Raw genomic sequence first — 88669 nt, forward strand, 5'->3', positions numbered from 1 at the left:
GTATCCCCATCCGCAGCCCCCGACGACCGCCCCGCACTACACACAGCCCGTGGCGGGACCGCAGTATCCACCGCCGTATCCGCCGCAACCCGCCGCGTATCCCCTGATGAACGTCGTGCAGCACAACGGGTACGGCGGTCCGATCGTGCAGCGCGCGTTTCCGCACGGACTGCACCTGGTGCTCTCGCTCATCTCCTGCGGGCTGTGGCTGCCGATCTGGCTCATCCACTACCTCGTCGCCGGCAACCGCTGACCGCGACGACCACATTTCGACGCGAAGGATCACACCCATGTACCGCACACTCGTCACCGTCATCGCCTGCGGCGCCCTGACTGCACTCGCCTCCGGTATCGCCCAAGCCGAACCCGCTTCTCGCCTGCGTGAGGGCATGCAGGTGGTCGGTCAGGATGTCGTGTCGGGCACCTACTCCACGTCCGGCCCACGCGCGGACGACTACGGTGCCTGTTTCATCGAATGGCTGCCCTACAAGGGCGCCCGCAGCTCGGAACTCATCGATATCCAGTCCTACACCGGCGCCTCCTATGTCCGGCTCCACGACGGCGACGTCATCAATGTCACCGGCTGCGTCTGGATCCACGAGTAGTCGCACCGCCTTCGACGACGGTGAAACAGAACCGCGGTGCGCGTCGATGCACTCCACGGCCCGGCAGCGGATTTTTGGCACAGATCGGCGAATCATCCGACGTGTTGCCGGGGCAGGCTAATGTTTGCTGCTACGGGTGGGCTCGGAGTGGCGGCGACCGCCCGCAGGCAACATTCCGCACCGGTGGTGTGGGGATCGCACCGTCTGTCGCACGCGCGGGGGTCGGGTGGTCGACGCGACGACGAGAACAGGACTGCGCAGCGTATGGACGACGATCGGTGGACGACGGTCACCGAGTCGAGTTTCGAGCACGAGCGCCGGGGGCTGGAGGCGATCCGGACGCAGCTGCCGAACGCCGACCCGTGGTTCGCCTGGTCGAATTTCACGTTCACCGCGCGCACCGGACACGTGCGCGAGGTCGATCTGCTGGTGGTCGCCCCGAACGGCGTCCTCATGATCGAACTGAAGGATTGGAGCGGCAGGCTTTCCGGCGAGGGCGGCGACTGGGTACAGACCACTACCCGGGGTGATCGCCGTTTCTATCGCAATCCGCTGCATCTGGTGAACCAGAAGAGCAAGGAGCTCGCGGGCCTGCTCGGCGACGGCGGCGCGCGCGTCTTCCTGAGCGCGGCGGTGTGCCTGACGAACCCCAAGCTGCGATTCGAGCTCCCGGCCGGTGACCGCGCCAACACCCACACGATCCGGGAGTTGCTCGAGCGGTTGAACGCGCCGGTGCGCGACGTCCGGCACACGATCAGCAAACAACGGGCGCAAGCGATCAAGCAGGCGCTCGAGCAGGCCGGTATCCGGCGCAGTGACGCGGATTTCACCGTCGGCCCCTATCTGCTGGAACGCACACCGCTGGACACGGGCCCGTCCTGGCAGGACTATCTGGCCACCCATTCCGAGCTGCGCGAACCGGCGCGGGTGCGTATCTATCTGCGGGAACGCGGCGCCGACGAGGAAGCCCGCAGGTCGGTGGACGCGGCCGCGCGCCGCGAAGCCGCTGTGCTGCGCCGATTCCGGCATCCGGGCGCGGTGCAGTTGGAGATGTTCGATCCGTCCGGTCACACGGCGGGTCCGGCGCTGATCTTCCGCTACCACCCCGAAAGCCTGCACCTCGACGACTATCTGGCCCGTCACGGTGACGCGCTGGATATCGGGGATCGGGTCGGGCTGGTGCGCCAACTCGCGGAGACCTTGCGTTCGGCACATTCCGGACGCCTGTATCACCGTGCGCTGGCGGCCCGTTCGATCCATGTGATTCCGCGTCCCGGCACAAGCGAGGCGCAACGCTGGCGGGCTCCGCGCCTACAGATCTCCGATTGGCAGGTCGCGACCCAGCGTTCGGCCGGTACCGCCGCGACGATGACGCGGCACGCCCCGACCTTGCTGTCGGCTCAGCACCTTTCGGCCGGTTCGGACGCCTACCTCGCGCCGGAGGTGTCGGCCGCCTCCCCCGACCCGGTCGCCATGGATGTGTTCGGCCTCGGCATGTTGACCTATCTGCTGGTCACCGGCAAAGCTCCGGCCGCCTCACACACGGAACTGCTGACCCGCTTGGAAGCCGGTGAGGATCTGCGTCCCGGAGCACTCGTCGACAATCTGCCACCGGATGTCGATCTGCTGGTGGCGGCGGCGACGGATTACCGGCCGTCGCGTCGACTCGCCTCGATGGACGAATTCCTCGAACTGCTCGAAGATGTCGAGAAGGCCCTCACCACCCCCGACGAGGAAGAGGCCCCCGCCGACGACAAGGACCCGCTCGAGGCCGTCCGCGACGATGTGCTCGACGGTCGCTGGCTGGTGCGCCGCCGTCTCGGCACGGGCTCGACGAGCCGTGCGCTACTCGTGCGCGATCTGCGGGCCGACCCGGCCGAACGCGGCGCGCGCACCTACGTGGTGTTGAAGGTGGCGCTGTCCAACGACCGGTCGGAACTGCTCGAACGCGAGGCGGCGGTATTGCGCGGTCTGCGGCGGCATTCGGGTGTGATCGATGTGGTCGATCCGGGTGTGCTCACCCTCGGCGGCCGGACCGCGCTCGTGCTGGAGTACGTGGGCGACGAGCAGGGCCTCGACGGCGACACCGGCCACCGCACCGAGGAGACCGTGGCCCGTGAACTTCGCGACAACGGCCGCCTGCGCGTGGGACGTCTGGAGACCTACAGCGACTATCTGTTCGCCGCCGTCGACTTCCTCGAGGGCGAGGGTGTCTGGCATCGCGATCTGAAACCGGACAATATCGCGATCCGGGTGCGCCCCAACCGCACTCGCGAACTGGTGCTGATCGATTTCTCGCTGGCCGGGTATCCCGTGCAGAACACCGAGGCGGGCACCGACGGCTATCTGGATCCTTTCGTCGGCACCTTGATCCGCGGTGTCTACGACGCCTCCGCCGAACGCTACGCATTGGCGGCGACCCTGCACGAGATGGCCTCGGGTGAGTTGCCGCGCTGGGGCGACGGCAGTGTGCTGCCCCGTCAGCTCGACGCCGCCGAGTTCCCGTATCCGACGGTGGCCGCCGACGCCTTCGACCCCTCGGTGCGCGACGGCCTGATCGCCTTCTTCCGCAAGGCGCTGCATCGCGATGTGGCGCAACGCTTCCCGGACCTGAAGCCGATGCGGGACGCCTGGCGCAAGATCTTCCTCGACATGTCGCGTTCGGTGCCGTCGCGTCCGCTGAGCAGCCATCCCGAACCGGCGGCCGATGTCGATGTGGTGGCCCCGGAGGAGCAGCGGCGGCGTATCGCCGATCAGGCGACCCTCGAAACCCACCTGTCCCAGGCCGGTCTGACCACCGCTACCGAACAGTTCCTCTACGGGCTCGGCGTGAACACGGTCGCCGAATTCCTCGATCACGGACGCGGAAAACTCATCAACGCCCCCGGTCTCGGTGTGCGGGCGCGCCGCGAGATCCAGGATCGGCTCAGGGAGTGGGGCCGCCGTCTCGGCAAGGACGAACCCGCCCCGCTGGCTCCGGCGGCCCGCAAGGAGGCCAAGGCCGAATTCGCCGCCGCCGAGGCGGATCTGGGCGCGGGCCTGCTGCGTACCCTGAGCCTGGACACCCTGGCGGCGCGTTTCGTGCCCGAACGCACCAAATCCAACGGCAACAAGGTCGACGCCGTGGCGCGGGTGCTGCGCATTCCCGGCGCGGGCGATCTGGCGGAACTGGATGCCTGGCCGACGCAGACGGCGGTGGCCGAGACCCTGGGTCTCACGTCCGCCCGGGTCGCGCAATTGCTGAAAACGCAACGGCAGCAGTGGAAGAAGGATCCGGCGGTGCAGGCGCTGCGCGATCAGGTCCTGGAACTGCTGGAAGGTTTCGGCCGGGTCGCCGCGGCCACTGAACTCGCCGATGCCTTGATCGCCCGTCGCGGCACCCGCCTGCACGAGCGCGTCCAGCGCCGCGCCCTCGGTTTGGCGGCTGTGCGCGTGGTGGTGGAGGTCGAGCAGCTCGCCCCGGACGAGGCCGCCTTCCTCGCCATGCAGAAACGGGAATCCGGCGCCGCCCCGGTGGTGGTGCTGGCGTTGGAGTTCAACGAGGACTCCGCTCCCGACACCCCCGGCGGTCACGCCCTCGCGGAATACGCGCTGCGCCTTGGCCGCACCGCCGACCAGCTGGCCGCCCAGGAAACCCTGCCGACCGCGGGGACCGTGCTGGACCGGCTCGGCGCGATCACCCCACCTCCTGGCTCTCTCGCCCTGGACGAGCGCCGTCTCGTGCAGGTGGCTGTCGCCGCGTCCCGGCACGCGGCCGTGACACCCCGGCTCGAGATCTACCCGCGTGATCTCCCGCTGGTGCGCGCCGTGCGGCTCACCCAGGCCGGGCTGCTCACCCTCACCCACGATCTGCCGTTGAATCTCCAGCCCGGCCTGAGCGCCGAGCGAGTGTTCGAACGCATCCTCGCCCGTTTCCCGGAGTTGGAGATCGCGGGCAGCGACCGCGGCCTTCCCACCGCGGAGCTCACCAGGGCATTGCGCGAGGCCGGTTTCGACCTGACCGTCGGCACCCATGCCGAGACCCACGTGCAGCGCTACCTGCCCGAGCACGCCGACCTGCAATCCAGTTTCACCGCCCACACCCCTCGCTGGTCGACGGTGGTGAGCACGCAGGCGGCAGGCCGCTATTCCGACGACCCGAACGTGGCCAAGGCCGCTCGCGCCGAGGAGTTGCTGACCGGTGCGGCTCTGCGCGACGGTTTCCGGGTGCTCACCGCCCCCACCCACCCCACCTCGGCCAACCACGACGCCATCCGCGAACTGCGGGAACGATTCTCGGCGCGGCCTCTATCGGTTACGGCGCTGTTCCTGGCGACCATGCACGAACTGGTCCCCCCCGGCACCAAACCCACCTGGGAGACGATCCTGCGCGCCGATATCGCCGAACCGGGTTCAAAGGCGGCAGTGAAATTCAGGGAGTACACCCGTACCGCGTGGGGTCGCATCGAAGCCGAGATCACCGAGATGATCGCCGGTGACGGCCCCCTGCTGCTCAACGACACCCTCGTATTCGCCCGCTACGACGCCATGGACCTACTGAGTCGTCTGGCCGAACAGTCCCGACGCGGCAAAGGCGGCCTGTGGCTGCTGTGTCCGCAGTCCGATCCGTTGCGCCAACCGCATCTGGGTGCGGAGGCCGTACCGTACCAGTCCGCTCTCAACGAGTGGATTTCCCTGCCCGAAGCCTGGATTCGCAATATCCACCGCGCCACCGCCACTACCGATACAGGAGCCACCGCATGATCGACCGCGCCGCACTGCTCACCGACCTGAAGAAACAGGTCACCGCGGTCGAAGGCGATCTGCACAAACAGTTGCGCGCCCTGCCCGAGGTGAAGGCCCGCCTGCACGACGAATGGGCCCAGGCCAAGAAACTGAAGCGCACCGCCGCCACCGAGACCTCCTGGCTCGACGAACGCGTCACCCAGGTCGCCGTCGCCTGGGTGCTCGGCAGCGTGTTCGTGCGTTTCTGCGAGGACAACCACCTCGTCGCCGACCCCTATCTCACCGGCTCCACCGACGACCGTCGCGAACTCGCCCACGCCCGCTACGACGCCTACGTCGAATCCGACCCCGACCCCACCTACCGTGGCTGGCTCGAACACGCCTTCGCCGAACTCGGCGCGGGACAGGCGGGCAAACTCCTGTTCGACCCCAATCACAATGCCCTCTACCAGATCCCGCTCTCCCACGACGGTGCGCGCGAACTCATCGAATTCTGGCGCACCCGTGACGGGCTCGGTGTTCTCGTCCACGATTTCACCGACCCGCTCGATGATGACGGCATCGAAGGCTGGGACACGCGATTCCTCGGCGACCTCTACCAGGATCTGTCCGAAGACATCCGCAAGAACTACGCGTTGCTCCAAACGCCGGAGTTCGTTGAGGAATTCATCCTCGATCGCACCCTTGAACCCGCCCTGCGTGAATTCGGTTACGCCGATATCAAACTCATCGACCCCACCTGTGGGTCGGGGCACTTCGTCCTCGGCGCGTTCCGGCGGTTGACGCGGAAGTGGGCGGATGAACAGCCCACCAAGGACCGGCACGAGCGGGTGCATGCCGCTCTCTCCTCCGTTCACGGTGTCGACATCAACCCGTTCGCCATCGCCATCGCGCGGTTCCGGCTCCTCGTCGCGGCCATGGCTGCCGCGAATGTGCGGACGCTGGCGCAGGCGGCGCGGTACGAGTGGCCGATCAAGTTGGCGGTCGGGGATTCACTCATCAAGGCGCGGCAGTTGGAGTTGACGTTCGACGGGGATCAGCGTGATCCGTTGGCGGAGCACTCGTATGCGACGGAGGATGTGCACGAGTATCCGGGGATTCTGGAATCGGGTCGGTATCACGTCGTGGTGGGGAATCCGCCGTATATTACCCCAAAAGACAAGAGTCTCAACGAACTCTATCGGGGATTATACAAAACCTGCTCCGGCCTATATGCCCTTACCATACCATTTGCTCAGAGATTTTTTGAACTTGCCCGCCTAGGCGATTCAGAAGGACGTAGATTCGGACGAGTTGGACAAATTACCGCCAACTCATTTATGAAACGTGAATTTGGCTCGAAACTGATCGCCGAGTTTTTTGCACACACCGTGGAACTTACGGAGATCATCGATACCTCTGGCGCCTATATTCCTGGACACGGCACGCCTACCGTAATCCTAATCGGAACACGCAGAAGCGGGAAAATCAGAGGTGCGACAATTCGCACAGTCAGGAGCGCCCGAGGTGAACCAGAAATTCCTTCGAGCCCTTCAAACGGACTGGTATGGCGTGCAATCGTAGAGAATATCGACAAAGCACCCTACGCAGGCCAATGGATTTCGGCCGATAACCTCGCCCGAGACCGGCACTTCTCGAAACCGCCATGGATACTTCTCGACCAAGGCCGAGAAGTATTAGAAGCCATCGAGGGATCCGAGACAGCAAAGCTCGGGAAAACCGCCACAAGAATAGGTTTTGTTGGCATGACCCATGCCGACGAAATCATGGTACGTAAAACAACTTCCTGGCCAGTAGACCTCAAACCATACATTCGCGCGATCGGTTCTGGAACAGATGTTAGGGACTGGGTCGCCCATACAGAAGATTCCGCGCTCTTTCCCTATGATAACAGTAATTCATTTGAGCCATTGCCACGGTCTGCCGAAAATTCCCCAGGACTCTGGCCATTTCGGAACGAGCTAGGGAATCGTGCCACATTTTCCGGCGAAACATACTTCAAATCGAATCGCACCTGGTACGAATGGCATCAAATTCCCAAAGATCAGAATGCTAGTTCGTGGTCGATATCCTATGCAGAAGTGGCGACACACAACCATTTTGCGCTTGACCGAGGCGGCAAGGTTTTCAAGCAAACCGCACCGGTGATCAAGCTGCCCGAAGGAGCGAGCGAGGAGGAGCATCTGCAACTGCTGAATCTACTCAACAGCTCCACCGCCTGCTTCTGGCTGAAGATGACGTGCCACAGCAAGGGCAGCGGCGGAGTCAACGAGGGGCTACGCGGAGAGAAGTGGGAGGAATTTTATCAATTCAACAGCACAAGCCTGAAGCAATTTCCGATCCCTTCAAATTTTACCTCAATATCGACCACGCCAATCGAGTGCTTGGTCCAGCAATTAGAAAACGCAAGCCCGGCGATCCTGTGCCGCAGGGAGATTCCCACCGGCGAAAGAATTCGCGAGATTAAGGAAAGATGGCACATTATTCGAGGTAAAATGATTGCCACTCAAGAAGAACTCGACTGGCAGACATACTCTCAGTACGGACTCTCCGAACAGGATCTTACTGCCGGAGATTCAGATCTACCGACGATCGATCCCGGTGAGAGGGCTTTTGAAATCGTCCTCGCGCGATGCATAGCCAACGGGACTTCTTCATCGGAGTGGTTCTCCCGTCACCGATATGCCCACACAGCCGAAGTTCCCTCGCACTGGCCCGAATCGTACAAGAACCTCGTCCGACGCCGCATCGAAGTCATCGAGTCCAATCGTGCCATCGGCATGATCGAACGCCCCGAATACAAGCGCCGCTGGGCAACCGAGGGCTGGGATGCCATGCAGGAGAAGGCTCTCCGCTCCTGGCTCCTCGACCGCATGGAATCCCGCGACATCTGGTTCGACGACAACACCCAACCCCGGATCCTCACCCTGTCCCGCCTCACCGACCGCCTCGCCGCCGACACCGATTTCGTCTCGGTAGCAGCCCTCTACGCCCCCCACACCGACCTGTCCAAGGTGGTCGCCGACCTCATCACCGAGGAACACGTCCCCTTCGTCGCCGCCCTCCGCTACAAGCCTTCCGGCCTGAAGAAGCGCGCCGACTGGGAGCACGTCTGGGACATGCAGCGTCAGGAAGACGCCATGCCCGACGGTCACGCGAAGAACACCTTCCGCGACACCATCCCGGTGCCGCCGAAGTACACCTCCGCCGACTTCGTGCGCACCTCGTTCTGGCAGGCGCGCGGCAAACTCGATGTGCCCAAGGAACGTTTCATCTCCTACGGTGCCACCAACGTCGGCACCCCCGGCCTCTACGGCTGGGCGGGCTGGGATCATCGTGAGCAGGCGATGGCGATCGCCATCCATCTGGCCGAGCACAGTCTCTCGGCCGAGGAGATCACGCCGTTCCTGACGGGCCTGCTGGAGTTGCAGCCGTGGCTGGATCAGTGGCACAACGAGGTCGACCCGGATTTCGGTATCGCGCCGTCGACCTTCCTCGCTGGTGATCGCCGCGACCGCCAGGACGAGCACGGGCTCACCGATGACGCGCTGCGCGAGTGGCGGCCGCAAGCTCCCGTGCGGGGGCGGCGCACAACCACCGCGCGCACCACGAAGAAGAAGGCCGCCGTGGCGGAGGGGGAGAACTGATGGATCAGCGTCCGCTGCTGCGCGACCTCATCGATATCAAGGAGCATGTCGCCGGGTCGGACTATGTGCTCACCCTCGCCGACGCGGTCACCGAGGCCGGGTCGACGAAGGCGGTGCAGGACTATGTGCTCACCGACCGACTGCTCGACAATTTCAAGCAGGCGCTCGACCTGATCAAATCCGCGTTGGACGGCAACACGTCGAAACCGGCGTTCCTGCACGGTTCGTTCGGTGCCGGTAAATCGCATTTCATGGCGGTGCTGTACGCACTGCTGTCCGGTAATCCGGCGGCGCGGTCGCGCACCGAATTCGACGGGGTGGTCTCCGCACACGACTGGCTGCTGTCGGACGGCAAGAAGTTCCTGATGGTGCCGTACCACATGATCGACGCCAAGGCGATGGAGCAGCGGGTGCTCGGCGGGTACGTCGATTTCGTCCGCGCGAAACATCCCGAAGCGCCGATTCCGCCGGTGTATCGCACCGATGCGCTGTTCACCGATCTGTGGTCGTTGCGCGAAACCATGGGTGAGCAGCGGTTCCTGGATGTCCTCAACAAGGGGCAGTCGGGCGAGGAGGACGACGAATGGGGTGAGACCGTCGCGTTCTGGACCACCGAGAAGGTCGACACCGCGTTGACCGCCTCGGAATCCCACGACGGCGGCGCGCTCAACCTGGTGCACCCGAGCACCCCGCCGGAACTGCGCGCCAAACTCGTCAACGACGCGGGCACCCACCTGCTGCCCGGTTTCGCGGCGCGCGCCGCCGAGGACGAGAGCGGGTTCATCTCCCTCGACGCCGGTCTGAGTGTCATTGCCGCGCACGCGAAATCGCTCGGCTACGACGCCGTCATCCTGTTCCTCGACGAACTCATTCTGTGGCTGGCCAGCCTCATCCACGACGAGAAGCGGGTGGCTCGGGAAGCCAGCAAGATCACCAACTTCCGCGAGGGCGGTGACGCGCGGCGCGCGATTCCGATCGTGTCGTTCATCGCCCGCCAGCGCGACCTGCGCGAACTCGTCGGCGAAGAACTCGCGGGCGCGGCCGAATCGGCGATTCAGGACGCGCTCAACCATGCCTCGGGCCGGTTCGACCTGATCAGTCTCGAGGACCGCAACCTGCCGCAGATCGCGCACGCGCGCCTGCTCAAACCGCGCGACGATGATGCCGCGGCGGCCATGGATGCCGCGTTCGACAAGACCAAACGGCTCGGCCCCAAGGTGTGGGACACGCTGCTCGGTTCCGACGAGAGCACCACCGGCGCCGACGAGGCCTCCTTCCGGTTGAGCTACCCGTTCTCCCCCGCCTTCCTCGACACCCTCGTCCACATCTCGGCGGCCTTGCAGCGCTCCCGCACCGGCCTCAAACTCATGGGCCAGTTGCTCGCCGACCACCGCGACGAACTTCGCCTCGGTGACCTGGTTCCGTTGGGCGACCTGTATTCCCAGCTCACCCGTGGCGGGGACAAGCCGTTCGTCGCTGACAAGAAGGTGCTGTTCGACGCCGCCGACAAGCTCTACAAAACCCGGCTGCGCCCCTACCTGCTCAGTACCTGCGAGGTCACTGAAGACGATATCGACGCCTACCTGCACCGGCGCGACACCGTCACCGACCCCAAACTCGAAGGCAACTGCAAGAAATTCGTCGGGCAGAACCGGCTCGCCTGCACCGTGCTGCTCGCGGCACTGGCCCCGAGCGTTCCGGCATTGCGCGACTTGACCATTCGCCGTCTCGGCGCACTCAACCACGGCTCGATCACCACCATGATTCCCGGACGGGAAGAGGGTGTGATCAAACATGTGATCGACGAATGGGCCGCCCGGTTCCCGGAGATCAAATCCACCGGGACGGAGGCCAATCCGGGTGTGCGGCTGGAACTCTCGGGTGTCGACGTGGAATCGGTGCTCGCCAACGCGCAGGTCAACGACAATCCAGCCAACCGGCTCGCGCTGGCCCGCGATCTGCTCGCCGAGGAATTCGGGCTCGACCGCGCCAACGGGCGCTTCGACGCCGACGAACTGCGGTTCGTCTGGCGCGGCTCGAATCGCGTCGCCGAAGTGGTGTTCGGCAATGTCAGCGACGAGGACGCGCTGCCCAACCACGATCTGCAACCCGCCTACGAGGGCCGCTGGCGCATCATCATCGACCTGCCCTACGACGAGGGCATCCTCAGCCCGATCGAGGACGCCGACCGCATCCGGCGGCTCAAAGCCGAACAGGGCGAGCACCATCCGCGCACCGTGGCGTGGCTGCCCTCGCATCTGACCAAACCCCGCTGGGAGGATTTCCGCCGTCTGCTCGTGGTCAGCAAAGCCCTGGCCGACCCGGCCCGGTTCGACACCCAGTACGCCCAGCACCTCAACCCCGACAATCGGGCCAGCGCGAAACAGTTGCTGGAATCCCAGCGCGAAACCCTGCGTAAACGGGTGCTCGCCACGTTCAAACAGGCCTACGGTCTCGCCGAACGCAAACCCGACGACGTCACCAACGAACTGGAAGATCTGTTCCATCCGCTGCCCGATGTCGACGGCCTCACCGTCTCCATCGGCCAGTCGATGCACGACGCCATCCGCGGGCTCTCAGGCAAATTGCTCGCCCACCAGTACCCGGAACATCCAAACCTCGACCCGGACGGCACCGGCACGGCGGTCAAACCGGCCGACGCGAAAATCGTTCTGGCCCAAGTGAAAAGTGCGGCCGAGGCGCGTGACAACCGTGCCGAGGTGCCCGCGAAGGACCGCGCGCTCATGCGCCGCATCGCCGAACCGCTCGGCCTGGGACAGCAGAAGGAAGCGTATTTCGAGCTGTCGAAACGGTGGGCGGACGACTTCCGCAGGTCGGCCCAGCACGCGGGCAGCACCGGCGACCTGTCGGTGATCTCGCTCGGTGACTGGATCGACCAGCCGCAGCCGCGCGGGCTGGAACCGCATATCGCCAACCTGGTGATCGCGTCCTTCGCCGAAATGGACGACCGGATCTGGGTGCGCGGCGGTGTGCCGATCGACCCGCCGGATCTCGGCAGGATCGCGGCCGGTGACGCGCTGCGCACCCAACCGCTGCCCAGCGAAACGGATTGGGATACCGCCCGTAACCGGTTCGAGGTGATCTTCGGCGACAAGCCGCCGACGCTGCGACGCGGCGGTCCGGTGCAGCAGTTCGCCCGCCAGATCAACGAAACAGCAGGCAGGTACCGCGATGTGGCGGCGCGACTGGTCGAACAGTTGGAAAAGCACGCGGAATTCCTTCGGCTCGACGACAGCGTGCCCGGCGAACGGTTGGCGCTGGCCCGGCGGTCGCTCGAACTGTTGACGGTGCTCACCTCCGGTGGGGGCGGATCGGCCGGTGCGAAGAAGACGGTCGAAGCGCTCGCCGGATTCGACCTCGGCGAGGTCAGCGCCGACCGTCTGGCGACCTCGATCAAATCGGCCGAGAAGGTGATCTCGGCACTCACCCACGCGGCCTGGCACAACCTGGAGCAGGCGAAACTCCTCGGCCCCGAGGGCGCGACGCTGCTGGACTCGCTGCGCGGCACCGCCCGCGCCGACCAGCGTTCCGGTGATCTGGTCGAGGCGCTGCGTGCCGCCGATACCAAGATCACCGCGTTGACTCGCCGACGTCTCGAACAGGCCGAACGGCAAGCCCGCGAAGAGGCCGAACGCAGGGCTCGCGAAGGTGCCGCCCATCCGCCGGTCGCGGTGACACCGCCACAGCCGGTGTCCGAGCGGACTACCGACCGGGCCGATGACGTCGACCTCGCGACCCCCACCAGCAATCCACCACTCGACCCCATCGCGCCACGGTCCAAGGCGACATCGGGCATCTACACGGCGACCGCTGGGGAATCGATCGCGAGACTCCACGCCGAACTGTCCGAGCTGGAACCCGATGCGACCGTGGAGATCACGTGGAAAGTCGTCCGGTGATCGGAGCCACCGCGACCACGGCGTTACGCCTGTCGCGCACGACCGTCGCGCAATACCTCGCCTCCCACAAGCGGCTGTCCGAGGTGCTCGGCACGCCCGGCGATCCCGTCACACTGCTGCTGCGCGGTGAACCGGAATGGGAGGGTGAGGCCGTTCTCACGCTCGCCGACGGGCGACGGTCTCGTGTATCGGTCGCCACGTCTCCGCTCGCGGTGCACGAAACGGTGCTCGCGCACGCGCGCGAGATCGCTCCGGACCCGCGGGTACTGGTGGTGCTCACCGACGTCGAGGAACACGACCTCGATCCGGCCATTCTGGTGCGCACCCACCGGGGTCGTATCCACACGGTCGACAGGTGGGACATCGTTCGCGACGCCTTCGGCGCGACCGATCTCGACCCGTTGCTCAAACGGGCGAGCTGGGCCTGTGAGGCACTGCTCGACGCGAGCGGAGCCCAGGGGTGGCCGACGGCGCTGGCCGGAGGGGTGCTGTCGCGGGTTCCCGCCCTCACCGCGCTGACCACCCGCCGGCTGGGCATCAGCGGCGATGTGGACCGGATCGACCCGCTCGCACTGCTCGAATGGTCCCAGCAGCCCGGCGGACCCGAACTGCTCCTGGACCTGCGCGCGCCCGAACGCGACGGCATCGTCGAATTCCTCAGTGAGAAAGAACAATCCGGTGCGACCGGAGCCGTGGTGACCGCGCTGGCGCGGACCGGCCACGGCTCCGAAGCCATCGCCTACGGGTTGGTGTGTGCGGCACTGTGGAGCCACGCGGGCAGCGACAGCGCCGTATATCAGGCACGCGGACGGGTCGAACGCTGGCTCGGCGACCATCCGCCCGCCGTCGGCGAACGCCTCGACCGCCTGTTGGAAACCTTCGGTCGTATCTGCGAGGACTACCTGCGCGACCAACTGGTGAAGGCGCGCTCCTCCGAAGACCCGCACGACGAAACCGACGAATTCGCGCGCAGCGCACGCAAATCCGCCGATACCGTCCTCGCGCGCGCCGACGCGCTCGTGCGCCAGTTCGGCGCGGGTACCGCCGCCCAGCGCAGCCCCCTGCTCACCGCGGGTCTGGAAGCCCGCTTCACCGCCGCGGGCACCGCCCTCGGACGCGGCGCGATCCAGGAGATCGACACCGCCGTCACCGCCCTGCGGGCCCACGACCTCGCCGCCGACCACCGGGTGCGCATCGGCCGGGTGCGCATGGCCCAGCGTCTCACCCGCTGGCTGCACACCGACCCCGATCCCACCTGTGGCAGCGTCGCCGCCGCCCTCGACCGTCAAATGCGTGACACGGCCTGGGCCGACCGCGCCATCGACTACCTCGACGCGGGCGGCGACGACGACCCCGCCCTGCGCGTCGCCTTCGAGACCATCGCCACCCGCGCCCGCGTACTGCGCCGCGAATTCGATCGTGAATTCGCGAAGAACCTCGCGGTGTGGACCGAATCGGGCACCTCGCCGGGCGCGATGCTCACCGTCGAGACCTTCCTGCACCGGGTCGTACGCCCACTCGCCGCCGACCACCGGGTGTTGCTGGTGATCGTCGACGGCATGAGCGCCGCCATCGCCACCCAGCTCGCCGGTGAACTGCGCGGCTCCTTCGGCGAATACGATCCGCTGCCCGGATCGGGCGAGCCCTACCGGCGCTGCATGGCCGCCGCGCTGCCCAGCCTGACCGCCGTCTCACGCACCTCGCTGTTCGCGGGAAAACTCATGAAGGGCGACCAGAAGACCGAACAGCGTCTCTTCCCGCAACACCCGTTCTGGGGCGCCAAGCGGGCTGCGGTCTTCCACAAGAACGACCTGCGGAGCAGGCCCGGCGAACGTTTCGGAGCCGACCTCGGTGCGGCCCTGGCCGACCCCGACTGCCATGTCGCGGTGGTGCTCAACACCATCGACGACCGCCTGTCAAAAGAAGCCAAACTCGACGACGCCGACTGGCAGACCCGCGAAATCGGTGACCTGCGCGCACTGGTGTCGGTCGCGACCGCGCAGAACATGGTCGTACTCATCACCAGCGACCACGGGCACGTCATCGACCGGCACGGTGTGACCGTCGAAGCGACCACCGTCGAATCCGCCCGGCACCGTCTGCCCACCGGCGAGTACGACCGCCGCGCCGAGACCGAGATCGCCCTACGCGGCCCCCGGGTCGTGTGGCCCGAACCGGGCGCCTCGATCGTCGCCCTGTGGGACAACGATTCTCGCTATACCGCGCAGAAAGCGGGCTATCACGGCGGCGCGGCCCTGGCCGAAATCACCATCCCGGTCCTGGCCTTCCTGCCGTTCATCGCCACCCCGCCCACCGGCTGGCGTGAACTCGGCGACCAGCGACCCGAATGGTGGCGCGACGACACCGATTCCCTACCGCAGCAGCCCACCCCTGCCGTCGAACGCAAGGCACGGACCCGTGTCGCCGCCAAGGCCGCCGAGAAGCTGACCAACCAGATCACCCTCGACATCCCCCTGCCCGTCGCAGCCCCTGTCCCCGAACCGACAAATGCCGCCGAAGACCTGGTCACCGGACTGCTCACCTCCGAAGTGTTCGCCACCCAACTCGATCAACTGGCACGCAAACCACCGACCGGCAAATTGGAGAAAGCGATCCGAGCGCTGCTCAACGGACCCCAGTCGACCACCGCGCTCGCCCAACGAGTCGGCGATCCGCCCACCCGGGCGGCGGGATTCGCCGCGATCCTCGGGCAGTTGCTCAATGTGGACGGGGCGCAGGTGTTGGAGACGCTCGCGGACGGTCGGACGTTGCGGCTGCACGTGGGCTTGCTGCGCACTCAATTCGGTCTGCGGTGACTCTGATCGCGACGCCCACAGTCGATGGAACCACAACCGCCGCCGATACGTCTTAATCGGTGTGGCGACCTCGCTGCGCAGGCATGGAACGATCGACGCCTCACCGCGTGCAGTCCCACTCGGTGTGAGGTGGAGCACGAAGGAGAAGTACATGGCGGACGAATCAGGCGGTCTCCGAGCCGATTTCGCCCTGGTGCCGGATGAAGTGACAGACCTGGGCAAATATGTGCAACAGGTCGCGGACTCGCTGATAACAGGGTTGCCGCCGACGCACAGGCCGCAGCATTCCGCGAATGGTCCGCCGGTGCTGACGAAGCTCGGAGGGGATCGAACTGATGCGCCGAGCCGCGCAAGCAGCACACGACCGCTATTCCGAAGCGATACGGAAACTTCTCAGTGAACGGCGCCGACACGGAAGGCATCCGAATTCAACTCGTCGGTGTGCGCGGCAAGACCGTCACATCTGTACGCCGAATTTTCTACGTGTTCGGGGACGATGTCGAAACGTCGGAAGGAGCTGTCGAGTTCTCATTCGACGATTCCTCCATCCTGCTTCTCGATTCGGGTGCCGATGGTGAACGGCTACGTGTCAGCACCGAACGATGGACGGATCCATTCGACGGGAAGATGACACCGGAAAATATCGATTATGTTGCCCGGTCCGGCAAATATACAGCCTTCGACGTCGGTCCGGAATTTCCGTACAGCGACATCCTGGGACGCGCCGTCGATGGCGTCGAACTGATGACACTGCCGAGCGGCGAAGTATCCGGGGTTTCATTTCTGATCAGACCTCTCACCATCTCGGCACGAACCATCGCAGACGAGTTGATCGTTTCGTGGGAGTCGACCCGAGGCGGGAACTGATGGTCGACGGCGTGCGTGCCGGTGACGCTCGCGGACGGTCGGACGTTGCGGCGGCACGATCGTCGGCCAGGCTGCGAAGGGTGAACCGGATGCCAGTGGTTAGGTATCCACGAAGGCCGAACACCGTCGATCGCCGCCTGTTCGTCGCCAACTCGACCCTGAGCGTGCCATCCGCAATCTCATCGCGCACTTCAGCCCGAAACAGTTGCCTCGATCCGATCACGACGAACTACAGAGTTTCGCTCAACTGCTCAATCACCTGGTGTAGCCGGTCGGTATTCCGACCTGTGGAGATGTGCGGTGAGGGCGCGACAGCTCGCGCCGAGCGTCCGTTCACCCATGTAAGACTGTCCGAGTGAGTAACCAGCCGACCCACGTCAGCGCTGCACGCCGCCGCGCGGTCATCGATGCGCTCCGGCGCGGCGCGGTGCCCGAGGCCGGACTGGATCTGCTCGCCACCGGACTCGATCGATTCGAGGCCGCACTCGACGCGGAGTTGGACGTCGTCGAAGCAGGCGGCTCCGTATTCAAGGCGGTTCGCGGTGAATACGGGTCCGGCAAGACCTTCTTCGCGCGCTGGCTGGGTGAGCGCGCCAAGCGGCGCAACTTCGCGGTGTCGGAGGTACAGATCTCCGAAACCGAAACCCCGTTGCACAAACTGGAGACGGTGTATCGGCGCCTCACCGAACGGCTCACCACCGCGAGTTTCCCGCCCAGCGCCCTCCGTTCGGTGGTCGACGCCTGGTTCTACGCACTGGAAGAAGACGCCCTCGCCGCGGGCGCCGACGACGATTCACTACTCGGAGCCGTCGACGAATTGATGGCCGCCCGCCTGATCGAGGTGTCACGGCACGCGCCGTCGTTCGCGATGGCACTGCGCGGTTACCGCACGGCCCTCATCGACGGGGACGAAGCGACGGCCGCGGCGATCCTGGCCTGGCTCGGTGGACAGCCGAATGTGGCGGCGGCGGCCCGGCGGGCCGCGGGTGTGCGGGGCGAACTCGACCACTTCGGCGCCTTCGGATTCCTCCAGGGACTGCTCACCGCCCTGCGCGACAGTGGCCATCGCGGACTGCTGCTGGTGCTCGACGAGGTGGAGACCCTGCAACGGGTACGGTCCGACGCCAGAGACAAAGCGCTCAACGCGCTGCGCCAACTCATCGACGAGGTCTATTCCGGCCGATTCCCGGGACTGTATCTGCTGATCACCGGCACACCCGCGTTCTACGACGGCCAGCAGGGAGTACAGCGTCTCGCGCCGTTGGCCCAGCGACTGGCGGTGGATTTCACCACCGAACCACGCTTCGACAATCCCCGCGCCGTCCAGGTTCGATTGACCGGATTCACGATGGAATCACTTGTGGCACTCGGCATCACGATCCGCGATCTATATGCCGACGGCAGCGAGGATCCCGCGAGGATCCGGACGGTCGCCGACGACGCCTATATCGCCGACCTCGCCCGGGCGGTCGGCGGCACCCTCGGCGGCAAAGTCGGTGTCGCGCCCCGGATCTTCCTCAAGAAACTCGTCGGTGACGTCCTCGACCGCGTCGATCAGTTCCCGGACTTCGATCCGCGGGTGCACTACAAACTCACTGTCGCCTCGTCCGAACTCACCGACGCCGAGCGCAATCTCGTGCGAGCCGACGATATCGACCTCGACCTGTGAGCGGCGACCAGCCGTGGGACCGTCTCGACCCCGTGGTGGTCCACCACATCGTCAATACCCTCGGCTGGCCAGGGCTGCGTCCACTGCAACGTGAAGCCATCGCACCGCTGCTCGACGGCGCCGACGCCGTACTGCTGGCGCCGACAGCGGGCGGGAAAACCGAGGCGGCCTGCTTTCCACTGCTCAGCGCCATGGAACAGCAACACTGGACGGGTATTTCGGTGCTGTATCTGTGTCCGCTGAAGGCGTTGCTGAACAATCTCGTCACGCGGATCGACACCTACGCGCAATGGCTGGGTCGGCGCGCGGCGCTGTGGCACGGCGACGTGACGAACTCTCGGCGCGACCGCATTCGACGCGAGCACCCCGACATCCTGCTCACGACACCGGAGTCGTTGGAAGCCATGCTGATCGGCACCAAGACCGATCACAACGAACTGCTCGGCAATGTCCGGGCCGTCGTCGTCGACGAGGTGCACGCCTTCGCCGGCGACGACCGCGGCTGGCACCTGCTGGCAGTGCTCGAACGTCTACAGCGCGTGACCGGTCGATCCATCCAACGTATCGGGCTGTCCGCGACAGTCGGCAACCCCGGCGAACTGCTCACCTGGCTACAGGGATCAGGGAGAACGACCCGCCCCGGACACGTGGTCGCCCCCGGCGTATCGCTGCCGTCGGTGACCGACGTCGGCACGCCACCACCCGGGGATGTCGAACTCGACTATGTCGGATCCTTGGAGAACGCCGCCAAAGTGATCGCCGCGCTGCATCGAGGCGAGAAGCGGCTGGTGTTCTGTGACTCACGGCGCCAGGTCGAGCAGTTGGGCGCCGCGCTGCGGGAACGCGAGATGACGGTGTTCCTGTCCCATTCCTCGCTGTCGGTCGACGAGCGCGCGCGAGCCGAACAAGCCTTCGCCGAGGCCCGTGACTGCGTCATCGTCTCCACGTCGACACTGGAACTCGGCATCGATGTCGGCGACCTCGACCGGGTGATCCAGATCGACGCACCGACCACGGTCGCGTCGTTCCTGCAACGCATCGGACGGACCGGTCGCCGCGCCGACAGCGTCCGCAACTGCCTGTTCCTGGCAACCACCGACGACACCCTTGTGCAAGCCGCAGGCCTGCTGCTGCTGTGGGGTCGCGGTTGGGTCGAACCGGTGACGGCTCCGCCCGAACCACGGCACCTCGTCGCGCAGCAGATATTGGCAGTCACGTTGCAACACCGCAATATCGGCGACCGACTGTGGCGGCGCGAGTGGAACGGCCTGCCGCCCTTCGACGATTCCGCCGAGCCGATCCTGCGACACCTGCTCGCCCAGGGCTACCTCGACGACGACGGTGGACTGCTCCACATCGGCCCCGCCGCCGAAAAGCGTTTCGGGCGTCGGCATTTCCTCGACCTGACCGCCGCGTTCACCGCACCGCCACAATTCTCCGTTCTCGCCGGACGCCAAGAGATCGGCCACACCGACCCGTCCATTCTCACCGCCGACACCCCGGGCCCCCGGCTGCTGCTACTGGCAGGCCGGAGCTGGCAGGTCACCTACATCGACTGGGCACGGCGACGCGCATTCGTGGAGCCCGCCAAGTCCGGAGGTGTCGCGAAATGGTCGAACCTGGGACTTCGCGGCCTGTCTTTCGAGCTCACGAGAGCCATCCGTGACGTGTACGCGGGAGCCGATCCGCCGGTGCGGCTGACCCGCCGCGCGTCGACCCAGTTGGCGGCTCTGCGAGCGACACAAGGGGATAGCCGTGCACGCGCGGACGCGACCGTCGTGTACCGCGACGGCGACCGAGTGCACTGGTGGACCTGGGCAGGTTTCCGGGCCAATGCCACTGTCGCGGCTTCACTACCGGACGTTGCCTACCCGGGACAGCGGCCCAACGACTTCCGCATCCGGCTACGTCCGGATCTCACCGCCGATATGTGGCGCGACGCGCTCGCCCACCGGCGTGCGCTCCTGCCGAGAATCGAACTGCCGGAGATCGATGAACGCGCCGCACGCGGATTGAAGTTCTCGGATATCCTGCCGGAACTCGACGCCGCGGCAACCGTGGCAGCGCGTCTGGCCGACCCGCTCGCCGCCCGTCGGGTACTCGAGGAGCAGGCACACTTCGTCATCGCCTGAGCGAAGCCACACTCGGTCCTTCGATACCTGCGGGGGGAAGCCTAGCCGAAAGTTCCTCATACGACGAGGATCTGGCGACGACGGCCTACTACCTGTACCTCCGTGACGGCAAACCGTTGCGAGCAGCGTCCTGGCTCCTCCCCACCGACACCGAACTCGACTTCCGAGGGACGAGTACGCAGGTAGTGCATCCCGCAACGGTGCTCACCCCGCAACATCCTCCCGGCGTAAAACCCACACTGCGAGTTACGTCGCCCAACTGATCAAGCGGCATAGCGGATTCAGTCGAGCCTGCACTACATGTCGGACGGCAGGATTCGAAATGCCCGGAAACCCGGAGTCAGCGGTTCGATGGCCCGGAAGTCCCGTTGGTCGAGAGTGAAGATGCTGTCGGTGTGATACTTGTCCGCGAGCACTACGCCGACAGCGTCGGCCAAGTCGAGGCGAAGCCCCTCGTACTTGGCTCGTACCGTCTGCGCCGCATCCAGATCCACATGTTTCAGTTCCGCGAGCCGGTATCTGCCTTCGATCATGCGAGCCATCAACGCATCTGTGACACCCATGGCTGCGGAGAAGCCCAAATCCCGATGGACGAGATGGTCCAGTTCGGTCAGTACCAGCGGCGAGATCAACAGCATCTCGCGCTCCATGATTCCGAGTGCTCGCTCGTGTTCCTGCTGATCAGCGTCGAACGCCGCGAACAGCGCCGAGGTATCCGCGACAACGATCATCTACGGGCCGCCCGCTGCTTGATATGGGCATAGATTTCGTCGTCCATCTCGGATGCATCGCGCGAGCGCCCGCTTCGAAAGACCGGCAGCGAGGTGTCACGTTTCGGTCGACTGGACGAATCGAGCAGCAACGCGATCCCCCGACGAATCAACTCGGCCTTGCTCACACCAGTTGCGGCAGCTTCGGCTTCCAGTCGCGCCTCCAAGTCCTCGGGTAGATAGACCGTGGTCTTGTTCATGCCACATATGGTACCACCCGCAGCGACAGCGGGGGGCTGACCCGAGCGGTCGCGGCGACGCTGGACCGGCGCGCCGCCCGGCCCAGCAGGCTCGCCGGATAGTGTGACTGCTCCCGGTGATCTACGTCCTCGTCCCCCCGTTTCGATCCGCCTCCGGACGGGTGAGGTTCACATGCGCGGGGCGTCGCCTCGCCGCGTCGACCGAGCTACTTCCAGCGAGACATCCCTGTCCGCGCCCGACAGGGCGCCTGGTGACCCTTCAGGCCAGTTCTTCGATCTTCGCCGCCAACTGCGCCCCCGTGAGCGGTTCGCGGGCAATCACGGCGATGGTGTCATCCCCCGCGATCGTCCCGACGATGAACGGCAACGCCGCACGATCCAGCGCACTCGCCAGATAATGGGCGGCCCCCGGCGGCGTGCGCAGAACCGCGATATTCCCACTGGAATCAGTGGACACCATCAGATCCCCGAGCAGTTTGGACAGCCGATCGGTACCACCGGTGACCCCTCGAACGGGGCTACCGTCCTCGGGAACCAGATAAACCCCCGCACCCCCGTCGGCCGCACGCAATTTGACCGCGCCGAGTTCGTCCAAATCCCGCGACAACGTGGCCTGGGTGGTCTCGATCCCCTCGGCGGCGAGCAACGCGGCGAGCTCGGTCTGACTGCGGACGGCGTGGGCCGAGAGCAGTTCGACGATGCGGGATTGGCGGCCCGCGCGGGTGCGGGCGATCGCCGCGCCTTTCACGCCCCTGCCGTTCTCCGGTTGCCCGGTCATGATTGGACTTCCTCCCCGCCGACAAGGCCGAGGATCACCGACCCGGCGGCGAGATGCTGCCGTTTCGTCGACGACTGTTTTCCAGCGGCGCGGCTGCGCGTACTCGGTGGGCGATCAGCGATACGGATGCGGTGCTGAGTTCGCCTCTGCGCAGGGGTCTCCGGGCGGCCGACCGCGTTCACCTGTGACCTCGCACGGTCGGTGGCTCGTTCGGAATCGGTTGGTGCCGCAGTACGCACAGCACCGTTCGTCGACTCACAACGCGTCTCCGCGATGTTTGTCCAGGAGCCAAACCAGCAGTGCCTTCTGCGCGTGTAGCCGGTTCTCCGCTTCGTCCCATACCGCGCTGTGCTGCCCGTCGAGCACGTCGTCGGTGATCTCCTCACCGCGGTGGGCCGGAAGGCAGTGCAGCACTACGGCGTCGGGGGCTGCTTTGGCCAGCAGGTCGGCGTTCAGTTGGAAGGGGCGGAAGGGGCCGACGCGGTCGAGGCCGTCGTTCTCCTGGCCCATGGAGGTCCAGGTGTCGGTGACGAGGGCGTCGGCTCCGGAGGCGGCGGCGATGGGGTCGCCGGTCAGGGTGATGGTCGCGCCGGTTTCGGCGGCCCGTTTGCGTGCCGCGTCCAGGATCCACGGCAGCGGTTCGAAATTCGAGGGTGCGGCGATGGTGACGTTCAGGCCCGCGGTGACGCCGCCGAGCAGTAGCGAATGCGCCATGTTGTTGGCGCCGTCGCCGAAGTAGGTGAGGTTGCGTCCGGCGAGATCGCCGATGCGTTCCTTCAGGGTCAGCAGATCGGCGAGCACCTGGCACGGGTGGAATTCGTTGGACAGCGCGTTGACCATCGGAACCGTTGCGGCCTCGGCCATTTCGTCGAGGCGGACCTGTTCGAAGGTGCGCCACACGATGGCGTCGACGTAGCGCGACAGCACCCGTCCGGTGTCGGCGAGGGTTTCCTCCCTGCCCAGTTGGGTGTCGCGGCCGTCGACGACGACGGCGTGCCCGCCGAGTTGGGCGATCCCCATCTCGAAGGAGAAGCGGGTGCGGGTCGAGTTCTTCTCGAAGATCACTCCCACGCCGCGTGGGCCGTCCAGCGGACGGCGCGAGAACGGCGACGCCTTGAGTTCGGCTGCCAGGGTGAGGATTTCGGCTTGTTCGGCCGGGGACAGATCATCGTCGCGCAGGAAATGCCGTAGCCGCGCGGTGGCCTCGCTCATGCCGGTTTTCCCTTCGCATCGTCGGCCGCGCCGTCCAGGATTTCCGGGAGGTCGGCGACGAAATTATCGGACTGGGTCTCGGTGAGCACCAGCGGTGGGGCCAGCCGGATGATGTTCGGCTTCGGGGCGTTCACCAGGTAGCCCGCTTCTCGCGCCCGGTTCTCGACCTCGGCCGAAATATCCTGGGTGAGGACGATTCCCAGCAGCAGCCCGGCCCCGCGCACATGGTCGACAAGGGGGTGTTCGAGCAGTTCGATGCCGTCGCTGAGCCGTTTGCCCACCGATTCGACGTGGGAGAGCAGATCCTGTTCGTCGATGGTGCGCAATACCGCCAGTGCGGCAGCGGCGCAGACCGCGTTACCGCCGAAGGTGGTGCCGTGCAGGCCGGGGGTGAGCAGATCGGCCGCGGGGCCGGTGGCGAGGACCGCGCCGATCGGCAGGCCGCCGCCGAGGCCCTTGGCGAGGGTGATCACGTCGGGCACGATGCCGCAGGACTGGTGGGCGTAGAACTTGCCGGTGCGGCCGATGCCGGTCTGCACCTCGTCGAGTATCAGCAGCGCGCCGTGGCGTGCGGTGATCTCCCTTGCCTTGACCAGGTAGTCCAGCGGCGGCACCACGACGCCGCTCTCCCCCATCATCGGTTCGAGGAAGACGGCGGCGGTGTCGGCGTCGACGACGGCTTCGAGCGCGGCGGCGTCGCCGTAGGGGACGTGCACGACGCCGGGCGGCATCGGCGCGAACGGTTCACGCTTGGACGCCTGACCGGTCAGCGCGAGCGCGCCCATGGTCCGGCCGTGGAAGGCCTCCTCGGCGGCGACGATCTTGCTCCGGCCGGTCAGCCTGGCCATCTTGAAGGCGGCTTCGTTGGCCTCGGTGCCGGAGTTGCAGAAGAACGCGCGGCCGTGTCCGTCGCCGAATTCGCCGTCGCCGAAATGCGCGAGCAGCCGCTCGGCCAGTTCGATGACCGGTTCGTTGGCGTAGAGGTTGGAGGTGTGACCGAGGGTGCCCAGCTGGTGGGTGACCGCCTCGAGGATCGCGGGATGCCCGTGGCCGAGACTGTTGACCGCGATGCCGCCGAGGAAATCGACGTAGCGATTGCCGTCGGCGTCGTAGACGACGGCTCCCGCGCCGCGCACCAGCGCGATCTTCGGGGTGCCGTAGTTCTTCATCAGCGCGGCCGACCACCGCTGCTGAAGGTCTGCTGTACTCATTCGTCGACTCCGTAATCGCTGCGGTCCCGGACCTCGCGGCGCGTATCAGGTTCGTTCGTGACAGGGTGCTTCGTGACGGGCTCTCTCATGATCGAGCCCTGCTGGCGGCGGGGGTCACCATGGTGCCGATCCCTTCGCCGGTGAACAGTTCCAGTAGTACCGAATGCGGGACGCGGCCGTCGATGACGTGCGCTGTCGGCACCCCGCCCTGCACGGCGCGCAGGCACGCCTCCATTTTCGGCACCATGCCCGCGTCCAGTCGCGGCAGCAGCGTCGCGAGATCCGTCGCGTCGATGCTCGAGGTGAGCGAGGAACGGTCCGGCCAGTCGGTGTAGAGGCCCTCGACGTCGGTGAGGATCACCAATTTCTCCGCACCGATCCCCTCGGCGAGTGCCGCGGCGGCGGTGTCGGCGTTGATGTTGTGCACGACGCCGTCGATATCGGGGGCGATGGTGGAGACCACCGGAATCCGTCCCGCGCCGATCAGATCGAGGACGGCGTCCGGGTTCACCCGGGTGACATCGCCGACCAGACCGATATCGGTCGGTTCGCCGTCCACGTCGACGGTGCGGCGGGTCGCGGTGAACAGGCGCGCGTCCTCGCCGGAGATGCCGACCGCGTACGGTCCGTGCGCGTTGATCAGCCCGACGAGTTCACGACCGACCTGACCGAACAGCACCATCCGCACCACATCCATGACCTCGGGCGTGGTCACCCGGAATCCGCCGCGGAATTCGCCCTGTAGCCCGAGTTTCTTCAGCATCGCGCTGATCTGCGGACCGCCGCCGTGCACGACGACCGGATGCACGCCGACGGTGCGCAGGAAGGCCATATCCGCGGCGAACGCGCGCTTGAGTTCGTCGTCGATCATGGCGTTTCCGCCGTATTTCACGACGACGATCTTGTCGCGGAACTTCTGCAACCACGGCAGTGCTCCCGCCAGCACGTGCGCCTTGTCCAGCGCCGAGAGTTCGCGCAGCAGTGCACCGTTCATGAGCTGTAGGCCGAATTCTCTTCGACGTAACCGTGCGAGAGATCGGTGGTGCGGATCGTCGCCGCCCCGTCACCGACATTCAGTGCGATCCGCACCTCGATATCCATGCCGGACAGATCGACCTCGCGCGCGCCCGGCGCGCCGACACCGTCGACGCAGACCGGATTTCCGTTGAACGACACCGAGATCCGGTTCGGATCGAGGGTGATCGGCGCGATGCCGACGGCGGCGAGCACCCGGCCCCAGTTCGGGTCGGAACCGAAAAGCGCGGTCTTGACCAGGGAGTCACGGGCGACGGCGCGCGCGGCGACCAGCGCCTCGTCCTCGGTGAGCGCACCCGTCACGGTGACGAGTACCCGCTTGGTGATCCCTTCGGCGTCGGCCATCAGTTGCGTGGCCAGATCGTCGCAGACCGCGAGTACCGCGGCGTCGAGTTCGGCCTGCGACGGCGTCACCGCGCTCGCGCCGTTGGCGAGTAGCAGCACGGTGTCGTTGGTGGAACAGGAACCGTCCACGTCGAGCCGGTCGAAGGTGAGCCGGGTGGCGTTGCGCAGCGCCTGATCCAACTGTTCGGGGGTGGCGCGGGCATCGGTGGTCAGGACCACCAGCATGGTGGCCAGCGACGGGGCGAGCATGCCCGCGCCCTTGGCCATGCCGCCCACATTCCATTTTTCGTTGTGGTGGAACGCCGCTTCCTTGGGCACGGTGTCGGTGGTCATGATGGCGTAGGCGGCGTCCAGGCCGCCGGACAGTCCGCCGCCCATCTCGTGCACGATCTCGGTGACGGCGGGGATCAGTTTGTCCATCGGGAGCCGGTCACCGATCAAACCCGTCGAACAGACCGCGATCTCGCCCGCGCCGGTCTCGGTGCCCCAGTTGCTCAGCGCCGTCGCCAATTCCTCGGCGGTGCGGTGGGTGTCCTGGAATCCGCCCGGTCCGGTGCACGCGTTCGCGCCGCCGGAGTTGAGGATGACCGCGCGCAACCGGCCCGAGGACAGCACCTGCTGCGACCACAGCACCGGGGCGGCCTTGACCTGGTTGCGGGTGAAGACGCCCGCCGCCGCGTAATCCGGGCCCTCACTGAATACCAGTGCCAGGTCCGGGTTTCCGCTGGCCTTGATGCCGGCGGCGATACCCGCGGCACGGAAGCCGAGCGGGCCGGTGACGCCCTGGGTCCGAACCAGTTTCCCGCTCTCGACTGTCGTCACGGTGCCACTCCTACGGTGGAAAGTCCTTCGGCCTCGTCGAATCCGACGGCCAGGTTCATGGATTGGACCGCAGCGCCCGCGGTGCCCTTGGTCAGGTTGTCGATCGCGCCGATCACCACGAGCAGTCCGGCGTCGGCGTCGACGGCCACCTGGAGGGTGACCGCGTTGGAACCGAGGACCGAACCGGTCTGGGGCAGCACCCCTTCGGGCAGCAGATGCACGAAAGGTTCGTCGGCGTAGGCCTTCTCGTATACGGCCCGGGCCTGGTCGGCGTCGACGCGCACCGGCGCGGTGCAGGTCGCGAGGATACCGCGCGGCATGGGCGCGAGCACCGGGGTGAACGACACCGTGACATCCGTTCCGGCGGCCGCGCCGAGATTCTGCGCGATCTCGGGGGTGTGCCGGTGCGCGCCCGCGATGCCGTAGGCGCGCACGGAACCCATCACCTCGGAACCGAGCAGGCCGACGTCGAGTTTGCGGCCCGCGCCGGAGGTGCCGCTGACGGCCACCACGTTCACCGTCGGTTCGACGATGCCCGCCGCGACGGCGGGGGCCAGGGCGAGGCTGGCGACGGTGGGATAGCAGCCGGGCACCGCGATCCGGCGCGCGCCACGCAGGGCGTCGCGGCCGCCTGGCAGTTCCGGCAGGCCGTAGGGCCAGCTGCCCGCGTGTTCGGTGCCGTAGTACTTGGTCCACGCCGCCGCGTCGCGGAGCCGGAAATCCGCGCCGCAGTCGATGATCACGGTCGATTCGGGCAGGGCGTTCGCCAGCGCGGCGGACTGACCGTGCGGGAGTCCGAGGAAGACCACATCGTGCCCGGCCAGTTCCTCGGCGGTACTCGGCGCGAGGACGCGGTCGGCGAGCGGCAGCAGGTGCGGCTGGTGCTCGCCCAGCCTGCTGCCCGCGTTCGAGCCGGCCGTGACGGCGCCGATCTCCAGGCGACCGGCGCGGTATCGGGGATGACCGAGCAGCAGGCGCAGCACTTCGCCGCCCGCGTATCCGCTGGCACCGGCAACGGCGACCCGCACGACGGGTTCGTCCGACGTATCAACCATGAAATGATTATGCACGATCATGCAAGCTCATTCATAAACGGGGGGCGAACTCCGCCGCCGATTCGTCGGCGCGACCGGCGATCAGCCGCGCGATCAGGGGAAACAGCAGTACCGTCGTCGCGCCCGCCGCTACCAGTGTCGAGGCGATCTCCTCCGACATCAACCCCGCTCCGGTCGCGACCTGGGTGACGGCCACGATGATCGGCAATCCGGTGGCCGCGTAGAGCGCGAGTTGAGCGCGTTCGCGCGGCCGTTCCAGATTCGCGCCGTGCGGCACGAAACGTTCGCTCAACCACACCGGCAACCCCCTCGCCAGGGCGATGGAGACCACGAACGACACCCACAGCAGCGGTTCCGCGGTGACCGCGCCGATATCGATCCCCATACCGGAGACCACGAAGAAGATCGGGATCAGCATGCCGAAACCGATGGTTTCCAGCGACGCGTGGACCTGCGGATGTCCGGCGGCGATCAGCGTGCGCAGGATCAGCCCCGCCGCGAACGCGCCGAGCACCACGTCCAGGTCGAAGACCTCGGCGACCGACATCAGCACCAACAGCAACAGCAGGACGAAACGCACCGGCAGTTGCGAGGTGCCGCCACCGAGTTGCGCCAGCGCGCGCCCGAATCCGGGCCGGTCGAGCAGTCGCCGCGGCACCATCCCGATGATCGCGGCCGCGAGCAGGAACAGCAGCAGCACGACAACGGCGGCGGGCACATTGCGACTGCTCAACAGCACCGACATCGCCACGATCGGCGCGAGTTCGCCGACCGCGCCGTGGGCGAGTACCGCCCGGCCCAGCGGCTGCTCCAGCACACCCTGCTGTTTGACGATCGGCAGCAGGGTTCCGAGCGCGGTCGAGGTCATCGCGATGGCGACCGCGACCCGCGTGGTGACCGCGGCGTCCCAGGCGACGAGCGCGAGCAGGCCGAAGGCGAGAAGGAGGCTCACCGCCCACACCACCCACGCGGTCCGCCCCGGTTTTCCGCCAAGCAGTTTCGGGTCGAGTTCGTAGCCCGCGAGCAGGAACAGCATGCCGAGCCCGAGTTCGCTCAACAGATCGACGCCACCGTCGGTGCCCGCCCAGGCCAGGGCGTGCGGGCCGAGCGCGATGCCGAAGCCGAGCAGAATCACCACATCCGGCACATAGCCGCGAAGTAGCCGAGATCCGATGGGCGCGAGTGCGGCGGCCAGCGCGATCCAGAACAGCGAGACGATCGCCGACGGCGGAACTCCCGTATCTGCCGCTGCCAACAGGCGCATCCGATAATCCTGGCACACGAACACGGGGTGATCCGGCGATCACCGACCAGATTGCCCCGTTGTAGCCGGATATTCTCCTGACCGCCGAACCCCATCGGGGATACCGTCGAAGGATGACCCGAGCGAAGGTCTTCCACGAGCTGCACCATCGGCAAACGCCGCTGGTCCTGCCCAACGCCTGGGATTTCGGTTCGGCGGCGATGCTGGTGGCCGAGGGATTCCCCGCCGTCGGGACCACGAGTCTCGGCGTCGCGGCGGGAGCCGGGCTGGCCGACGGGGCGGGCGTCACCCGGGACGAGACCCTCGCCCTCGCCGCGCGGCTGGCCCTGCTGTCGGTACCGGTGACCGTCGATATCGAGGGCGGTTTCAGCGAGGATCCGGGGACGGTCGCCGATTACGTCGCCCGGTTGTCCGAACTCGGGATCGCCGGGGTGAATCTGGAAGACGGCCGCGGCGAAGCCGGTCTCGCCGTCCCCGGACAGCAGGCCGAGTTGATCGCGGCGGTCAAGGACCGTTCGCCGGAGATCTTCGTCAACGCGCGGGTCGACACCCACTGGCTTTAACTCGACGAGGGCTCCACCCTCGCGCGCGCCGACGCCTATGCCCGCGCGGGCGCCGACGGCGTCTTCGTGCCGGGCCTGCGCGATCCCGAGGAGATCGCCGCGACGGTCGCCGCGGTGCCACTGCCGGTGAACGTCCTCTACCTGACCACGGGTCCGTCGGTCGCCGAACTGGCCGCGCTCGGGGTGCAGCGGGTGAGCACCGGTTCGCTGCTGTATCGGGCGGCGTTGGCCGCGACGGTGGATATCGCCCGCGCGGTGCGCGACGGTGCGCCGGTCGCGGGCGGGATACCGAGTTATAGCGATGTGCAGCATCGCGCACCATGACCGCGGTGCTCGTCCACCGCGACGACAACGCGCCGGAGGCCCGGTAGGCGGCGCGCCAGGCGGGGGTAGGCGGGGCGGCGTGGGTTAATGGGGCCCATGGTCATTCGCTGGATCATTGCCCTGGCCGGGGTGGTACTCGCCGTCGCGTTGGGCGCGGTCACCTTCGTGATCGTGTCGGCGACGATTCCCGAATCATTGGTACCGCTGTCGTTCGCGGTCAGCAATTACGGCCTCTATCTGATTCCGGCGGGGTTGCTCGGCATGGGGATCGGACTGATCCTCGCGCAGCGACGCAACGCTGCCGTGTTGCGGATCCTGGGCATGCTGGTCGGGATGGTCTGTGTCGTCGCGACGGTGGCGGCCTGCGTACCGCTCGTCGCCTCCTGGCGGGAGGCGGGCAGGCAGGGCACGCAACTGTCGATCATGAAGTACCTGACCGGCGGCACCAATACCGGCGATCCGGTGGAGACACTGAGTACTCCGTACGCGTCCGTCGACGGCACCGACCTGCTGATGGACGTCAAGATGCCCACGGATCTGGTCGACGGGCGACGGGCCGCGGTGATCTGGGTGCACGGCGGCGGATTCACCGGTGGCGACCGGGGTGAGGGCCCGGAATGGCACAAATGGCTCAACGACCGGGGTTACGCGGTTTTCGCGATCGAGTACCGACTGGCGCCACCGCCGCGCTGGGAGCAGGCACCGGGAGATATCCGATGCGCGGTCGGCCGAATCAAGGAGCGGGCCAACGAATTCGGGATCGACCCGGCCCGTGTCATGCTCGCGGGCGGCTCGGCGGGCGGCAATCTCGCCCTGATGGGGGCCTACGCCGACGAACGCGTCGCGCCGAGTTGCCCGGTCGGCGATACGTCCGTCGCCGCTGTCGCCGCATTCTATCCTCCGACCGATCTGGCGTCGGGCTGGTACGACACCGGTAGTCCCGAGTACTCCCACCGCACCCTCACCGACTATCTCGGTGGTGCGCCCGACGTCCATCCGGACCGCTACGCCGCCGCCTCGCCCCACGCGTATGTCCGCCCCGGTCTGCCGCCGACCCTGCTCATGCACGGCACCCGCGACCATGTCGTGCCCTTCGACCAATCGGCCGCTCTGACAAGCGAACTCGAATCCGCGAGCGTCCCCGTGACACTCGTGCCGCTCCCCTACGCCGACCACGGATTCGACGTCACCTGGGGCGACTGGGCCACGCAGATCTCCCGCGACACCTTCGACGATTTCCTCACCCGGTACTTCCCCGCGCCGTGACGTCGACCGGGAAGCGCCTGCTCGACGTCCAGGTCCTCCGGTTCAGCGTTCGACGACGCGTTCCCCCTCGCCCGGCTTCCAGATCGTGATGTGCAGTTTGTCGTTCACGATTTCGACGGTGGACGCACTCGTCAGATCGGCGACGTAGAAGTGGTCGAATTCCTCCCCGCGGATATCGAAACCGTTCTCCTCGAACAGCGCCTGGGCGAAGCGGCGGTGCACTTCCTTGTCGGGCAGGTCGGTGACGGTGCCGAACAGTTTCGCGTCGCCGTCGCCGACCATGGTGTCCACGGTCGCGGTGTGCAGGCAGAAACGCGGGTCGCGGGCCAGATCCTTGAATTTGGTTGTACCCGGCATCCCGGCGATGACGAGCATGTCCTCGAAGACGCGCGGTTCGACGGGACTGATCCGAGGGGAGCCGTCGGCGCGCAGGGTGGCGAGCATGCAGAGATTGCCCGTCGCCCGGTGCCGACGCGTGAAGATCTTCGCGATCTCGGGTGCTTGCGCGGTGAACTCGCTCCAAGTGGTCATAGGAAGGACCGTACGACGAAAACCTGTCATCTTCTGTCAGGTTTGCCGGATAGTGTCGAGGGGTGCGTGCGAGTCGGCTTGTGCAGTTGCTGCTGATCCTCCAGACCAGGGGGCAGGTCACCGCACCCGAACTCGCGGCCGAACTCGAGGTGTCGGTGCGCACGGTGTATCGCGACGTCGAAGCCCTCTCGGCGGCGGGCGTGCCGGTCTACAGCGAGCCGGGCCGCGCGGGCGGAGTGCGGCTCGTCGACGGCTATCGCACCCGCCTGACCGGTCTGACCTCCGACGAGGCCGACGCGGTCCTGCTGGCGGGACTCCCGGATGCCGCCGCCGACCTCGGTCTGGGCACCGTGCTGGCGACCGCGCAATTGAAGGTGCTCGCCGCGCTGCCGCCGGAATTGCGCGGGCGCGCCACCCGCATCGCCGAACGGGTGCACGTGGACGCGCCGGGATGGTTCCGCCGACCGGAGCAGACCCCGACCCTGACAACCGTCACCGATGCGCTGTGGCACGACCACCGCCTCCTGGTGCGCTACCGGCGCGGCGACCGTGTCGTCGAGCGTCGACTGGATCCGCTGGGCCTGGTACTCAAGGCGGGCACCTGGTATCTGGTGGCCCGGCAGGGTGCCGATATCCGTTCGTATCGGGTCGGGCGGATCGAGGCGGCGCACGCTCTCGACGAAACCTTCACCCGCCCCGATGATTTCGAGCTGTCGGCGCATTGGGCGCGGGCCCAGGAGGATTTCGCGCGGTCGATGTTGCGGGTGCGGGCCCGGTGCCGCATCGATCCCGCGCATCTGCGCATGCTCGCCCTGACCTTCGAACCGGCCGCCGTCACCGAGGCCTACGAGTCGATGTCGGAACCCGACGCCGAGGGCTGGGTCGAGATCGTCCTCGCGTCCGAGGCGTATCACGTACTCCTGCACGGCATTCTGCAACTGGGCGAACACGTCGAGATTCTCGCGCCGCCCGAGTTGCGCGCGGAGATCTCGGCGACCGCCCTGGCGATGGCGAAACGCTACGGCTCGGTCGGCGACGCGTGAGGATATCGGTCGACCGATCGTGCCGCGGCGATCCGGGTCAGCGCAGAGTGCGGAAGAATTCGCGGATGTCGGTCGTCAGCAGATCGGGCGCTTCCATGGCGGCGAAATGACCACCTCGGTCGTATTCGGTCCAGCGCACGATCTCGTGCTGCTCCTCGGCGATCTTCCGAATGGACAGATCACCGGGAAAGATCGCGGCCGCGGTGGGCACGCCCGAACTCTTCGACGCCGCTCCCCATGCCTCGGATTCACTGTAGAGCCGGATCGAGGAGGCGAAAGTCCCGGTGAACCAGTACAGGCTGACATTGGCGAGCAACGCGTCACGATCCACGGCGTCCTCGGGCAGTTCGATCGCAGGATTCGTCCAGCGCTGGAACATGTCGACCAGCCAGGACAGCAGTCCCGCCGGTGAATCGTGCATGCCGATCGCCAATGTCTGCGGGCGACCCGCCTGCACCATCGCGTAGCCGTATCTGGTGAAACTGTCCGGACCGGTCAGCTTCGACAGTTTCGCCTGATCCTCCGGGCTGTATTCGGATTCGCCCGTCCCCCAATCTTGTTCGGTGCGGTCCTCGCCGTCCCAGGACGGCAGGGTGATCGGGCCGTTGACGTGGATGCCGATGAGATGTTCCGGCGCGATGCGGCCGAGTTCGGTGGCGGTGAAGAAACCCGCGTCCCCGCCCTGGGCGCCGTAGCGGTCGTAGCCGAGCCGGGCCATCAGACGTGCGACGACCTGCGCGTAGCGCTCGGTCCCGCCCGCGCCGACCTGCGGTGCCACCCCCGAGAACGCGAAACCCGGCAGCGAGGGGATCACCAGGTGGAAGGCATCGCGCGGATCGCCACCGTGGGCGCGCGGATCGCTGAGCGGCCCGATGACCTCCAGGAATTCGATGAACGACGCGGGCCATCCGTGATTGAGGACCAGCGGCACGGCGTCGGGTTCGGGTGAGCGCACATGCAGGAAGTGGACCGGCTGTCCGTCGATATCGGTGCGGAAATGCGGCAGTTCGTTCAGTCGCGCTTCCATGGCGCGCCAATCGAATCCGGTCCGCCAGTAGTCGGCCAGCGGCTTCAGGTACGAGACGGGCATGCCCTTGTCCCACCCGACGCCGGGCAGTTCGTCGGGCCACAACGTCTCGGCGAGCCGGGTGTGCAGTTCATCGATGCGTGCCTGCGGAATCTCGATGCGGAAGGGCCTAATGTCGTTGCTCATGAAATCCACGCTAGGAGGTCCTTAGGACAGTTTTGTTCCTAACCTCGCGCCATACTGGATTCATGCTCGAAACCTCCGCGCGACTGCTGAAACTGCTCGCGCTGTTGCAGACGCACCGCGAGTGGGCCGGTGCGGAACTGGCGGAACGACTCGACGTCACCGGCCGCACGATTCGGCGCGATGTGGAACGGTTGCGCGATCTCGGCTATCCCGTGCACGCGACCCGGGGCACCTCGGGATACCGGCTCGGCGCGGGCGCGGCGCTGCCGCCCTTGCTGCTCGACGACGAGGAGGCGGTGGCCGTCACGGTGAGTCTGCGCAGCGCCGCGGACGGCAGTGTCGGCGGGATCGAGGAATCGGCGTTGCGCGCCCTGTCGAAGCTGGAACAGGTACTGCCGCCGCGACTTCGGCATCGGGTCGCCACGCTGCGCGCCGCGACCGTCCGGGTCGGCGCCCCGGCGGCGCGGGTGGATCCGGACACGCTGATGGCCATCGCCGAGGCGTGTCAACGACGTGAGCAGCTGCGTTTCGACTACTCCTCCCACGGCGGGGCGGGTTCGATCCGTAAGACCGAGCCGCACAGCCTCGTACATTTCAGCAGACGCTGGTATCTGGTCGCCTGGGATGTCGACCGCGGCGATTGGCGCACCTTCCGGGTGGACCGCATGACACCGCGCGTTCCCACCGGTCCACGGTTCACGCCACGCGAACTGCCGGAAGGCGATGTCGCCACCCATCTTTCGCGCCGTCTGTCCCAGCGCGCCTGGCCGCAGCAGGCCACCGTGCTGCTGCACGCGTCCGCCGAGACCGCAACCGCGCGGGTCTGGCCGGGTATGGGCGTGGTCGAAGCCGTCGACGACAACACCTGCCACCTGCACGTCGGCGCGGAGACACCGGAAGCGCTCGTGTGGGTGATCTCCTCGGTGGATCTCGACTTCACGCTGGTCAGCGGTCCACCGGAACTCGTGAGCGCGCTCGAGGCCCAGTCCGTCCGCTGTCGTCGTGCCATCGAGGGATTTCCCCGGTAGTCAAGGGGTCCAGTCGAGTACCGTCGCGAGTGCCCTGACCTGCACCGACGGCGGGACGAGCCGCATCGCGGCATTGCGCAGCGCCACCACCGGCCGCGAGGACAGTTGGGCGACGGTGCCGATGCGCCGCGAGCGCGCCGCGATCATCCGGCTGCGCGGGCGGCGTTCCCGGTCGTAGCGGGTGAGGTCGCCTCCCTCGTCGGCGACGCGCGCGAGGATCACCGCGTCTTCCAGCGCCTGACAGGCGCCTTGGCCGAGGTTCGGGGTCATGGCGTGGGCGGCGTCGCCGAGCAGGGCGACGGTCCCGCGCACATAGGTCGGCAGGGGCGGCAGTTCGTAGATGTCGTGTTTCAGGACCGTCTCCGGATCGGCGGCGGCGAGGAGCGCGGGGATCGGCGCGTGCCAGTCGCCGAAGCGGCGGCGGAGTTCGGCGAGTCCACCGGATTCGGTTCCGGCGGGCAGGTTCGCGGTGGCGAAACAGTAGACGCGGCCGTCGGGGAGCGCGGCGAGACCGAAACGTTCGCCCCGGCCCCAGCTTTCGCCGAGGTCACGGATCGGCTCGCTCGGCGCGACCACCATCCGCCATGCGGTGTACCCGGCGTAGACGGGCGTGATGTCACCGCAGACCGCGCGCCGGACGACGCTGTGGATTCCGTCGGCGCCGACGATCAGATCCCCGTCCGACTCGCCCTCGGAATGTGTCACCGCACCGTCCGCGTCCACACCCGTCACCGAGATCCCGGTCCGCACAGCCGAATCCGGGACGGCTGCGCGCAGGATCTCCAGCAGATCGGCGCGGTGCAGCATGATCGGGAGCCCGTAGCGATCCCGGATCGCCGCGATATCGGTGCGCGACAACAGTCTGCCTCGCTCGTCCCTGATTCCCGCCGAACCCTCTTCCCTGGCACGCGACCGCACCTCGGCGCCGACACCGATGGCATCGAGCGCGCGAAGGGCGTTGGGCCACAGCGACAGTCCGGCGCCGACCGCTTCGATACGCGGTGCGCGCTCGAGCACTTCGACCTCCCAGCCGCGCCGGGACAGCGCGACAGCCGTGGCGAGACCACCGATACCGCCACCGACTATGACCGCCTCGGACATGTGCCCTCCTCCGTGCGCAGGCCGACCGAGCGGGTCGACACGGACCAAATTACTACATATGTAGTTTTTCCACAACAGGTGTAGTGCTTGAACTACTGGCATAGTGTTCATCCGTGCCTACGAAACGTGAACTCGTTCTCGACGGGGCGATCGAACTACTCGGTACCCGAGGCCTGCGCGCGCTCACCCATCGCGCGGTCGACGAGGCCGCCGCCATGCCGCCGGGGTCGACGTCGAACTATTTCCGCACCAGGGAGGCGCTGCTGAGCGGGGTGGCCGAGCGGATGGAGGAACGCGACCACCTCGATTGGGCGATCCTGAGCCGACTGCCCGATCCGACCACCGTCGGCCAACTCGTGGACGGCATGACCCTGTTCGCCCGACACGCCGTCGGCGCCGACCGCACCAGGACCCTCGCCCGCTACACCCTGTTCACGGAGGCGCAGGCCTCCCCCGCCCTGCTGGAGTCGGTGCGGCGCGGACACGAACGGCTGATCACCTGGGCCGCGACCATGCTCGAGCCGTTCGGCGCGCACCCCTCGATCGCGAAGATCTTGGTCGACTACCTCGACGGGGTCATCCTGCACCAATTGCTCGGTCCCGCCACTGATTTCGATCCCGCGCCGAATCTGGACAGGACGGTCCGAGCTCTCCTGTCATGAGGCTGTCGAGACCGGATGCCCGCCGACGAGTCAGAAGAAGGTCTCCACCAGGTCGACCACGCGGGGACGCGCGGACGAAGCGTCGTCGACGACCGGGATCAGCCGCCATTTGTCGAACGCCGTACACGGATGGGACAGGCCGAGCCGGACGACGGATCCGACCGGCAGATCGGACGCGGACGCACCGGGCAGGCGCAGGAAAGCGTGTTGATCGTTGAGGGCGCTGACGACGGCGTCGACACCGAGCGGAACCGAAACCCCCTGCACCACAGCATATTGCGGGACCGGTAAACCCTTGTCGTAGGGGACGTCGCGCTTACCCGCGTCGAGGAGCGCCAGTTCCGGTTCCGGACGTGACACCGTCCGAGCCCACGCGTGCATCGCCGACCGCAGCGGATGCTCGGACCGGGCGGGCGTCATGGGCGAGAGGTCGGCGTAGAAACCGTCGTCGTGGACGAGGTACGCGCCGCAGCGCAAGACGACGGTGGTCGCGACACCCCGGACGCCCTGTTCGTCGGCGAGTCCGGCGAGGTGTTCGACCACCAGGTCCTGATAGGCGCTGCCGCCCGCGGTGACGATCGTCGCACCGGAATACCGCCCCCGGTCGGCCAATTCGCGGTGCAGACGGGCCAATTCGTTCAGGTAGTACCGGACCGCGGCCAGCGATTCCGGCCCGCGATCGTCCGCGAGCGCCGCCTCGTAGCCGCCGACCCCGGCCAGGACCAGCCGTTCGGAACGCAGCACCGCCTCGGCGACGGCGTGCGCGTCCTCGACCCGGCGCACGCCCGTCCGGCCGTGCGGACCGCCCAGTTCGACCAGCACCCGCAGTCGCGCGGCTCCGGATGTCGCGCGCAGGTGCCGGTCCATCAGTTCGACGGTCTCGACGCCGTCGACCCAGCAGACGAAGTCGAAATCCGGATCGCGCTCGGATTCCGCTGCGGCCCAGGCCAATCCGACCGGGTCGACCAGCGCGTTGGCGAGCACTATCCGGCCGACACCGAACGATCGGGCGAGCTGGGCCTGCCACCCGGTGGCCAGGGTGATCCCCCAGCATCCCGCGGCCAACTGCTCGGCCCACAGTTTCGGCGCCATCGTGGTCTTCCCGTGCGGAGCCAGACGCACCCCGGCGTCGGCGGCCCACGCGCCCATCACCGCGCTGTTGGCGTCGAGTGTCGAGCGATCCAGTGTCAGCAGTGGTGTCTGGAAATCGTCGAGATGCGGTGCGGTCGCGAGGAAATCGCGCACCGTTCGACCCCACGCGGCCGGCGGCAGACTCTTGTGTTCGGGTCCGAGGATCCGGTCCGCGAGTGTCCCTACGGCTTTCTCGTCGATCGCCACGGTGTCCTTCCCGAACCGGTGTCCTTACCCGAGTCCCCGGTGTCCTATCCCGAGTTCCGCAGCGCGGTCGCCAGCCCGTTCATGGTCAGCAGGATGCCGCGTTTGACCAGTTCGGAATCCTCGCCACCGCGCAGCCGCCGCAACAGTTCCACCTGCATCTGGTTCAGCGGCTCCAGGTAGGGGAAACGGTTGTGGATCGACTCGGCCAGCGACGGGTTGTCCGCGAGCAGATGATCATTGCCGGTGATGGCGGCGTGCATACGGATGGTGCGGGCGTGCTCGTCGCGGATCATGCCGAAGATGGTGTCGCGCAACGTCTCGTTCTCGACGAGTTCGGCGTAGCGGGCCGCGATGTCGAGATCGCTCTTGGCCATCACCTGGGCCAGATTGGACAGGACCGTCCGGAAGAAGGGCCAGCGCCGGTACAGGTCCGACAGCGTCGCCAACCGGGCGTCGTCACCGCCGATCCATTCCTCGAGCGCGGTCCCGGTCCCGTACCAACCGGGCAGCATGACCCTGGCCTGACTCCACGACATCACCCACGGGATGGCGCGCAGATCCGAGACCGAACTGGTGGGTTTACGGGAGGCGGGCCGACTTCCGATATTGAGGTCGCCGACCTCGGCCACCGGCGTGGACTGCCGGAAATACTCGACGAATCCCGGGGTCTCGTGCACCAGCCGGGCATAGGCCGCGCGCGCACGGGCGGCCAGCTCGTCCATCAACTCGTAGGAAGGTTCGGCTTCGGATCCGAGACCTTCGACGTCGAGCAGTGTCGACTCCAGCGTCCCGGCGATCAACGACTCCAGATTACGGTGCGCCGCACCGGGTTCCGCGTACTTCGCCGCGATGACCTCACCCTGTTCGGTCAGGCGCAGCGATCCGCGCACCGCACCGGCGGGCTGGGCCAGGATCGCGTCGTAACTGCGCCCGCCGCCACGCCCCACGGTGCCACCGCGACCGTGGAACAGCCGCAATCGGATCCCGGTCTTGCGCACCACCTCGACCAGATCCAGTTCGGCGCGGTAGAGCGCCCAGTTCGCCGCCAGATATCCGCCGTCCTTGTTGGAATCGGAATACCCGAGCATGACCTCTTGGCGCATATCGGCGGCCGCCACCAGGTCTCGATAGACCGGCACTTCGAGCGCGGCGGCCAATGTCGCCGCGCCCGCGCCCAGATCTTCGATGGTCTCGAACAGCGGCACGATCCCGACCGCGCAGATCGGCGGGCCGTCCGGTTCCCCCGGATCGAGCAGGCCGCCCTCCTTGAGCAGCAGCGCCGCCTCCAGCATGTCGCTGACCGAGGTGCACATGCTGATGATGTAGTTCGGCACCGCCTCGGGGCCGAGTGTGTCGACGACATCGCGGGCCGCGCGGACGATGCCGAGTTCCTTGGCGGCGAGTTCGCCGAGCCGGGCGTGCGGACCGAGCAGCGGTCGGCGGGTGCGCAACTCGGCCGAAAGCAGTTCCACGCGTTCGTGTTCGGACAGGCTCGGATAGTCCTGGTGCACCCCGGCCCAGGCCAGCAATTCGGCGACGACCTGTTCGTGTACCTCCGAGTTCTGCCGCATGTCCAGACCCTGGAGGTGGAAACCGAAGGTCTCGACCGCGTGCCGCAGCGCGGCCAGCCGATCGTCGGCCAGCAGGCCGTCGCCGCCCGCGCGCATGGAGGCGTCGATCGCGTCGAGATCGTCGAGTATCGACTGCGGAGTCGGATACACCGCGGCGGCGTCGGTCTGCGGACCGGTCACCGCACCGGGCAGCGTGTCCAGCGACACCCAGGCCGCGTGGTCGACGGCGATGGCGCCGAGGGCGCGCGCAGCCGTCGCGGACAGCCTGACCCGAATCGCGTGCAGCGCACGGCGATACGGTTCGTCGGCGTGGGTGGCCGGGTCCGGGTAGCCCGCGGCCGCCAGTTCGGCGACGCGGGAACTGACCCGTACCAGCCGCGACGACTGCGACAGCGTCTTCTCCAACCCCTCCAGTTCCCCCAGGTAGCGGCCGAACGCGACGCCCGCCGCCTGCCCGGCGGCCTGACGCACCACCTCGGCCGTCACGTACGGATTGCCGTCACGATCGCCGCCGATCCACGAACCGGGCCGCAGGATCGGCCGCGGCAACAGTTCCACACCGGGCCATCGGGACCGCAGCGCCGCGCGCACTTCCGCGTTGATCGCCGGGATCACGTCGAACAGCGTCAGTTCGTAATAGCGCAGCCCGACCGCGATCTCGTCCTGAATGCGCAACCGCTGCAACCGGATCAACGCCGTGCGCCACAGTGCGAGCACCTGCCTGCGGATCTGCGATTCGGAGGTGGCGCGTTCGCGTTCGGTCTCGGTGTACCGCTGCCTGCGGCGCATCAGTTCGGTGATGGCGGTCTGCACGTCGAATACCGTGCGCCGTCTGGTCTCGGTGGGATGGGCGGTGATCACCGGCGACACCAGCGCGTCGGCGAGCAGGTCGGCCACCGCCGCGCCGTCGAGCGCGGCGGCGTCCAGTTTCCGATAGGTCGCCGCGAGCGAGGAGCTCTGCGGCGGCTCACCGGCCGCTTCGTGGGCGGCCCGCCGACGGTCGCGCTGGATATCCTCGGCCAGGTTCGCCAACAGCACGAAATAGCTGAAAGCCCTGATCAGCGGTAACGCCACCGCGATATCGACGCCTTCGAGTATCTGCGCCACCGCGCTGCGCCCGACCTCTTCGCGCCGAACCCGGAACGCCTCGATGCGCACGCGTTCGATCAGGTCGAAGACCTCGGGGCCCTCGTGGTCACGAATGGTGTCACCGAGCACGCCACCGAGGAATCGGATGTCGTCGCGCAGCGGCCGGATGGCGTCCTGTTCGGTCTCGATCCGCGATTCGGTCATCCTCCGACCCTACTGCCGAAAAGGCTCGAGCGAGCGCCCTGGAGCGCACAGATCACAGTCGCCCGCAGAGCGTCTCGGCGCGGAAACTCAGCCCAGAACCTGGGAGAACCGCAGGTGATTACCCCAGGGATCGCGGAAGCCGCAGTCGCGTACCCCGTACGGCTGGGTCAGCGGCTCCTGCCCCACCGCGACACCGGCGTCACGCAGTCGGGCGAACACCGCGTCCACATCCTCGGTGGTGAAGATCAGCGTGCTCTGCGCACCCGAGGCGAGCCGGGCGCGGGAGGCCTCGGCCATCTCCGGCACCGGAACCATCTCGGGATTCTCCAGGATGAATTCGATACCGGGCTGGGCCACCGGGCCGACCGTCAGCCAGCGGCCGCCGCCGAACGCCATGTCCTGGCGTACCTCGAGGCCGATGACGTCACGGTAGAACTCCAGGGCCTGCTGCTGGTCGCCGACCAGCAGGGAGACGTGGGTCAGGACGAAATCTTTTCCGTTGCTCATGGGATTCTCTTTCCTCGATGTCGAGCGGGACAGTACTGAGGACGGAGGTCGCGCACGAAGCTCATCGGTCGCCGCGAAGAAATTTTCCGCGTGATCCTCACCATCGCCCGGGGCGGGACTACAGCGACCTGATGACCCGTGCCGGATTCCCCGCGGCGAAGACCCGGTCGGGCAGATCGCGGGTGACCACGCTGCCCGCGCCGACGACGGTGTCCTCACCCACGGTGACGCCGGGACAGACGATCACCCCGCCACCGAACCACACATTGTCACCGATTCGGATGGGCGCCGCGGATTCCCAACGCTGCCTGCGCATCTCGTGATCGTTCATCGGATGCAGCGCGATCAGCAACTGGCAGCGCGGGCCGATCGACACGTCGTCGCCGATAACGATCGGCGCACAATCCAACAGGATCGCGTCGTAGTTCAGGAAACTGTTCGCGCCGATCTCGATGAGGAAACCGTAGTCGCACTGGAATCGGGGCATGATCCAGGAGCCCGCGCCGAACGCGCCGAACAACTCGCGCAGCAGTTCGCCACGCCGCTGCTCCTGCTCGGCCTCGGTCCTGTTGAACGCGTCGCAGAGCCGCTGGGCCCGGCGACGGTCGGCCACCAGTTCCGGATCACTGTCGCGGTAGAGCTCGCCGCGCAGCATCCGTTCCTTCTGCTCGCCCATTCGGCCAGGCTAGCGGTGCGGGACCGGCGAACCGGTCAACCCGCCGAATTGACCCCGATGCGGCGGTCCGCGTTCCGGTTCGACAGGACCAGCTCGAGCAGTGCCACCAGCACGTTCCGCACCGAATCGCGATGTCTGGCATCGCATTCCAGCAGCGGAATCCGGTCTTCCAGGCCGAGCGCCTCACGCACCTCGTCCAGTTCGAACTGCTCGCCGTTCTCGAAGCGGTTGACCGCGACCACGAACGGGGTCTTGTGCTCCTCGAAGTAGTCGAGCACCGGATAGCAGTCCTCGACCCGGCTGGTGTCGAGCACGATCACCGCGCCGAGCGCGCCGTCGATCAGGTCGTCCCAGAGGAAGACGAAACGATCCTGGCCGGGGGTGCCGAACAGGTACAGGATCAGCGAACTGTCCAGCGTGATGCGCCCGAAATCGAGCGCGACGGTGGTCGTGGTCTTCTCGGTGCGGTGACCCGGGTCGTCGACACCGAGCGCCATATCGGTCATCGCGGCCTCGGTGACGAGGGGTTCGATCTCGGAGATGGCGCCGATGAAAGTGGTCTTTCCGACGCCGAATCCGCCGCTGACGACGATTTTCACGGACGAGGGCATGGGGCCCTCGTCCGACGGCTCCCCGGCGGTGGGCGGCCGATTTTCAGAGTGCCCGTACAAGGTCTCTGATCCTCTCGATGGCAGCGGTGGAAAGTTCTGGTTCCTGGCGAACCGTAACGTACCCTCGGCTCGCCAGGTCACTGACGACGACCGTGGCGACGCCGACCGGCACCCGCAGGACCGTCGCGATCTCGGCAATGGAATGCGGTGCCTGACAGAGTATTACGACAGTGCGCTGTTCGAAACGCAGCGGTGCCGACAGCGCGGCGCGCGACGCCTGTACGAGGGTCTCGATACGCAGTCCGTCCACCAGCGGCGTGGTCCGGCCCTCGGTCACCATGAAGGGCCGGACGACCGGCTCGTAGACCTCCGGTGAGCCCGGATTCGGCTCGTCCTGCCCGAACCACCCCGAGGGCCGTGTCGCGGGATTCGTCCGATGCTCCGGCGGCCTCGGCCGGTCGGAATCTCTCATCTGCGCAACTTCTCTCGTAATTCGGTGATCAGCGCGGGTTCGAGAAGCGCACCGGCCCGGTCCGCCAGTACCGCCATCTCGTATCCGACCAGGCCGACATCGCATCCGCCGTCGGCGATGACCCCGAGGCAGCTGCCGTCACCGAGCGCCGAGACCAACAGGAAACCGCGTTTCATCTCGATCATGATCAGCTTCAGTCCGTCGAACTCGTAACTGCGCGAAGCGCTTCTGGCGAGCCCGGCCAAGCCGGACACCATCGCGGCGAGTCGATCGGCCCCCGCCCGGTCCAGCCCGTCCGACATGGCGATCAGGAGTCCGTCGGAGGACACGGCGACGGTATCGCGCACACCGTCGGTATTGCGGACGAAATTCGCCAACAGCCAGTTGAAGGCGTGCGGGTCCGTCGCGGTCTGCAGATGTGTGGTCACAAACTCCCCTTGCTCGATCTCGATAGGACTGGTGCCGCAACCGGGTGGACGTTCCCGGCCCGGGTTCACGTCTCGGTGGCGCCGGAGTTCTCGTCCCGCGAGAGCACCCTGCGCTGCGGTAGGCGCGGCTGCTCGTCGGGTGCCGCGGCGGACGGCGGCGGCCACGTTCGCGGCAGTTGCCCGCCCCGCACGGGCGGGGTCCGCGGTGCAGCGGTCGGCCGTCGCGACAGTTCGTCCGCCGTCACCGCCCCGGTCGATGTCGACGGCGAATCCGCGGGCGGCGTCGCTCCCCCGGCCTCGAGCGCGGGTGCGCGGAACCCCGGCGACGGTGCGCGCTGCCCCCGAAACGCTGTGGAGCGCACCGCGTCGGAACGCTGAGGCAGCGCGGGGAACGCCGGAACGCCCCCGTTCCCGCGCGCAGCGGCATTCGACGGGTCCGCACCGGCCGGAGTTCGCGCCGCGCCAGATGACTCCGTCGAATTCGGTTCCGCTGGAACGTTGCTCGCGGGACGTGGCCGAGCCGTTCCCGGCGGCAGACTGCCCGCCGGATGCGGCCCCGGACTCGACGGCATGATGCCGACCGGACGTTGCCCTGCGGGCGGCACGATTCCCACGGGACGTGGACCTGTTGTCGGCGACACGGTGCCCGCCGAACCCGAAGGCAAGATCCCCGCCGGAACCGACCCCGAACCCGACGCCGGACCGGACGGCATGGCGCCGATCGGACGCGCGTGTTCAGCCGAGGACGCCGGTCGGCCTTCGAGCGGCGGAGCGGCTCCGGTCGGCAGCGCAGCTGCGGCGGACGACACAGCTCCGGGGGGAGACACACCTCCGGTCGGCGACGCAGCCGCGATGGGCGCACCTCGGGTCGGTGGCACAGGCGCGATGTGTGACACCTCACCGGTCACCGTCACGGCTGCACTCTGCGGCACACCTCCGGTCGCTGACGCAGCTCCGGTCGGCGGCCGCACCGCATCCGGGGGCACGGCCGCACTCGGGCGTTGCGAGACCTCCGCTCTCGGCCGTTGCGCCGTGGCCGACGGCAGTGCGTCACCTGGCGCCGGCACGGCACCCACCGGGCGCGAAAAGCCCTCCGACGGCCCCTGCTGGCCCTGCGCGCTCCCGGGGGCTGTCTGGATCGGGCGTGACGGCGTATCCGACGCCACAGACCCGGCCGGGCCCGAGGACGCGGCGCCGCGTCGAGGCCCGGTATTCGTCACGGGGGTACGACGTTGCGGTACGGCTGCGGAGGCCGGGCCATTCGTGCGGGGCGGGACCGGACCGGCCGGTGACTCCACGGGGGTGGGGCGCGAGGACGAGGGTCGGTTCGCCGGTGGGCGGTCATCGGTCTGCACGCTCTTCTGCATTCCGGTGCGGAACGCGGACAGCATGCCGCGTACTTCGTCGGGCGAGCGGTCGGGGACGGGGGTGCTCGGCGGACGCGGCGGCATCGGCCGTGCGGCGGGAGCGGCTGCGCCCCGGTTGCGTTTGACGCGTTTGACCAGGCCGTTGCGGGTGCGCTCGACGGGGGGTGCGGGTTCGGCTGCCGGACTCTCCTCGTCGGCGACGTTCCACCAGGCGGTGGTGCTCGGCGCCGGCTGTTCGGCGGCGCGCGGTGTCGAATCCGTTCCGGTCGACGGGGCGACTCGACCCGCCTCCGACGGTGAAGCGATGTCGTGCCGGTTCCGGTTCTCGTCGTGCCCCGACACGGATCGTCCGGTCGAAACCGAGGAAACCGGAGCGGACGTTGTCGCGGCCGGGTCGTCCGCTCGCCGGGAAGTGCGGGAGGTCCCCGCCGCGTGGGCGGGAGTTCCGCTCGCCCAACCGTTGCGGGCCGCCGCGGCGGCAGATCCGGGAGCGTCATCGGCGGGGGCGGAATGTGCGGGGCGACGCTCGCCGGATTCGTGCGCCTCGCCTTTCGCGTCGTCGGACGGACGGGCCGCGACGAGGACGCCACTCTCGAAATCGGCGGAATCCGATGTCGACGAGTCATGTGGAACCGAAGATTCGCCCGTCGGCGCACTCTCACCCGATTGACCGCGGTTGCCGACGAGAATCTCCGGCGGAATGCGCAATCGCGCCACGATTCCGCTCACGGGCGAAGTATTCAATTCGATATCGATACCGTGGCGCCCGGCCAGGCGGCCGACGACGTAGTGACCGAGGTAGCGGGTGGGAGCCACCAGGAAATCGCGATCACCGCGCAATCGCGCATTGGCTTCGGCCAGATGGTCGGCCGACATACCGACACCGTGGTCGACGACCGCGATCACATAGTCGTTCCCGGTTTTGCGGCCGTGGACCTCCACCTCCATATCCGGTGGGGAGAAGGCCAATCCGTTCTCGATGAGTTCGGCGAGAATATGCGCCAGCTCACTGACCACCGCACCGGTGACCGTCACATCATCGATGCGCCGCAGCACCACGCGGCGATAGTCGTCGACTTCGGACAAACCGGCACGGATCACGTCGACGAGCGGAATCGGCTCGGCCCAGCGGCGCGGACTCTCCGAACCCACAAGCACGAGCAGACTTTCGGCATTGCGCCGCATGCGGGTGGCGAGATGGTCGAGTTCGAAAAGGTTGGACAGGGTCTTGGGATCCAGCTCACCCTTCTCGAATTCGCTGATCAGGCCCAATTGGCGGCGCACCAGATTCTGATTGCGCCTGGCCAGGTTGGACATGGATTCGGTGCTGTTGCGACGCAATACCGCCTGCTGCGAGGCGAGTTCGAACGCGGTTGCCTGCACCCGGTCGAGAGCGCCTGCCACGGCGGCGATCTCGATACCGGCGCCGGAGGGCACCCGCACCGGTTCGGGGGGATCCGGCGGGGTATCGCCCGCGGTGTGCCAGGCGGCGATCACGTCGGGCAGGCGATGGCTCGCGACCTCGTCGGCTTCGGCGGCCAACGCGGCCAGCGGCCGCACGATGGCCCGCATACTCGCGAGCACCAGCGCGATCTCGGCGGCGATCGCGATCAGCGCGACGACGAGGAGTCCACCGAGCCACAGTGCCGCGTCCCGGCGCAATTCGGCCGCGCGGGCACGCACCGAGTCGCCGATCGTCTGCTGGACCGCGCGTTCCTGATCGATGACCGCGGTCATCTGCGACCACCACGCGATCGCGTCCACCTTCCGCACCAGCGGTCCGGCCGCGGATTCGATCGCGACATTCTCCGATTCCGTTGCCTGCACCGCGTTCTCGCTGAGCAACGCCGCGTCGAGCATGGACTGCTGCGGGGGTGTGGCGTCGCGGGCGAACGCCGAGAGCGCCGCGACTTTCGCCGCGCGGATGTCGAGGAATTGCACGTACTCCCCCGGCGCGAATTCCTCCGCCGCGAAGACTCCGTTGAGGAATCCGCGCTGCCTGGCCGTCTGTTCTTTGGCTTCACCGAGCGCGTAGAGCGTCTGCAATCCGTGCCTGACCTCGGCATCACTGGCCTGATCGAGTCCGAGCCGCAGGTGGTTGAGCGCGTTGATGCCGTCGGTATAGAACTGGAAAGCGGCGGGGCGCGCGATCCGCCGCGCGTCGATCTGAACCCGCGTCGCACCCAGGGCGGCGAACTGCCCCACCGCCGAACGCACCTGTGCCGTACCGGGTGCCGTGCCCGCCATCGCGTCGTCGAGCGCCCGCAGGGCACGGTCGGTATTGCCGCGTTGGTCGACAACCGCGTTCTGCAATCTGCCGTCACCGCCGAGCCAGCCGTTGCTGAGGCCGCGTTCACGCTGCGCCTCGTGCAGCACGTCCTGCACGGTCAGCGCCAAGGCGACCGCGTCGACGGTGTCACCGCTGTCCCGGTAGTCCCCCGCGTACCGGGCGATACTCGAGCCGAGCAGCGCCGAGACCAAAGCCAGCGATACCAACACGATTCGGGCGAGCTGCCCGCGAATGGTGCGGGGCCGCATCGGACTTCCCGTACGGAGGAGCCGCGTCCGACGGGGACTGTGATGCGCGACACTCGTTGAGCCACCGGGCTTTTCCGTACCGAAAGGTAACCGCACCACCTTGCTCCTCCGAACTCCAGCGCACCGCCCTCCCCCGCCGATCGGACGGAAAGTGAGGAGAACGCTGCCACAGTGGAGCGAAGCGCGTCAACGCGAAATGCGGACAAAACGGACACCTGGAATGTTTGTAAACACGCTGGTAATCAGTAGGTTCCGGAATGTCCATCCGCTCACAAGACAGGCCTGCTCGATGTGACTTTCGAGCGGTTGCCGAACGGACGCGCAAACAGGGCGCGTCGGTGCACCGGAATGCCCGATCCAGTGGCTCGCTCGGCCCGGCCGCGTCGTTCCGCCGCAGCGCTGTCCTCGATCCGGCGAAAGCGCGCACAGTCCGAACCCGTGGCGACCTCCGACGAGGGCACCGGCAGCTCGGTGCGCGAACAGTCGCCGATCAGCGGTGATCGGGATGATCGTCCACCCAGCCCATTCGGGACGCTTTCGTCAAACCCCAGGTGTACGGCGATTTCCGAGGCGATCACAGTGGGCGGTCTCGCCCGGATCGGGGTGTCGTCCGCCCCTGATAAAGTCGGGCAATCCGAGTCGTCGCGGGTCGAGAGGGTGGGGATGACGCATCGATGGAAGTTCGTGCTGGTTGCGGCTGTGATCGCGCCCGGGTTGATGGCGTGTGAGAGTTCGACCAGTGGGAGTCCGACCAGCGTGAGTGCCGTGCCGGTCGAGTTGTTCGATCCGTGCACGGGGATACCCGATGACGCGCTTCAGTCCGCCGGTGTCGACCCGGCATCAGAAGAGCGTGGAATAGCAGGTGTGGATCAGTCAGGCTGGAAAATCTGCACTTGGAAGGGCGCGAGGTACTACATCACCGTGTTCTCCACCGGCCGTACTGTATCGGAGTTCGAGCAGAAGCCCGGCAATGTCGACTTTCGGGATGTGACAATCGCCGGCCGTAACGGCAGGGAATTCCGCGTTGCCGGTGCCAGCAAAGAACTCGGCTGCGACGTTCTGCTACCTGCACAACAAGGTGTCCTGCAACTTCGGATCACCAATAAGGCGTCATCGGGTAATCCCGAGGATCCATGCAGCGTGATCAACCGAGTCGGTGATTCGGTAATACCGGTTCTACCGAACTGAGCACAAGGGGGGATCGAATGAGTTCTGAGGACGTATCGCGCTGGCAGCAGTTCGCTGAGCAGGCACGGTCAGGCGAGTTGTACCTCGAGAGCGAGGAAGCGGCACGACAGTGCCTGGCCGCCTGCGACAAGCGCGCGGATGAACTCGACGACCTTCTGGTGTACGCCAGAAACGCACAGAACGTCTCCGGCTTCGGCGATTTCGATATGGCCAATGACCTCGTCAAACAGTTCCTCGGCCAAGCCACCGGCGAAGACAATTCGATCGACAAGATCATTCTCGAGCACATCGAGGTGGTCAAAGATATGGGGGAAATCATGGCACTGTCGATCAAACGTATCACCGGTCAAGATGTCACCAATTCAGCGCACTTCAACACCAACACCGAAGCGATGGGATAACCCATGGGATTCGGAATGTTCGAATGGAGCGCCGGCGACCTCGGCTCCGCCATGCTCGAGAACCTCACCGACTTCATCGCGGGCGAGGAACGTAAACCCGGTGTCGATCCCTCCGCGGTCCAGAACAAGTACAACCAGCAGCGCGACGGTGTGCGCGACGATGCGTCCGGCATCGGGTTCCAAGGCGCCTACCGACCGCAATCGGTGCATCGGACCGATGATTTCGACCGCCCGGGCACCGCGGAACTGCGAGCGAAAGTCGACCGGATCGACATCGCGGCGGTGGACAACCTCGCCACCGCGTGGAACGAGATCGGCAAACGTGCCGAGACCTCGCTGAACAATTTCACCAACGCGATGAAACGCGCGACGGACGAGGGCATTTGGCGTGGCGCTTCGCGGAATGCGGCAGCGAAGGCCGTCAGCGATTACGGCACCGAGGCGGTGCAACTGTCCAATGCCGCGAAGTTGACCGCCAACAAGGTGGCCGAACTCAAATCCGGTCTGGAGCCGACCAAAGCCCTGGTACCGCACGCCCCCGACCTGCGCTCCAATGTCGAGAACACCCGCCATTGGATCGCCGGGCGCGGATGGCGCGACAACCAGGAGGCGATCGATTCCGCGCACACCGAAGCGGTGCGGGTTTTGCGGACGGTGTACGCCCCCGTCATCAAGGAGACCGACACCAACGTCCCGGTGATCCCCAAACCGACCAACCCGACCTCGAACAACACCGATATCCCTACCGGCGGTGGCGATCCCACGCAACAGCGGAGCAAGAGCCCGACGACGAATCCGGCGTCCGGTTCCGAGAATCCGCAGAGTGAGAAGCCCTCGGAAACCCCCACGAATCCGCAGGGCTCCGACCAGGCTTCGCCGACTTCCTCGCAGTCGACGAACCCGTCATCGCAGCAGCAGAGCGCCAAATCCGATTCTCCCGCCACCAATCCGGCGGGCGCGAACCCCACGGGGACCAATCCGGCGTCGGCGAATCCGACGGGGACCAATCCCGGCTCCCGGGGCGGTTCGGGATCCGGTTCGCCGACGTCGGGCAGCCCCGGTAGCGGTTCGTCCACGCCGTCGCCCGGACGCTCGGTGACCGGCACTCCGGTCGCGGCCGGTCTGTCGGCGGGTGCCGCGACGAACGCGGCCGCGGCGTCGAGCACGGGGCGTAACGGCATGGGCGGTATGGGTTCACCCGGTTCGCGCGGCGGCGGCAAGGACGACGAGTCGAGCAAAGGTATCCCGGACTATCTGATCAATCAGGAGAACGGCGAGCAGGTCACCGGACTGGATTCCCTCCCGGGAACCGTCCCGCCGGTCATCGGCGCGTGAGACAGAACGGCGGGAATCTCGCATGACGACGCTGCGGCGGTGGCGTTTCACCGCGCTCGAATTCCGGGTGCTCTGGGAGTCGACCGGGCGCGATGTGCTGCCCTACCCACTCCAACATCGTTCGACCGAGCGATTCCAGGAGGATTTCGATCGTCTGCGCCGGGCCGCCGCGCAGACCGTGGTCCCGCAGATGGACGACGATCTGGTGCGGGCGGTGGAAGTACTGCTGAATCCCGAGGCCAGGGTGGAGGTGGCCGGATTTCGCGGCGGCGCCGACCGTCGCAAGATCAGGGCGCACGGCGGGACGCATTTCCAGCACGCGGCGGTCGCCGTCCAAGCGCCCGGGATCGACCACGACCGCGGCGCCGAGGTCGACCTGCTGCTGCTCGATGCCGACGATCTCGCTCCCGCCGTGCTCACGGCGATTCCGGATTGCCGTGCCGGACAGGGGAAACCGATGCAGGTTCCGGTCGAGGAATTGGAGAAGCCGCCGCCGGTGGTCCGCGACGCGTGGCGGCCGACGGTGCGTGAGGAATTCGACCGGTTCTTCGCGCGCGGGACCACGGCGACCACCCATATCGGTGTGTATCCGCTCGGCAGCGTCGACAATCGGCATATCGGTGGGCGTAAGGATTTCCAGATCACCGATTTCGAGGACGACGGCCGCTACGTCAGTTTCGGCAGTCGCGTGGTGACCGTGAAACCCACCGACAGGCAACGGATCACCGCGACCATGCGCGAGATGATCAACCGTACCGTCACCGAGGTCCGCAACGGCGATCACCGGCCGCGCTGAGCGAGCGCCGCGAACGGCTCATCCCGCGAGGATCGCGAGTACCGCCTCCGAGGTGTAGAACGGCGCGAGACGTTCCCTGATCAGCCCGGCCAGGACGCCGTTGCGCTTGGCGCCCTCGATGACGGCGGGACCGTAGCGCAGGATCTCGGTGGCGATATCGTCCCCGGTCAGACCGAGTTCGGGCAGCATGGCCGCGAGGGTGTAGTCGCCGTACTTCTGGAAGAAGACCTCGACACATTCGTCGAGAAGCAGGCCGAAATACGGCTTCTCCCTGGTGGTGACGGCGATCTCGTAGCAGAGCAGGACGAGTTCGTTCAGATCCTTGCGGGTCAGGTATTCGCGCAACCCGCTGACGGGCTCGTCGGCGTGCAGATCCCAGAATTCCATCGCGGCCGAATGCACCGGCGCGTCACGCAACATCTCTCGGATGGCGTTGTTCGTGCGTTTGAGGGCGAACAGGGCGCCCTTGCCCGCGAGATCACCGACGAAACTGTTGTCGGCGACCTTCTTGGCCCGATTGGCCGCCGACTGGCCCAGCGACATCAGCGAGGAGACACCGGGAATCTTCTCGGCGCGCTCCCGATTCGCGGCGACGAAATCGTTGATGAGTTTGTCCACGAATTTCGCGGCGACGGTGGCGACCAGCGGGCTCTCGGTCAGCCGGTCCAGGATGCGTTCCTGGGCCTGGTGCATGGCGAAGATCTTCTCCAACAGCGCCTCGACCGGCTCCCGGTCGACCACCTGACCGAGCGTGTACTCGTTGTTCTCGGCGATATTGTCGTAGATCGAATCGGCGAAGACGCCGACCATATCCGCGATGACCGGGCTGCCGCCGATCAGGTCGACGATGGTGCGCACCGTCTGCTTCGCCTGGTCGATGTCCACGATCTCGCGGAAAACGAGGGTGTCGGCGACCCCGAGTACGGACTCGATATCGCGGCCGACGACCTCCGCGAAGCGGTCGCCGGTCACCTCGCCGAGCAGGAATTCCACCTGGGCGTCGAGCAGCCGTTCGGCGATCTCACGCGGTTCGCTCATCGAGTTCCATCCATATCTGCGGTCCGGGCCGCGCTGTCACGAATCGACGTCGTTGCCGCGCACCGATTTCCGTATCTGGTCCAGACGGTCGCGCGCGGCTTTCTCACGCGCCTCGAATTGTTCTTCGGCGCTGCGGCCCGCCGGGGTCTGCCGGTCGAGTTCGCCCATCCCCTGCGCGGTGCCGAAGCGCTGCTCGACCTTATCGCGAACAGAGTCGAAGGATGGCACCCCCGAGGGCGAATATCCGCCGATCGTAGTGCTGCCGGGAATACCGGTCGCCGGTACCGGTACCGGCGGTACCGGAATATCGCCCCCTACCTGCCGCGATCCCGGGTCCGGCGCGGGCGCGTCATGCGACGTCGACGGACCGGTGGTGGGACTCACATCATCGATCAGTTCCGCATGATGGACGCCCGAGGACTCCTCCAGCGCGTTTCGCAGCGCCCAGAGACCGGGCCGTCCGGCCACCACGGGTCGCAGGACAGCCACCAGTTCCGCGTCCGACAACGCCGCCAGTCTCGCGGCGATATCGCTGTAATCACTCATGTGGCCAGGTTACGAGCACCCGTGCCCGACCCGATGACCTCGGCAAACACCGTCACGTGCCGAGAACGTCCCCGGCGAAGCCACGCACGAGTCCCATCCATCGTCCGCCGTCGCCGGCGATCAGGTCGTTGTGGCCCGCGCCGGGGAACACCTCCAACCGCTTCGGCTCGGGCGCGGCGGCGTACAGCCGTTCGGCGTGACGCAGCGGGAGCAGTTCGTCGCGATCGCCGTGCATGATCAGCACCGGTGCGCGCAGCGTGCGGATCCGCCGCAGGCTCGGGTAGGCGTCGGGAACGAACGGGCTCGGCAGGTACGGGTAGATCGACCGGGCCGCGTCCCGGATGCCGGTGAAGGTGGACATCAGGATCAAACCGGCGGGCGGATGCTCGGTGCACAGTTCGAGCATGACGCCGCCGCCCAGCGACTTGCCCAGATACAGCACCCGTTCCGGGTCGACGCCCCGTTGCCCGAGCAGACTCCGGCGCGCGGCGCGTACGTCGAGATAGGTGCCGTGTTCGGTCGGGTGGCCGGTGCTGCGCCCGTATCCGCGATAGTCGAATGCCAGGACGTCCAGGCCCATTTCGGTGAGCAGCGCGAAGATCGGCACGCGATCGCCGATGGTGCCGCCGTTGCCGTGGGCGAAAAGGATGTGCCCCCGGGAGCGCGGTGCGGGCATCCACCATCCGTGCAGGGACTCGCCGTCGTCGGTTCGCAACGACAGATCGGTATACGACATACCGAGGACGGCGGGTGTGCGCGAGACCTGTCGCTCGGGCATGAACGTCAGCGCGTTGAGAATCGGGGCGGCCGGATGTCGCATGTCCTCTTCATACTCGGCCCGCGCCGTCGGCGACAGTTCGCCGGACCGGAAATCCGGTCAGTTCTCGATGACGTCGACCCCGCGCCAGAACGCGACCCGGTCGCGGACCTGCTCCGCGGCGCTCTTCGGTTCCGGGTAGAACCAGGCGGCATCGGGATTCTGCCGACCGTCGACCGTCACCGTGTAGTAAGAGGCCGTGCCCTTCCACGGACATACCGAGTGGGTGTCGCTCGCGGTGAAGTACTCCCTGTTGATCGACTCCGCCGGGAAATAGTGATTGCCCTCCACCACGACCGTGTCGGCGCTCTCGGCCAGTACCACGTCGTTCCACAGTGCCCGCACGCTCATCCGAACCTCCGCTGTCGTCGCCACGGCCACGCCGGTCACGTCGCCGTCCCTGCTATCGGAAAACCGTCCACACGGCTCGCGAAATTCCCCGCTGACCACACCGGCGCACATAGCGGCCGCACCGGCTCCGCCGCGTCGGCGGGTGATCAGCGAATACGGTCTCCGCCCGTCGAGCACGCGATTCGCGAACTCTCGCTCACCCCGCGCCGCGGAGACCCCACCGCGCGGATGGGGTCTCCGTGACGGCATCAGCCGCGCAGTACGGCTCCGACGGATTCCGCGGCAGCGGCGACCGCGGCGTCGCGCGCCGCACTCGCCTCGTCTTCGGTCAGGGTCCGGTCCTGCGCGCGGAAGCGCAGGGCGTAGGTGAGGGATTTGCGGCCCTCACCGGCCTGCGCGCCCTCGTAGACGTCGAACAGGGCGATGTCCTCGAGCAATTCGCCGCCACCACCGCGCAGCGCGGATTCGACCGACGCGGCGGCGACGGTTTTCTCCACGCTCACCGACACGTCCTGCAAGACCGCGGGGAACGGGGATACCACGGGCACGGGACGCGCCTCGACCAGCGGCAGCGCGTCCAGGTCGAGTTCGAGCGCGCAGGTGCGCGGGGGCAGACCGGCGCGCTCGAGCACCGCCGGATGCAGTTCACCGGCGTAACCGACGACAACGCCGTCGACCAGCAGTTCCGCGCAGCGACCGGGATGCCACGGCAGGTAATTCGCCGCACGTCGCTCGAATGTCACTCCGGCCGCGTCGGCGACCGTATCCGCGAGGGCGAACGCGTCGGCGGCCTCGGCCTGACGTCCCGGCCCCCACGGACCGCGCGGCTCGCGACGCCCGGTCAGCACCGCGGCGACGTGTACCGGCTGGGCGGGCAGCGAGTCGATGAGTTCGGCGATCTGCTCGTCGGTCGGCCTGCGGTCGACCGGCAGCGCCGCCACGGCCCTGGTGTCCGCGCCGGGGAGCACGACCTGCGCGATGCCGTAGAGGGTGAGGTCGCGCGCGCCGCGCGAGATATTGCGGGCCGCCACCTCCAGCAGTCCGGGCAGCAGGGTGGTGACCAGTTCGGCGCGCTCGACGTCGAGCGGGTTCAGCACCCGGGTGGTCGCCCGGCGCGGATCGTCGGCATCGAGGCCCCAGACATCGAAGACACCGGCGGCGAGGAACGGCGGCGCGGGCACTTCGATGCCGCCCGCGAAGGCGAGCGCGCGGCTGACCGCACGACGGCGACGCTGGGTCGCGGTCAGCCCGCGACCGGCCGGGGCACTGGGCAGCACGGACGGGATCTGCTCGAGGCCCTCCAGCCGCAGCACCTCCTCCACCAGGTCGGCGGGCTGGGTCAGATCCGGCCGCCAACTCGGCGGGGTCACGACGAGCTGACCGTGTCCGGTCTGCTCGTCGACGGAAACCTCGACGGTGCAACCGATCTGGGCCAGACGACGCGCCGAGGTGCCGGTCGGGTAGGTGATACCGGCGACCCGATCGGCCAGGTCGATATCGATGCGGATCGGCGCGGGCGCCGCCACCGGAACCCGGACATCGGTCAGTTCGGCCGCGATGGTGCCGCCGGTGATATCTGCGAGCAGGGAGGCCGCGCGATCGAGCGCGGCGATATTGATCTCCGGATCGACGACGCGCTCGTACCGCTTCCCCGCCTCGGACACCAGTTTGTGCCTGCGCGAGGTCCGGTAGATCAGCAGCGGGTTCCAGGTGGCGGCCTCGAGCAGCACGTCGACGGTGTCGTGGCCGACCTCGGTGGTCGCCCCGCCCATCACACCTGCCAGCGAGATGACGCCGGAATCGTCGGCGATGACCACGTCCTCGGCGTCGAGGGTGCGTTCCACCTCGTCCAGGGTGCGCAGCGTCTCACCCCGGTTGGCCGTCCGCACCACCAGCGCGCCGTTGACCTTCGCGGCGTCGAAGGCGTGCAGCGGCTGACCGAGTTCGAGCATCACGTAGTTGGTGACGTCGACCGCGGGCGAGATCGGGCGCACTCCGGCCAGCAGCAGTCGACGCTGCAACCACCACGGACTGACCGCCGACTGGTCGATGCCGATGACCCGACGCGCCGCGAAACGGGTGCACTGCGACGACGGCTCCAGCCGCACCGCCCAGGCGTCCTTCTCGTCGTCGGGCAGGGTTCGCACCGCGAGATCGGCGTATTCCAGGTCGAAACCGCAGGCCAGTTCCCTGGCCAGGCCGCGCGCGGAGAAGCAGTAGCCGCGGTCGGGGGTGATGTTCAGTTCGATGACGGTGTCACCGAGGCCGAGCAGTTCGTTGGCGTCGGTGCCCGGTTCCGCGGTTCCCGGCTCGAGCACCAGGATGCCGCTGTGATCCTTACCGATGCCGAGTTCGGCGACCGAGCAGATCATGCCGTTGGAGACGTGACCGTAGGTCTTGCGCGAGGAGATCGCGAAACCGTCGGGCAGCACCCCGCCCGGCAGCACCACCACGACCAGATCGCCCACGGCGAAATTACTCGCGCCGCAGACGATCTCCTGCGGTTCGGGATTGCCGACGTCGACCTTGCAGAAGCGGATCGGCTTCTTGAACTCGGTCAGTTCGGTGATCTCGGCGACCCGGCCGACGACAAGGGGTTTGTCGATATCGCCTGTCACCCGCCGGAGTTCGTCGACCTCCTCGACCTCGAGGCCGACTCGGACGAATCCGGCATCCAGTTCCTCCGGCGTCACCGACCACTCGGGGGTGGTGCGCTGGATGATTTCGGTCAGCCAGGACTGCGCTACTCGCACTTGACGTTTCGCTCTCTCGATCGAAGGAGGGTCAGGACCGGATACCGAAGGGCTGCGTGAAACGCACGTCGCCCTCGACGATGTCGCGCATGTCCGGGATGCCGTTGCGGAACTGCAACGTCCGCTCCAGGCCCATGCCGAACGCGAACCCGCTGTACACCTCGGGATCGATCCCGCTGGCGATCAGCACCTTCGGGTTCACCATGCCGCAGCCACCCCATTCGACCCAGCCCGCGCCGCCCTTCTTGTCCGAGAACCACACGTCGACCTCGGCGGAAGGCTCGGTGAACGGGAAGTAGTTGGGGCGCATACGAGTACGCGTTTCCGGCCCGAACAGCGCGCGCGCGAACGCGTCGAGCGTTCCGCGCAGATGCGCCATGGTCAGGCCCTTGTCCACGGCCAGCCCCTCGACCTGGGAGAAGACCGGGGTGTGGGTGGCGTCGAGTTCGTCGGTGCGGAAGGTCCGGCCGGGACACACCACGTAGATGGGCAGTTCGCGCGACAGCATGGAGCGGACCTGCACCGGGGAGGTGTGGGTGCGCAGCACCTGGCGCGACCCCTCGGGGGCGATGTGGAAGGTGTCCTGCATGGTGCGGGCCGGGTGATCGGGGAGGAAATTGAGCGCGTCGAAGTTGAAATGCTCGGTCTCGACCTCGGGCCCCTCGGCGACCTCCCAGCCCATCGCGACGAAGACGTCGGCGACCTGCTCGGAGATGACGGTGATCGGATGACGCGCGCCCACTGGCAGTCGCCGCGCGGGCAGGGTCACGTCGATCGCCTCGGCGACGAGCACCGCCGCGTCGCGTTCGGCCAGCAGGGCCGCGCGCCGCGCCTCGAACGCCTCGGAGACGCGCGCACGGGCGACGTTCACCCGCTTGCCCGCGTCGGCCTTCTCCGATTTGGGCAGACCGCCCAGCGCGCGCTGGGCCAGCGCGATCGCGGCCTTGCCGCCGAGATGCTCGGTCTTGGCCACCGCCAGCGCGTCCAGATCGGCGGCGGCAGCGAACGCCTTCTCGGCCGCCGCCGCGGCAGCGGCCAGCGACTCCTCGGTCAGCGCCGGATCCTGCACGGCGGCGTCTTTCGTGTCGTCGGCCACGATGGTTCGTCTCTCCCGTTGGGGTCGGTTCACAGGGGCTCGGCTGATTGCCCACCCACATTGCTGCTGGTGGAATCCTATTGGATGGGGCATTTCGGATTCACATGGATTACCCGCTGTCCGCGGCCCCACTCGTCGACCACGCATGTCGGCGCCGTGATATTCGGCTATCCGCCCAGGCGACGGCATGTTCGGACCGGGTTCACCCGGTCCGGCCGACCGGGCGCGGCGTAGCGGAAGCGCCGACACACCGCGCCGGTCGAAGACCTGTCAGAGCGATGCCTCGATACGGCGCGGCAGCATCAGCGAGACCACCGTGCCGACACCGACGATGCCCGCGCCGACCCAGACCGCGGGCACGAGACCGTCGACGTAGTCCTGCGGGGAGGTATAGGAACCGCGCGAGGCGAAGACCGAGGCGAGGACCGCGACGCCCATCGCCACGCCGACCTCGCGGATCGTGCTGTTGGTCCCCGAGGCCATCGCGCGATCCTGCGGCACCGCGCTGGCCATGATGACGGTCGAAGTCGGCGCGAAGGTGAGACCCATCCCGATGCCGGCGAGCAGGAACGGGGGCACCAGGTTCACGTAGTCGAGATCGACGGTGGTGACGAGGGCGATCCAGGCCAGCGCGGCGGTCAGCAGCAACTGTCCGGTGGCGAGCAGGGTGCGCGCGCCGACGCGGTCGACGATCAGACCCGCGATGGGCGCGACCACCATCGGCGCGAGCGTCCACGGCATCGTGCGGATCCCGGATTCGAGCGGGTTGTAGCCCTGCACCACCTGGAAATACTGCGCGAGCAGGAAGATCGAGCCGAAGACGCCCACCGAGAACGTGAACCCGGTGACATTGCCGACCCGGAAGGCGCGTGAACGGAACAGGCGCAGCGGCAGCATGGGGTTCGGGGTGCGCAGTTCCCAGTAGATCAGGGCCGCCAGCAGTGCCGTGCCGCCGACGAAGGCGCCGAGCACGCCCGCCGAGGTCCAGCCGCCCTCCGCGCCGTGGATCACGCCCCACACCAGCGCGAGCACGCCACCCGAGGCGAGCACCAACCCCAGCGGGTCGAGTCGCCGCGCGTCGCCGAAGGATTCACCGAGTACCCGTGCCGCGAAGATCAGCGCGAGCAGTCCGATCGGCACGTTCACCCAGAAGATCCACTGCCAGTTCAGGCCTTCCACCACGGCACCGCCGACCAGCGGCCCGACCGCGACGCCGAGACCGGCGATACCGCCCCAGATGCCGATCGCCGCGCTGCGCATCCGTTCGGGCACCGCCGCCGACAACAGGGTGAGCGACAGCGGCATCACACCCGCCGCGCCGAGCCCCTGCACCGCCCGCGCCGCGATCAGCATCCACGGATCCGCGGCCAGCGCGCACGCCGCCGAGGCGATCGTGAACAGCGCGATACCGGCGAGGAACACACGTCGGTGACCGAGCCGATCACCGACTGCCGACGCGGTGAGCAGCAACGACGCGAACGACAGCGTGTAGGCGTTGACGAACCATTGCAGGTCGCTCAGCGAGGCCCCGAGTTCGGTGCGAATGATCGGCAGCGCGTTCGTGACCACCAGATTGTCCAGCGTGACCATGAACATCGGAATGCCGACGGCGACCAGTACCGCGGCGAGCGGCCATGTGCGGGCGACCGCGGGCGCGGCGACCTCTTCGACGGTTTCGGTCATGCCCACTCCTACAAGTTGTTATTCACTGATAACCAATTGAAGAGTATGCATTCACTGATAACATGTCAATGCCGAGTGGAAGGAGCACGATGACCGGTTCGACCAAGCCCAGAATGACCGCGACCGAACGCAGCGCCGAGGTACTGACCGCGGCGGTGAGCGCCTTCTCGGAATCCGGCTACGCCGCGACGAAAACCGACGACATCGCCCGGCGCGCAGGCGTGTCCCAGCCGTATGTCATCCGGCTGTTCGGCACCAAACAGCAACTGTTCCTGGCCGCCGTCCGCAGCGCGTGCGACCGGATCGAGGAGGTGTTCCACGAAGCCGGAAATGCGATCCCGCCCGACGCCACACCCGAAGAGGCGTTACGCGAACTCGGCGCCGCCTACGACGTCTTCCTGGCCGAACGTGAACTGCCGCTGGTCATGCTGCACGGCTTCGCCGCCAGCGCCGACCCCGCCATCGGCGGTCCGGTCCGCGAGCGCTTCGGGCAGATCTTCGCCCTGATCAAGGAGCTCAGCGGCGCCCCGACCGCGGATACGCGCCGCTTCCTTTCCACCGGAATGCTGCTCACGGTGATGACAGCCATGCGGGTCGCGGGCCCCGACGCGATCGCCGTCGACTGGGCGACCGAACTACTCGACGATCTCGTCGACCGGCCGGATTGAACGCATGCCTTCGCCACCGAACCGAAAACGGTTCAGCCGGTGGCAGCACGGAGGCAACGGGAGGCCGCGCGAGCGGGCGGTATGCAGTGGGACATGGCACGGCGATCAGCGGCCGAGGGGTCGGGCGCACCGAAATAGGGCAGTACACCCGAGAATCCCACCGGCCCGACTATTTCGCGTGCCGCACGCGCGAACTCGCGTACAGGCAGATCGCGGCAGCGGCGGCGAGATTGAGACTTTCCGCGCGCCCGTGGATGGGGATGCGGATGCGGTGATCGGCGCGAGCGGCGGCGGCGGGATCGAGGCCGTGCGCCTCGTTGCCGAACAGCCAGGCGACCGGGCCCGCGAGCAATTCGTCGGCCTCTTCCAGATCGACCTCACCGTCGGCGGCCGTCGCGAGGAGCGAGATGCCCGACGCGGCAATCGAATCGAGGGTTTCGGCGATATCGCGTCCGCGTGCCACCGGCACGTGGAAAAGGCTGCCCGCGCTCGCGCGCACGCATTTGCCGTTGTGCGGATCGACGGTCTCCCCCGCCAGCACGACGCCATCGACGCCGACCGCGTCGGCGACCCGGATCAGCGTGCCCGCGTTGCCCGGTTCGGCGATCTCGACGGGAACGGCGAGGATGCGCGGGCCGGAGGCGAGCACGTCCGACAGCGGCACGTCGACCAGATCGCACACCGCGACCAGTCCCGGCGCGGTGACGGTCTCGCCGAGATGCTGCGCCGCGCGATCACCCACCAGGGTGACGCGAACCCCCGAGGCGGCGGCACCGGCGACCAGTTCGTGTTCCCGGTGCGCGGCGGCGGCGGAGTAGAACAGTTCGCGCACCCGCCCGGTGTCGAGGGCGGCGGCGACCGAATTCGCCCCCTCGGCGAGGAACTGCCCGGTTTTGCGGCGCTGCGCCGCGCGATGGAGCTTCACAGCCGAAACGACCCGCGGGTTGCGCTCGGAAAGCGCGTCCGCGGGTCGTTCCGGAGAAGATGTCGAGCTCATGACGTCGTCATGCCTCGGCACACAGCGATATCGCCGTGTCGATTCACGCAGCAGGCGCGTTGACGTCGGCGGGCAGCGCGGCCTTGGCGACCGCGACCAGGCCCGCGAACGCCTCGGCGTCGGAGACGGCGAGCTCGGCGAGAATCTTGCGGTCCACCTCGACACCCGCGGCCTTCAGGCCCTGGATGAAGCGGTTGTAGGTGATGTCGTTGAGGCGCGCCGCGGCGTTGATGCGGGCGATCCACAGCTTGCGGAAGTCACCCTTGCGCGCCCGGCGGTCCCGGTAGGCGTAGGCGAGCGAGTGCAGCTGCTGTTCCTTGGCCTTGCGGTAAAGCCGTGAGCGCTGGCCCCGGTAGCCCTTGGAGGCCTCGAGGATGGAACGGCGCTTCTTCTGAGCGTTGACGGCCCTTTTGACGCGTGCCACTGGTCAGTCCTGTTCGAAGTAGGGGGCGCGGTCGTCGCGCCCGAAATGTGGTCGGTACGGCGCCGGAAGATATCCGGTCGCGGTGTGCTGCGAAGCGGGTGTCAGAGACCCAGCAGCTTCTTCACGCGACGGACGTCGGCAGCCGCGACGACCTCCGTGCCGTCCAGACGACGAGTCCGGCGAGTCGACTTGTGCTCGAGCAGGTGGCGACGGTTCGCCTGCTGACGCAGCAGCTTGCCTTTACCCGACACCTTGAATCGCTTCGAGGCGCCGCTGTGGCTCTTCATCTTCGGCATGGATTCCTCTATCTGTCTCGTGCCGGTGGTCCTCGCGGACCACCGGTTCTGTCGGTATTACTGCGGCGCGGCCGGCGGGGCCTGTTCCGCGGCGGGTGCGACGGCAGCAGGTGCGGGTGCGGCGGGCTGCGCGGGCGCAGTCGGCTGCGGTCGCGGAGCCGTCGACTCCTGCTGGGCCTTCACCCGCGTCTTCGCACCCTTGTGGGGCGCGAGGACCATGGTCATATTGCGACCGTCCTGCTTGGCAGAGGTCTCGACGAAACCCAGTTCGGCGACGTCGGAGGCGAGGCGCTGCAACAACCGGAAACCCAGTTCGGGACGCGACTGCTCGCGACCGCGGAACATGATCGTCACCTTGACCTTGGACCCGGCATCGAGGAAGCGAACGACGTTGCGCTTCTTGGTCTCGTAGTCGTGGTCATCGATCTTGGGGCGGAGCTTCTGCTCCTTGATCACGGTCTGCACTTGGTTCTTCCGAGACTCACGCGCCTTCTGCGCTGTCTCGTACTTGAACTTGCCGTAGTCCATGATCTTGCAGACCGGTGGACGGGCATCCGGGGCCACCTCGACGAGGTCGAGGTCGGCTTCGAGGGCGACGCGTAATGCATCTTCAACACGCACGATCCCAACCTGTTCGCCGCCAGGCCCGATGAGTCGGACTTCGGGAACACGGATGCGATCGTTGATGCGGGTCTCAGTGCTGATGGGGCCTCCTAGGTCAAACGGTGTCGTCGGACGACCGCGTGCAATAACTGCAACCCCTTGTTCAACACAAAAGCCCCGCGGTGATATTTCCACCACGAGGCCCGAGTCGACCGATCATCGACGCACGAATAACGCTCACGTCGACCTCCGTGCGCGAAAATGCTCTCCGCACGAAGAACCCGACCTCTCGCGAGGCGGGCGACCGGACCGTGTGACCTGTACGATTACTCGTCGGCAACGGTGGGAGTCGGGCTCCACTTATCAGCCCCGAGGCAAGCCCGAGGCGGTCGTCGGCGAGAAGTCTAACATTGCCGAACGCTATCGCCGAATCGTGCCTGGTGGGCACTCTCCGACCGGGGCCACCACCTGCGACGACGGCGATCGGCGCGCCAACACACCGGAGGGCGCTCGCCTAGCCTTCTCCCCATGACTGAACAGCCGGACACCGTTCGCGATCTCGCCGATATCCCCGCGGTGGAGGTCATCAGCCGGGCGGCCGTGATGCTGATGAGCTCGGCGGCCGAGAAGCTCGGACTGGCCGACGAGGATCCGGACACCAGCCCCCGCCGCGATCTCGACGAGGCCCGACGCGTCATCACCGCGCTCGCGGGCCTGGTCACCGCCTCGGTCGAATACCTCGGTCCGCACGCCGGCCCGATCCGCGACGGACTGCAATCCTTGCAGCGCGCTTTCCGCGACACCTCGGCGCACCCGGACGAACCGGGCAAGGGTCCGGGCGAGAAGTACACCGGCCCGGTCTACTGACCCGTTCGCCCGTTCCCCGACAGCTTTCGTACAGAACTGCGTTCCGTAAGTACAATTCGGGACGTGACTGCCGCATCGACACCCGAGAGCTGGGATCTACCCGTCAGCGAGGCCAGAGAGCGCTTCGCCGAGGTCATCGCGGCCGCCGAGGCCGGCACGGTCGTACACCTGACCAGGCACGGACGCCGGGTGGCCGCAGTCGTACCGGAGCCGATGGCCGAAGCCGCGGACAGTCAGGTCCGCGCGCTGTCGAAAGGTTTCGCCGACAAGCACCGGAGTCTGCTCGATCGACTCGCCGAATGACCGAGCCGCCGATCTACTACCTGACGATGGCCGACCTCCGCGCGGTCGCCTCCGACGCGGCGGGCGATTACGCACTACGCGACCCCGGTCTGCTCGCATCGGCCGCGGCGAGATCGCAGGCCACGGTCTTCGGCGCCGACGCCTACCCCACGCTGTGGGAGAAAGCGGCGGCGTTGCTGCACTCGATCGCGAGTAATCATCCGCTGATCGACGGGAACAAGCGGCTGGCGATCGTCGCGGCGGTCGTCTTCTTGGCGCGCAACGGAATCGACGTCGACCACCTGAACGAGGACCGTGCCTACGACCTCATGATCGCCGTGGCGAAAAGCGAATTGGCCGAGGTGGCGGATATCGCGAGTGCGCTGGTCGGGATGTTCGACCGCGAGTGATGACCGCTCGGGCGGCGGTACTCCGCTCCGGGCGGCGGGGCGGTCCGCGGACGTGAGCGCACCGATCCCGAAACGGCCGGGCGGCATGTCGGCCGGATGCGGCATGCTGACTGTATGGGTACTCGAATTCTGCTCGTCCCCGGATTCTGGCTCGGTGCGTGGGCGTGGGACGAGGTCGCCGAGGAGCTGCGGGGGCGGGGGCACGATGTGTGCGCGCTGACGTTGCCGGGGCTCGATCCCGAGGACGAATCCCGATTCGACGCGACATTGGAGCAGCAGGCGCGGGCGATCGTCGAGGCTATCGATCCGGCCGAAAAGGCTGTGCTGGTGGCACATTCGGGTGGCGCGGTGCCGGTGTACCTGGCGACGGATCTCGTGCCGGAGCGGATCGGCCACGCGATCTATGTGGACAGCGCGCCGATTCCGAACGGTTTCGTGCTGCGCGACGATCTGGGGTCGGCGCGGGAATTCGAATTGCCGTCGTGGGCGGAATTGGAGGCCGAGGGCAACAGCCTGACCGGCCTGGACGATATCGCGCTGGCGCGGTTCAGGGAGAGGGCCGTCTCGCAGCCCGCGAGAATCGCGGGATCACCGTTGCGGATGAGTGATTCGATCGCGCGCCTCGCCGTGCCGACGACGGTCGTGTGCACGAGTATCGCGGCGGAATTGGTGCGGCAGTTGAGCACCAGTGGGGAAGCCCCGATTTTCAGCGAATTGCCGCGTGTCGCGGCGGATTTGATGGATCTGCCGACCGGGCACTGGCCGATGTGGTCGGAACCGAAAAGGTTGGCGGAGGTGATTCATTCGGTTGCTTAGGGCGACCGGCCGCACCGGACACTCACGCCGATTTCCGACAGGATTCCGGCATTCGCGGGCGAGATCGTCCGCCCGGGCCGGGGCGTGGTGACAGGGTCGGCCGCGCGCCGACCCTGTCATGCACTCACGTCCCGGGTGTCACCGAGATGGATGAGCCCGTGGCGATCGCATTGGCGAGAGCGGCGAAAAGGGCGCTGAAGCCCGCGCTTCCGGTGTCCATGATCTGATTCCTTTCGTCGGTCGCTCAGGCGCCCGGTGTGTAGTTGATGGACGAGCCCGTGGCGAGAAATCCGAGGATCAGGGCGACCAACGCGGCGATATCGACGCCTTCCATGCAATTCCTTTCTTCACACCGGATTCGGCCCGTCGGCAGGTGCCGCGAACGCGCCCGATCCGGCTCACGTATCTGTACTGTTCGGTCACATCCGAACAGGTGAGCCGAATCTTACACACGGATGTTTCACTTTTTCGCCGGTTTCGGACTGTGACCGAGCGCACCCCTCTGAACAGCACGAAACCCGGTGGGGCCGCTCGCGCGTGGCACCCACCGGGTCGGGTGAAAAGACTCAGCGCAGCGCGGCCGCCTTGCGAGCCAGACGTTTGGCGGCCGCGGGCTCGGCAGCCGCCTTCTTGGCCGCCGCCACCTTGGTGCCCGCGGCCTTGGCGGTCGCGGAGGTTCCGGGGGTCGCGGTCTTGGCCGCGGACGCCTTCTTCGCCACTTTCTTGGCGGGCGCTTTCTTCGACGCGGGCGGGGCCGCCAGGACGTCCTTCAGGAACTGGCCGGTGTAGCTGTCGGCGACGGCGGCCACATCCTCCGGCGATCCCTCCGCGACCAGGGTGCCGCCGCCGGAACCACCTTCGGGGCCCATATCGATCACCCAGTCCGAGGTCTTGATGACATCGAGATTGTGCTCGATGACGATCACCGTATTGCCCTTGTCGACCAAGCCGTTGATCACCAGGAGCAGTTTGCGGATGTCCTCGAAATGCAGACCCGTCGTCGGCTCGTCGAGAATGTAGACGGTGCGCCCGGTGGAACGTTTCTGGAGCTCGGCGGCCAGTTTGACGCGCTGCGCCTCACCGCCGGACAGCGTGGGCGCGCTCTGCCCGAGACGCACGTAACCGAGGCCGACGTCGACCAGCGTCTTGAGGTAGCGGTGGATCGAGGTGACCGGCTCGAAGAAATCGGCGGCCTCGTCGATCGGCATGTCCAGCACCTCGGCGATGGTCTTGCCCTTGTAGTGCACTTCGAGGGTTTCCCGGTTGTACCTGGCGCCCTGGCACACCTCGCACGGCACGTAGACATCCGGCAGGAAGTTCATCTCGATCTTCAAGGTGCCGTCGCCCGAACACGCCTCGCAGCGACCGCCCTTGACGTTGAACGAGAAACGTCCCGGCTGGTAGCCACGCACCTTCGCCTCGGTGGTCGCCGCGAACAGGGTGCGGATCTTAGCGAAGACGCCGGTGTAGGTGGCCGGGTTGGAACGCGGCGTGCGCCCGATCGGCGACTGGTCGACCTGAACCAGTTTGTCCAGATGATCCAGCCCGTTGACCCGCGTGTGCCGACCCGGTACCTGCCGCGCGCCGTTGAGTTTGTTCGCCAGCACGGTCGCCAGGATGTCGTTGACGAGTGTCGACTTCCCCGAGCCCGAGACGCCGGTGACGGAGGTGACGACGCCGAGCGGGAACGACACGTCGATATTCTTCAGATTGTGCTCGGTCGCGCCGACGACGGTGAGCCTGCGCTTCTTGTCGATCGGACGCCGCACCATCGGCACCTCGATCCGCTCGCGGCCCGAAAGATACGCGCCGGTCAGCGAATTCGGGTCGGTGAGCAGATCCTGATAGGTGCCGCTGTGCACCACCCGGCCGCCGTGCTCGCCCGCGAGCGGACCGATGTCGACCACCCAGTCCGAGGCCCGGATGGTGTCCTCGTCGTGTTCGACGACGATCAGCGTATTGCCGAGATTGCGCAGCCGGGTGAGGGTTTCGATGAGTCGGCGGTTGTCGCGCTGGTGCAGGCCGATGGACGGTTCATCGAGCACGTACAGGACACCTACGAGGCCGGAGCCGATCTGGGTGGCGAGCCGGATCCGCTGCGCCTCGCCGCCGGACAGGGTGGCGGCGGCACGCGAGAGCGACAGGTACTGCAACCCCACGTCGAGCAGGAAGCCCAGCCGTGCCTGCACCTCCTTGAGCACCTGACCCGCGATCGCGGTCTCGCGCTCCCCCAGGGTCAGCGACCCGAGGAATTCCGCGCAATCCGCGATGGACAGTTCACTGACGTCGGCGATGGATTTACGGTCGCCGCCCGAATTGATGGTGACGGCGAGAATCTCCGGGCGCAGCCGCGCGCCGTCGCAGACCGGGCACGGCACATCACGCATGTACCCGTCGTAATGCTCTTTCATCTGCTCGGATTCGGTGTTCTCCATGCGCCGCTGCAGGAACGGCATCACGCCCTCGAAATCGGCGTAGTACGACCGCTTCCGTCCGTAGCGATTGGTGTAGGAGACGTGCACCTGGTCCGAACTGCCCTCGAGTACGGCCTTGCGCGCCTTGAGCGGCAATTCCTCCCACGGGGTGTCCATCGAGAATCCGACGGCCTCGGCCAGACCGGAGAGCAGGCGGGTGAAATATTCGGCGGTCTGTCCGCGCGACCACGGCGCGATGGCGCCCTCGCTCAGGCTCAGTTCGGTGTCCGGCACCACCAGATCCGGATCGACCTCCTTGCGGATGCCGAGGCCGGTGCAGTCCGGGCAGGCGCCGTAGGGCGAGTTGAAGGAGAACGACCGGGGTTCGAGATCCTCGATATCGAGCGGATGGCCGTTCGGGCAGGCCAGGCGTTCGGAGAAACGGCGCTCGCGATCGTGCGCGTGCTCGTCGCGGTCGACGAAATCCAGCACGACGATGCCGTCGGCCAGGCGCAGCGCCGTCTCGATCGAGTCGGTGAGCCGCTGCTTGGAGTTCGGTTTGACGGCGAGCCGGTCGACGACCACCTCGACGTCGTGCTTCTCCTGTTTCTTCAGCTTCGGCGGATCGGTGAGGGGATAGACGACGCCGTCGACCCGCACGCGCGAATAGCCCTGCGTGTTCAACTGGTCGAACAGGTCGACGAATTCGCCCTTGCGGGTGCGCACGACCGGCGCGAGCACCTGGAATTTGATGCCCTCCTCCATGGCGAGCACCTGGTCGACGATCTGCTGCGGCGTCTGCTTCTCGATCAGCTCGTGGCAGACCGGGCAGTGCGGGGTGCCCGCGCGCGCGTAGAGCAGACGTAGATAGTCGTAGACCTCGGTGATGGTGCCGACCGTGGAGCGAGGATTGCGATTGGTCGATTTCTGGTCGATGGACACCGCGGGCGAGAGACCCTCGATGAAGTCGACGTCCGGCTTGTCCATCTGCCCGAGGAATTGCCTGGCGTAGGCCGACAGCGATTCCACATACCGGCGCTGGCCCTCGGCGAAGATGGTGTCGAAGGCGAGGCTGGATTTGCCGGAGCCGGACAGACCGGTGAACACGATGAGACTGTCGCGGGGCAGATCCAGGTCGACCCCCTTGAGGTTGTGCTCCCGAGCTCCGCGCACAGTGAGGCGTTCCGCCACCAGGTGAGTCCCTTCTCGATCGTGTCGGCGTTCGTATAAATCACGGTGTCCGGGCGGGTCACCGACCCACCCGGCGGCACCCGGACCCCACCCCGCCGTGATGCTAGCCCCGACCACCGACAAGTTTCGTCGACCGTGGCCTCCGCTCCCCCGACCAGCGCCGTACCGGCCACGCGGAGTCCGATTCCGCGCCGAGGCGTCGCGAGTCGTGCCCGCATCCACAGTATCCTTCCCGCTCCTCGACCGTCGGCCGCCGTTCGCTCGAGTTATAGCCTCCGCACATCGAATGTGAGCATTGCCATGACCACTCGCCCGCTCGGGCGAAAGGCCGGGCGGACGCGGTCGGCACCCGACCGGACGCACACCGGCCGTCGGACGTACCGACCGGCCCGGATGAAACGGGCGAGCGCGCGGTGTGATGATCCAATTACCTACTACGCCAACAGCTTCGATACGATGACCACTTCGACCGGGTCGACCGATGGCCGTCGACGGCCCGAAACAGACTGCGACGCCGACATTCCCACCGCCCTGCCGATTCCGCCGTATCCAATCGGGGACGAGGGCTACGGTTATCCCAGGGGGATATCGGCAGCAGGCCCGGCGAGGTCGTCCGCCCGGGGTGAGCCGACGTCCGAGAACGCTGGGAGGCGAGCGTGATCAAGGTGTTCCTGGTCGATGACCACGAGATAGTGCGGCGTGGGCTGATCGACCTGCTGAACAGCGATCCCGAACTCAGTGTGATCGGCGAGGCGGGCGATGTCGCCCAGGCCATGACCGGAATCCCCCGCGTGCGCCCCGACGTCGCGGTTCTCGATGTGCGCCTGCCCGACGGCAACGGGATCGAACTGTGCCGGGACCTGCTCGCGGGCATAGAGGGATTGCACTGCCTGATCCTCACCTCCTACACCGACGAACACGCGATGCTCGACGCGATTCTGGCCGGGGCCAGCGGTTATGTGGTGAAGAACATCAAAGGTATGGAGTTGGCCGAGGCCATCAAAGTGGTCGGTTCGGGCCGCTCGCTGCTCGATACCCGTGCGGCGGCCGCGCTGCGGGCGCGGTTGCGCAGCAGTACCGAGAACGACGGCCCGCTGGCGGGGCTCACCGAACAGGAACGCCGACTGCTCGCCCTGCTCGGCGAGGGCCTGACCAACCGGCAGATCGCCGCGCGCATGTTCCTGGCGGAGAAGACGGTGAAGAACTACGTCTCGCGGCTGCTCGCCAAACTCGGCATGGAACGGCGCACCCAGGCCGCCGTACTGGCGTCCCGGCTGCGCGAATCCTGAGGCGTCCGCCGATCAGGCGGGCGCCACCACCGTCAGGTCGCCGTCGTAGCGGCGGTACAGCAGTTTGCCGCGGCCGGTCCGCTCGTCGGTGAAGAACAGGAACGCCAGGCCCGACCGGCACAGCCAGGTCGACGCCTCGTCCTCGGTGAGGGTCGGCGTCGGATCGGGACGCACCATCACCGGCAGCGAATGCGTGGTGAGGGGCTGGTCGGCGGGCGGAGCCGGGGTGATCGTCGCCCGCTGCCGCGCCAGCGCGATGCCCTCCGAACCGTTCCAGTGCACGACGGCGTCCTCGCCGGTCTGGGAGTCGGTGAACAGATACGAGTCGTAGTCCATCGCGTCCATCACCGAGGCGGCCTCGGTCGGGGTGCCGGTGAGCAGCGCGCATTCCTTGCGGCGCACGATCGGGCGACGTTCGGTCACCCTGGCCAGCGGCGGGCGGGCCGGGTCCGGCCACGACCGCGATTCGTGCGAGACCAGGCGGCTGATCTGGCGGTCCAGGCGCTCGACGGCGAAGGTGACCGCGAATCCGCGCGGACCTGTCACTTGGACGCGGGTCGGGGTATCGTGCATCCGGATGTTGGCCTGCACGACGGTCGGCTGATCGAGATCATCGGGTGCGGTCACTCGCACCCTGGCTGGTACGTCGAGGTGATGACGGCGCAGTACGCGGCCGATGGCGCGTACCGCTCTCGTGACATCGGCGGGGGGAACCGCACCGCGGGTGGTGACCGCGAGGTCCGGGTCCGCCGCGGTGGTCCACTGCTCCGACAGGTACAACGGCTGCGACGAATTCATAGGACACCTCTGCTATCTAATCCTCCGGTCCGCTCATCCCACCGCGACGACGCCGTCGCGTACAGGGCCGAAAGTCCCTGATCCGGGAATTAGACTGAACCGAGCGCAGCAAATTGCGTTTCCGCGAGGGGGATCCAGATGACCGACGACAGCGCAGGCGACCTGTACTCGGTGCGCGACACGCTGTCCCAGCTGCGATTGCGCGAATTGCTCAGCGAGGTCAAGGAACGCGTCGAGCTGATCATCGATTCCCGTGACCGGATGGACGGCCTCGTCGAAGCGATGCTCACCGTCACCTCCGGCCTCGATCTGGACGACACGCTGCGCGCCATCGTCCGCACCGCGACGAGTCTGGTCGACGCGCGATACGGCGCGCTCGCGGTCCGCGGGCACGACCAGCAGGTGACCCAGTTCATCGACGAGGGCATGGACGACGGGACACGCCAGAAGATCGGCAGGCCGCCCGTCGGACTCGGCGTGCTCGGCGCGGTATTCGACGTGTCCAAACCGCTGCGCCTGGACGACCTGACCGAACATCCCTCCTCGATCGGCCTGCCGCCGGGACATCCGCCGATGCACACCTTTCTCGGTGTGCCCGTTCGGATCCGCGACGAGGTGTTCGGGGCGCTGTATCTCACCGAGAAGGCGGGCGGGCAGCCGTTCACCGAGGACGACGACGTGCTGGTGCGGGCGCTGGCCTCGGCCGCGGGTATCGCGGTCGACAACGCCAGGCTCTACGAATCGGCGCGCACGAGACAGGCCTGGATCGAGGCGACCCGCGATATCGCGACCGAATTCCTCGCGGGCACCGAACCGGACCGGGTGCTGGCCCAGGTGGTCGATCACGCGCGCACGCTGACCGGATCCCATCGCGCCTTCCTGGCGGGAGCCACCGGCAAACAGACCGAGGGAAGCGACGACCTGCTGCTCAGCCAATGGTCGGGACCGAGCGCGGGACACGAGGGCAGGCCGGTGCCGACCGAGGGGACGGCCCTGGGCGAGGCGCTCGCCGGCCGGGTTCCGCTGCGCTTCGACGACGCCGCGCGGATCGATCTCGGTGTCACGATCGAGGATCTCGGCCCCGCGTTGATCCTGCCGCTGTGCACGCCGGATTCGACCCTCGGCGTTCTGGTCACGGTCCGGCCCGCGGGCTCACCGCCCTACACCGACGAACTCGTCGAGCTGACCGCGGCGTTCACCGATCAGGCCGCACTGGCCCTGCGGCTGGCGGGAACCCAGCGGCGGGTACGGGAACTCGACCTGCTCGCCGACCGCGACCGCATCGCGCGCGATCTGCACGACCACGTCATCCAGCGGCTGTTCGCCATCGGGCTCACCCTGCAGGGCGCGGTGCCGAAGGCGGTGGTTCCCGAAGTGCGGCAACGACTTACGACGGTGGTCAACGAATTGCAGGAGGTGGTGCAGGAAATCCGCACCTCGATCTTCGACCTGCACGGCGGCGACGGCGACGGCACGCGCCTGCAACACCGCATCGAACAGGCGGTCCGGCAACAGACCACCGACGCGCCGTTGCACGCGACGGTCCAGGTGACCGGGCCGCTGTCGGTGGTCGAGGCCGAATTGGCCGATCACGCCGAGGCGGTGGTGCGCGAGGCGCTCAGCAACGCGGTCCGCCATTCCGGCGCGGACACGGTCGGGGTGGAGATCAGCGTCGACGACAATCTGACGATCGTCGTCACCGACAACGGCTGGGGTATCCCGAATCACGTGATCCGCAGCGGCCTGCGCAATCTGGAACAGCGGGCCGAGAAATCACACGGCGAATTCGTCATCGGTCCCGCGGGCGCCACCGAAGGCCCTGCGGGCGATACCGACAGCGAGGCCGCGATGCCGGGCACCCGGCTGTGCTGGTCGGTTCCGCTGCCGACCGCGTGATCAGCGCGCCGGACCGAGCACGACCATCGAATTGTGCCCGCCCATGCCGAGGGAGAGTTTGGCGGTGATACCGCCCGCGAAGGGGGTCGTACCGTCGAGCAGACGCCCGTAGGCGGGCGCGACGACGGGCGCCGCGGGCACCACGCCTCGTTCGTAACCCAGTGCGGCGGCGGCGATCTCGACGGCGGCGGCCGCGCCCTGGCAGTGTCCGGTCAGCGGTTTGATCGCGTACACCTCGGGGCGGTCGGCGAACATCCGCGCCAGCAGATCGCGTTCCGCCTTGTCGCACTGCGCGGTGCCGGTGCCGTGGGCGTTGAAGTACCGGACGTCCTCGGGGGTGATTCCGGCATCGCGCAGCGCGCGTCGGGCGCATTCGAAGATCTGTTCGTGCGTCGGCTCGACCGAGACCACGTGATAGGCGTCGTTGGACATCCCGCCGCCGAGCACCGCCGCGTACGGACGTTCGACCCTGCGGCTCAGCACGAAGGCCACCGACGCCTCCGCCATCGTGAAGCCGCGGCTGCCCTGCTGGAACGGGCGGGTGGCATCGAGCGGCTCGCTGTCGATCACCGCCGCGCCGAGTCGGACGAAATGGTCGACGAGGTCGGGTGTCGCGGACATATCGGTCGCGACACAAATGACATCGTCGGCGATTCCGCTGTCGATCCACAGTTGGGCGGTGATGAGTGCGACATTGGCCGAACTGCACGCGGCCGAGATGTTCATCGACGGCCCGTGGAACCCGTATTCCTGCATGAGCACCGAAACCGGCGTCGAGGGTAGTAGTCGGAGGAAATCACGGGGCCGGCGGCGGCCGCCGTCGACCAGGTAGAAATCGCGCCAGTTCACCACGTCGCCGAGCACGATCGCGTGCAACAGCCCCACCGTGCGGCCCGCGCGCCAGCCCCGGTCGGTGGCGTCGGTGATCGCCTCGCGCGCCGACTCGTGCACGGCACGCCCGTAGCGACTGCTGCTGACGGCGTGATCGCCGCCGTCGGGCACCAACGCCACCCAGGCGTCTTCGTCGCCGTCGCTCCCGTATCCGGATTCGAGGGTGGCCGCGGGTTTGGCGCTCATCAGACCGCGCCACAGCGCTTCGCGCCCCCAGCCGTATCCGGTGACGGCCCCTATCCCGGCGATCGTCATATGATCGCGAGAGTGCTCTACGGTGGTCGAAGTGGCGCTCGACATGGCATCGCTCCTCCGCCGGTCCGCGGGCCGGACGCACCTCGGCCAGGGGCCCGGAAAGTCCGGCTTTCTGTAATGATCACCGAGGGCGCACAATGGAATGCCCACGACATGATCGAAGCAAGACAGAAGTCGGTGTGATCTTGTACACGTCGATACCAGCAATATCCCGTGTTCCAATGGCCATGAATCGGTCGACGATCGGGGGTTCCGAGTGGGTGAGGACAGGGCGGCGAACAGCTCGGCGGATGCCGAGCAGCTGGCCCAGCGGTACCGGTCCCTGGTCGAGCACACCCCGGACGGGATCTGTGTGCACGAGGACGGCGTGGTCGTCTATGTCAACCGGGCTACCGTGCGATTACTCGCGGCCGAGGACGCCGACGAGCTGATCGGTCAGCCGCTCACCCGCTTCGTCCACCCCGATTCCGTGTCGGCCATGCTCGAGCGCATCGACAGTCTCGAGGACGAGGGGTCCGCGTCCAAACCCACCGAGATGGCACTGTTGCGCCTGGACGGGCGCACCGTTCAGGTCGAGACCGTCTCCGTGCGCACGCCGTGGTTCGATCGGCTGGCCTACCAGGTCGTCATCCACGATCTGACCGCCCAGCGCACCGCCGAGGCAGCCCAGCGCAAGGCCGAACAGCATTTCACCACTGTCGTCTCCCAACTGGAGGAGGGCGTGGTGGTGATCGACCGCAACGGGCGGATCGAATCCGCCAATCCCGCCGCGCTCAGGATCTTCGGCAGCAATCCGCGCACCGGGGATCTGACCGGCTCGACCATCGATGATCTGCCCCTGGTGTTGCTCGACGCCAACGCCAAACCGCTGCCGACCGCGCGCCATCCGGTGGCGCGCACGCTGGCGACCGGCGAGACCATCACCGGTTACGTCTTCGGCGTCGACCGCGAGGACGGGCAGCGGCGCTGGCTCTCCGGGAGCAGCCGATTGCTCAATCCGGGCGATCCACACTCGGCGGCCGTCTCCTCCTTCGCCGATATCACCGAATTCCGCGCCAGCCGCAGGCAGCTCGAGTACCAGGCAACCCACGATTCGCTGACCGGACTGGCCAACCGCTCGCTGATCCTGGCTCAGCTGGCCGGAGCGCTCGCGGGCAGCGAGGATCTCCCGGTCTCGACGGTGCTCTTCATCGACCTGGACGATTTCAAGGTCATCAACGACACCCTGGGCCACGCCATCGGCGATACCGTGTTGCAGATCGTGGCGCAGCGCCTGCAACGCGCGCTGCGGGCCGAGGACCTGGTCGGACGGCTGGGCGGCGACGAATTCCTGGTACTGCTTTCCGGCGCGCCCCGCACGGTCGATCTCGACTCGCTCGTGGAACGGGTGCGCTCGAAGATGTCGGAACCGATCATCGCGCGCGGGCATCGCATCGAGGTGAACGCCTCCATCGGGGTCACCGCGCTGTCCTCGGAAGAGCACCGCACGCCGGAGGCGGTCCTGCACGACGCCGATCTGGCCATGTACCGGGCCAAGACCAACCGCGACGACGCACTCGGCGCGACCCGCCTGCCGAACAGCACCCACGCTTCCTAGGCTCGACGCCATGATCATCGAACACGTCCTGCTGCCCGTCCGGCCGGACCGCGCCGCGGAATTCGAGGCGACCTTCGCGCGGGCACGCCTGATCATCGAGTCCATGCCAGGCTTCCGCACATTGTCGCTGTCACGCTGTGTCGAGACGCCGGGGACGTATCTGCTGCTCGTCGAATGGGACACGCTGCGCGATCACGTCGACGGCTTTCGCGGATCGCCGGAATACGAGAAGTGGTCCCGATTGCTGCACCATTTCTACGATCCCTTCCCCACCGTGCGCCACTTCGAACCGGTCCTGGCTTCCGGGGTTCCACCTGCGGTTGCGGCGAGCGTGCCGGAAGCACAGTAGACTCGACAACTCTGTTTTCACTCGCGCGCGAGCCACAACCTTTTCGCGCGCTGCCCGGCTCATCGCGGTGACAAGGAGTTCAGTTTTGCCCGACCGCCTCACCCAGGACCGTGCCGAGCCCGACGGCGCTCCCGAGCGGAACCGCGACCTGCAGATCGCACAGGAGCAGGCCTACCTGTCCGTGTTGTACGACCGACTCGACGGCATGCGCGAATACGCCAAGAACCGGCTCAAGGCCGTGCTGCTCGAAACCGGCGGCACGCCGCAGGCCCGCACCGAGCGGGAATCGTTCAGTCAGCTCTACAACGAGGACCTGTCCAAATACGACGCCGCCGAGCACGGGCTGTGTTTCGGTCGCATCGACTTGGAAGCCACTGCGGCCGATTCCGCTGATGTGACCGATTCGGTCGCCGCCGGGGACGGGGAGACCCGCTATATCGGCAGGCTCGGCATCCTCGACGAGAAGGACGACTACGAGACCCTGCTGCTCGACTGGCGCGCCCCGCTGGCCCGCCCGTTCTACCTCGCCACCACGGCCACCCCCGACGGGGTGATCCGGCGCAGGCATATCCGATCGCGCAACCGCAAGGTGACCGCGATCAACGACGAATACCTGGATCTCGACGCGGCGAGGCGGGCCGGGACGGCCGAGGGCGACGGCGGTGTCGGCAGCGAGAGCGCCCTGCTCGCGGCGCTGAACGCGGCCCGCACCGGCCATATGAACGACATCGTCGAGACGATCCAGACCGAGCAGGACGCGATCATCCGCTCCGAGCACAAGAGCGTGCTCGTCGTCCAGGGCGGACCGGGCACCGGCAAGACCGCGGTGGCCCTGCACCGCGCGGCCTACCTGCTCTACACCTATCGCCAGCAACTGGCCAAGAGCGGCGTGCTCATCATCGGTCCCAACGCCACCTTCCTCGACTACATCGGGCAGGTGCTGCCCTCGCTGGGCGAGACGGGTGTGCTCCTGTCCACCATCGGCGACCTGTACCCCGGGGTGAAGGCCACCCGCGAGGATTCCCTGCGGGCGGGCGAGGTGAAGGGTTCGACGGCGATCCTGGAGGTGCTCAAACAGGCGGTGCGCGACCGTCAGGAGATTCCGGCCGACCCGATCCGGCTCGCCTTCGACGGCTATCCGGTGCTGCTGGACCGCAAGATCGCCACCAAGGCCAGGGGCCGGGCCAGATCCTCGCGGCGTCCGCACAACCTGGCGCGCCCGATCTTCGCGAGTTCGGTGATCGACGCGCTCACCGAACAGCTCGCCCAGACCATGGGCGCGGATCTGTCCGGCGGCCAGAGTCTGCTCAGCGGTACCGATCTCGCCGAGATCAGGGACGAGATGAAATCCGATCCCGCCGTGCAGGCGGCGATCGGACGGCTGTGGCCGATCCTCGCCCCGCAGGACGTCCTCGCCGACCTGTTCGCCGATCCGAAACGGCTGGATCGGGTGGCGTCCTCGCTCGACCCCGCCGATCGCGCGGAACTGGTCCGCGACGACGACGGCGAGTTCGGCGCCGCCGACGCGCCTCTGCTCGACGAACTCGCCGAACTGCTCGGCGTCGACGACACCGAGGATCGCGAACGGGCGCGGCGTCGCTGGCGTGCCCAATTGGCCGAGGCCCAGGACGCGCTCGATATCCTGACCGGTTCGGCCCCGCAGGATCTCGAGGACGAACTCGATCCCGAGATCCTGATGGCCTACGACCTGATCGACGCGAGTCAGCTCGCCGAGCGCCAGGACGTGCGGGCCAGGCAGACCACGGCCGAACGTGCCGCGGGCGACCGCACCTGGACCTACGGACATGTCATCGTCGACGAGGCACAGGAACTGTCGGAGATGGCGTGGCGCATGGTGATGCGGCGTATTCCGAACAGGTGGATCACCGTCGTCGGCGATGTTGCCCAGACCGGTGATCCCGCGGGTGCGTCGTCGTGGCAGTCGATGCTGGAACCGTATGTGGCACAACGCTGGAAGCTGACCGAGTTGACCGTCAACTACCGCACGCCCGCCGAGATCATGACGGTCGCCGCCGATGTGCTCGCCGCCATCGATCCCGGTACCGCCGTACCGCGTTCGGTGCGCGAATCGGGTAACGCGCCACGCGCGATCCGGGTCACCGCGGCCGAATTGCCCACCGTGCTGGCGGATTCGGTCGCCGCGGAGCCCGGGCCCGGCACCACGGCCGTCATCGCCCCGCACGACCTGGTTCCCGAATTGTCGGGGCTGGCCGCGGAATCGGTGCGGGTGCTGACCGTGCACGATGTGAAGGGCCTGGAATTCGACGGGGTGTATCTGGTGGAACCGCATCGGATACTCGACGAATCACCGCGCGGTCTCAACGATCTCTACGTCGCGCTGACCCGCGCCACCCAGCGGCTGACCGTGGTGCACTCCGAGGCGCTGCCGCCGGTGCTCGGCGCGCTGGCCTGACACGCGAAAGCCCCGCATCCGCACCGATGAACGGGCGGTATGCGGGGCTCGCGGATTCGCCGTCTAGCGGACGGTGTGCACGATCAGGACGTCCGAACGCGACTTGCGCGCCACATCGGAGGGCACCGACCCCAGCAGTCGTCCCGCCAGGGTGTTCAGGCCGCGGTTACCGACCACGAGCAGATCGGCCTGCACCTCCTTGACCAGGTCGAGCAGCGATTCGACGGGCTCGCCGACGATGGCGCGTTCGACGATCTCCTTCGCGCCCGCCGAGGTGGCGCGGTCGCGGGCGACCCGCAGGATCTCGCTGGTAGGAGCGGACCCGCGTACCTGGTACGCCTCGTCCTTGAGTACATCGGCGGCGGCGGCCACGTCGCGATCGTCGGTCGGGTAGAAGGCGCACGCGACGACGAGGGTCGCACCCGAGGCGCCGGCCAGCGAAGCGGCCTTTTCGACGGCGACGTACGACGAGTCCGAGCCATCGGTACCGACAACAATGGTCCGGTAGGCGGTCATGAGTCCTCCAACTATGTGGGTCGGGTGCCTGCAGCAGCGCTACCCGGACGAGTCGGGAGCACCGTTGCGGCGACTGCGCTCGACCATAGCGGCAAATCACCCCGAAATTTCACAAATCGCAGCACATCACACTCGGTGGCGTCGCGGCTTTCACACGCCCGGGTCACTCGACAGAATCCACGGGGCACGAACTACCAGGGCCGATTCAATTCCGCGGATCGAATTCTGTGACCCGTCACAAGTCGGGCGAACCAGGTTGCGGCCCTGGGATATTCATCACAGCGGGGTCTCGGCGACGCCGGCGCGCTACCGCCCCGGCGGAAAAACTTTGGCAGTAACTTCGTTACGCGATCGTACCGAATTCTTCGCGTATTCCAACGGCGGCATTCCGACTTCGGCGGTGAACTCCCGCGAGAAATGCGCCTGATCGAAGTAGCCCAGTTCGGCGGCGAGCGCGGCCAGGTCCTCGGTCCGGCCGCGGGCGAGCAGATCCGCGCCGTCCTGCAGCCGATACCTGCGCAGCACCCATTTCGGGCCCGCCCCCACGTAGCGACGGAACATCCGTTGCAGTGTGCGTACCGGGATCCCGAACCGGTCGGCGACCTGATCGACCCGCGTCAGCTCGAGATCACGCTCCATCGCGGCGACGACGCGCAGCACGAGCCGATAGGTCGGGTCGTCGGGACACGACCGCGTGCCGAAGAATTCCTCGACGATCGCCCGGCGTTCGGCATCGGATGATGCCTCCAGCACCCGATCGGTGAGCCCGGCCGCCTCGGGTATTACCTCGGCCAGTTCGACGGCGGAATCACGGAACGCGCCGACATCCAATCCGGTATAGGCGCCGAAACCACCCGCACGGAAACGGATGCCGAATGTCTCACCGAGTCCGCCGAGTTCGCGAATGTATTTGGTCGTGCCGACACCGTTGACGAATCCCCCGGTGCGGGTCTCGGTGCGCTCGAAAGTGATGTTCACACACGGATAGGAGAGCACCTCGGCGAAATACGGCGGGCGTCCGCGCAGATCCCAGCGCACCGACCAATACCACTCGATGAAGCGGTCGACCGACGGTCCCGCGGGCAGCCGCGCCAGCGTGCGGTGCCTGGCCTGCTCGACCGGGTGCAGGATCCCCTTGACGTCGTCCGCGCCCGGAACGCCCCCGACCCCGTCAGACACCGTGTCGCTTTCTTACAAGACCGCGCATCGACCGTCGAGCAGAGTTGTCCCCATGAGCGATACAGAGATTTCGACAGTGCGACCCATCCCCGATGGCTACCACTCGATCACCTGTTTCCTCGCTGTCCCCGACGGCAGGAAGGCGATCGAATTCTACGGCGCGGTCTTCGGCGCCGAGGTGATCAGCCGCAACGATATGCCCGACGGCCAACCCGCCCACGCCGAGCTGAAGATCGGCGATTCGATCCTGCAGATGGGTATGCCGATTCCGGACAACGGCGTGCTCGCCCCCAACGGCGAGTGGGTGCACACCTCGATGGTGCACTACTGCCCCGACGTGGACGCCGTCATCGAACGCGCCGTCGCGCACGGCGCGCGCAGCGCGGAACCGCCGCAGACCTTCGTCACCGGTGACCGCTACGGCGTCGTCATCGACCCGTTCGGTCATCGCTGGGCGGTGATGACCAGGGTCGAGGACGTCTCGCGTGAGGAGGCCGAGCGGCGCGTGAACGAATGGATGGCGACGCAGGTGTGATCGGGACCGGCCGGTGCTCAACTGAGCCCGGCCGCGTCCATGCCTCGCAGTTCCTTCTTCAGGTCCGAGATCTCGTCGCGGAGCCTGCCCGCCAGTTCGAACTGCAATTCCCTGGCCGCGTTCATCATCTGCGCGGTGAGTTCCTTGACCAGGTCGGCGAGTTCGGCGCGCGGCATCGACTTGATGTCGCGCCCCTCGTACACCCCGGCGCTGACCGCACGGCCCGGCTCGCCCTGGGCCCGTCTGCCGCGGCTGGCGTTGCGTCCCGATCCGCCGACCGCGACCTCGTCGTCGGCCTCCTGATATACCTGATCGAGGATGTCGGCGATCTTCTTGCGCAGCGGCTGCGGGTCGATGCCCCTCTCGGTGTTGTAGGCGACCTGTTTGGCCCGGCGCCGATCCGTCTCGTCGATGGCGTGACGCATCGAGTCGGTGATCTTGTCGGCGTACATGTGCACTTCGCCGGAGACGTTGCGGGCGGCGCGGCCGATGGTCTGGATCAGGCTGGTGCTGCTGCGCAGGAACCCCTCCTTGTCGGCGTCGAGAATCGCCACCAGCGACACCTCCGGCAGGTCGAGGCCCTCGCGCAGCAGGTTGATGCCGACCAGGACGTCGTATTCGCCCAACCGCAGCTGGCGGAGCAGTTCGACGCGGCGCAGGGTGTCGATCTCCGAGTGCAGGTACCGCACCCGGACGCCGAGGCCGAGCAGGTAATCGGTCAGATCCTCGGCCATCTTCTTGGTCAGGGTGGTGACGAGCACGCGCTCGTCGCGTTCGGTGCGCGCGCGGATCTCGTGCAGGAGATCATCGATCTGGCCCTTGGTCGGTTTCACGACCACCTTCGGATCGACCAGGCCGGTCGGGCGGATGACCTGCTCGACCACCTCGCCGCCCGCCTGCCCCAGCTCGTACGGGCCGGGCGTCGCCGACAGATAGACGGTCTGGCCGATGCGGTCGGCGAATTCCTCCCAGGTCAGCGGCCGGTTGTCGACGGCGGACGGCAGGCGGAAGCCGAAATCGACCAGATTCCGCTTCCGCGACATATCGCCCTCGTACATGCCGCCGATCTGCGGGACCGTGACATGGGATTCGTCGATGACGAGCAGGAAATCCTCGGGGAAATAGTCGATCAGCGTGGCGGGCGCCGTCCCGGGCCCGCGGCCGTCGATATGGCGCGAATAGTTCTCGATGCCGGAACAGAAACCGACCTGGCGGATCATCTCCAGGTCGTACTGGGTGCGCATCCGCAGGCGTTGCGCTTCGAGCAGTTTGCCCTGCCGTTCCAGTTCGGCCAGCCGCTCCTCCAACTCCCGCTCGATATCGCCGACCGCGCGTTCCATGCGCTCCTGGCCCGCGACGTAGTGGGTGGCGGGGAAGATGCGCAGCGTGTCCACCTGACGCACCACGTCGCCGGTGAGCGGGTGCAGGTAGTACAGCGCCTCGATCTCGTCACCGAAGAATTCGATGCGCACCGCGAGTTCCTCGTAGGACGGGATGATCTCGACGGTGTCGCCGCGCACCCGGAACGAGCCGCGTACGAAGGACATGTCGTTGCGGGTGTACTGCACGTCGACCAGCAGCCGCAGCAGCGCGTCGCGGTCGATCTCGGCGCCGACCTCGAGTTGCACGGACCGATCCAGATAGGACTGCGGTGTGCCCAGGCCGTAGATGCACGACACCGAGGCGACCACGACCACGTCACGCCGCGAGAGCAGACTCGATGTCGCCGAGTGACGCAGCCGCTCCACGTCGTCGTTGATCGAGCTGTCCTTCTCGATATAGGTATCGGTCTGGGCGATGTACGCCTCGGGTTGGTAGTAGTCGTAGTACGAGACGAAATACTCGACGGCGTTGTTGGGCAACATCTCCCGCAACTCGTTGGCCAACTGCGCGGCCAGCGTCTTGTTCGGCGCCATCAACAACGTCGGTCGCTGCAATTTCTCGATCAGCCACGCGGTGGTCGCCGATTTTCCCGTACCGGTCGCGCCGAGCAGGACCACATCGCGCTCCCCCGCCTCGATCCTGCGCTGCAACTCGGCGATGGCGGTGGGCTGATCACCCGCGGGCTTGTGGTCGCTGACGACCTGGAAGCGGCCGTCGGCACGCTCGATCACACCGACCGGACGGAACTCCGAATGCGCGAGCGGCGTCTCACCGTGGGCCCGGTCCTCGTAGCCCTCGGCCGGAATCTCGGTTGCGAATGCCATGTTCACCAGCGTAGGCGGACCCACCGACAGATTTCCCGGCATGTGCGCACCGCCGCAGTGCCCGTGTGGTCCCGACCACGGGGAATCGGCCGACGGCACCGGAGTCGGGCCGTACCCGCGACCGGCTGCCTGGAACGAGAGACGACTCACAGCGACGACGACGCGCCCCGCATGGTACGCCGCGAAACATACCGGGCGGCAACTCTATTCGGACCGCGACCGGATATTTCCGCACCGCACGCCGAGACCGTGCCGGGTGTAGCCTGATTGTTTACCGGACCTGCCGAAGGACTCGCCATGAGTGTTCTGGTTCCCCTGCTCGTCGCCGCACCGACGATGTCCGGAATAGCCGGCTATATGGCCCGTGATCTGCGGCGCGGCAGCGCCGAGCCGGCGCAGGCGCCACCGGGGAACCCGGTCCGCAGACCGCTCGTCGAATATTTCGACCTCGCGGACCTGACCTGCACCGACAGCAGGGGCTACATCACCTCGGTCGACCGCTGCCATCGGGAATCGTGGGGGTTGTACATCTCGCGCGCCGCCGACCGGCCCGAACGCCGTCACACCGAAACCTGGCTGCTGCCCGATCTCGGGATCAGGGCGACCAGGGAGCACACCCGCCCGGCCCGGTTCGGCAAACACGACTATCGGCTCGATATCGGCGAATTCTCCGAGGTCACGCCGAAACGATGGCGGGCGACCGACCTCTACCTCGACGTCGTCGTACGTCAGGGCAAGCCCGCCGAACTGCACGGCGCCGAGCAACTGCTCGCGGCGCACGCGGCCGGTTTCCTCGACGCCGCGGGGGCCCGGCGGGCCTTCGACCGGGCCACGAAGGTCGTGGACGGATGCGCGTCGCACGAGCACGACCTCGAGCAGTGGCTCGCCTCGGAGGGCATCGTGCTGACCTGGATGTAGCCGTCTCCACCGCCCGGTCGAGCCCTGTCCGACTCGACGCCGGGCGGTACACCGGTAGATTCTGAGGACATGACACAGGCACCAACAGTGGACGTGCACCGGCCCAAGGTCGAGTACTTCGATCTCGAGAGCCTGACCAATACCGACCCCAAGGGGTTCGTCCGGGCGGTCGAGCAGTACCACGTGGAATCGTGGGGCCTGTACATGGCACGGACCTCGGATCATCCGCAGTTCCACTACATCGAATCGTGGCTGCTGCCCGATCTGGGGCTGCGGGTGTCGATCTTCCACTACCACCCCGAACATCAGCGCGATCAGGACTACTACCTCGATATCGGCGAGTTCACCCGGGTGACCGACGAACGCTGGACCTCGGTGGACCACTACCTCGACATCGTGGTCCGCACCGGACGCGACACCGAATTGCTCGATGTGGACGAATTGCTGGCCGCCCACACCGCGGGACTGCTCGGAGCGGCCGAATCCCAGGCGGCGATCGAACGTGCCGCCACCGCGATCGACGGCATCGCGGCCAACGGCTATTCGCTGGAGCGCTGGATGGAATCGCTCGGCATCACACTGACCTGGAAGTAGTTCTCGACCTCCTGCGGCCACCCTTGACAACCAGCTCCGTCGGGTGCAGCATTTAACCATCCAGTTAATTATCTAGGTGGTTAAATAGAGGCCATGACGGGCGACGAACTCAGCAGAACCTTCGCGGCACTCGCGGATCCGACCAGGCGGGCGATCCTCGCGCGTCTGGCCGAGGGCGAGGCCACCGTGACCGAACTCGCGGAACCGTTCGCGATGAGCCTGCCCGCCATCTCCAAACATCTGAAGGTCCTCGAACGCGCCGGACTCATCACCCGCGGGCAACACGCGCAGTGGCGCCCGTGCCGGTTGGAGGCAGCCCCGCTGGGCACGGCCACCGACTGGCTGGACCGATACCGGCAGTTCTGGGACGGCCGCTTCGACCGCCTGGACGAACATCTGCGCCGCATACAGCACAAGGAGAGCGACCGGTGACCGCATCGACCGAACTGCCCCAGGGCGATATCCGCCTGTTGGAGACCGATACCGCACGGCGGCTGCTCGCGGCGAATCTGCCCGCCCGCCTGGCCTTCACCGCCGCCGACGGCACCCCGAGAGTGCTGCCGATCAATTTCTGGTGGAACGGATCGGAATTGATCATGGCCGGTTTCGCGCCGTCGAAGAAAGCGCGAATGCTGCGCAGGCACCCCGACGTCGCGATCACGATCGACACCGAATCCGCGCCACCGGAGGTTCTGCTGATACGCGGCCGGGCGGAAATTCACGAAATCGACGGATTGGCACCGGAGTACGCGCTGGCGATGAACAAGGGCGGCGACGAGGCCGCCGCCGAACGGCTCGAATTCCTGCGCGCGATGGCGCCGCGCATGGAACGAATCGTCGTGCGCCCCACCTGGGTCGGCGTCATGGATTTCCGGAATCGCTTCCCCTCCGGCGCCCCCGACTGGATGAAGGGCGCGTAGCGCCACACCTCACGGACCGCACCGAGTACATGAATCCACCACGCCGAGAGGATTTTTCGTTATGAGCGACCGAGAATTCACCATAGTCCGCACCTTCGACGCGCCCCGCGAGCTGGTGTTCGAGGCCTGGCTCGATCCCGACCAACTGGGGCTGTGGGCCGGTCCGCACGGGTTCTCGACACCGCGCGACACCATCGTCGTCGAGCCGCGCGTCGGTGGCCGCTACGACTCGGTCATGGTCTCCGACACCGACGGCGCCCGCTATCCGAGCGCGGGCGTGTTCCGCGAGATCGTCGCACCGGAACGCCTGGTCTTCACCTGGGGTGATCCGACGGGTGACGGCAGCGCCGACAGCGAATCCGTCGCCACGGTGACCTTCGCCGAAACCGAGGCGAACAAGACCACCATGACCTTCCACCTGCTCGCCCCCGGACCGCTCGCCCCGGAGGACGGCGCGCGGGAGGGTTGGGGCCAGAGCCTGGACCGGCTGGTCGCGCTGCTGCGACAGCGCGCGGTCACTCAGTCCGCCGCGCCGCGAATCCGCTCGTAGACGTCGTCGAACCACGGCTCCTTCACCGCGTAGTACGCCTCGGCCGCGGCCTCTCCGGAACTGTCGGCCGCCGCCGCTTCGGCCTTCCGCTTCACGGTGAGGTATTCCGACCGCACGTCGGCGTCGGCGCGCAGCCGGTCACGGAATGCCAGGGCGAACTCCGCCCCCGGTGATCCTTCGACGCGAAGATGGACGTTGGCGGGTCGTCCCGGATCGGCGCTGCCGTGCACGCGCTTGGCCCAGAGCGCGGTATCGGTGCCCGCGGGATCGGCCCCGGTCGGCTTCGGGTTGTCGTGTGCCAGGTGCGATTCGACCGGAAAACCCGCCGCTCCCAGCGCATCTCGCAATCCGTCGGCGGCCGCGAGATCCGCGACGGTGATCTGGATGTCGATGACATCCTTGGCGGGCAGATCCGGTACGGCGGTCGATCCGATGTGGTCGATCCGGATCGCGGCCGACCCGCAGGCCGCCGCGAGCCGGGCGATCAGCCGCTGCGCCTGGGCCGCCCATTCCGGATCGGCGGGAACCAGCCGCAGTTCCCGCGCCGCGACCGTTCCGGCACGCAGATTACGTTCGAACGGCACCAGTCGCCGCTCCCACAGCCGATGCACCACCGGCTCGATCGCACCGGGCTCGCCGCTGTTGTCGAGCAGCACATCGGCGACGGCGTGACGCTGTTCATCGGTGGCCTGTGCCGAAATCCTGGCCCGCGCATCGGCTTCGGGAACCCCCCGGAATTCGACGAGTCGGCGAATTCGAGTTTCCGCGTCGACGTCGACCACCAATACCAGATGGAGATACGGCGCCATTCCGCTCTCGACCAGCAGCGGAATATCCTGCACCAGAATCGCGTCGGATTCCGCCGCGTCGATCAATTCCTTGGTGCGCATTCCGACCAGGGGATGAGTTATCGAATTCAGTTTCTTCCTGGATTCTTCGTCGGCGAATGCGCGAGCTGCGAGCGCGGGCCGATCCAGGCTGCCGTCCGCCGCCAGGATCTCCGGTCCGAACGCCTGCGCCAACGCCGCGAGGCCCTCGGTGCCGGGCGCGACGACCTCGCGCGCGATGGCGTCGGCATCGATGACCACCGCGCCCCGTTCGGCCAGGATCCGCGCCACCGTCGACTTACCCGCTCCCATGCCTCCGGTGAGGCCGATCCGCAACATGCCCACAGTCTCGCATTCGCGATTCCCCGCACCGCCGACCACCCGCGTGCCGACGCCGCTCCCGCGGTGACGCGAGTGGCGCGCTCCGAAGCGCGTGATTACCCATCGCGGATCCCGAATTCACCTCCACTCGCCGGTTTTGCCCGATCCGTGATGACGCCGAGACCGATTCGCAACATTTCCGGCCCACCCTCACACCCGCGCGTCGAACTTCCGACACGCCGAGGCAATTACTCGCGCAAAATACTCTGCGGCGCCCTTTTTGTCGGCTAATCTTCGCCGTGGCGATCCAGGCCAGAACCAGCTAGCAAAGGAAACTCATTGGGCACCAGAATCAACCAGTCGGGTCGCCACCGCCTGGGAATGGCGGGAGGCGTGCACTGCATCCAGATCCCCGCTGTCGCGGCCGCGCTCGCCGAGCACCGCCGCTCATGGTTCACCGCTTTGATCAGTCCGGCACGGCACAGTTTCGCGGCCATGCGAAAACGTCCAGCTTTCGCATCCGTGCGCTGGGTTCCCGCCACCGCCGGCTGACCTCTCCTTCGGGCAGTGGCCCCACCCGCTCCGGGTCGGGCCACTGTCGCATGTCCGGGGTGTGTCATACCAGCCCACTCGGGCTCCGGCGCGCACCCGGCCGCTGCTCCGGCATCGCGTTGGGCGGAACCGGGTAGGGGATGCCGAGATTCGCGGTGCCGAGCGCGATATTGGGACCGCACTGCGCCGCGGCCGCACCGATTCGCGGTCCGGGATCGGTCAGTACCGGGGACGCCGGATCCGGCGCGGTACCGAAGTCGAAAGCCGATGTCATATCCCCCGTGACGCCACGTCGCCACGCCGTCAGATTCGGCACCTCGACACCGAACCTGGTTTCGAGCAGACGTAACTGCGAGGTGTGGTCGAACGTCTCCGAGGCGACGAGGCCGCCGCGACTGTAGGGCGAGATGACAAGGCCGGGAACGCGATAGCCCAGTCCGATCGGCCCCGCGATACCCGCCGACGACGACACCCGATCCAACGGAACCGTCAGGAACTCCCCCGGCGTTCCCGGTGGCGCGGTCGGCGGGGTGACGTGGTCGAAGAACCCACCGTTCTCGTCATAGCTCACGATGAGCGCGGTCTTCTCCCACACCGCCGGATTCGAGGTGAGGATGTCGAGCAGTTGGACGATGCCGAAAGCGCCGAACGCGGCGGGCAGCGCGGGATGTTCGCAGGTGAGCACGGACGGAACCACCCAGGAGACGGCGGGCAGCCGGTCGGCGGCGACATCGGCCTGGAAATCGTTCGGGTACGTCGGGGCCGTTCCCCGCCGCGCGAGTTCCGAATTCGGGTCCGAGGACTGGGTGAAACAGCCGATCATCCCGTCCAGCAGCACCGAGGCGAGCGGACCGAAGTCGCGATTGTTGTAGATCTTCCAGTCCACGCCCGCCTCGGACAGGTTCTCCGGGTAGGTCCGCCAGCTGTAGGCATGACGCGGGAGCAGCAGCGGCGTTTCGACCAGCGGACCGCCCGCGGTGCCGTCGGGGTCGATGGTCGCGCCGATCCAGTACAGCCGGTTCGGGTCGGTGGGGCCCAGGACCGAGCAGTGGTAGTTGTCGCACAGGGTGAACGCATCCGCGAGTTCGTGATGGATCGGAATATCTTCTCGCAGGTAGTAACCCATGGCGGCGGGGGCGTTGGCCGGTCCCACGCTGTCGATCGACATCGGCATCCACCGGTCGTTCGCGCCGCCGTTCCACGCCCGGTGCATGCCGCCCCAGCTGTGGTCGGGATCGTTGACGCATTCGCCGTCCAGTGTGGGCCCGCGCGTGGTGTCGAGACGGAACGGATTCACGAAACCGTCCGGGGCGGGACCGATTCCGGGCGTCCACCCGTACTGCTGCCAGGCGGTGGACGCCTCGCCGAAACCGCGCACGCCGGAGAACGCGCCGAAATAGTGGTCGAAGGAACGGTTCTCCTGCATCAGCAGGACGAAATGCTCGATATCGCCCAGCCCGCCCT

72 protein-coding genes and 2 pseudogenes are annotated in these 88669 nt (G+C 67.1%); 35 read left to right on the forward strand and 39 right to left on the reverse strand.

Annotated elements, in window-relative coordinates:
• The 9 genes and pseudogenes from JZ792_RS15175 to JZ792_RS15215 all read left to right on the forward strand — a co-directional run.
• Nucleotides 1-253: pseudogene (locus tag JZ792_RS15175) on the forward strand (hypothetical protein); the annotation flags it as partial.
• 37 nt (nt 254-290) lie between these two features.
• Nucleotides 291-605 (forward strand): Rv1352/Rv1906c domain-containing protein, encoded by a 315-nt coding sequence (locus tag JZ792_RS15180; RefSeq protein WP_216911114.1) that lies wholly within the window; start codon nt 291-293, stop codon nt 603-605.
• A gap of 264 nt (nt 606-869) precedes the next feature.
• Nucleotides 870-5348 (forward strand): BREX system serine/threonine kinase PglW, encoded by a 4479-nt coding sequence (gene pglW / locus JZ792_RS15185; protein ID WP_216911115.1) that lies wholly within the window; start codon nt 870-872, stop codon nt 5346-5348.
• Entirely contained in the window at nt 5345-8977 is a 3633-nt protein-coding gene (pglX, locus tag JZ792_RS15190; protein WP_216911116.1) for a BREX-2 system adenine-specific DNA-methyltransferase PglX, read from the forward strand. Before pglW ends, pglX begins: the two co-directional genes overlap by 4 nt.
• The gene (gene pglY, locus JZ792_RS15195; RefSeq protein ID WP_216911117.1) at nt 8977-12897 is read left to right on the forward strand and encodes a BREX-2 system ATPase PglY; all 3921 of its coding nucleotides are present in this window, start codon (nt 8977-8979) and stop codon (nt 12895-12897) included. Before pglX ends, pglY begins: the two co-directional genes overlap by 1 nt.
• Nucleotides 12894-15713 carry a BREX-2 system phosphatase PglZ gene (gene pglZ, locus JZ792_RS15200; RefSeq protein ID WP_216911118.1) on the forward strand — a complete coding sequence of 940 codons (2820 nt, stop codon included), beginning with the start codon at nt 12894-12896 and terminating at the stop codon, nt 15711-15713. Before pglY ends, pglZ begins: the two co-directional genes overlap by 4 nt.
• A gap of 396 nt (nt 15714-16109) precedes the next feature.
• Nucleotides 16110-16580, forward strand: a complete 471-nt coding sequence (locus JZ792_RS15205; protein ID WP_216911119.1) for a hypothetical protein — start codon at nt 16110-16112, stop codon at nt 16578-16580.
• 355 nt (nt 16581-16935) lie between these two features.
• Nucleotides 16936-18249, forward strand: a complete 1314-nt coding sequence (gene brxD, locus JZ792_RS15210; RefSeq protein ID WP_216911120.1) for a BREX system ATP-binding protein BrxD — start codon at nt 16936-16938, stop codon at nt 18247-18249.
• On the forward strand, nt 18246-20381 hold the full coding sequence (locus JZ792_RS15215) for a DEAD/DEAH box helicase (protein WP_216911121.1): 2136 nt from the start codon (nt 18246-18248) through the stop codon (nt 20379-20381). Before brxD ends, JZ792_RS15215 begins: the two co-directional genes overlap by 4 nt.
• A 296-nt stretch (nt 20382-20677) precedes the next feature.
• Here JZ792_RS15215 and JZ792_RS15220 read toward each other — a convergent pair whose 3' ends face one another.
• From JZ792_RS15220 to JZ792_RS15260, 9 genes are all read right to left on the reverse strand, one after another.
• Entirely contained in the window at nt 20678-21112 is a 435-nt protein-coding gene (locus JZ792_RS15220) for a type II toxin-antitoxin system VapC family toxin (protein ID WP_216911122.1), read from the reverse strand.
• On the reverse strand, nt 21109-21351 hold the full coding sequence (locus JZ792_RS15225; RefSeq protein ID WP_216911123.1) for a ribbon-helix-helix protein, CopG family: 243 nt from the start codon (nt 21349-21351) through the stop codon (nt 21109-21111). The genes JZ792_RS15220 and JZ792_RS15225 overlap by 4 nt, the downstream gene beginning before the upstream one ends.
• 259 nt (nt 21352-21610) lie before the next feature.
• Complete coding sequence (locus JZ792_RS15230; RefSeq protein ID WP_216911124.1) at nt 21611-22129, reverse strand: arginine repressor; 519 nt, start codon at nt 22127-22129, stop codon at nt 21611-21613.
• 255 nt (nt 22130-22384) lie between these two features.
• Nucleotides 22385-23341, reverse strand: coding sequence for an ornithine carbamoyltransferase (argF, locus tag JZ792_RS15235; protein WP_216911125.1), 957 nt, complete (start codon nt 23339-23341; stop codon nt 22385-22387).
• Nucleotides 23338-24552, reverse strand: a complete 1215-nt coding sequence (locus JZ792_RS15240; RefSeq protein ID WP_216911126.1) for an acetylornithine transaminase — start codon at nt 24550-24552, stop codon at nt 23338-23340. Before JZ792_RS15240 ends, argF begins: the two co-directional genes overlap by 4 nt.
• A gap of 85 nt (nt 24553-24637) precedes the next feature.
• Complete coding sequence (argB, locus tag JZ792_RS15245; RefSeq protein WP_216911127.1) at nt 24638-25546, reverse strand: acetylglutamate kinase; 909 nt, start codon at nt 25544-25546, stop codon at nt 24638-24640.
• The gene (gene argJ / locus JZ792_RS15250) at nt 25543-26754 is read right to left on the reverse strand and encodes a bifunctional glutamate N-acetyltransferase/amino-acid acetyltransferase ArgJ (RefSeq protein WP_216911128.1); all 1212 of its coding nucleotides are present in this window, start codon (nt 26752-26754) and stop codon (nt 25543-25545) included. Before argJ ends, argB begins: the two co-directional genes overlap by 4 nt.
• Nucleotides 26751-27809 (reverse strand): N-acetyl-gamma-glutamyl-phosphate reductase, encoded by a 1059-nt coding sequence (argC, locus tag JZ792_RS15255; RefSeq protein ID WP_216911129.1) that lies wholly within the window; start codon nt 27807-27809, stop codon nt 26751-26753. The genes argJ and argC overlap by 4 nt, the downstream gene beginning before the upstream one ends.
• 31 nt (nt 27810-27840) lie before the next feature.
• On the reverse strand, nt 27841-29073 hold the full coding sequence (locus JZ792_RS15260) for a cation:proton antiporter (RefSeq protein ID WP_216911130.1): 1233 nt from the start codon (nt 29071-29073) through the stop codon (nt 27841-27843).
• A gap of 113 nt (nt 29074-29186) precedes the next feature.
• Here JZ792_RS15260 and JZ792_RS15265 point away from each other — a divergent pair.
• Nucleotides 29187-29960, forward strand: a pseudogene (locus tag JZ792_RS15265) (isocitrate lyase/PEP mutase family protein).
• A 96-nt stretch (nt 29961-30056) separates the two neighbouring features.
• Nucleotides 30057-31226 carry an alpha/beta hydrolase gene (locus JZ792_RS15270; RefSeq protein ID WP_216911131.1) on the forward strand — a complete coding sequence of 390 codons (1170 nt, stop codon included), beginning with the start codon at nt 30057-30059 and terminating at the stop codon, nt 31224-31226.
• Between the two features lie 42 nt (nt 31227-31268).
• Here JZ792_RS15270 and JZ792_RS15275 read toward each other — a convergent pair whose 3' ends face one another.
• On the reverse strand, nt 31269-31757 hold the full coding sequence (locus JZ792_RS15275; RefSeq protein WP_216911132.1) for a pyridoxamine 5'-phosphate oxidase family protein: 489 nt from the start codon (nt 31755-31757) through the stop codon (nt 31269-31271).
• 62 nt (nt 31758-31819) lie between these two features.
• Between JZ792_RS15275 and JZ792_RS15280 the strand changes: the two genes are divergently transcribed.
• Complete coding sequence (locus JZ792_RS15280) at nt 31820-32800, forward strand: helix-turn-helix transcriptional regulator (protein WP_216911133.1); 981 nt, start codon at nt 31820-31822, stop codon at nt 32798-32800.
• A gap of 37 nt (nt 32801-32837) precedes the next feature.
• On the opposite strand, the gene JZ792_RS15285 is transcribed toward JZ792_RS15280, so the two are convergent.
• Nucleotides 32838-34013 carry an epoxide hydrolase family protein gene (locus JZ792_RS15285; protein WP_216911134.1) on the reverse strand — a complete coding sequence of 392 codons (1176 nt, stop codon included), beginning with the start codon at nt 34011-34013 and terminating at the stop codon, nt 32838-32840.
• A gap of 62 nt (nt 34014-34075) precedes the next feature.
• Between JZ792_RS15285 and JZ792_RS15290 the strand changes: the two genes are divergently transcribed.
• Nucleotides 34076-35041, forward strand: coding sequence for a helix-turn-helix transcriptional regulator (locus tag JZ792_RS15290; RefSeq protein ID WP_216911135.1), 966 nt, complete (start codon nt 34076-34078; stop codon nt 35039-35041).
• Here the strand turns inward: JZ792_RS15290 and JZ792_RS15295 are convergent, their stop codons facing one another.
• Nucleotides 35042-36142: an FAD-dependent oxidoreductase gene (locus JZ792_RS15295; protein WP_216911136.1), complete on the reverse strand. Its 1101-nt coding sequence runs from the start codon at nt 36140-36142 to the stop codon at nt 35042-35044.
• A 113-nt stretch (nt 36143-36255) separates the two neighbouring features.
• On the opposite strand from JZ792_RS15295, the gene JZ792_RS15300 reads away from it, so the two are divergent.
• Complete coding sequence (locus JZ792_RS15300; RefSeq protein WP_216911137.1) at nt 36256-36804, forward strand: TetR/AcrR family transcriptional regulator; 549 nt, start codon at nt 36256-36258, stop codon at nt 36802-36804.
• 30 nt (nt 36805-36834) lie between these two features.
• Here the strand turns inward: JZ792_RS15300 and JZ792_RS15305 are convergent, their stop codons facing one another.
• The 8 genes from JZ792_RS15305 to JZ792_RS15340 all read right to left on the reverse strand — a co-directional run bounded on the left by JZ792_RS15305 (nt 36835) and on the right by JZ792_RS15340 (nt 47605).
• Entirely contained in the window at nt 36835-38142 is a 1308-nt protein-coding gene (locus JZ792_RS15305; protein WP_216911138.1) for a type III PLP-dependent enzyme domain-containing protein, read from the reverse strand.
• A 44-nt stretch (nt 38143-38186) separates the two neighbouring features.
• On the reverse strand, nt 38187-41006 hold the full coding sequence (ppc, locus tag JZ792_RS15310; RefSeq protein ID WP_216911139.1) for a phosphoenolpyruvate carboxylase: 2820 nt from the start codon (nt 41004-41006) through the stop codon (nt 38187-38189).
• Nucleotides 41007-41093: 87 nt separating this feature from the next.
• Nucleotides 41094-41513, reverse strand: coding sequence for a VOC family protein (locus JZ792_RS15315; protein ID WP_109529908.1), 420 nt, complete (start codon nt 41511-41513; stop codon nt 41094-41096).
• Nucleotides 41514-41631: 118 nt separating this feature from the next.
• Nucleotides 41632-42189 (reverse strand): sugar O-acetyltransferase, encoded by a 558-nt coding sequence (locus tag JZ792_RS15320; protein ID WP_216911140.1) that lies wholly within the window; start codon nt 42187-42189, stop codon nt 41632-41634.
• 35 nt (nt 42190-42224) lie between these two features.
• Nucleotides 42225-42800, reverse strand: coding sequence for a GTP-binding protein (locus tag JZ792_RS15325; RefSeq protein ID WP_216911141.1), 576 nt, complete (start codon nt 42798-42800; stop codon nt 42225-42227).
• Between the two features lie 43 nt (nt 42801-42843).
• Nucleotides 42844-43272, reverse strand: coding sequence for a DUF742 domain-containing protein (locus tag JZ792_RS15330; RefSeq protein WP_216911142.1), 429 nt, complete (start codon nt 43270-43272; stop codon nt 42844-42846).
• The gene (locus JZ792_RS15335; RefSeq protein ID WP_109529904.1) at nt 43269-43700 is read right to left on the reverse strand and encodes a roadblock/LC7 domain-containing protein; all 432 of its coding nucleotides are present in this window, start codon (nt 43698-43700) and stop codon (nt 43269-43271) included. The genes JZ792_RS15330 and JZ792_RS15335 overlap by 4 nt, the downstream gene beginning before the upstream one ends.
• Before the next feature lie 65 nt (nt 43701-43765).
• Nucleotides 43766-47605 (reverse strand): sensor histidine kinase, encoded by a 3840-nt coding sequence (locus tag JZ792_RS15340; RefSeq protein WP_216911143.1) that lies wholly within the window; start codon nt 47603-47605, stop codon nt 43766-43768.
• Nucleotides 47606-48043: 438 nt separating this feature from the next.
• Between JZ792_RS15340 and JZ792_RS42955 the strand changes: the two genes are divergently transcribed.
• The 4 genes from JZ792_RS42955 to JZ792_RS15360 are packed head-to-tail and all read left to right on the forward strand — an operon-like array spanning nt 48044 to nt 51325.
• Nucleotides 48044-48793, forward strand: a complete 750-nt coding sequence (locus tag JZ792_RS42955) for a DUF3558 domain-containing protein (RefSeq protein WP_308165309.1) — start codon at nt 48044-48046, stop codon at nt 48791-48793.
• 17 nt (nt 48794-48810) lie between these two features.
• Complete coding sequence (locus JZ792_RS15350; protein ID WP_216911144.1) at nt 48811-49194, forward strand: hypothetical protein; 384 nt, start codon at nt 48811-48813, stop codon at nt 49192-49194.
• A gap of 3 nt (nt 49195-49197) precedes the next feature.
• Nucleotides 49198-50529, forward strand: a complete 1332-nt coding sequence (locus JZ792_RS15355) for a hypothetical protein (RefSeq protein WP_216911145.1) — start codon at nt 49198-49200, stop codon at nt 50527-50529.
• 22 nt (nt 50530-50551) lie between these two features.
• Entirely contained in the window at nt 50552-51325 is a 774-nt protein-coding gene (locus JZ792_RS15360) for an ESX secretion-associated protein EspG (RefSeq protein ID WP_216911146.1), read from the forward strand.
• A gap of 18 nt (nt 51326-51343) precedes the next feature.
• Here the strand turns inward: JZ792_RS15360 and JZ792_RS15365 are convergent, their stop codons facing one another.
• The 7 genes from JZ792_RS15365 to JZ792_RS15395 all read right to left on the reverse strand — a co-directional run bounded on the left by JZ792_RS15365 (nt 51344) and on the right by JZ792_RS15395 (nt 59609).
• Nucleotides 51344-52363: a hypothetical protein gene (locus JZ792_RS15365; RefSeq protein WP_216911147.1), complete on the reverse strand. Its 1020-nt coding sequence runs from the start codon at nt 52361-52363 to the stop codon at nt 51344-51346.
• A gap of 36 nt (nt 52364-52399) precedes the next feature.
• A complete protein-coding gene (locus JZ792_RS15370) occupies nt 52400-52909 on the reverse strand; it encodes a PspA/IM30 family protein (protein WP_216911148.1) in 510 nt (169 codons plus the stop codon).
• 52 nt (nt 52910-52961) lie between these two features.
• The gene (locus JZ792_RS15375) at nt 52962-53729 is read right to left on the reverse strand and encodes an alpha/beta hydrolase (RefSeq protein ID WP_216911149.1); all 768 of its coding nucleotides are present in this window, start codon (nt 53727-53729) and stop codon (nt 52962-52964) included.
• Between the two features lie 57 nt (nt 53730-53786).
• Nucleotides 53787-54077, reverse strand: a complete 291-nt coding sequence (locus JZ792_RS15380) for a DUF427 domain-containing protein (protein WP_216911150.1) — start codon at nt 54075-54077, stop codon at nt 53787-53789.
• A 248-nt stretch (nt 54078-54325) separates the two neighbouring features.
• Entirely contained in the window at nt 54326-56830 is a 2505-nt protein-coding gene (pheT, locus tag JZ792_RS15385; protein WP_216911151.1) for a phenylalanine--tRNA ligase subunit beta, read from the reverse strand.
• A 31-nt stretch (nt 56831-56861) separates the two neighbouring features.
• A complete protein-coding gene (pheS, locus tag JZ792_RS15390; RefSeq protein WP_216911152.1) occupies nt 56862-57926 on the reverse strand; it encodes a phenylalanine--tRNA ligase subunit alpha in 1065 nt (354 codons plus the stop codon).
• A 270-nt stretch (nt 57927-58196) separates the two neighbouring features.
• Nucleotides 58197-59609, reverse strand: a complete 1413-nt coding sequence (locus tag JZ792_RS15395; RefSeq protein ID WP_216911153.1) for an MFS transporter — start codon at nt 59607-59609, stop codon at nt 58197-58199.
• Nucleotides 59610-59698: 89 nt separating this feature from the next.
• Between JZ792_RS15395 and JZ792_RS15400 the strand changes: the two genes are divergently transcribed.
• The gene (locus JZ792_RS15400) at nt 59699-60277 is read left to right on the forward strand and encodes a TetR/AcrR family transcriptional regulator (RefSeq protein ID WP_216911154.1); all 579 of its coding nucleotides are present in this window, start codon (nt 59699-59701) and stop codon (nt 60275-60277) included.
• A 169-nt stretch (nt 60278-60446) separates the two neighbouring features.
• Here JZ792_RS15400 and JZ792_RS15405 read toward each other — a convergent pair whose 3' ends face one another.
• From JZ792_RS15405 to infC, 4 genes are all read right to left on the reverse strand, one after another.
• Nucleotides 60447-61274 (reverse strand): TrmH family RNA methyltransferase, encoded by an 828-nt coding sequence (locus tag JZ792_RS15405; RefSeq protein ID WP_216911155.1) that lies wholly within the window; start codon nt 61272-61274, stop codon nt 60447-60449.
• Between the two features lie 43 nt (nt 61275-61317).
• The gene (gene rplT / locus JZ792_RS15410; protein ID WP_109529892.1) at nt 61318-61698 is read right to left on the reverse strand and encodes a 50S ribosomal protein L20; all 381 of its coding nucleotides are present in this window, start codon (nt 61696-61698) and stop codon (nt 61318-61320) included.
• A gap of 101 nt (nt 61699-61799) precedes the next feature.
• Entirely contained in the window at nt 61800-61994 is a 195-nt protein-coding gene (gene rpmI, locus JZ792_RS15415) for a 50S ribosomal protein L35 (RefSeq protein WP_109529891.1), read from the reverse strand.
• A 57-nt stretch (nt 61995-62051) separates the two neighbouring features.
• A complete protein-coding gene (gene infC, locus JZ792_RS15420) occupies nt 62052-62744 on the reverse strand; it encodes a translation initiation factor IF-3 (protein ID WP_109529953.1) in 693 nt (230 codons plus the stop codon).
• Nucleotides 62745-63125: 381 nt separating this feature from the next.
• On the opposite strand from infC, the gene JZ792_RS15425 reads away from it, so the two are divergent.
• The 4 genes from JZ792_RS15425 to JZ792_RS15440 all read left to right on the forward strand — a co-directional run bounded on the left by JZ792_RS15425 (nt 63126) and on the right by JZ792_RS15440 (nt 64972).
• The gene (locus JZ792_RS15425) at nt 63126-63464 is read left to right on the forward strand and encodes a DUF1844 domain-containing protein (RefSeq protein WP_216911156.1); all 339 of its coding nucleotides are present in this window, start codon (nt 63126-63128) and stop codon (nt 63462-63464) included.
• 63 nt (nt 63465-63527) lie between these two features.
• Nucleotides 63528-63767: a type II toxin-antitoxin system Phd/YefM family antitoxin gene (locus JZ792_RS15430; protein ID WP_216911157.1), complete on the forward strand. Its 240-nt coding sequence runs from the start codon at nt 63528-63530 to the stop codon at nt 63765-63767.
• Entirely contained in the window at nt 63764-64156 is a 393-nt protein-coding gene (locus JZ792_RS15435) for a type II toxin-antitoxin system death-on-curing family toxin (RefSeq protein ID WP_216911158.1), read from the forward strand. The genes JZ792_RS15430 and JZ792_RS15435 overlap by 4 nt, the downstream gene beginning before the upstream one ends.
• A 114-nt stretch (nt 64157-64270) precedes the next feature.
• A complete protein-coding gene (locus tag JZ792_RS15440; RefSeq protein ID WP_216911159.1) occupies nt 64271-64972 on the forward strand; it encodes an alpha/beta fold hydrolase in 702 nt (233 codons plus the stop codon).
• A 566-nt stretch (nt 64973-65538) separates the two neighbouring features.
• Here JZ792_RS15440 and uvrA read toward each other — a convergent pair.
• Nucleotides 65539-68577, reverse strand: coding sequence for an excinuclease ABC subunit UvrA (uvrA, locus tag JZ792_RS15445; protein ID WP_216911160.1), 3039 nt, complete (start codon nt 68575-68577; stop codon nt 65539-65541).
• Nucleotides 68578-69233: 656 nt separating this feature from the next.
• On the opposite strand from uvrA, the gene JZ792_RS15450 reads away from it, so the two are divergent.
• Entirely contained in the window at nt 69234-69866 is a 633-nt protein-coding gene (locus JZ792_RS15450; protein ID WP_216911161.1) for a response regulator, read from the forward strand.
• A 12-nt stretch (nt 69867-69878) separates the two neighbouring features.
• Here the strand turns inward: JZ792_RS15450 and JZ792_RS15455 are convergent, their stop codons facing one another.
• A complete protein-coding gene (locus JZ792_RS15455) occupies nt 69879-70664 on the reverse strand; it encodes a sigma 54 modulation/S30EA ribosomal C-terminal domain-containing protein (protein ID WP_216911162.1) in 786 nt (261 codons plus the stop codon).
• 138 nt (nt 70665-70802) lie between these two features.
• On the opposite strand from JZ792_RS15455, the gene JZ792_RS15460 reads away from it, so the two are divergent.
• Complete coding sequence (locus JZ792_RS15460; RefSeq protein ID WP_216911163.1) at nt 70803-72560, forward strand: sensor histidine kinase; 1758 nt, start codon at nt 70803-70805, stop codon at nt 72558-72560.
• Here JZ792_RS15460 and JZ792_RS15465 read toward each other — a convergent pair whose 3' ends face one another.
• A complete protein-coding gene (locus JZ792_RS15465; RefSeq protein WP_254189861.1) occupies nt 72561-73751 on the reverse strand; it encodes a beta-ketoacyl synthase N-terminal-like domain-containing protein in 1191 nt (396 codons plus the stop codon).
• 211 nt (nt 73752-73962) lie between these two features.
• Between JZ792_RS15465 and JZ792_RS15470 the strand changes: the two genes are divergently transcribed.
• The 3 genes from JZ792_RS15470 (at nt 73963) to JZ792_RS15480 (ending at nt 78086) form a co-directional block, all read left to right on the forward strand.
• Entirely contained in the window at nt 73963-75303 is a 1341-nt protein-coding gene (locus JZ792_RS15470; RefSeq protein ID WP_216911164.1) for a diguanylate cyclase domain-containing protein, read from the forward strand.
• A 10-nt stretch (nt 75304-75313) separates the two neighbouring features.
• On the forward strand, nt 75314-75652 hold the full coding sequence (locus JZ792_RS15475) for an antibiotic biosynthesis monooxygenase family protein (protein WP_216911165.1): 339 nt from the start codon (nt 75314-75316) through the stop codon (nt 75650-75652).
• An 85-nt stretch (nt 75653-75737) separates the two neighbouring features.
• Complete coding sequence (locus JZ792_RS15480; protein ID WP_216911166.1) at nt 75738-78086, forward strand: HelD family protein; 2349 nt, start codon at nt 75738-75740, stop codon at nt 78084-78086.
• 63 nt (nt 78087-78149) lie between these two features.
• On the opposite strand, the gene JZ792_RS15485 is transcribed toward JZ792_RS15480, so the two are convergent.
• Together JZ792_RS15485 and JZ792_RS15490 are read right to left on the reverse strand one after the other, a co-directional pair.
• Nucleotides 78150-78602 carry a universal stress protein gene (locus tag JZ792_RS15485; RefSeq protein WP_216911167.1) on the reverse strand — a complete coding sequence of 151 codons (453 nt, stop codon included), beginning with the start codon at nt 78600-78602 and terminating at the stop codon, nt 78150-78152.
• A 306-nt stretch (nt 78603-78908) separates the two neighbouring features.
• Nucleotides 78909-79781, reverse strand: a complete 873-nt coding sequence (locus JZ792_RS15490) for a helix-turn-helix domain-containing protein (RefSeq protein WP_216911168.1) — start codon at nt 79779-79781, stop codon at nt 78909-78911.
• Nucleotides 79782-79833: 52 nt separating this feature from the next.
• On the opposite strand from JZ792_RS15490, the gene JZ792_RS15495 reads away from it, so the two are divergent.
• On the forward strand, nt 79834-80316 hold the full coding sequence (locus JZ792_RS15495; RefSeq protein WP_216911169.1) for a VOC family protein: 483 nt from the start codon (nt 79834-79836) through the stop codon (nt 80314-80316).
• Between the two features lie 17 nt (nt 80317-80333).
• Here the strand turns inward: JZ792_RS15495 and uvrB are convergent, their stop codons facing one another.
• Nucleotides 80334-82523: an excinuclease ABC subunit UvrB gene (uvrB, locus tag JZ792_RS15500; RefSeq protein WP_254189862.1), complete on the reverse strand. Its 2190-nt coding sequence runs from the start codon at nt 82521-82523 to the stop codon at nt 80334-80336.
• A gap of 297 nt (nt 82524-82820) precedes the next feature.
• Between uvrB and JZ792_RS15505 the strand changes: the two genes are divergently transcribed.
• The 5 genes from JZ792_RS15505 to JZ792_RS15525 all read left to right on the forward strand — a co-directional run bounded on the left by JZ792_RS15505 (nt 82821) and on the right by JZ792_RS15525 (nt 85505).
• The gene (locus JZ792_RS15505) at nt 82821-83441 is read left to right on the forward strand and encodes a ribonuclease FAU-1 family protein (protein ID WP_216911170.1); all 621 of its coding nucleotides are present in this window, start codon (nt 82821-82823) and stop codon (nt 83439-83441) included.
• A 69-nt stretch (nt 83442-83510) separates the two neighbouring features.
• The gene (locus tag JZ792_RS15510; protein WP_216911171.1) at nt 83511-84035 is read left to right on the forward strand and encodes a ribonuclease FAU-1 family protein; all 525 of its coding nucleotides are present in this window, start codon (nt 83511-83513) and stop codon (nt 84033-84035) included.
• A gap of 93 nt (nt 84036-84128) precedes the next feature.
• On the forward strand, nt 84129-84467 hold the full coding sequence (locus tag JZ792_RS15515) for an ArsR/SmtB family transcription factor (protein WP_216911172.1): 339 nt from the start codon (nt 84129-84131) through the stop codon (nt 84465-84467).
• Nucleotides 84464-84955 carry a pyridoxamine 5'-phosphate oxidase family protein gene (locus JZ792_RS15520; RefSeq protein ID WP_216911173.1) on the forward strand — a complete coding sequence of 164 codons (492 nt, stop codon included), beginning with the start codon at nt 84464-84466 and terminating at the stop codon, nt 84953-84955. Before JZ792_RS15515 ends, JZ792_RS15520 begins: the two co-directional genes overlap by 4 nt.
• 61 nt (nt 84956-85016) lie before the next feature.
• Nucleotides 85017-85505 carry an SRPBCC family protein gene (locus JZ792_RS15525; protein ID WP_216911174.1) on the forward strand — a complete coding sequence of 163 codons (489 nt, stop codon included), beginning with the start codon at nt 85017-85019 and terminating at the stop codon, nt 85503-85505.
• On the opposite strand, the gene coaE is transcribed toward JZ792_RS15525, so the two are convergent.
• Nucleotides 85475-86671, reverse strand: coding sequence for a dephospho-CoA kinase (gene coaE, locus JZ792_RS15530; protein WP_216911175.1), 1197 nt, complete (start codon nt 86669-86671; stop codon nt 85475-85477). The two genes, JZ792_RS15525 and coaE, sit on opposite strands and share 31 nt — an antisense overlap.
• Before the next feature lie 321 nt (nt 86672-86992).
• Between coaE and JZ792_RS15535 the strand changes: the two genes are divergently transcribed.
• Nucleotides 86993-87205: a hypothetical protein gene (locus JZ792_RS15535; protein ID WP_157978896.1), complete on the forward strand. Its 213-nt coding sequence runs from the start codon at nt 86993-86995 to the stop codon at nt 87203-87205.
• A 64-nt stretch (nt 87206-87269) separates the two neighbouring features.
• Here JZ792_RS15535 and JZ792_RS15540 read toward each other — a convergent pair.
• On the reverse strand, nt 87270-88669 hold a 1400-nt coding region (locus tag JZ792_RS15540), incomplete at its 5' end, for a phospholipase C (RefSeq protein ID WP_216911176.1).

This window comes from Nocardia noduli (assembly GCF_019038455.1).
Classification (GTDB): domain Bacteria; phylum Actinomycetota; class Actinomycetes; order Mycobacteriales; family Mycobacteriaceae; genus Nocardia; species Nocardia noduli.

Bases quoted from the DNA above. Each gene is read 5' to 3' on its own strand.
- JZ792_RS15405 (WP_216911155.1), bottom strand. From the start codon at position 61,274: ATGAGCTCGACATCTTCTCCGGAACGACCCGCGGACGCGCTTTCCGAG.
- JZ792_RS15320 (WP_216911140.1), bottom strand. From the start codon at position 42,189: ATGGGCGAGCAGAAGGAACGGATGCTGCGCGGCGAGCTCTACCGCGAC.
- JZ792_RS15225 (WP_216911123.1), bottom strand. From the start codon at position 21,351: ATGAACAAGACCACGGTCTATCTACCCGAGGACTTGGAGGCGCGACTG.
- JZ792_RS15395 (WP_216911153.1), bottom strand. From the start codon at position 59,609: ATGACCGAAACCGTCGAAGAGGTCGCCGCGCCCGCGGTCGCCCGCACA.
- JZ792_RS15230 (WP_216911124.1), bottom strand. From the start codon at position 22,129: ATGACCGGGCAACCGGAGAACGGCAGGGGCGTGAAAGGCGCGGCGATC.
- argF (WP_216911125.1), bottom strand. From the start codon at position 23,341: ATGAGCGAGGCCACCGCGCGGCTACGGCATTTCCTGCGCGACGATGAT.
- JZ792_RS15365 (WP_216911147.1), bottom strand. From the start codon at position 52,363: ATGAGCGAACCGCGTGAGATCGCCGAACGGCTGCTCGACGCCCAGGTG.
- JZ792_RS15485 (WP_216911167.1), bottom strand. From the start codon at position 78,602: ATGACCGCCTACCGGACCATTGTTGTCGGTACCGATGGCTCGGACTCG.
- JZ792_RS15340 (WP_216911143.1), bottom strand. From the start codon at position 47,605: ATGCGGCCCCGCACCATTCGCGGGCAGCTCGCCCGAATCGTGTTGGTA.
- pglY (WP_216911117.1), top strand. From the start codon at position 8,977: ATGGATCAGCGTCCGCTGCTGCGCGACCTCATCGATATCAAGGAGCAT.
- JZ792_RS15505 (WP_216911170.1), top strand. From the start codon at position 82,821: ATGAGTGTTCTGGTTCCCCTGCTCGTCGCCGCACCGACGATGTCCGGA.
- JZ792_RS15355 (WP_216911145.1), top strand. From the start codon at position 49,198: ATGGGATTCGGAATGTTCGAATGGAGCGCCGGCGACCTCGGCTCCGCC.
- JZ792_RS15400 (WP_216911154.1), top strand. From the start codon at position 59,699: ATGACCGGTTCGACCAAGCCCAGAATGACCGCGACCGAACGCAGCGCC.
- JZ792_RS15435 (WP_216911158.1), top strand. From the start codon at position 63,764: ATGACCGAGCCGCCGATCTACTACCTGACGATGGCCGACCTCCGCGCG.
- JZ792_RS15460 (WP_216911163.1), top strand. From the start codon at position 70,803: ATGACCGACGACAGCGCAGGCGACCTGTACTCGGTGCGCGACACGCTG.
- JZ792_RS15275 (WP_216911132.1), bottom strand. From the start codon at position 31,757: ATGACCACTTGGAGCGAGTTCACCGCGCAAGCACCCGAGATCGCGAAG.
- JZ792_RS15525 (WP_216911174.1), top strand. From the start codon at position 85,017: ATGAGCGACCGAGAATTCACCATAGTCCGCACCTTCGACGCGCCCCGC.
- uvrB (WP_254189862.1), bottom strand. From the start codon at position 82,523: ATGGCATTCGCAACCGAGATTCCGGCCGAGGGCTACGAGGACCGGGCC.
- JZ792_RS15455 (WP_216911162.1), bottom strand. From the start codon at position 70,664: ATGAATTCGTCGCAGCCGTTGTACCTGTCGGAGCAGTGGACCACCGCG.
- JZ792_RS15425 (WP_216911156.1), top strand. From the start codon at position 63,126: ATGACTGAACAGCCGGACACCGTTCGCGATCTCGCCGATATCCCCGCG.
- coaE (WP_216911175.1), bottom strand. From the start codon at position 86,671: ATGTTGCGGATCGGCCTCACCGGAGGCATGGGAGCGGGTAAGTCGACG.
- JZ792_RS15370 (WP_216911148.1), bottom strand. From the start codon at position 52,909: ATGAGTGATTACAGCGATATCGCCGCGAGACTGGCGGCGTTGTCGGAC.
- argB (WP_216911127.1), bottom strand. From the start codon at position 25,546: ATGAACGGTGCACTGCTGCGCGAACTCTCGGCGCTGGACAAGGCGCAC.
- JZ792_RS15440 (WP_216911159.1), top strand. From the start codon at position 64,271: ATGGGTACTCGAATTCTGCTCGTCCCCGGATTCTGGCTCGGTGCGTGG.
- JZ792_RS15510 (WP_216911171.1), top strand. From the start codon at position 83,511: ATGACACAGGCACCAACAGTGGACGTGCACCGGCCCAAGGTCGAGTAC.
- JZ792_RS15315 (WP_109529908.1), bottom strand. From the start codon at position 41,513: ATGAGCAACGGAAAAGATTTCGTCCTGACCCACGTCTCCCTGCTGGTC.
- JZ792_RS15465 (WP_254189861.1), bottom strand. From the start codon at position 73,751: ATGTCGAGCGCCACTTCGACCACCGTAGAGCACTCTCGCGATCATATG.
- JZ792_RS15240 (WP_216911126.1), bottom strand. From the start codon at position 24,552: ATGAGTACAGCAGACCTTCAGCAGCGGTGGTCGGCCGCGCTGATGAAG.
- JZ792_RS15270 (WP_216911131.1), top strand. From the start codon at position 30,057: ATGGTCATTCGCTGGATCATTGCCCTGGCCGGGGTGGTACTCGCCGTC.
- rpmI (WP_109529891.1), bottom strand. From the start codon at position 61,994: ATGCCGAAGATGAAGAGCCACAGCGGCGCCTCGAAGCGATTCAAGGTG.
- JZ792_RS15495 (WP_216911169.1), top strand. From the start codon at position 79,834: ATGAGCGATACAGAGATTTCGACAGTGCGACCCATCCCCGATGGCTAC.
- JZ792_RS15220 (WP_216911122.1), bottom strand. From the start codon at position 21,112: ATGATCGTTGTCGCGGATACCTCGGCGCTGTTCGCGGCGTTCGACGCT.
- JZ792_RS15515 (WP_216911172.1), top strand. From the start codon at position 84,129: ATGACGGGCGACGAACTCAGCAGAACCTTCGCGGCACTCGCGGATCCG.
- JZ792_RS15475 (WP_216911165.1), top strand. From the start codon at position 75,314: ATGATCATCGAACACGTCCTGCTGCCCGTCCGGCCGGACCGCGCCGCG.
- JZ792_RS15285 (WP_216911134.1), bottom strand. From the start codon at position 34,013: ATGAGCAACGACATTAGGCCCTTCCGCATCGAGATTCCGCAGGCACGC.
- JZ792_RS15180 (WP_216911114.1), top strand. From the start codon at position 291: ATGTACCGCACACTCGTCACCGTCATCGCCTGCGGCGCCCTGACTGCA.
- JZ792_RS15330 (WP_216911142.1), bottom strand. From the start codon at position 43,272: ATGAGAGATTCCGACCGGCCGAGGCCGCCGGAGCATCGGACGAATCCC.
- JZ792_RS15325 (WP_216911141.1), bottom strand. From the start codon at position 42,800: ATGCCCTCGTCCGTGAAAATCGTCGTCAGCGGCGGATTCGGCGTCGGA.
- pglW (WP_216911115.1), top strand. From the start codon at position 870: ATGGACGACGATCGGTGGACGACGGTCACCGAGTCGAGTTTCGAGCAC.
- JZ792_RS15295 (WP_216911136.1), bottom strand. From the start codon at position 36,142: ATGTCCGAGGCGGTCATAGTCGGTGGCGGTATCGGTGGTCTCGCCACG.
- JZ792_RS15350 (WP_216911144.1), top strand. From the start codon at position 48,811: ATGAGTTCTGAGGACGTATCGCGCTGGCAGCAGTTCGCTGAGCAGGCA.
- JZ792_RS15290 (WP_216911135.1), top strand. From the start codon at position 34,076: ATGCTCGAAACCTCCGCGCGACTGCTGAAACTGCTCGCGCTGTTGCAG.
- ppc (WP_216911139.1), bottom strand. From the start codon at position 41,006: ATGACCGAATCGCGGATCGAGACCGAACAGGACGCCATCCGGCCGCTG.
- JZ792_RS15360 (WP_216911146.1), top strand. From the start codon at position 50,552: ATGACGACGCTGCGGCGGTGGCGTTTCACCGCGCTCGAATTCCGGGTG.
- pglX (WP_216911116.1), top strand. From the start codon at position 5,345: ATGATCGACCGCGCCGCACTGCTCACCGACCTGAAGAAACAGGTCACC.
- JZ792_RS15380 (WP_216911150.1), bottom strand. From the start codon at position 54,077: ATGAGCGTGCGGGCACTGTGGAACGACGTGGTACTGGCCGAGAGCGCC.
- JZ792_RS15260 (WP_216911130.1), bottom strand. From the start codon at position 29,073: ATGCGCCTGTTGGCAGCGGCAGATACGGGAGTTCCGCCGTCGGCGATC.
- JZ792_RS15375 (WP_216911149.1), bottom strand. From the start codon at position 53,729: ATGCGACATCCGGCCGCCCCGATTCTCAACGCGCTGACGTTCATGCCC.
- argC (WP_216911129.1), bottom strand. From the start codon at position 27,809: ATGGTTGATACGTCGGACGAACCCGTCGTGCGGGTCGCCGTTGCCGGT.